Source organism: Streptomyces chryseus, assembly GCF_014650755.1.
GTDB classification, from domain to species: domain Bacteria; phylum Actinomycetota; class Actinomycetes; order Streptomycetales; family Streptomycetaceae; genus Streptomyces; species Streptomyces chryseus.
In genome coordinates this window covers 737,029-850,967 of the sequence record NZ_BMVO01000001.1, presented here as the reverse complement: position 1 = coordinate 850,967, position 113,939 = coordinate 737,029, and the positions used below count along the sequence as shown (strand labels likewise).

At 72.5% G+C, this 113,939-nt stretch carries 101 protein-coding genes, 3 tRNA genes and 2 pseudogenes (2 of these 106 only partly in view); 59 read left to right on the top strand and 47 right to left on the bottom strand.

Translation table 11 applies throughout. From position 1 onward, the window contains the following. The 4 genes from IE185_RS03965 to IE185_RS03950 all read left to right on the top strand — a co-directional run. Window positions 1-726, top strand: partial view of a hypothetical protein gene (locus IE185_RS03965; protein ID WP_138897684.1) — the 3' portion only. The gene continues 45 nt to the left of window position 1, outside the view; 726 of the gene's 771 nt are visible here — the last part of the coding sequence; its start codon lies off the left edge, out of view; it ends in the stop codon at window positions 724-726. A 100-nt stretch (window positions 727-826) separates the two neighbouring features. Continuing rightward, window positions 827-1,672: a DegV family protein gene (locus tag IE185_RS03960; protein ID WP_138897683.1), complete on the top strand. Its 846-nt coding sequence runs from the start codon at window positions 827-829 to the stop codon at window positions 1,670-1,672. A 709-nt stretch (window positions 1,673-2,381) separates the two neighbouring features. Continuing rightward, window positions 2,382-3,116, top strand: a complete 735-nt coding sequence (locus IE185_RS03955) for a ComEA family DNA-binding protein (RefSeq protein ID WP_308432715.1) — start codon at window positions 2,382-2,384, stop codon at window positions 3,114-3,116. Continuing rightward, on the top strand, window positions 3,113-5,626 hold the full coding sequence (locus tag IE185_RS03950; protein WP_189714596.1) for a ComEC/Rec2 family competence protein: 2,514 nt from the start codon (window positions 3,113-3,115) through the stop codon (window positions 5,624-5,626). The genes IE185_RS03955 and IE185_RS03950 overlap by 4 nt, the downstream gene beginning before the upstream one ends. A gap of 117 nt (window positions 5,627-5,743) precedes the next feature. Here the strand turns inward: IE185_RS03950 and IE185_RS03945 are convergent, their stop codons facing one another. After that, window positions 5,744-6,202, bottom strand: coding sequence for a pyridoxamine 5'-phosphate oxidase family protein (locus IE185_RS03945; RefSeq protein WP_138896651.1), 459 nt, complete (start codon window positions 6,200-6,202; stop codon window positions 5,744-5,746). Window positions 6,203-6,263: 61 nt separating this feature from the next. Then, window positions 6,264-6,509 carry a hypothetical protein gene (locus tag IE185_RS03940; RefSeq protein WP_138896652.1) on the bottom strand — a complete coding sequence of 82 codons (246 nt, stop codon included), beginning with the start codon at window positions 6,507-6,509 and terminating at the stop codon, window positions 6,264-6,266. Between the two features lie 142 nt (window positions 6,510-6,651). Between IE185_RS03940 and holA the strand changes: the two genes are divergently transcribed. Further along, entirely contained in the window at window positions 6,652-7,635 is a 984-nt protein-coding gene (holA, locus tag IE185_RS03935; RefSeq protein ID WP_138896653.1) for a DNA polymerase III subunit delta, read from the top strand. Window positions 7,636-7,944: 309 nt separating this feature from the next. Here the strand turns inward: holA and rpsT are convergent, their stop codons facing one another. After that, entirely contained in the window at window positions 7,945-8,211 is a 267-nt protein-coding gene (gene rpsT, locus IE185_RS03930) for a 30S ribosomal protein S20 (RefSeq protein ID WP_028813489.1), read from the bottom strand. Window positions 8,212-8,404: 193 nt separating this feature from the next. Between rpsT and lepA the strand changes: the two genes are divergently transcribed. The 4 genes from lepA (at window position 8,405) to hemW (ending at window position 15,828) form a co-directional block, all read left to right on the top strand. Next, complete coding sequence (gene lepA / locus IE185_RS03925; RefSeq protein ID WP_138896654.1) at window positions 8,405-10,270, top strand: translation elongation factor 4; 1,866 nt, start codon at window positions 8,405-8,407, stop codon at window positions 10,268-10,270. A gap of 257 nt (window positions 10,271-10,527) precedes the next feature. Beyond that, window positions 10,528-12,417, top strand: coding sequence for an AMP-dependent synthetase/ligase (locus IE185_RS03920; protein ID WP_138896655.1), 1,890 nt, complete (start codon window positions 10,528-10,530; stop codon window positions 12,415-12,417). A gap of 167 nt (window positions 12,418-12,584) precedes the next feature. Then, window positions 12,585-14,573, top strand: a complete 1,989-nt coding sequence (locus IE185_RS03915) for an ATP-binding SpoIIE family protein phosphatase (RefSeq protein WP_138896656.1) — start codon at window positions 12,585-12,587, stop codon at window positions 14,571-14,573. Between the two features lie 22 nt (window positions 14,574-14,595). Beyond that, entirely contained in the window at window positions 14,596-15,828 is a 1,233-nt protein-coding gene (gene hemW, locus IE185_RS03910; RefSeq protein WP_189714594.1) for a radical SAM family heme chaperone HemW, read from the top strand. Window positions 15,829-15,935: 107 nt separating this feature from the next. On the opposite strand, the gene IE185_RS03905 is transcribed toward hemW, so the two are convergent. Together IE185_RS03905 and IE185_RS03900 are read right to left on the bottom strand one after the other, a co-directional pair. Continuing rightward, a complete protein-coding gene (locus tag IE185_RS03905) occupies window positions 15,936-16,766 on the bottom strand; it encodes a DUF3097 domain-containing protein (RefSeq protein ID WP_138906355.1) in 831 nt (276 codons plus the stop codon). Between the two features lie 27 nt (window positions 16,767-16,793). Beyond that, the gene (locus tag IE185_RS03900; RefSeq protein ID WP_138897584.1) at window positions 16,794-17,525 is read right to left on the bottom strand and encodes an MBL fold metallo-hydrolase; all 732 of its coding nucleotides are present in this window, start codon (window positions 17,523-17,525) and stop codon (window positions 16,794-16,796) included. A gap of 186 nt (window positions 17,526-17,711) precedes the next feature. Between IE185_RS03900 and hrcA the strand changes: the two genes are divergently transcribed. The 16 genes and pseudogenes from hrcA (at window position 17,712) to era (ending at window position 33,430) form a co-directional block, all read left to right on the top strand. Then, window positions 17,712-18,728, top strand: a complete 1,017-nt coding sequence (hrcA, locus tag IE185_RS03895) for a heat-inducible transcriptional repressor HrcA (RefSeq protein ID WP_138897583.1) — start codon at window positions 17,712-17,714, stop codon at window positions 18,726-18,728. Continuing rightward, complete coding sequence (dnaJ, locus tag IE185_RS03890; protein WP_028813498.1) at window positions 18,729-19,862, top strand: molecular chaperone DnaJ; 1,134 nt, start codon at window positions 18,729-18,731, stop codon at window positions 19,860-19,862. A gap of 67 nt (window positions 19,863-19,929) precedes the next feature. Next, window positions 19,930-21,012: a nitronate monooxygenase gene (locus IE185_RS03885; RefSeq protein ID WP_138897582.1), complete on the top strand. Its 1,083-nt coding sequence runs from the start codon at window positions 19,930-19,932 to the stop codon at window positions 21,010-21,012. After that, window positions 21,009-21,752: a 16S rRNA (uracil(1498)-N(3))-methyltransferase gene (locus IE185_RS03880; RefSeq protein ID WP_138897581.1), complete on the top strand. Its 744-nt coding sequence runs from the start codon at window positions 21,009-21,011 to the stop codon at window positions 21,750-21,752. The genes IE185_RS03885 and IE185_RS03880 overlap by 4 nt, the downstream gene beginning before the upstream one ends. Before the next feature lie 93 nt (window positions 21,753-21,845). Next, window positions 21,846-22,205, top strand: a complete 360-nt coding sequence (locus IE185_RS03875; RefSeq protein WP_138897580.1) for a histidine triad nucleotide-binding protein — start codon at window positions 21,846-21,848, stop codon at window positions 22,203-22,205. 10 nt (window positions 22,206-22,215) lie between these two features. Beyond that, window positions 22,216-23,133, top strand: a complete 918-nt coding sequence (locus IE185_RS03870) for a ribonuclease Z (protein WP_189714592.1) — start codon at window positions 22,216-22,218, stop codon at window positions 23,131-23,133. A gap of 53 nt (window positions 23,134-23,186) precedes the next feature. Then, window positions 23,187-24,176: an adenosine deaminase gene (locus tag IE185_RS03865; RefSeq protein WP_138899112.1), complete on the top strand. Its 990-nt coding sequence runs from the start codon at window positions 23,187-23,189 to the stop codon at window positions 24,174-24,176. 94 nt (window positions 24,177-24,270) lie between these two features. Then, window positions 24,271-25,573: pseudogene (locus tag IE185_RS03860) on the top strand (glucarate dehydratase family protein). A 188-nt stretch (window positions 25,574-25,761) separates the two neighbouring features. Further along, on the top strand, window positions 25,762-26,829 hold the full coding sequence (locus IE185_RS03855; protein ID WP_229843349.1) for a carbohydrate kinase family protein: 1,068 nt from the start codon (window positions 25,762-25,764) through the stop codon (window positions 26,827-26,829). 138 nt (window positions 26,830-26,967) lie between these two features. Beyond that, complete coding sequence (locus IE185_RS03850) at window positions 26,968-29,061, top strand: PhoH family protein (RefSeq protein WP_138895314.1); 2,094 nt, start codon at window positions 26,968-26,970, stop codon at window positions 29,059-29,061. Window positions 29,062-29,088: 27 nt separating this feature from the next. After that, entirely contained in the window at window positions 29,089-29,586 is a 498-nt protein-coding gene (ybeY, locus tag IE185_RS03845; protein WP_138895313.1) for an rRNA maturation RNase YbeY, read from the top strand. After that, window positions 29,583-30,866 (top strand): hemolysin family protein, encoded by a 1,284-nt coding sequence (locus IE185_RS03840; RefSeq protein ID WP_138895312.1) that lies wholly within the window; start codon window positions 29,583-29,585, stop codon window positions 30,864-30,866. Before ybeY ends, IE185_RS03840 begins: the two co-directional genes overlap by 4 nt. Beyond that, window positions 30,863-31,219, top strand: coding sequence for an MmcQ/YjbR family DNA-binding protein (locus IE185_RS03835; protein ID WP_138895311.1), 357 nt, complete (start codon window positions 30,863-30,865; stop codon window positions 31,217-31,219). Before IE185_RS03840 ends, IE185_RS03835 begins: the two co-directional genes overlap by 4 nt. A 108-nt stretch (window positions 31,220-31,327) precedes the next feature. Beyond that, window positions 31,328-31,693: a cytidine deaminase-like protein gene (locus IE185_RS03830; RefSeq protein WP_138895310.1), complete on the top strand. Its 366-nt coding sequence runs from the start codon at window positions 31,328-31,330 to the stop codon at window positions 31,691-31,693. A gap of 265 nt (window positions 31,694-31,958) precedes the next feature. Then, entirely contained in the window at window positions 31,959-32,378 is a 420-nt protein-coding gene (locus IE185_RS33940) for a transglycosylase family protein (protein WP_373303677.1), read from the top strand. A gap of 101 nt (window positions 32,379-32,479) precedes the next feature. Further along, window positions 32,480-33,430 (top strand): GTPase Era, encoded by a 951-nt coding sequence (era, locus tag IE185_RS03820; RefSeq protein WP_138895309.1) that lies wholly within the window; start codon window positions 32,480-32,482, stop codon window positions 33,428-33,430. Between the two features lie 4 nt (window positions 33,431-33,434). On the opposite strand, the gene IE185_RS03815 is transcribed toward era, so the two are convergent. The 3 genes from IE185_RS03815 to IE185_RS03805 all read right to left on the bottom strand — a co-directional run bounded on the left by IE185_RS03815 (window position 33,435) and on the right by IE185_RS03805 (window position 36,317). Continuing rightward, window positions 33,435-34,817 (bottom strand): GH1 family beta-glucosidase, encoded by a 1,383-nt coding sequence (locus tag IE185_RS03815; protein WP_138895308.1) that lies wholly within the window; start codon window positions 34,815-34,817, stop codon window positions 33,435-33,437. 149 nt (window positions 34,818-34,966) lie between these two features. After that, window positions 34,967-35,233, bottom strand: a complete 267-nt coding sequence (locus IE185_RS03810) for a protealysin inhibitor emfourin (RefSeq protein ID WP_138895307.1) — start codon at window positions 35,231-35,233, stop codon at window positions 34,967-34,969. A 25-nt stretch (window positions 35,234-35,258) separates the two neighbouring features. Beyond that, window positions 35,259-36,317, bottom strand: a complete 1,059-nt coding sequence (locus IE185_RS03805) for a M4 family metallopeptidase (RefSeq protein ID WP_138895306.1) — start codon at window positions 36,315-36,317, stop codon at window positions 35,259-35,261. A gap of 306 nt (window positions 36,318-36,623) precedes the next feature. On the opposite strand from IE185_RS03805, the gene leuA reads away from it, so the two are divergent. Beyond that, entirely contained in the window at window positions 36,624-38,381 is a 1,758-nt protein-coding gene (gene leuA, locus IE185_RS03800; protein WP_138895305.1) for a 2-isopropylmalate synthase, read from the top strand. Window positions 38,382-38,484: 103 nt separating this feature from the next. Then, window positions 38,485-39,237 (top strand): TerB family tellurite resistance protein, encoded by a 753-nt coding sequence (locus tag IE185_RS03795; RefSeq protein WP_138895304.1) that lies wholly within the window; start codon window positions 38,485-38,487, stop codon window positions 39,235-39,237. A 25-nt stretch (window positions 39,238-39,262) separates the two neighbouring features. On the opposite strand, the gene IE185_RS03790 is transcribed toward IE185_RS03795, so the two are convergent. Then, on the bottom strand, window positions 39,263-40,633 hold the full coding sequence (locus IE185_RS03790) for an FAD-dependent oxidoreductase (protein WP_138895303.1): 1,371 nt from the start codon (window positions 40,631-40,633) through the stop codon (window positions 39,263-39,265). A 159-nt stretch (window positions 40,634-40,792) separates the two neighbouring features. Between IE185_RS03790 and recO the strand changes: the two genes are divergently transcribed. Genes recO through IE185_RS03775 form a run of 3 tightly spaced genes read left to right on the top strand, consistent with a single transcriptional unit; the run spans window position 40,793 to window position 42,959 of the window. Then, window positions 40,793-41,539 (top strand): DNA repair protein RecO, encoded by a 747-nt coding sequence (gene recO / locus IE185_RS03785; RefSeq protein ID WP_138895302.1) that lies wholly within the window; start codon window positions 40,793-40,795, stop codon window positions 41,537-41,539. A gap of 20 nt (window positions 41,540-41,559) precedes the next feature. Beyond that, on the top strand, window positions 41,560-42,387 hold the full coding sequence (locus IE185_RS03780; protein ID WP_138895301.1) for an isoprenyl transferase: 828 nt from the start codon (window positions 41,560-41,562) through the stop codon (window positions 42,385-42,387). 44 nt (window positions 42,388-42,431) lie between these two features. Next, window positions 42,432-42,959, top strand: coding sequence for a YcxB family protein (locus tag IE185_RS03775; protein WP_138895300.1), 528 nt, complete (start codon window positions 42,432-42,434; stop codon window positions 42,957-42,959). Between the two features lie 99 nt (window positions 42,960-43,058). Here the strand turns inward: IE185_RS03775 and IE185_RS03770 are convergent, their stop codons facing one another. From IE185_RS03770 to IE185_RS03755, 4 genes are all read right to left on the bottom strand, one after another. Further along, the gene (locus IE185_RS03770; protein ID WP_028813525.1) at window positions 43,059-43,478 is read right to left on the bottom strand and encodes a Fur family transcriptional regulator; all 420 of its coding nucleotides are present in this window, start codon (window positions 43,476-43,478) and stop codon (window positions 43,059-43,061) included. 65 nt (window positions 43,479-43,543) lie between these two features. Continuing rightward, complete coding sequence (locus IE185_RS03765) at window positions 43,544-44,458, bottom strand: metal ABC transporter permease (RefSeq protein ID WP_138895666.1); 915 nt, start codon at window positions 44,456-44,458, stop codon at window positions 43,544-43,546. A 2-nt stretch (window positions 44,459-44,460) separates the two neighbouring features. Then, entirely contained in the window at window positions 44,461-45,234 is a 774-nt protein-coding gene (locus IE185_RS03760) for a metal ABC transporter ATP-binding protein (protein WP_138895665.1), read from the bottom strand. A gap of 44 nt (window positions 45,235-45,278) precedes the next feature. Then, a complete protein-coding gene (locus IE185_RS03755; RefSeq protein ID WP_138895664.1) occupies window positions 45,279-46,286 on the bottom strand; it encodes a metal ABC transporter substrate-binding protein in 1,008 nt (335 codons plus the stop codon). Window positions 46,287-46,452: 166 nt separating this feature from the next. Here IE185_RS03755 and IE185_RS03750 point away from each other — a divergent pair, with 166 nt between their 5' ends. Beyond that, complete coding sequence (locus IE185_RS03750; RefSeq protein ID WP_138895663.1) at window positions 46,453-47,838, top strand: glycine--tRNA ligase; 1,386 nt, start codon at window positions 46,453-46,455, stop codon at window positions 47,836-47,838. A 224-nt stretch (window positions 47,839-48,062) separates the two neighbouring features. Continuing rightward, window positions 48,063-48,284 (top strand): DUF6243 family protein, encoded by a 222-nt coding sequence (locus IE185_RS03745; protein ID WP_138895662.1) that lies wholly within the window; start codon window positions 48,063-48,065, stop codon window positions 48,282-48,284. Window positions 48,285-48,350: 66 nt separating this feature from the next. Here IE185_RS03745 and IE185_RS03740 read toward each other — a convergent pair whose 3' ends face one another. Further along, window positions 48,351-49,805 carry an MFS transporter gene (locus tag IE185_RS03740; RefSeq protein WP_138895661.1) on the bottom strand — a complete coding sequence of 485 codons (1,455 nt, stop codon included), beginning with the start codon at window positions 49,803-49,805 and terminating at the stop codon, window positions 48,351-48,353. Between the two features lie 52 nt (window positions 49,806-49,857). Between IE185_RS03740 and dusB the strand changes: the two genes are divergently transcribed. The 4 genes from dusB to IE185_RS03720 all read left to right on the top strand — a co-directional run bounded on the left by dusB (window position 49,858) and on the right by IE185_RS03720 (window position 55,889). After that, window positions 49,858-50,997 (top strand): tRNA dihydrouridine synthase DusB, encoded by a 1,140-nt coding sequence (gene dusB, locus IE185_RS03735; RefSeq protein WP_138895660.1) that lies wholly within the window; start codon window positions 49,858-49,860, stop codon window positions 50,995-50,997. A 377-nt stretch (window positions 50,998-51,374) separates the two neighbouring features. Continuing rightward, window positions 51,375-54,116, top strand: coding sequence for a pyruvate, phosphate dikinase (gene ppdK / locus IE185_RS03730; RefSeq protein ID WP_138895659.1), 2,742 nt, complete (start codon window positions 51,375-51,377; stop codon window positions 54,114-54,116). Window positions 54,117-54,153: 37 nt separating this feature from the next. Beyond that, complete coding sequence (locus IE185_RS03725) at window positions 54,154-54,330, top strand: hypothetical protein (RefSeq protein WP_170198304.1); 177 nt, start codon at window positions 54,154-54,156, stop codon at window positions 54,328-54,330. A gap of 479 nt (window positions 54,331-54,809) precedes the next feature. After that, a complete protein-coding gene (locus tag IE185_RS03720) occupies window positions 54,810-55,889 on the top strand; it encodes an ArsR/SmtB family transcription factor (protein WP_189714588.1) in 1,080 nt (359 codons plus the stop codon). On the opposite strand, the gene IE185_RS03715 is transcribed toward IE185_RS03720, so the two are convergent. From IE185_RS03715 to IE185_RS03685, 7 genes are all read right to left on the bottom strand, one after another. Next, window positions 55,859-57,016 (bottom strand): alkaline phosphatase PhoX, encoded by a 1,158-nt coding sequence (locus IE185_RS03715; protein WP_138895657.1) that lies wholly within the window; start codon window positions 57,014-57,016, stop codon window positions 55,859-55,861. The two genes, IE185_RS03720 and IE185_RS03715, sit on opposite strands and share 31 nt — an antisense overlap. Before the next feature lie 87 nt (window positions 57,017-57,103). Continuing rightward, entirely contained in the window at window positions 57,104-58,486 is a 1,383-nt protein-coding gene (pcaDC, locus tag IE185_RS03710; protein ID WP_308432712.1) for a bifunctional 3-oxoadipate enol-lactonase/4-carboxymuconolactone decarboxylase PcaDC, read from the bottom strand. Next, window positions 58,479-59,906 (bottom strand): 3-carboxy-cis,cis-muconate cycloisomerase, encoded by a 1,428-nt coding sequence (gene pcaB, locus IE185_RS03705; RefSeq protein WP_189714586.1) that lies wholly within the window; start codon window positions 59,904-59,906, stop codon window positions 58,479-58,481. The genes pcaDC and pcaB overlap by 8 nt, the downstream gene beginning before the upstream one ends. Beyond that, window positions 59,893-60,453: a protocatechuate 3,4-dioxygenase subunit alpha gene (gene pcaG / locus IE185_RS03700; protein WP_138908667.1), complete on the bottom strand. Its 561-nt coding sequence runs from the start codon at window positions 60,451-60,453 to the stop codon at window positions 59,893-59,895. Before pcaG ends, pcaB begins: the two co-directional genes overlap by 14 nt. Then, window positions 60,453-61,220 (bottom strand): protocatechuate 3,4-dioxygenase subunit beta, encoded by a 768-nt coding sequence (gene pcaH / locus IE185_RS03695; RefSeq protein ID WP_138896305.1) that lies wholly within the window; start codon window positions 61,218-61,220, stop codon window positions 60,453-60,455. The genes pcaG and pcaH overlap by 1 nt, the downstream gene beginning before the upstream one ends. Continuing rightward, window positions 61,217-61,987: a CoA-transferase subunit beta gene (locus IE185_RS03690; protein WP_138896304.1), complete on the bottom strand. Its 771-nt coding sequence runs from the start codon at window positions 61,985-61,987 to the stop codon at window positions 61,217-61,219. Before IE185_RS03690 ends, pcaH begins: the two co-directional genes overlap by 4 nt. Continuing rightward, window positions 61,984-62,805: a CoA transferase subunit A gene (locus tag IE185_RS03685; RefSeq protein ID WP_138896303.1), complete on the bottom strand. Its 822-nt coding sequence runs from the start codon at window positions 62,803-62,805 to the stop codon at window positions 61,984-61,986. The genes IE185_RS03690 and IE185_RS03685 overlap by 4 nt, the downstream gene beginning before the upstream one ends. Window positions 62,806-62,930: 125 nt before the next feature. On the opposite strand from IE185_RS03685, the gene IE185_RS03680 reads away from it, so the two are divergent. Both IE185_RS03680 and IE185_RS03675 read left to right on the top strand, forming a co-directional pair. Further along, window positions 62,931-63,368, top strand: coding sequence for a MarR family winged helix-turn-helix transcriptional regulator (locus IE185_RS03680; RefSeq protein ID WP_138896302.1), 438 nt, complete (start codon window positions 62,931-62,933; stop codon window positions 63,366-63,368). 656 nt (window positions 63,369-64,024) lie between these two features. Beyond that, on the top strand, window positions 64,025-64,438 hold the full coding sequence (locus IE185_RS03675) for a VOC family protein (protein WP_138896301.1): 414 nt from the start codon (window positions 64,025-64,027) through the stop codon (window positions 64,436-64,438). A 33-nt stretch (window positions 64,439-64,471) separates the two neighbouring features. On the opposite strand, the gene IE185_RS03670 is transcribed toward IE185_RS03675, so the two are convergent. From IE185_RS03670 to IE185_RS03645, 6 genes are all read right to left on the bottom strand, one after another. Next, complete coding sequence (locus IE185_RS03670) at window positions 64,472-65,401, bottom strand: oxidoreductase (RefSeq protein WP_138896300.1); 930 nt, start codon at window positions 65,399-65,401, stop codon at window positions 64,472-64,474. A 28-nt stretch (window positions 65,402-65,429) separates the two neighbouring features. Beyond that, on the bottom strand, window positions 65,430-66,203 hold the full coding sequence (locus IE185_RS03665; protein WP_138896299.1) for an SDR family NAD(P)-dependent oxidoreductase: 774 nt from the start codon (window positions 66,201-66,203) through the stop codon (window positions 65,430-65,432). Window positions 66,204-66,295: 92 nt separating this feature from the next. Then, the gene (locus IE185_RS03660; RefSeq protein WP_138896298.1) at window positions 66,296-66,880 is read right to left on the bottom strand and encodes a TetR/AcrR family transcriptional regulator; all 585 of its coding nucleotides are present in this window, start codon (window positions 66,878-66,880) and stop codon (window positions 66,296-66,298) included. Window positions 66,881-66,912: 32 nt separating this feature from the next. Continuing rightward, window positions 66,913-67,242 carry a nitrite reductase small subunit NirD gene (gene nirD / locus IE185_RS03655; RefSeq protein WP_138896297.1) on the bottom strand — a complete coding sequence of 110 codons (330 nt, stop codon included), beginning with the start codon at window positions 67,240-67,242 and terminating at the stop codon, window positions 66,913-66,915. Further along, a complete protein-coding gene (gene nirB / locus IE185_RS03650; RefSeq protein WP_138896296.1) occupies window positions 67,239-69,782 on the bottom strand; it encodes a nitrite reductase large subunit NirB in 2,544 nt (847 codons plus the stop codon). Before nirB ends, nirD begins: the two co-directional genes overlap by 4 nt. 1 nt (window position 69,783) lies before the next feature. After that, window positions 69,784-71,151, bottom strand: coding sequence for an NAD(P)/FAD-dependent oxidoreductase (locus tag IE185_RS03645; protein WP_138896295.1), 1,368 nt, complete (start codon window positions 71,149-71,151; stop codon window positions 69,784-69,786). Window positions 71,152-71,752: 601 nt separating this feature from the next. Here IE185_RS03645 and IE185_RS03640 point away from each other — a divergent pair. The 3 genes from IE185_RS03640 to IE185_RS03630 are packed head-to-tail and all read left to right on the top strand — an operon-like array spanning window position 71,753 to window position 74,114. After that, a complete protein-coding gene (locus IE185_RS03640) occupies window positions 71,753-73,036 on the top strand; it encodes a ferredoxin reductase family protein (RefSeq protein ID WP_189714668.1) in 1,284 nt (427 codons plus the stop codon). 51 nt (window positions 73,037-73,087) lie between these two features. Next, window positions 73,088-73,294 carry a hypothetical protein gene (locus IE185_RS03635; RefSeq protein WP_189714584.1) on the top strand — a complete coding sequence of 69 codons (207 nt, stop codon included), beginning with the start codon at window positions 73,088-73,090 and terminating at the stop codon, window positions 73,292-73,294. A 37-nt stretch (window positions 73,295-73,331) separates the two neighbouring features. Continuing rightward, window positions 73,332-74,114 (top strand): sulfite exporter TauE/SafE family protein, encoded by a 783-nt coding sequence (locus IE185_RS03630; RefSeq protein ID WP_138898927.1) that lies wholly within the window; start codon window positions 73,332-73,334, stop codon window positions 74,112-74,114. A gap of 13 nt (window positions 74,115-74,127) precedes the next feature. Here the strand turns inward: IE185_RS03630 and IE185_RS03625 are convergent, their stop codons facing one another. The 3 genes from IE185_RS03625 to IE185_RS03615 all read right to left on the bottom strand — a co-directional run bounded on the left by IE185_RS03625 (window position 74,128) and on the right by IE185_RS03615 (window position 76,559). Next, the gene (locus IE185_RS03625) at window positions 74,128-74,757 is read right to left on the bottom strand and encodes a class F sortase (protein WP_138898926.1); all 630 of its coding nucleotides are present in this window, start codon (window positions 74,755-74,757) and stop codon (window positions 74,128-74,130) included. Between the two features lie 125 nt (window positions 74,758-74,882). Further along, window positions 74,883-75,497, bottom strand: coding sequence for a GVDTG sorting domain-containing protein (locus IE185_RS03620; protein ID WP_138898925.1), 615 nt, complete (start codon window positions 75,495-75,497; stop codon window positions 74,883-74,885). A 255-nt stretch (window positions 75,498-75,752) separates the two neighbouring features. Beyond that, window positions 75,753-76,559: an aminotransferase class IV gene (locus tag IE185_RS03615; protein WP_189714582.1), complete on the bottom strand. Its 807-nt coding sequence runs from the start codon at window positions 76,557-76,559 to the stop codon at window positions 75,753-75,755. A 134-nt stretch (window positions 76,560-76,693) separates the two neighbouring features. Here IE185_RS03615 and IE185_RS03610 point away from each other — a divergent pair, with 134 nt between their 5' ends. After that, window positions 76,694-77,347: an NADPH-dependent FMN reductase gene (locus IE185_RS03610; RefSeq protein WP_138898948.1), complete on the top strand. Its 654-nt coding sequence runs from the start codon at window positions 76,694-76,696 to the stop codon at window positions 77,345-77,347. Between the two features lie 106 nt (window positions 77,348-77,453). Beyond that, a complete protein-coding gene (gene cutA / locus IE185_RS03605) occupies window positions 77,454-77,777 on the top strand; it encodes a divalent-cation tolerance protein CutA (RefSeq protein ID WP_138898947.1) in 324 nt (107 codons plus the stop codon). A 3-nt stretch (window positions 77,778-77,780) separates the two neighbouring features. Here cutA and IE185_RS03600 read toward each other — a convergent pair whose 3' ends face one another. The 3 genes and pseudogenes from IE185_RS03600 to IE185_RS03590 form a co-directional block, all read right to left on the bottom strand. Then, window positions 77,781-79,925: a molybdopterin oxidoreductase family protein gene (locus tag IE185_RS03600; protein WP_138909707.1), complete on the bottom strand. Its 2,145-nt coding sequence runs from the start codon at window positions 79,923-79,925 to the stop codon at window positions 77,781-77,783. 219 nt (window positions 79,926-80,144) lie between these two features. After that, window positions 80,145-80,879: pseudogene (locus tag IE185_RS03595) on the bottom strand (SDR family oxidoreductase); the annotation flags it as partial. Between the two features lie 60 nt (window positions 80,880-80,939). Then, complete coding sequence (locus IE185_RS03590; protein ID WP_189714666.1) at window positions 80,940-81,689, bottom strand: SanA/YdcF family protein; 750 nt, start codon at window positions 81,687-81,689, stop codon at window positions 80,940-80,942. 34 nt (window positions 81,690-81,723) lie between these two features. On the opposite strand from IE185_RS03590, the gene IE185_RS03585 reads away from it, so the two are divergent. From IE185_RS03585 to IE185_RS03575, 3 genes are all read left to right on the top strand, one after another. Then, entirely contained in the window at window positions 81,724-82,365 is a 642-nt protein-coding gene (locus tag IE185_RS03585) for a GNAT family N-acetyltransferase (RefSeq protein ID WP_138899706.1), read from the top strand. A 188-nt stretch (window positions 82,366-82,553) separates the two neighbouring features. Further along, on the top strand, window positions 82,554-83,471 hold the full coding sequence (locus IE185_RS03580; protein ID WP_189714578.1) for a sirohydrochlorin chelatase: 918 nt from the start codon (window positions 82,554-82,556) through the stop codon (window positions 83,469-83,471). A gap of 36 nt (window positions 83,472-83,507) precedes the next feature. After that, window positions 83,508-84,896 carry a deoxyguanosinetriphosphate triphosphohydrolase gene (locus IE185_RS03575; protein ID WP_138898128.1) on the top strand — a complete coding sequence of 463 codons (1,389 nt, stop codon included), beginning with the start codon at window positions 83,508-83,510 and terminating at the stop codon, window positions 84,894-84,896. On the opposite strand, the gene IE185_RS03570 is transcribed toward IE185_RS03575, so the two are convergent. Beyond that, the gene (locus tag IE185_RS03570; RefSeq protein ID WP_138898127.1) at window positions 84,868-85,890 is read right to left on the bottom strand and encodes a winged helix-turn-helix domain-containing protein; all 1,023 of its coding nucleotides are present in this window, start codon (window positions 85,888-85,890) and stop codon (window positions 84,868-84,870) included. The genes IE185_RS03575 and IE185_RS03570 overlap by 29 nt on opposite strands. Before the next feature lie 427 nt (window positions 85,891-86,317). Between IE185_RS03570 and IE185_RS03565 the strand changes: the two genes are divergently transcribed. The 3 genes from IE185_RS03565 (at window position 86,318) to IE185_RS03555 (ending at window position 91,115) form a co-directional block, all read left to right on the top strand. After that, window positions 86,318-87,580, top strand: a complete 1,263-nt coding sequence (locus IE185_RS03565) for an NAD(P)/FAD-dependent oxidoreductase (protein ID WP_138898126.1) — start codon at window positions 86,318-86,320, stop codon at window positions 87,578-87,580. A 78-nt stretch (window positions 87,581-87,658) separates the two neighbouring features. Next, window positions 87,659-89,563 carry a DNA primase gene (gene dnaG / locus IE185_RS03560; protein WP_189714576.1) on the top strand — a complete coding sequence of 635 codons (1,905 nt, stop codon included), beginning with the start codon at window positions 87,659-87,661 and terminating at the stop codon, window positions 89,561-89,563. 172 nt (window positions 89,564-89,735) lie between these two features. After that, window positions 89,736-91,115, top strand: a complete 1,380-nt coding sequence (locus tag IE185_RS03555; protein ID WP_138898665.1) for an RNA polymerase sigma factor — start codon at window positions 89,736-89,738, stop codon at window positions 91,113-91,115. A gap of 104 nt (window positions 91,116-91,219) precedes the next feature. Here the strand turns inward: IE185_RS03555 and IE185_RS32960 are convergent, their stop codons facing one another. The 5 genes from IE185_RS32960 to IE185_RS03530 all read right to left on the bottom strand — a co-directional run bounded on the left by IE185_RS32960 (window position 91,220) and on the right by IE185_RS03530 (window position 97,110). After that, complete coding sequence (locus tag IE185_RS32960) at window positions 91,220-91,495, bottom strand: glycine zipper domain-containing protein (protein WP_229843330.1); 276 nt, start codon at window positions 91,493-91,495, stop codon at window positions 91,220-91,222. A 2-nt stretch (window positions 91,496-91,497) separates the two neighbouring features. Next, the gene (locus IE185_RS03545) at window positions 91,498-93,438 is read right to left on the bottom strand and encodes an ABC transporter ATP-binding protein (RefSeq protein WP_189714574.1); all 1,941 of its coding nucleotides are present in this window, start codon (window positions 93,436-93,438) and stop codon (window positions 91,498-91,500) included. Continuing rightward, window positions 93,435-95,168 carry an ABC transporter ATP-binding protein gene (locus IE185_RS03540; RefSeq protein WP_138898262.1) on the bottom strand — a complete coding sequence of 578 codons (1,734 nt, stop codon included), beginning with the start codon at window positions 95,166-95,168 and terminating at the stop codon, window positions 93,435-93,437. Before IE185_RS03540 ends, IE185_RS03545 begins: the two co-directional genes overlap by 4 nt. A 113-nt stretch (window positions 95,169-95,281) precedes the next feature. After that, window positions 95,282-96,721: an FGGY family carbohydrate kinase gene (locus IE185_RS03535; RefSeq protein WP_138898261.1), complete on the bottom strand. Its 1,440-nt coding sequence runs from the start codon at window positions 96,719-96,721 to the stop codon at window positions 95,282-95,284. A gap of 86 nt (window positions 96,722-96,807) precedes the next feature. Then, a complete protein-coding gene (locus IE185_RS03530) occupies window positions 96,808-97,110 on the bottom strand; it encodes a YtxH domain-containing protein (RefSeq protein WP_138898260.1) in 303 nt (100 codons plus the stop codon). 214 nt (window positions 97,111-97,324) lie between these two features. On the opposite strand from IE185_RS03530, the gene IE185_RS03525 reads away from it, so the two are divergent. The 3 genes from IE185_RS03525 (at window position 97,325) to IE185_RS03515 (ending at window position 97,716) form a co-directional block, all read left to right on the top strand. Then, window positions 97,325-97,397 (top strand) — tRNA-Asn (locus IE185_RS03525). Window positions 97,398-97,402: 5 nt separating this feature from the next. Then, window positions 97,403-97,475, top strand: a tRNA-Asn gene (locus IE185_RS03520). A 167-nt stretch (window positions 97,476-97,642) separates the two neighbouring features. After that, window positions 97,643-97,716 (top strand) — tRNA-Ile (locus IE185_RS03515). Between the two features lie 371 nt (window positions 97,717-98,087). On the opposite strand, the gene IE185_RS03510 is transcribed toward IE185_RS03515, so the two are convergent. The 3 genes from IE185_RS03510 to IE185_RS03500 form a co-directional block, all read right to left on the bottom strand. After that, the gene (locus IE185_RS03510; RefSeq protein ID WP_189714572.1) at window positions 98,088-99,665 is read right to left on the bottom strand and encodes a GAF domain-containing sensor histidine kinase; all 1,578 of its coding nucleotides are present in this window, start codon (window positions 99,663-99,665) and stop codon (window positions 98,088-98,090) included. A gap of 28 nt (window positions 99,666-99,693) precedes the next feature. Next, window positions 99,694-100,737 carry a rod shape-determining protein gene (locus IE185_RS03505; protein WP_138898805.1) on the bottom strand — a complete coding sequence of 348 codons (1,044 nt, stop codon included), beginning with the start codon at window positions 100,735-100,737 and terminating at the stop codon, window positions 99,694-99,696. A 183-nt stretch (window positions 100,738-100,920) separates the two neighbouring features. Next, a complete protein-coding gene (locus IE185_RS03500; RefSeq protein WP_138898804.1) occupies window positions 100,921-101,496 on the bottom strand; it encodes a hypothetical protein in 576 nt (191 codons plus the stop codon). Between the two features lie 112 nt (window positions 101,497-101,608). Here IE185_RS03500 and IE185_RS03495 point away from each other — a divergent pair, with 112 nt between their 5' ends. Further along, on the top strand, window positions 101,609-102,514 hold the full coding sequence (locus IE185_RS03495; protein ID WP_189714570.1) for an SCO2400 family protein: 906 nt from the start codon (window positions 101,609-101,611) through the stop codon (window positions 102,512-102,514). 21 nt (window positions 102,515-102,535) lie between these two features. Here IE185_RS03495 and IE185_RS03490 read toward each other — a convergent pair whose 3' ends face one another. Beyond that, a complete protein-coding gene (locus tag IE185_RS03490) occupies window positions 102,536-102,958 on the bottom strand; it encodes a MarR family winged helix-turn-helix transcriptional regulator (RefSeq protein WP_189714568.1) in 423 nt (140 codons plus the stop codon). 116 nt (window positions 102,959-103,074) lie between these two features. Between IE185_RS03490 and IE185_RS03485 the strand changes: the two genes are divergently transcribed. Together IE185_RS03485 and IE185_RS03480 are read left to right on the top strand one after the other, a co-directional pair. Beyond that, entirely contained in the window at window positions 103,075-104,094 is a 1,020-nt protein-coding gene (locus IE185_RS03485) for an NADP-dependent oxidoreductase (RefSeq protein ID WP_138899195.1), read from the top strand. 67 nt (window positions 104,095-104,161) lie between these two features. Continuing rightward, window positions 104,162-104,590 carry an organic hydroperoxide resistance protein gene (locus IE185_RS03480; protein ID WP_138899196.1) on the top strand — a complete coding sequence of 143 codons (429 nt, stop codon included), beginning with the start codon at window positions 104,162-104,164 and terminating at the stop codon, window positions 104,588-104,590. Between the two features lie 66 nt (window positions 104,591-104,656). Here the strand turns inward: IE185_RS03480 and IE185_RS03475 are convergent, their stop codons facing one another. Continuing rightward, window positions 104,657-107,233, bottom strand: coding sequence for a M14 family zinc carboxypeptidase (locus IE185_RS03475; protein ID WP_189714566.1), 2,577 nt, complete (start codon window positions 107,231-107,233; stop codon window positions 104,657-104,659). Between the two features lie 177 nt (window positions 107,234-107,410). Here IE185_RS03475 and IE185_RS03470 point away from each other — a divergent pair, with 177 nt between their 5' ends. Next, on the top strand, window positions 107,411-107,935 hold the full coding sequence (locus IE185_RS03470) for a GNAT family N-acetyltransferase (protein ID WP_189718746.1): 525 nt from the start codon (window positions 107,411-107,413) through the stop codon (window positions 107,933-107,935). After that, window positions 107,928-108,728: an EI24 domain-containing protein gene (locus IE185_RS03465; protein WP_189714564.1), complete on the top strand. Its 801-nt coding sequence runs from the start codon at window positions 107,928-107,930 to the stop codon at window positions 108,726-108,728. The genes IE185_RS03470 and IE185_RS03465 overlap by 8 nt, the downstream gene beginning before the upstream one ends. Here IE185_RS03465 and IE185_RS03460 read toward each other — a convergent pair. Further along, window positions 108,718-109,449: a carbon-nitrogen hydrolase family protein gene (locus IE185_RS03460; RefSeq protein WP_189714562.1), complete on the bottom strand. Its 732-nt coding sequence runs from the start codon at window positions 109,447-109,449 to the stop codon at window positions 108,718-108,720. The two genes, IE185_RS03465 and IE185_RS03460, sit on opposite strands and share 11 nt — an antisense overlap. A 72-nt stretch (window positions 109,450-109,521) precedes the next feature. On the opposite strand from IE185_RS03460, the gene IE185_RS03455 reads away from it, so the two are divergent. Then, complete coding sequence (locus IE185_RS03455) at window positions 109,522-110,130, top strand: LysE family transporter (protein WP_138898014.1); 609 nt, start codon at window positions 109,522-109,524, stop codon at window positions 110,128-110,130. Window positions 110,131-110,157: 27 nt separating this feature from the next. Here the strand turns inward: IE185_RS03455 and IE185_RS03450 are convergent, their stop codons facing one another. Then, a complete protein-coding gene (locus IE185_RS03450) occupies window positions 110,158-111,450 on the bottom strand; it encodes a pyroglutamyl-peptidase I (RefSeq protein ID WP_373303676.1) in 1,293 nt (430 codons plus the stop codon). Window positions 111,451-111,502: 52 nt separating this feature from the next. Continuing rightward, window positions 111,503-112,078 carry a TetR/AcrR family transcriptional regulator gene (locus tag IE185_RS03445; RefSeq protein WP_138898013.1) on the bottom strand — a complete coding sequence of 192 codons (576 nt, stop codon included), beginning with the start codon at window positions 112,076-112,078 and terminating at the stop codon, window positions 111,503-111,505. 189 nt (window positions 112,079-112,267) lie between these two features. Between IE185_RS03445 and IE185_RS03440 the strand changes: the two genes are divergently transcribed. After that, window positions 112,268-113,939: the 5' portion of a beta-glucosidase gene (locus IE185_RS03440; protein WP_138898016.1), read on the top strand. 797 nt of this gene lie beyond the right edge of the window; the window shows 1,672 of its 2,469 coding nt (coding positions 1-1,672); the start codon lies at window positions 112,268-112,270; its stop codon lies off the right edge, out of view.

Genomic DNA, 113,939 nt, shown 5'->3' with positions numbered 1-113,939 from the left:
GCGTTCGTGGCGACGGGGGTGTACGTGAGCGTGAAGGCGGTCGGAGCGGCCAAGCGCGGCGTGGACCGCACCCTCACGCAGGCCAGGCGCTCCGTCGAGGACACCACTCTGCGGGCGAAGAGCTTCGGACAGGTCGGCGTCGCGGGGGAGCTGGCCCAGCTGAGGCTCTCTCTGCGTACGTCCATGCGGGCCACCCAGGAGGCGCTGAACGCGGGCGCCGTGGAGGACGCCTCGCTGTCGGAGTCCGTCGCCCTGTTCGAACGGCTGAGCGCCCACGGGCGTGAACTGGACGACGATCTGAAGCGGCTGGAGCGCGAGCCGGACAAGGCCAGGGTCGCGGAGCGGCTGCCTGACCTGCGCGAGCGCACCGAACGGGTGACGCATGCGGCCGACTCCCTGCGCTGGGCGGCGCGGGACCGGGCGCAGAGGTTCGCCGACGACGACCTCGCGTCGCTGAGCGCGCAGATCGAGGTGGAGTCGGGAGCGCTGCGGCACTGGGCGACGGGGCCCGACGCCGACGCGTCCCGGTCGGCGGCGGACGGCGCGGACGCGCCGCACCGGCCTGCGGGGGCCGGCAGGCCCTCGGCGGACCGGGCACGGACGGCACCGGAGAGCGACGAGGCGCGGCGGGCGGCCTCCGGACCGGAGGCGATCACGGCCCGTGACCCGCAGTGGCAGCCCACGTACCCGTGGCAGAAGACGGCCCGCCCGGAGGGCACTGTTTGAGGCCCGTCCTGGACCGCCGGGGAGCGAACCACGCACCCGGGCGGATCATTGAGCGGGCCCGGACTGCCGCCGGGCGCCCCCGCCGGGTAACCTCCCGCTCATGTCCCGCCATGTCGCGATCGTCACCGATTCAACGGCCTACCTGCCGCAGCAGACGATGGAGCGGCACGGCATCACCGCGGTGCCGCTGACCGTCGTCATCGGTGATCAGGCCCTCGAAGAGGGTACGGAGATCTCCGCCCGCTCACTGGCCCTTGCCCTGCAGAAACGCCGGTCCGTGACGACGTCGAGGCCGAGCCCCGAGGTCTTCGCCGCGGCCTATCGTGCGGCGGCGGAAGCCGGCGCGAGCGGCATCGTGTCGCTGCACCTGTCCTCCGAGTTCTCCGGCACGTACGATGCGGCCGTGCTCGCGGCGCGGGGCGCTCCGGTGCCGGTACGGGTCGTGGACACCGGCATGGTCGCGATGGCCCTCGGTTTCTGCGCGCTGTCGGCGGCGGAGGTCGCCGATGCGGGCGGCACGGCCGACGAGGCGGTGGCTGCGGCGGAGAAGCGCGCGGCCGGGATGTCGGCGTACTTCTACGTCGACACGCTGGACTACCTGCGCCGGGGCGGGCGCATCGGGGCGGCGCAGGCGCTGCTGGGGTCGGCGCTCGCCGTGAAGCCGCTGCTGGAGCTGGACGGCGGGCGCATCGAGATGCTGGAGAAGGTACGTACGGCCGCCAAGGCGATCGCGCGGCTGGAGGAGCTCGTGGCCGAGCGGGCGGGCACGCGCCGCGTCGACATCGCGGTGCACCACCTGGCGGCCCCCGACCGGGCCGACCGGCTGGCGGAGCGACTGCGGACCCGGGTCACCGGCCTGGCGGAGCTGCACGTCAGCGAGGTGGGTGCGGTGATCGGAGCGCACACGGGGCCGGGGCTGCTGGCGGTCGTGGTCGCGCCCCACTGAGGGTGGACGCCCGCCTTCCGGGTGGCGGAGATATCCACAACCGGTGGGTTCTCCACGGAAACTGACCATGATCAGCGGGGCCGGGCGGATGTGCCTAGCGTCTCGTGGCATGGCTCTTCGACCACGCTCACGCTCACATTCCGCGACCAGTGGCCCGGGACGCGCCCCGGCCTCCGACGGCCGGGTCTCCGACGGCCGGGCTCCCGACGGCCGGGGCGGGCGGCTCCTGCGTCGCCGCGTTCACGAGGCCACTGCCTCGGCGGCGTTGCGCCGCCGCGCGGAGGCACTCTTCGAGTCACCACCGCGCGGACGCCCACCGGCGGCCGACGGGCCGGTGACTCCCGCGCCGGTTCCTTCCTCGCGAATTCCTTCGGCGCGCGTTCCTTCCGCGCGGGCGGGCGCTCGTACGGCAGTTCCGCGACCCTCACCGGGTTCGGCTCGCGGCCCGGGTACGGGCTCGGGCAGGGCTTCCGCTGCACGGGGCCCTGGCGCGGCTTCCCCTTCTCCTTCCGCTTCTGCGGGTGCGGTGCGTGCTCGGCCTTCGGCACCGGTTCCGCGCCCGCGCGGCTCGGACCCCGTTCCTTCGGGTCCGAGCGCGACTTCGCCGGCTCCTGCTGGCCCGGTCTCGACTGTCTCGGTCCCCCTTCCGGTTCCCGCTCGTGCCGCGCCCAGCGCTTCGGCCGGGGCGGGTGGTGCGGAAGGTGGCTCGGTGGGGCGTGGCGGCGGCCTGGGGCGGGCGCGGGCGGCTGTGCTGGAGCGGATGCCCGTCTGGGTGCAGTCGCGGTGCGGGTTCGAACCCCGGACGCTGGCCGCGCTGGCGGTCGTCCTCGTCGTGGCCGCCGCCTTCGCCGTCCAGCATTTCTGGACGGGGCGGCCGCAGCCCGTCCGGCCTCCGCACGTGGTCGGCGAGGGCCGGGCCGCGGCTCGGCCGGAGCCCTCAGCGGGGCCGCCTCCGACAACGGCCGCCGGTGAGCCCGGTCCGGGGCTCGGGGCCGGTCGGGCGCGCATCGTCGTCGACGTCAGCGGCAAGGTACGGCAGCCGGGTGTCCACCGGCTGCCCGCCGGATCGCGGGTCGCCGACGCGCTGCGGGCCGCGGGCGGCGTCGCGGCGGGTGCGGACACCGCCGGGCTCAACCGCGCGCGCCTGCTCATGGACGGCGAGCAGGTGACCGTCGGGGTCCCCGGATCGCCCGGACCGCCCGGGACAGCCGCCCCCGCTGCCAACGGTGGTCCGGCGGCCGCCGGAACGACGGGGCCGATCGGCCTGAACGCCGCCACCGCCGAGCAGTTGGAGACGCTGCCCGGCGTCGGACCCGTACTGGCGCAGCACATCATCGACTACCGGACGGAGCACGGCGGTTTCCGCTCCGTCGAAGAGCTCCGCGAGGTCAAAGGGATCGGCGACCGCCGGTTCGCGGACCTCCAGCCGCTCGTACGGCCATGACGCGCCCGGCCGTTCACGTCGCGTCCGGCAATCGGCTCGGGGCCTCCGACCCCTGGCAGGAGGGGCCCGCCGACCTGCGCCTGGTGCCGCCCGCGCTGGCAGCCTGGGCAGCGGCTGCCCTCGCGGTGGGGGCGACCGGTCGGTGGGCTGCGGGGTTCGCGGTGGTGTGCGTGGGGATGGCCGCCGGGCTGCTGGCGATGCGGGCGTCGCGTCGCGGGGGCCGGGCGACCGCTGCCGCGCGCGGGCCGGGCGTCACGGCTGTCGCCGCCGGCCTGCTGTGCGCGGCGGCGGGGGCCACCTCGGCCGGGCTGCACGCGGCCGACCTTCACCGGGGCCCCGTCCCCGGGCTGGCGCACGAGTACGCGCACGTCACGACCGAGCTCACCGTGACCTCCGACGCCCGCGCGACCCGGCCCCGGGTGCGCGGCGACCACACCCTGCCGAGGTCGCTGGTGCTCAACGCCGAGATCACCCGCGTCACCCGGGGCGCCGGACCCGGCCGGGCCTCGACCGACGTACGCACGCCGGTCCTGGTGGTCGTCCGGGGCCGCGGGCCGGCGGCGGGCGCGTGGCAGCGGTTGCTGCCCTCCACCGGGCTGCGGCTGGCGGCGCCACTCGCACCGCCGATGGAAGGCGGCGGCGGTGACCGGATCGCCGCCGTGCTGCGCGTACCGGACGGCGAGCGCCCGGAGGTCGTACGCCCGCCGACCGCCGTGCAGCGCACGGCCGGTGAGCTCCGGGCCGGGCTGCGCGAGGCGACCGACGGACTCGCTCCGGACGCACGAGCGCTGTTGCCCGGGCTGGTCGTCGGCGACACCTCACGCGTACCGCCCGAGTTGCAGGAGGCCTTCGAGGCGACCGACCTCACCCACCTCCTCGCCGTATCGGGAAGCAACCTCACGATCATCCTGGTCCTGCTGATCGGCCCGCCCGGCACCGCCCTGCGGGCCGAACGCGGCGGACTCGCCCCGCGCCTGGGGATCCCGCTGCGGGCGACGGCCCTGCTCGGCGGGGTGCTCACGCTCGCGTTCGTCGTCGTGTGCAGGCCGGAGCCGAGCGTGCTGCGGGCAGCGGCCTGCGGGCTCATCACGCTGCTCGCCATCGGCACCGGACGCCGCAGGCAGCTGATCCCCGCCCTCGCGGCCGCCGTCCTGCTGCTCGTCCTGTACGACCCCTGGCTGGCCCGGAGTTACGGCTTCGTGCTGTCCGTACTGGCCACGGGCGCCCTCCTCACGATCGGCCCGCGCTGGAGCGCCGCGCTGCGACGGCGCGGAGTTCCGCCGAGGCTCGCGGAGGTGCTGGCCGCGGCGGCCGCCGCCCAGGCGGTGTGCGCGCCCGTTGTCGCGATGATGGCGGCCAGGGTGAGCCTGGTGGCGATCCCGTGCAATCTGCTCGCCGAGTTCGCGGTCGCCCCCGCGACGGTGCTCGGGTTCGCGGCCCTGGCCGCGGCCCCGATGGCGATGCCCATCGCCGAGCTGCTGGCCCGGTGCGCCGGCTGGCCGGTCGGGTGGATCGCCTCAATCGCCCGCAGCGGGGCCGCGCTTCCCGGGGCGGAGATCGACTGGCCGGGCGGCTGGCGCGGCGGGCTGCTGCTGGCAGCGCTGACGGTCGTCGCCGTGGCGGTGGCCCGCCGGATCCCGCACCGCCCGTGGCTGAGCGCGGCCTGCGCGCTCCTCCTGGTGCTCGCCGTCCTGCGGCCGGCGCCGCTCACCCGGATCGTCACCGGCTGGCCGCCGCCCGGCTGGAGGTTCGCCATGTGCGACATCGGCCAGGGGGACGCCGCCGTCCTGGCGGCCGGTGAAGGAACGGGCGTCGTCGTGGACGCGGGCCCGGACCCGCGGCGCGTCGACCGCTGTCTGCGCGCGCTCGGCGTCACCCGGGTCCCGCTCGTCCTGCTCACGCACTTCCACGCGGACCACGTGGCGGGGCTGCCGGGCGTACTGCGCGGCAGGTCGGTGGGAGAGATCCGTACGACGACCCTTCAGGTGCCCGCGGAGCAGAGCGCGTTCGTCCGCAGGACGGCGGCCACCGCAGGGGTGCCGCTGCTGGAGACAGCGCCCGGCGAGCGGCGCCGGATCGGGCCGCTGTCCTGGCGGGCCCTGTGGCCGCCGCCCTTCCCCGCCCCCGACCCCGAGGAACCCAACGACGCCAGCGTCACGCTCCTCGTCCGCTCCGGCGCCCTCAGCCTGCTGCTCCTGGGAGACCTCGAACCCCCCGCGCAGCAAGCCCTGCTGAGGGCGCACCCGATACTCCCGTCCGTGGACGTACTCAAGGTCGCCCACCACGGATCGGCGTATCAGGACCCCGCCCTGCTCGCCCGCGCCCGGCCACGGCTCGCGCTGGTCTCCTGCGGCCGGGACAACCCGTACGGCCATCCCTCACCCCGTACGCTCACCGCACTGCGCACGGGCGGGGCAACGGTGCTGCGCACGGATACGGACGGGGCGATCGCCGTGACGGGGGCGGGGCCGGGTCTGCGGGCGGTACCCGCGGGGAGGGATGCCCTGTAGCCGAGGAAGCCGAGGAAGCCGTGGAAGCCGTGAAACCGCAGCCTGCGGCCGTACCGGACGCAGCCCCGAAGCCCGGGGGAGAGCCGTGCCGCGAGGCCGCCGCTCGGAAAGGGGGCCCTAGGCCAGCCAGGCGCCGTCCCGCATCAGTTCGCGCTCCGGCAGCTCGTTCTCCTCGCGCCACGCCTTCACGGTGCGCGGCGTGAGGCGGAGGTACACCCAGGACGTGCGGTCGCGCGGGTCCCAGCCGCCCAGCTTCGCCGCGAAGGCGTCGGCGGACTCCGTCGCCAGGGCCGAGCCCTCCACCGGCTCTGCGGTGCCCTCGATCAGCACCACGTCCCTGGTGTGGCCGAGGGACACCCGTGCCTCCCCGGCCGGGGTCAGGTTCCGGGCCGTCGGGTTCGTCCGCCGGGTGCACATCAGGATCGTCTCGCGGTCCCATACGAACGAGAGCGGCACCAGGCACGGTTCACCGCCCGGCGAGGCCGTGGCGACCCAGAGGTCGTCGTCCTTCGCCAGGCGGTCGAGTACGTCCTGCTTGCGCTGCTTACGGTGGCGAGCCGGTTCCGTGATCGTCATGCCCGCACGCTATCGACGGCCCGCCCTCGCGCGCCTCGGCCGAACGCCCTAGGTCCGCAGGTCAGGGCCGTTCGAGCCAGCCCTCGTACTCGCCCGCGAGCGCGTGCAGCGCCCCGTCGTCGAGCCGCCCGCCCGGGTCCTCGACCACGACCAGCCACTGCGCGTCCTCGGCGTCGTCCTCACCGGCCAGCGAGTCCCGTACGAGCTGCGGCTCCTCGACGGCTCCGAAACGCTCGCAGACCGCCACGGCCACCTCCTCGGCGGCTTCCCGGTCGGGCAGGACGAGTACGTGTCTCACATCGCTCACCTGCCCATTCTCCAACACGAAGGCTCCCCGGCACGGAAGGGACCGGCAGCCGGCACGGATGGACCGTCGGCCGGCATGGAAGGGGACCGGCAGCCGACACGGAAGGGAGGACTGTCAGTGCGCCATGGGATGCTGGACCACGATGGCCACCAGGAAGAATTCGACCGACGACCCGCTCGCCCCCCTCACCCTCGCCGTGGGGCAGGAGGACCTGCTGCTCGACCGCGCCGTGCAGCAGGTGGTGGCGGCCGCCCGCGCCGCCGACGCCGACACCGACGTCCGCGACCTCACGCCCGACCAGCTCCAGCCCGGGACCCTCGCCGAGCTGACGAGCCCTTCGCTCTTCGCCGAGCGCAAGGTCGTCGTCGTGCGCAACGCGCAGGACCTCTCCGCCGACACGATCAAGGACGTGAAGGCGTACCTCGACGCTCCCGCCGAGGAGATCACGCTCGTACTCCTCCATGCGGGCGGCGCCAAGGGCAAGGGTCTGCTCGACGCGGCCCGCAAGGCCGGGGCCCGCGAGGTGGCCTGCCCCAAGACGACCAAGCCCGCCGAGCGCCTGTCGTTCGTACGGTCGGAGTTCCGCGCGCTGGGCCGCTCCGCCACCGCCGAGGCGTGCCAGGCCCTCGTCGACTCCATCGGCAGCGACCTGCGCGAGCTGGCCAGCGCCGTGGCGCAGCTCGCCGCCGACGTCGAGGGGACCATCGACGAGGCCGTCGTCGGGCGGTACTACACGGGTCGCGCCGAAGCCTCCAGCTTCACGGTCGCCGACCGCGCCGTGGAGGGCCGGGCGGCCGAGGCCCTGGAAGCTCTGCGCTGGTCGCTGTCCACCGGCGTGGCGCCCGTGCTGATCACCAGCGCGCTGGCGCAGGGGGTCCGTGCCATCGGCAAGCTGTCGTCCGCGCGCGGCGGGCGCCCCGCCGACCTCGCCCGCGAGCTGGGCATGCCGCCGTGGAAGATCGACCGCGTACGGCAGCAGATGCGCGGCTGGACACCGGACGGCGTGGCGCTCGCGCTGCGGGCCGTCGCCGAGGCCGACGCCGGCGTCAAGGGCGGCGGCGACGACCCGGAGTACGCGCTGGAGAAGGCGGTCGTCACCGTCGCCCGCGCCGCCCGCCACCGTTAGGGCGAGCAAGGGCCCGCCACCCGTAGGGGCCCAGTCCCAGGATTCGGGCCGCACGGCATCGCCGCCCCCGCCCCGGGCGCCACGAAGCGCAACCCCGGAAGCGAGCAGCACGAAGGCCCCGGTCGACCGTCCTGGGGAGGACGGTCGACCGGGGCCTTCGTATGAAGCCCTGAAGCCTGTCAAAGCTTTGATGCGCCGCACCCGCGTGGCGAACGCAGGCCGCGTGCGGCGCGAGGTGCCGGGTCAGGAGCGGAAGAGAGGGCCCGCTGAGTCCCTACCGGCGATCGTGCGGGTCGTACAAGCGAATGCTCAGCCCTGGAGGGAGGCAACCTTGTGCGCCAGCGCCGACTTCTTGTTGGCGGCGGCGTTCTTGTGGATGACTCCCTTGGAGACTGCCTTGTCGAGCTTGCGGGAGGCCTCGCGGACGGCCACGGTGGCCTTCTCGAGGTCACCAGCGGTGACAGCCTCACGGGCCTTGCGGATCGACGTCTTGAGCGAGGACTTGACGGCCTTGTTGCGCAGGCGCGCCTTCTCGTTCGTCTTGTTCCGCTTGATCTGGGACTTGATGTTCGCCACGAAAGAGCCTCTACAGGTTCGTTGGATCTTCGATGAGTGCCCCGCCGGCCGGAGAGCTACTCCGAGGGTTGTGCGACACAGCTGCTCAGCGTACCAGCGGCCCGCCGGGCGGCCCAAACCGAGGCCCGGGCGCCGTCCGTGGGACCATGGAAGCTACGTATCGATCCAACATCGCCCCGAGACGAGACCCTGCGTGCCCGCGACTCCTCCCCACGTGCCCGAGCCGAGCCGTACCGACCCGGCGCTGATCCGCAACTTCTGCATCATCGCGCACATCGACCACGGCAAGTCCACGCTCGCCGACCGGATGCTCCAGCTGACCGGTGTGGTCGACCAGCGGCAGATGCGTGCTCAGTATCTCGACCGGATGGACATCGAGCGCGAGCGCGGCATCACGATCAAGTCCCAGGCGGTACGACTGCCCTGGGCGCCCAACGAGGGCCCGGACGTGGGCAACACCCACATCCTGAACATGATCGACACGCCTGGCCACGTCGACTTCACGTACGAGGTCTCCCGGTCGCTCGCCGCGTGCGAGGGCACGGTGCTCCTCGTGGACGCCGCCCAGGGCATCGAGGCGCAGACCCTCGCCAACCTCTACCTGGCGATGGAGAACAACCTCACGATCGTTCCGGTCCTCAACAAGATCGACCTGCCGGCCGCCCAGCCGGAGAAGTTCTCCGAGGAGCTGGCCAACCTCATCGGCTGCCAGCCCGAGGACGTGCTCAAGGTGTCGGCGAAGACCGGTCTCGGCGTGGACGCGCTCCTGGACCGGGTCGTGCGCGACGTGCCCGCCCCGGTCGGCGTGGCCGACGCGCCCGCCCGTGCGATGATCTTCGACTCGGTGTACGACTCCTACCGGGGCGTCGTCACGTACGTACGTGTGGTCGACGGCCAGCTCAACAAGCGCGAGCGCATCCGGATGATGTCGACGAACGCCACCCACGAGCTCCTGGAGATCGGCGTCTCCTCCCCGGAGATGACGCCGTCCGACGGCATCGGCGTCGGCGAGGTCGGCTACATCATCACCGGGGTGAAGGACGTCCGTCAGTCCAAGGTCGGTGACACGATCACCTCGATGACCAAGGGCGCCACCAAGGCCCTCGGCGGCTACAAGGACCCGAAGCCGATGGTCTTCTCGGGTCTGTACCCGCTGGACGGCTCGGAGTACCCCGACCTGCGCGAGGCCCTCGACAAGCTCCAGCTCAACGACGCCGCGCTGGTGTACGAGCCGGAGACCTCGGCGGCGCTCGGCTTCGGCTTCCGCGTCGGCTTCCTCGGCCTCCTGCACCTCGACGTGATCCGCGAGCGCCTGGAGCGCGAGTTCGGGCTCGACCTGATCGCCACCGCCCCCAACGTGGTCTACCGCGTCGTGATGGAGGACGGGAAGGAGCACACGGTCACCAACCCGAGCGAGTTCCCCGAGGGCAAGATCTCGGACGTGTACGAGCCGGTCGTGCGGGCCACGATCCTCGCCCCCAGCGAGTTCATCGGCGCGATCATGGAGCTGTGCCAGACCCGCCGCGGCACGCTGCTCGGCATGGACTACCTCTCCGAGGACCGCGTCGAGATCCGCTACACCCTGCCGCTCGCGGAGATCGTCTTCGACTTCTTCGACCAGCTGAAGTCCAAGACGCGCGGTTACGCCTCCCTCGACTACGAGCCCACCGGCGAGCAGTCCGCCTCCCTCGTCAAGGTCGACATCCTGCTGCACGGCGACCGGGTCGACGCCTTCTCCGCCGTCACCCACAAGGATGCGGCGTACGCGTACGGCGTACGGCTCGTCGCCAAGCTGCGCGAGCTCATCCCGCGCCAGGCCTTCGAGATCCCGATCCAGGCGGCCATCGGCTCGCGCGTCATCGCGCGCGAGACCATCCGCGCCATCCGCAAGGACGTCCTCGCCAAGTGCTACGGCGGTGACATCTCCCGTAAGCGGAAGCTGCTGGAGAAGCAGAAGGAAGGCAAGAAGCGGATGAAGATGGTCGGCAGCGTGGAGGTCCCGCAGGAGGCCTTCATCGCGGTGCTGTCCAGTGACGACTCCGGAGCCAAGAAGAAGTAGCCGCACCCCGGCCGTCCGGCAGCCGTCCCGCACCCGCAACCGTGCGACCGCACGCGAGAGCGCCCTCCGTACTCACGGACGGGCGCTTTCGTGTGTGAGGGAACGGTGGTGGCGAGCGGGTCCGTTCCGTTATGAAGCCGCGCGCCGCAGCCCCTTACGCCCCGGGCCCTCGCGCTTTACTCTGATCACCACTCGAAGGTTACTCGCCAGTTAAATACCAGCCAGTCGTGCAGCATGCCGCAGGCCCGGAGGACGTCGTGAGCGACACACAGACCTTGATCGAGAACCGGCCGCCGTCGGTGGCGACCCTCTTCATTGAGCGCGTGGCTGCCACGCCCGATGCAGAGGCCTACCGGTACCCCGTGCCGGCCGCCGCCGGGCAGGGAGCGGACGCCTGGAAGTCGTTGAGCTGGGGGCAGGCCGCCGAGCGCGTGTTCGCCATCGCCGCCGGCCTGGTCGACCTGGGCGTACAGCCCGAGGAACGGGTGGCGCTCGCCTCCAACACCCGGGTCGAGTGGATCCTCGCGGACCTCGGGGTGATGTGCGCCGGCGCCGCCACGACGACGGTCTACCCCTCGACCAACGCCGAGGAGTCCGCGTACATCCTGGCCGACTCCGAGAGCCGGGTGCTGATCGCCGAGGACGCCTCGCAGCTCGCCAAGGCGCGCGAGCGCCGGGCGGACCTGCCCAACCTGGCCCATGTCGTCGTCATCGACGCCACCGGCGTCGAGCCGGCCGAGGACGACCCCGAGGGCTGGGTGCTCACGCTCGCGGAGCTCGAGGCGCGCGGGGCGGCGTACCTGGAGAAGCACCCGCAGGCCGTCGCCGAGCGGGTCGAGGCCATCACCGCCGAACAGCTCGCGACGCTCATCTACACCTCGGGCACCACGGGCCGTCCCAAGGGGGTACGGCTGCCGCACGACTGCTGGGCGTACATGGCGAAGGCGACCGTGGCGACCGGGCTGATCAGCGCGACGGACGTCCAGTACCTGTGGCTGCCCCTCGCGCATGTCTTCGGCAAGGTGCTGACCTCCGGGCAGATCGAGGCAGGGCACGTCACCGCAGTGGACGGCCGGGTCGACAAGATCATCGAGAACCTGCCGGTGGTCCAGCCGACGTACATGGCCGCCGTGCCCCGCATCTTCGAGAAGGTCTACAACGGCGTCGCGGCCAAGGCGCGAGCCAGCGGCGGCGCGAAGTACAAGATCTTCCAGTGGGCGGCCGAGGTCGCCCGCGAGTACGCCAAGGTCACCCAGGACAACTTCCGCCGCACGGGCACCGCCTCCGCGCCCTTCGGACTGACCGCGAAGCACAAGGTCGCCGACAAGCTCGTGTACGCCAAGATCCGCGAGGCGTTCGGCGGCCGGCTGCGCGCCTGCGTCTCCGGCTCGGCGGCGCTCGCGCCCGACATCGGCTTCTTCTTCTCCGGCGCCGGCATCCACATCCTGGAGGGGTACGGGCTGACCGAGTCCAGCGCCGCCTCCTTCGTGAACCCCGGCGAGGCGTACCGCACCGGCACCGTCGGCAAGCCGCTCCCCGGCACCGAGGTGCGCATCGCGGACGACGGCGAGATCCTGCTGCGCGGCCCCGGCATCATGCAGGGCTACCACCAGCTGCCGGAGAAGACCGCCGAAGTGCTGGAGCCGGACGGCTGGTTCCACACCGGGGACATCGGCGAGCTGTCCGTCGACGGCTACCTGCGCATCACCGACCGCAAGAAGGACCTGATCAAGACCTCGGGCGGCAAGTACATCGCGCCCGCCGAGGTCGAGGGCCAGTTCAAGGCGGTGTGCCCGTTCGTCTCGAACATCCTGGTGCACGGCGCGGACCGCAACTTCTGTACGGCGCTGATCGCGCTCGACGAGCCGACCATCCTCGGCTGGGCCAAGGACAACGGCCTGGAGGGCAAGTCGTACGCCGAGGTCGTCGCGTCGAAGAAGACCGAGGAACTCATCGAGGGCTACGTGAAGCGGCTCAACGAGGGGCTCCAGCGCTGGCAGACGGTCAAGAAGTTCCGGCTGCTGCCGCGCGACCTGGACATCGAGCACGGTGAGCTGACGCCGAGCCTCAAGCTCAAGCGCCCGGTCGTCGAGCGCGAGTACAAGAACCTCATCGAGGAGATGTACGCCGGATCGCGCGAGGCGTAGCGGCGAGCGACGCGGGCGGGGCCGGGCAACGGCTCCGCCCGCACCGCCCCACGGGCCCGGACTCGATACGGCCACTTCGGTGACTCGGCGCTTATGAGCGGCGTCCGTCTGTCACTCTGTTCCATGTCGCCAGCGGCGTGAGCAGAGAACCGACGGGGAGCCGCACAGTGGGGTCCATTCCGAGGCAGCGGAAGACTACGTACCGTCCATCGCACCTGCCGGCCGGACTGCCCGATCCGCAGTCGGCCGCCTGGACCAGCCTGCCCGGGAACCCCCTCGCGCCGGCCGCCGCGCGGCGCTTCGTGCGGGCCGCGCTCGCCGAGTGGACGGGGCTCGGGCTGCCGGCCGCCGAGGGTTTCACCGACCGGGTCGCGGACGACGCGGTGATCCTCGTCAACGAGCTGGTGACCAACGCCGTAGTCCACGCGGGCACCAACGTCGAGCTGGTGTGCCACCTGGAGGAGGCGACGGAGTCCGACCCGGCCGCCCTGGTCGTCGAGGTCTCCGACCACCACCCCGCCCGCGTCGTACGCAACGAGCCCGGCGGCTCGCCCGCGACCGGCGGCCAGGAGTTCGGGCGCGGCCTGCACCTCGTCGCCGGGCTCTCCGCGTGCTGGGGCGTCACCTACCGCACCGGCCTCAAGACCGTCTGGGCCCGGATCGCCATCGAGGGCGCCCTGCCGGCCGTCGCGCCGCCCGACAGCGCCGAGCAGGCGCTGCAGCGCGGGCTGCGCGCCGCCGAGATCCTCGCGCCCGTACCGCGGCGGACCGCGCGGGAGTACGACAGCGACTGGATCAACCGGGGTGCGCTGTCCTTCCTCGCGGAGGCGTCCGACCTCCTGACCGGGCAGTTCGACGAGGAGATGATCGCGGCCCTGGCCGCGCAGCTCCTCGTGCCGCGCCTCGCTGACTGGTGCGCGGTGTGGCTGGAGGAGGAGGGCGCGGCGCCGCGGCTGTCCCGCGTCTGGCACCAGCGCGAGTCCAGCATCGAAGAACTGCGCAGGCACGTCGAGAAGGAGCCGCCGCCCGCGCTGCCACAGTCCGCGCGCGGCGGGCCGGTGCCCGTGCCGTGGCCGGGCGCGCCCGGTCCGCAGGGCGCCGACGGCCCGGACCGCGCCGACGACGCCGACGCCGACGCCTGCGAAGGCGGTCCCGGCGACGGAGCCGCCGTCGCGTACCGGCTGATCGCGGGCGGGCGCGGCCTCGGGACGCTGATGCTGGGGCGGGCGGCGCTGGAGCGGATGCCCGACGAGGTGACCGGCCTGATCGAGGACTTCGTACGCCGGGTGGCGCTGGCGATCGCCGCCGCGCGCCAGTACACCCGGCAGGCCACCATCAGCAACGTCCTGCAGCGGGCGCTGCTGCCGGGCCAGATGGCCGACATCCCGGGCGTCGAAAAGGCTCTCGTGTACGAGCCGCGCGGCCAGGGCGTGGCGGGCGGCGACTTCTACGACGTCTTCCCCGGCGCCAAGGGCAGCTGGTCGTTCTCGCTCGGCGACGTCCAGGGCAACGGCCCCGAGGCAGCCGTCGTCACCGGCCTCGTCCGTCCCTGGCTGCGGCTGCTCGCGCGCGAGGGGAGGGCGGTCGGCGAGGTGCTGGGCCGCCTCAACGGGCTGCTGCTCGACGACGCGGTGGAGGCGGCGGAGGCGACGGCGCGGATGGCGGTGGCCTCGGCGGGCGCTCCCGGCGGGCCGCCGGCCGGTCCCCTCGCCCTGCGCGACGCAGCGCCGCAGCCCCGCTTCCTCTCCCTGCTGTACGGCGAACTGGTGCCGCTCGCGCCCGAGGACGGCGGCGGGGTGCGCTGCACCCTCGCCTGCGCCGGGCACCCCCTGCCGCTGGTGCTGCGGCCCGACGGGAGCGTGCGGCCGGCGGCGGCCTCACAGGTGCTGCTCGGCGTCGTCGACGACGTGACGTACGAGAGCGAGACCTTCGTGCTCCAGGCCGGCGACACCCTGCTGTGCGTCACGGACGGGGTGACCGAGCGGCGCTCCGGGCGGCGCATGTTCGACGACGCGGACGGGCTGGCGGCGGCGCTCGGGCGGTGCGTGGGGCTGACCGCGCAGGGCGTCGCCGAGCGGATCATGAGCGAGGTGCACGCCTTCTCGCCGACGCCGCCCGACGACGACGTGGCGCTGCTCGTCCTCCAGGCCATCTGAGCGGAGCTGTGACAATGGGGGCATGCCTTCAGTCCTGCCCGACGGTGAGCCCATGCCCCACGACGGGGCGCTGCCCGCGCACGCCCTGGCCGGCGCGGCGGAGCGGCCGCTCGGCTTCTACCTGCACGTCCCGTACTGCGCGACCCGCTGCGGCTACTGCGACTTCAACACCTACACGGCGACCGAGCTGCGCGGCTCGGGCGGTGCGCTGGCCTCGCGTGACAACTACGCGGACACGCTGGTGGAGGAGGTCCGCCTGGCCCGCAAGGTCCTCGGCGACGACCCGCGCCCGGTACGGACGGTATTCGTGGGCGGCGGTACGCCGACGCTGCTGGCGGCGGGTGACCTCGTACGGATGCTGGGGGTGATCCGGGACGAGTTCGGGCTCGCGGACGACGCGGAGATCACCACGGAGGCCAATCCGGAGTCGGTCAATCCGCAGTACCTGGCGGAGCTGCGGGCCGGCGGTTTCAACCGGATCTCCTTCGGCATGCAGAGCGCGAAGCAGCACGTACTGAAGATCCTGGACCGCACGCACACGCCCGGGCGGCCGGAGGCGTGCGTCGCGGAGGCGCGGGCCGCGGGCTTCGAGCACGTCAACCTCGACCTGATCTACGGCACGCCCGGCGAGTCCGACGCGGACTGGCAGGCGTCACTGGACGCGGCGATCGGCGCGGGCCCCGACCACGTGAGCGCGTACGCGCTGATCGTGGAGGAGGGGACGCAGCTGGCGCGACGGATCCGGCGCGGCGAGGTGCCGATGACCGACGACGACGTGCACGCCGACCGGTACCTGATGACGGAGTCCGCGCTGTCCGCCGCCGGGTTCGAGTGGTACGAGGTGTCGAACTGGGCCACGTCCGACGCGGCGCGGTGCCTGCACAACGAGCTGTACTGGCGCGGGGCGGACTGGTGGGGCGCGGGGCCGGGGGCGCACAGCCACGTGGGCGGGGTGCGCTGGTGGAACGTCAAGCACCCGGGCGCCTACGCCCAGGCCCTGGGGGACGGGCGTTCCCCGGGGGCCGGGCGTGAGGTGCTTCCGGCGGAGGACCGGCGCGTGGAGCGCATCCTGCTGGAGCTCCGGCTCGCGGACGGCTGCCCGCTGTCCCTGCTGGCCCCCGCGGGCCTCGCGGCGGCGGAGCGGGCGCTGGCCGACGGCCTGCTGGCCCCGGAGCCGTTCGCGGCGGGGCGGGCGGTGCTGACGCTGCGCGGGCGGCTGCTGGCGGACGCGGTGGTCCGGGACCTGGTGGACTGATCCCGCAGGAGGGCGGGTGGGCGGTGCGGCGCGGGCGACCGCTGCGCGGGGCTTTCCCCGCCCCTTCCCGAATCGGGGCGCTGCTCCAGCCCCCGGTCCGCACCCGCTCAGTGATCCGGCGCCGCCGTGACGAAGTCGATCAGCTCCTCCACCCGCCCCAGCAGCGCCGGCTCCAGGTCCCGGTACGAGCGGACCGAGCCCAGGATCCGCTGCCACGCCGCCCCCGTGTTCTCCGGCCAGCCCAGCCCCCGGCACACGCCGGTCTTCCAGTCCTGCCCCCGCGGCACCTTCGGCCACGCGGCGATGCCCACCGCCGACGGCTTCACCGCCTCCCACACGTCGATGTACGGGTGCCCGACGACCAGCACGCTCGCGTCCGTGACCTGCGCGGCGATCCGGGACTCCTTGGAGCCCGGGACCAGATGGTCGACCAGTACGCCCAGGCGCGCGTCCGGGGCGGGGCCGAACTCCGCGACGATCGCGGGAAGGTCGTCGATGCCCTCCAGGTACTCCACGACCACGCCCTCGACGCGCAGGTCGTCGCCCCACACCCGCTCGACCAGCTCCGCGTCGTGACGTCCCTCCACGTAGATCCGCCCGGCCCGCGCCACCCGCGCCCGCGCCCCGGGCACCGCCACCGACCCCGACGCCGTACGCGCCGGGCCCCGCGCGGCGGCGGCGGACGGGCGGACCAGCGTGACGACACGGCCCTCCAGCAGGAAGCCGCGCGGTTCCATCGGGAACACCCGGTGCTTCCCGAAGCGGTCCTCCAGGGTCACGACCGGCCCCTGCGCCGTCTTCTCGCACCGGATCACCGCACCGCAGAAACCGGTGCCGACCTCCTCCACGACCAGATCGGCCTCGGCCGGAACCTCGGGAACGGGAGCGGTCTTCTTCCAGGGCGGGGTGAGATCCGGCCCGTACTGTCGGCTGCGCATTGGGCCGACGATAGTCCCGCCCCCTGGTCAGGACACGTCGAATCGCGCCGCCAGCGCGTCCCGCTGCGTCCGTACGTACGCAGCGTCCACCACCGCCCCGTGCCCCGGCACGTACGCCGCGTTCTCGCCGCCCAGCGCCAGCAGCCGGTCCAGGGCCGCCGGCCAGCGGGCCGGGTGGGCGTCGGAGCCGGCCTGCGGGGTGCCCGACTCCTCCACCAGGTCGCCGCAGAAGACCACCTCCGGGCTGCCCGGCACCAGTACCGCCAGGTCGTGACCGCTGTGCCCGGGGCCGACGTTCGCGAGCAGCACCTGGCGGCCGCCGCCCAGGTCCAGCGTCCACTCGCCGCACACCAGGTGGTGCGGGGCGACCAGCACGTCCGTCGCCTCCGCCGCCTCGCCCCGCTCGACCCCGTGCCGCACCGCGTCGTCCCGCAGCGCGTCCCGGTCGCGCCGCATCAGCTCGTCGATGCCCACGGCCCCGTAGACCTGGGTGCCCGCGAACGCCGCCGTGCCCAGCACATGGTCGAAATGCGGGTGGGTGAGCGCGATATGCGTCACTCTTCGCCCGGGGCCGAGCAGCCGCTGCGCCTGCCTCCGCAGCTCCACGCCCTCGCGCAGGGTCGCCCCCGTGTCGATCAGCAGCGCCCCGCCGTCGTTCCCGGCCACCAGGCCCACCGTCGCGTCCCAGACGGGCATGCGCCGCCGGCCGACCCCCTGTGCGAGCCGCTCCCAGCCTGCCTCTTCCCAACTGACGTCCATACCGCGACGCTAGTCCCATCACAAGGGACCTCGCCCGCTGAACAGGGCCGTCGCGCGGTAACGTGACCGGCCGCCCTTGCCCGGGGCGTACCCGCCCGCCGTACACTGGGCCGGGGACTGCTGGCACTCGCCCGCAGCGAGTGCCAGGCAGACGCCGAACGACCGACCAGCTGGAGGTGGTGCGAGATGCTCAGCGAACGCAGACTTGAGGTGTTGCGCGCCATCGTTCAGGACTATGTGGGCACCGAGGAGCCCGTCGGCTCGAAGGCGCTCACCGAGCGGCACAAGCTCGGCGTCTCCCCGGCCACGGTCCGCAACGACATGGCCGTCCTGGAGGAAGAGGGCTTCATCGCCCAGCCCCACACGAGCGCCGGGCGCATTCCGACGGACAAGGGCTACCGGCTGTTCGTCGACAAGCTCGCGGGGGTCAAGCCCCTGTCGTCGCCCGAGCGCCGTGCCATCCAGAACTTCATGGACGGGGCGGTCGACCTCGACGACGTAGTGGCCCGTACGGTGCGGCTGCTCGCGCAGCTGACCCGGCAGGTCGCCGTCGTGCAGTACCCGTCGCTGACCCGGTCGACGGTGCGGCACGTGGAACTCCTCTCGCTGGCTCCCGCCCGCCTGATGCTCGTGCTCATCACGGACACCGGCCGGGTCGAGCAGCGCATGATCGACTGCCCCGCGCCGTTCGGCGAGACGTCCCTCGCGGACCTGCGCGCCCGGCTCAACAGCCGGGTCGTCGGGCGCCGCTTCGCGGACGTGCCGCAGCTGGTGCAGGACCTTCCCGAATCCTTCGAGTCGGAGGACAGGGGTACCGTTTCCACGGTCCTCTCCTCCCTCCTGGAGACCCTGGTCGAAGAGACCGAGGAGCGGCTGATGATCGGCGGCACCGCCAATCTCACCCGCTTCGGACACGATTTCCCCCTCACCATCCGGCCGGTGCTGGAGGCGCTGGAGGAGCAGGTCGTGCTCCTCAAGCTGCTGGGTGAGGCCACGGACTCGGGCATGACCGTACGAATCGGGCACGAGAACGCCCACGAGGGGCTCAGCTCCACGTCCGTCGTCGCGGTCGGCTACGGTTCGGGCGACGAAGCAGTCGCCAAACTCGGCGTGGTCGGACCGACCCGCATGGACTACCCCGGAACGATGGGAGCGGTACGCGCAGTGGCACGTTACGTCGGACAGATCCTGGCGGAGTCGTAAGTGGCCACCGACTACTACGCCGTACTCGGCGTACGCCGCGACGCTTCCCAGGATGAGATCAAGAAGGCATTCCGGCGGCTGGCGCGCGAGCTCCACCCGGACGTGAATCCCGATCCCAAGACGCAGGAGCGTTTCAAGGAGATCAACGCCGCCTACGAGGTGTTGTCGGACCCGCAGAAGAAGCAGGTCTACGACCTCGGCGGCGACCCGCTCTCGCAGGCGGGCGGCGGAGCCGGCGGCTTCGGCCAGGGCGGCTTCGGGAACTTCTCGGACATCATGGACGCGTTCTTCGGTACGGCGTCGCAGCGCGGCCCGAGGTCGCGCACGCGGCGCGGCCAGGACGCGATGATCCGGCTGGAGATCGACCTCAACGAGGCGGCCTTCGGCACGACCAAGGACATCCAGGTCGACACGGCCGTCGTGTGCACGACGTGTTCCGGCGAGGGCGCCGCACCCGGCACCTCCGCCCAGACCTGCGACATGTGCCGCGGCCGTGGTGAGGTCTCGCAGGTCACCCGGTCCTTCCTGGGCCAGGTCATGACCTCGCGTCCCTGCCCGCAGTGCCAGGGCTTCGGCACGGTCGTACCGACCCCGTGCCCCGAGTGCGCCGGCGACGGACGCGTGCGCTCGCGCCGGACGCTGACGGTCAAGATCCCGGCCGGTGTCGACAACGGCACGCGGATCCAGCTCGCGGGCGAGGGCGAGGTCGGCCCCGGCGGCGGTCCCGCCGGCGACCTGTACGTCGAGATCCACGAGCTGCCGCACGCGGTGTTCCAGCGGCGCGGCGACGACCTGCACTGCACGGTCACGATCCCGATGACGGCGGCCGCGCTGGGCACGAAGTGTCCGCTGGAGACGCTCGACGGGGTGGAGGAGATCGACGTACGCCCGGGCACGCAGTCCGGTCAGTCGATCCCGCTGCACGGACGCGGCGTCACGCACCTGCGCGGCGGCGGTCGCGGCGACCTCATCGTGCACGTCGAGGTACTGACCCCGTCCAAGATGGACCCGCAGCAGGAGGACCTGCTGCGCCAGCTCGCGAAGCTGCGCGGCGAGGAGCGCCCCACGGGCCAGTTCCAGCCGGGGCAGCAGGGTCTGTTCTCGCGCCTGAAGGACGCCTTCAACGGGCGGTAGGCGCTCGCCTCCCCAGAGGCGGAAGCCTCGATTCGGCGCAGTGCGGAGGGCATGAAACTATGCGTTCATGTCCTCCGCACTGACCGATCTCTGCCGTTATCCGATCGTGCAGGCCCCCATGGCGGGCGGCGCTTCCAGTCCTCAGCTCGTCGCCGCCGTCTGTGAGGCCGGCGGCCTCGGGTTCCTTGCCGCCGGTTACAAGACCGCGGACGGCATGTACGAGGAGATCAAGCAGCTGCGGGGCCTGACGAGCCGGCCGTTCGGCGTCAATCTCTTCATGCCGCAGCCGAGTCACGTCGACCCCGCCGCCGTCGACGTCTACCGCCATCAGCTCGCCGGCGAGGCCGACTGGTACGACACCCCCCTCGGCGAGTCCGACAACTGCGCCGACGACGGCTACGAGGCCAAGCTGGCGATCCTCATCGACGACCCGGTCCCGGTCGTCTCCTTCACCTTCGGCTGCCCCACCCGGTCCGTGCTCGACGCCTTCGCGAAGGCCGGCACCCTCACCGTCGTGACCGTCACCACGCCCGAAGAGGCGCAGGCGGCGCAGTGGGCCGGGGCCGACGCCGTGTGCGTCCAGGGCATCGAGGCCGGCGGCCACCAGGGAACGCACCGCGACGATCCGAAGAACGACGGCAGTGGCATCGGTCTGCTGTCCCTCGTCGCGCAGGTGCGCGAGACCGTGCCGCTGCCGATCGTCGCGGCCGGCGGCCTCATGCGCGGCGCGCAGATCGCGGCGGTCCTCGCGCTGGGCGCGGACGCGGCGCAGCTCGGCACCGCGTTCCTGGTGTGCCCGGAGTCCGGCGCCAACGTCCTGCACAAGCAGGCCATGACCAATCCGCTGTTCGTACGCACGGAACTCACGCGGGCGTTCTCGGGACGCCCCGCACGCGGCCTCGTCAACCGCTTCATGCGCGAGCACGGCCCGTACGCCCCGGCCGCCTACCCCCAGGTCCACCACATCACCTCCGGCCTGCGCAAGGCCGCCGCCAAGGCGGGCGACGCGCAGGGCATGGCGCTGTGGGCCGGCCAGGGGCACCGGATGGCGCGGGAGATGCCGGCCGGGCAGCTGGTCGAGGTCCTGGCGGCCGAGACCGACGCGGCGCGCGCGGCGCTGGACCTGCGAAGCGCGGGCGGTGCGGTGTGACGGCGCCGGTGTTCGTCGTCGACACCGTACCGGCGAAGGGCCGGTTCGTGCTCGAAGGGCCCGAGGGGCGGCACGCCGTCTCGGTGCGCCGGCTGCACGCGGGGGAGCACGTCGTACTGACCGACGGGCGCGGCGCCGGCGCGGCGGCCGTGGTGCTGGCGGCCGAGGGCAAGGACCGGCTCGTCGTCGACGTGACGGACGTGACCGTGGAGCCGCGGCCGGAGCCGCGTATCACCGTCGTACAGGCGCTTCCCAAGGGCGACCGGGGCGAGGTGGCCGTGGAGACGATGACGGAGACCGGCGTCGACGCGATCGTGCCGTGGCAGGCGTCCCGCTGCATCACGCAGTGGCGCGGTGACCGGGGCGCGAAGTCCCTCGCCAAGTGGCGGGCGACGGCGCGGGAGGCCGGCAAGCAGTCGCGCAGGCTGCGCTTCCCCGAGGTCGCCGAGGCGCTGACGACCAAGCAGGTGGGCGCGCTCCTTGCCGCGGCGGACTTCGCGGCCGTACTGCACGAGGACGCGTCGGTGGGCAGCGGGGCGCTCGCCACGGCGGGGCTGCCGGACGCGGGCTCCCTCGTGCTCGTGGTCGGGCCGGAAGGGGGCGTCTCCCCCGAGGAGTTGGCCCTGTTCGCGGAGGCGGGCGCGAAGCCGTACCGGCTGGGAAGCAGCGTGCTGCGTACGTCGACCGCCGGGACGGCGGCGGCGGCGCTGCTGCTGGGGCGCACGGGCCGCTGGTCCTGAAGCGGCTCGGCGGGCGCGGGGCCCGGCACGGATAGCATGCGGCCATACTTGATCAGTACATCCTGATCAGCCGGAACCGAGGAGGCCAGGACCATGGCGGGTGAACCCCAGGCAGACTGCCTGTTCTGCAAGATCGTGGCGGGGGAGGTGCCGGCGACGATCGTCCGTGAGACGGAGACGACCGTGGCGTTCCGCGACATCAACCCCCAGGCGCCGACGCACGTCCTGGTCATCCCCAAGGCGCACCACCGGGACGCCGCCGCGCTGGCCCTCGCCGAGCCGCAGGTCCTCGCCGACGTGCTCGCCGAGACGGGCCGGGTCGCCGCCGGGGAGAAGGTCGACGGCACCGGATACCGCGTCGTCTTCAACACCGGTTCGGGCGCGGGCCAGACCGTCTTCCACGCGCACGCGCACGTCCTCGGCGGACGTGGCCTCAACTGGCCGCCCGGATAGGGCTGCTGCTGTGTCCGCACGAGAACTGGTGGTCCTCGGCACCGCCAGTCAGGTCCCCACCCGGCACCGCAACCACAACGGTTACCTCCTGCGCTGGGACGGCGAGGGCATCCTCTTCGACCCCGGCGAGGGCACCCAGCGCCAGATGCTCCGGGCCGGCGTGGCCGCGCACGACATCAACCGGATCTGCGTCACCCACTTCCACGGTGACCACTCGCTCGGCCTCGCCGGAGTGATCCAGCGCATCAACCTGGACCGTGTCCCGCACCCCGTCACCGCCCACTACCCGGCGAGCGGACAGCGCTTCTTCGACCGGCTGCGGTACGCCACGGCCTACCGCGAGACGGTCCGGCTGACCGAGGCGCCGGTCGCCGGGGACGGGGCGCTCGCGACCGGTCCCTCGTACGTCCTCGACGCGGTCAGGCTGTCGCACCCCGTCGAGTCGTACGGCTACCGGCTCACCGAGCCGGACGGGCGCCGCATGCTGCCCGCGCTCCTGGCCGAGCACGGAGTCAAGGGCCCCGACGTCGGCCGCATCCAGCGCGAGGGGCGGCTCGGCGACATCACGCTCGACCAGGTCAGCGAGGAGCGGCGCGGGCAGCGGTTCGCGTTCGTCATGGACACCCGGCTCTGCGACGGCGTGCACGTCCTCGCCGAGGGCTGCGACATGCTCGTCATCGAGTCGACCTTCCTCGACGAGGACATGGCGCTCGCCGCCGAGCACGGCCACCTGACGGCCGGCCAGGCCGCCCGGGCGGCGCGCGACGCCGGCGTACGCCACCTCGTCCTCACCCACTTCTCGCAGCGCTACACCGATCCCGAGGTCTTCGAACGGCAGGCCCGCGCGGCCGGTTTCGACGGCGAGCTGACCGTCGCCGCCGACCTCATGCGGGTGCCCCTCCCCAAGCGCCACCCCCTGAAGCCCTGAGCCCGCCGGCTCCCGCGTCCCCCCACCCGCACGTCCCCGACGAGAAGACCCTCATGCCCCTCCCCAAGGCCGAACTGCACCTCCACATCGAAGGCACCCTCGAACCCGAGCTGGCCTTCGAACTCGCCGCCCGCAACGCCGTGGTGCTGCCCCACTCCACCACGGAGGAACTGCGCCGCGCCTACCTCTTCGACGACCTCCAGTCGTTCCTCGACCTGTACTACGCGCTGATGGCGGTCCTGGTCACCGAGGACGACTTCGACCGGCTCGCCGACGCCTACCTGGCGCGGGCGGCCGCTCAGGGCGTACGGCACGCCGAGATCTTCTTCGACCCGCAGGCGCACACCGCGCGCGGAGTCCCCCTGGGCACGGTCGTCGAGGGGCTCGCCCGCGCCCTGGACCGGAGCGAGGAGCGGCACGGCATCTCCACCCAGCTGATCATGTGCTTCCTGCGCGACCAGTCCGCCGAGTCCGCGATGGAGACGCTGGAGGCCGCCCGGCCGTACCTGCACCGCATCACGGCCGTCGGTCTGGACTCGGCCGAGGTCGGGCACCCGCCGTCGAAGTTCCGTGAGGTGTACGACGCCGCGCGGGCCATGGGGCTGCGCGCGGTCGCGCACGCGGGCGAGGAGGGGCCGCCGGCGTACATCTGGGAGGCACTGGACGTCCTGCGCGTCGAGCGTGTGGACCACGGACTGCGCTCCCTGGAGGACCCCGAGCTCGTGAAGCGGCTCGTGCGCGACCAGGTGCCGCTGACGCTGTGCCCGCTGTCGAACGTACGGCTGCGGGCCGTCGACGTCCTGGAGGACCACCCGCTGCGCGCGATGATGGACGCCGGGCTGCTGGTCACCGTGAACTCCGACGACCCCGCCTACTTCGGCGGGTACGTCGGCGACACGTTCCACGCGGTGCGCGAGGCGCTCGGCCTCGGCCAGGAGCAGTTGCGCGAGCTGGCCCGCAACTCCTTCCGCGCCTCCTTCCTCGACCACGACGAGAAGCGCAGGGAGGCGTATCTCGCCGAGGTGGACGCGTACGTCTTCTGATCCCGCCCGCGCCGGACCGTTGACGCCCGCGCGGGCGTCTCCCTACGCTGCATTTCCATACGTGGACGTCGTCTGCATACGGAGATGAGCTGTTGTGGCGGACCTGACCATCGCGGACGTCCGGCTGACCCCCGTCCTCATCGCCGACCCGCCCCTCCTCAACGTCCAGGGCGTGCACCAGCCCTACACCCCGCGCCTGGTCGTCGAGGTGGTCACGGCGGACGGCGTCACCGGGCTCGGCGAGACGTACGGCGACACCAAGTACCTGGAACTGGCCCGCCCGTACGCCGATCTGCTGACCGGCCGCCCGGTCGCGGATCTGAACGGACTGTTCCCGCTCGCCCAACAGGTCGGCGTCGGCCACGCGCGCGTGGAGCACGCCGTCGACGTGGGCGGGCTGCGCGGCGCGCAGAGCGCCGACAAGCTGCGGCTGTCCGTCGTGTCCGCCTTCGAAGTGGCGTGCCTGGACGCGCTCGGGAAGGCGTACGGGCAGCCCGTGCACGCACTCCTCGGCGGCAAGGTGCGCGATCACGTCGAGTACAGCGCGTACCTCTTCTACCGCTGGGACCGGCATCCGGGCGGCGCGGGCGAGTGCGACGACTGGGGGGCCGCGCTCGATCCGGCGGGGATCGTGGCGCAGGCGCGGCGGTTCGCGGGGGAGCACGGCTTTCGTTCGTTCAAGCTCAAGGGCGGTGTCTTCCCGCCCGAGCAGGAGATCGCTGCCGTACTGGCGCTGGCCGAGGCGTTCCCCGGGACAGCCCCTGCGGCTCGACCCCAACGGCGCCTGGACGCCGGGGACCTCCCTGAAGGTGGCGGCGGTGCTCGCGGGGGTCCTCGAATACCTGGAGGACCCGGCGCTCGGGACCGCCGCCATGGCCGAGGTCTCGGCGGGAACGGACGTGCCGCTCGCCACCAACATGTGCGTGACGACCGTTCCCGAGATCCGCGAGGCGTTCCTCACCGACGCCGTGCAGGTGGTGCTCAGCGACCACCACTACTGGGGCGGGCTGCGGGCCACCCGCGAACTGGCCGCCGTCTGCCGGGCCTTCGGCGTCGGCCTGTCCATGCACTCCAACACCCACATGGGCATCAGCCTGGCCGCGATGACGCACGTCGCGGCCACCGTGGAGAACCTCGACCACTCCTGCGACAGCCACTACCCGTGGCAGACCGAGGACGTGATCACCCGGCGCCACACCTTCACCGACGGCCGGCTCGCGGTCTCCGACGCCCCCGGCCTCGGTGTCGAGCTCGACCGCGACGCCCTGGAGCGGCTGCACGCCCGCTGGCTCGACGAGGCGTCGTACGGCGCGCTGCGCGAACGCGACGACGCGGCGGCGATGCGCGCGGCGCGGGGACACGAGACCTGGCGGGCGCCCGTGCTGCCCCGCTGGTGAGGCCCGAAGCAGGACGCCGTCGTAACACCGCGAGCTGCCGGGGTCGCGTATCGGGCACACTGGCCTGAATCCGCACCACACCACGGGAGCGCACGGTGAGCACGGTGAGAAAGCAGGCAGCGGCCACGACAGCGGCCACGGGCACCGACAACGGCGGCCGGCGGGACGAGGCCACGCGCCTCGACCCCCTGGACGGGCTCCGCGAGCCCGACGGCCCGTGCTGCGACGTGTTCCTCACCGGCACCGTCTTCCTGGACATCATCTTCACCGGCCTCGACAGCGCCCCGGTGCGCGGCACCGAGTCCTGGGCGCGCGGCATGGGCTCCAGCCCCGGCGGCGTCGCCAACATGGCCACCGCCCTGGCCCGCCTCGGCCTGCGGACGTCCCTGGCCGCCGCCTTCGGAGACGACCACTACGGCGAGTACTGCTGGGACGCGCTCGCCGACGGCGAGGGCATCGACCTGAAGATGTCACGCACCGTCCCCGGCTGGCACTCGCCGGTCACCGTCTCCATGGCGTACGAGGGCGAGCGAACCATGGTGTCGCACGGCCACGAGGCCCCGCCGCCCGCCGGACCCGGGCCGTTCCCCGACTGCCCGCCCCGCGCGCGGGCCGCCATCGCCGCCCTCACCCCCGGCCGCAGGGAGGAATGGATCGCCTCCGCCGCCCGCCGGGGCGCGAAGGTCTTCGCCGACGTGGGCTGGGACGACACGGGCCGCTGGGACCTGGCCGGCCTCGCCGACCTGGAGCACTGCGAGGCGTTCCTGCCCAACGCCGAGGAGGCCATGCGCTACACCCGCACCGACTGCCCGCGCGCCGCCGCCCGCGCCCTGGCCGAGAAGGTCCCGGTCGCGGTCGTCACGCTCGGCGCGGAGGGCGCGTACGCCGTGGACGGCTCGACCGGCGAGACCGCCGAGGTCCCCGCCATCGCCGTCGAGGCGCTCGACCCCACCGGCGCCGGTGACGTCTTCGTCGCCGGATTCGTCACCGGTACGCTCGCGGGCTGGCCGCTCGCCGACCGCCTCGCCTTCGCCGGGCTGACCGCCGCCCTGTCGGTGCAGGAGTTCGGCGGGTCCCTCTCGGCGCCCGGCTGGTCGGAGATCGCGGCATGGTGGCAGCAGGTGCAGGCGGTCGACGGCCAGGACCCGCAGGCGCTGCGCCGGTACGCCTTCCTGGACGGGCTGCTGCCCACGGCGACCCGCGTCTGGCCGCTGCGCCGGGCGGTGCCGACGATCGGTTTCCGCAGTCCCGCGTGAGCGCCCGGCGCCGGGTGCGGCACGGCGTGCGAAAAGCCTTCGGCCCTGTCGGTGCACCGACGTACGCTTGGTTCCACGAGGTTGTCGAGCAGCGAGAACCCTGCAACGGGAGGTATGTGCAGGCCACAGTGCCGGCCCATGACTCAGACACCCACACAGCCGCAGGCCCGCGCCCAGTTCACCGTGCCGGACACGCACCCCATGGTGATGGTCCTGGGTTCCAGCGATTCCCTGTTGCGCGTGATCGAGAACGCCTTCCCCGACGTGGACATCCATGTCAGGGGGAATGAGGTCAGCGCGGTCGGCGACCCCACGGAGGTCGCCCTGATCCAGCGCCTGCTGGCCGAGATGATGCTGGTGCTCCGCACCGGACTGCCGATGACGGAGGACGCAGTGGAACGCTCGATCGCCATGCTCAGAGCCGACGGGAACGGCGGTGGCGCGGAGGCCGCCACCGAGACCCCGGCCGAGGTGCTCACTCAGAACATCCTCTCCAGCCGCGGTCGCACCATCCGCCCCAAGACGCTCAACCAGAAGCGGTACGTCGACGCCATCGACAAGCACACCATCGTCTTCGGCATCGGCCCCGCCGGTACGGGCAAGACGTACCTCGCCATGGCCAAGGCGGTCCAGGCCCTGCAGTCCAAGCAGGTCACCCGGATCATCCTGACCAGGCCCGCCGTCGAGGCGGGCGAGCGGCTCGGCTTCCTGCCCGGCACGCTCTACGAGAAGATCGACCCGTACCTGCGCCCGCTCTACGACGCCCTGCACGACATGCTGGACCCCGACTCGATCCCGCGCCTGATGGCCGCGGGCACGATCGAGGTGGCCCCGCTGGCGTACATGCGCGGCCGTGCGCAACCGGTCTTCACCAAGGTCATGACGCCGGACGGCTGGCGCCCCATCGGCGACCTTCGGGTGGGCGACCTCGTCATCGGTTCGAACGGCGAGCCGACCCCGGTACTCGGTGTGTATCCCCAGGGCGAGAAGGACATCTACCGCCTCACTGCCCAGGACGGCTCCTGGACACTGTGCTGCGGTGACCACCTGTGGACGGTCCGGACGGCCTCCGACCGTCGCCGCGACAAGCCGTGGCGTGTGCTCGAGACCAAGGAGATGATCGGGAACCTCCGCGCGGGGCATGCCCGCAGGTACGAGCTGCCGCTGCTGACCGCGCCGGTGTGCTTCCCGAAACGCGAGGTCCCCATGGACCCCTACGCCTTGGGCCTCCTGCTCGGTGACGGTTGCCTGACCGGTTCCACCACGCCATCGTTCGCCACCAAGGACCCGGAACTCGTCTCCGCCCTGGAAACGGCGCTGCCCGGCATCAAGGTGCGGTGGAAGGACCGGGTCAACTGCACCCTGAACCGTGCGAGTGCGCCGGGCGATGTCATCACGCTGGAGAACCCGGTCACCGGGGCCCTGCGAGCCCTGGACCTGCTCGGCACCAGGTCGTCTTCGAAATTCGTGCCGGACGAGTATGTCCACAACTCGGCAGACGTCCGGCTGGCCCTGCTCCAGGGGCTGCTGGACGCCGACGGCGGGCCGGTTGCCCAGGACGGGCGAACGTGCCGAGTCCAATACACCACGACATCGATCCTGCTCCGGGACGACGTCATCGCGCTGGTCCAGTCGCTGGGAGGCGTCGCCCACAGCCGCCGCAGGGATGCGGAAGGCCGAAAGCCGGGGAACGTCAACGGGCGTGACGTGCACGACCGCCACGACGCGCACGTGGTCGACATCCGGCTCCCGGAGGGGCTCGAGCCCTTCCGGCTCGGGCGCAAGCTGGACGCGTACAGGGCGAGTGGGGGTGGGGGGCGGCCGATGCGTTTCATCGACAGCATCGAGCCCGCGGGCACCGAGGAGGCGGTGTGCATCCAAGTCGCCGCGGAAGACTCCCTCTACGTCACCGAGAACTACCTCTTGACGCACAACACGCTCAACGACGCGTTCATCATCCTCGACGAGGCGCAGAACACCAGCGCCGAGCAGATGAAGATGTTCCTGACGCGGCTCGGCTTCGACTCGAAGATCGTCGTCACCGGCGACGTCACCCAGGTCGACCTCCCGGGCGGCACGAAGAGCGGTCTGCGCCAGGTCCAGGAGATCCTGGACGACGTCCCCGACGTCCACTTTTCCCGGCTCACGTCGCAGGATGTCGTCCGGCACAAGCTGGTCGGCCGTATCGTCGACGCGTACCAGAAGTACGACGACAGCCAAAACGGGCTGTGACTTTGAAGCAGGGGTAGATCCAGCACCATGTCGATCGACGTCAACAACGAATCCGGCACCGAGGTCGACGAGCAGGCGATTCTCGACATCGCCCGTTACGCGCTCACCCGGATGCGGATCCACCCGCTCTCCGAACTGTCGGTGATCGTCGTGGACACGGCCGCCATGGAGCAGCTCCACATCCAGTGGATGGACCTCCCGGGACCGACGGATGTCATGTCCTTCCCGATGGACGAGCTGCGTCCGCCGAAGAAGGACGACGAGGAGCCCCCACAGGGGCTCCTCGGTGACATCGTCCTGTGCCCCGAGGTCGCCAAGAAGCAGGGCGAGGACGCGCCGACGCAGCACTCCATGGACGAGGAGCTCCAGCTCCTCACCGTCCACGGCGTGCTGCACCTGCTCGGTTACGACCACGAGGAGCCGGACGAGAAGGCCGAGATGTTCGGCCTCCAGGCGGCGATCGTGGACGGCTGGCGAGCGGAGAAGGGCCACACCGGTCCGTCCCCCGCGCCGACCGTTTCATGACCGCCCAACTGATCACCGGCGCCGTCCTGCTGGTCGTCGTCGCGTGGCTGGCCGCCTGCGCCGAGGCGGGCATCGCCCGTGTCTCCAGCTTCCGGGCCGCCGAGGCCGTACGCTCCGGCCGGCGCGGCAGCGCCAAGCTGGCCCAGGTCGCGGCCGATCCGACCCGGTACCTGAACGTCGCGCTGCTGATGCGGGTCGCCTGCGAGATGGCCGCCGGCGTCCTCGTGACGTACGCCTGTCTGCGCGAGTTCGACGAGACCTGGGAGGCCCTGGCCCTCGCCATCGGTGTGATGGTCCTCGTCTCGTACGTCGCCGTCGGCGTCTCCCCGCGCACCATCGGCCGCCAGCACCCCCTCAACACGGCGACCGCGTCCGCGTACGTCCTGCTCCCGCTCGCCCGCGTCATGGGCCCCGTGCCGCAACTGCTGATCCTCATCGGCAACGCGCTCACCCCCGGCAAGGGCTTTCGCAAGGGCCCGTTCGCCAGCGAGGCCGAGCTGCGCGCGATGGTCGACCTCGCCGAGCAGGAGTCGCTGATCGAGGACGACGAGCGCCGCATGGTGCACTCCGTCTTCGAGCTCGGCGACACGCTCGTACGGGAGGTCATGGTCCCCAGGACCGACCTGGTCTCCATCGAGCGCTTCAAGACGATCCGTCAGGCCCTCACGCTCGCCCTGCGCTCCGGCTTCTCGCGCATCCCGGTGACCGGCGAGAACGAGGACGACATCGTGGGCATCGTCTATCTCAAGGACCTGGTCAGGAAGACCCACATCAACCGCGAGTCCGAAGCCGACCTGGTCTCGACCGCGATGCGGCCCGCCGTCTTCGTCCCCGACACCAAGAACGCGGGCGACCTGCTGCGCGAGATGCAGCAGGAGCGCAACCACGTCGCCGTCGTCATCGACGAGTACGGCGGCACGGCCGGCATCGTCACCATCGAGGACATCCTCGAAGAGATCGTCGGTGAGATCACGGACGAGTACGACCGCGAACTGCCGCCCGTCGAGGAGCTGGAGGACGGCTGCTACCGGGTGACCGCGCGGCTCGACATCGGTGACCTCGGCGAGCTCTTCGGCTTCGACGAGTACGACGACGAGGACGTGGAAACGGTCGGCGGACTGCTCGCCAAGGCACTCGGCCGGGTGCCGATCGCGGGCGCGTCCGCGACGGTCGACCTCCCCGACGGGCGCTCGCTGCGCCTGACCGCGGAGTCGCCGGCCGGTCGCCGGAACAAGATCGTCACGGTACTGGTGGAGCCGCAGGCGAAGGAGGCGGCATGACGCCGCAGGAGCTGAGGGCGTTCTGCCTCGACTTCAACGCCGTGACGGAGGAGTTCCCCTTCGGCCCCGAGACGTCCGTCTTCAAGGTCCGCGGGAAGCTCTTCGCGCTCAGCACGCTGGACGCCGAGCCGCTCAAGGTCAACCTCAAGTGCGAGCCGGAGATCGCGGTCCGGCTCCGCCAGGAGCACGAGGAGGTCGTCCCCGGCTGGCACATGAACAAGCGCCACTGGAACACGGTCACCGTCGACGGGCAGCTCCCGGACCGCGTGGTCCGGGAGCTGATCGAGGACTCTTACGACCTGGTCGTGGCCGGCCTCCCCAAAGCGGAACGCCTCCGCCTCGACCGGGCCTGACCCCGGCCCCCAGGCCCGGCCCCGCGCTCGGTCCGGCCCTGGACCCGGCGGCGCGGCTCGATGCACCCGGTCGCGGGCCGAGCGGTGCCCGCTCCCTATGCTCGGGGCATGACTGAGACCACGCCGAGCACCGAACTCGACCCCGAGGACCGCAAGATCATCACGCTGGCGCGCAGCGCGCGGGCGCGCAACGGGGTGCCCGAGGGGGCGGCCGTACGGGACGAGACGGGCCGCACGTACGTCGCCGGCACCGTCGCGCTCGACTCCCTGCGGCTGAGCGCGCTGCGCACGGCGGTGGCGATGGCCGTCGCGAGCGGCGCGAAGTCCCTGGAGGCGGCGGCGGTGGTGACGGCGGCGGATTCCGTGCCGGCGGAGGACCGGGCGGCGGTACGGGACCTCGGCGGCCCCGGAACGCCGGTCCTGCTGGCCGGCCCCGACGGCGCCCTGCGGGAAAGCGTGGCGGCCGGCGCCTGAGGACCCCGGAGACCGCCCCGCCACCGGTGGCCGCTGTGGCGGTGGTCTCGTGTGACGAGGCGCACTCCCGGCGCGGCGGGGGCCGGGCGGCCCCCGCCGCGCCGCCGGGCGGACCCGGCCAGGCGCCCGTGCCGCCGGGGCGGCGGGACCTTCGGCCCGGGGCCTCCGGCCCGCGCCCGAGCTGTCAAGAGACGGGGCCGGAAGGCCCGCGCGGGCTCCCGAAGGACCGTGGATCCCGGCGCCCCGCGCTGCGACGGTGGAGTACATGCCCAGCAGGAGCCTCCGCTCCGAGGGCAGTCCCCGCCCCCGAACAAAGGTCACCCACGTGTTCTCCTCCCTGACCCGCACCGCCCTCCGCCGCCGCGTCACCGGTTCCTTCGTCGCCGCTGGAGCCACCGGCATGCTGGTCCTCGCCGGCACCGGCAGCGCCTCCGCCGCCCCGACGGCCGACTGGTCCGCGGTCGCCCAGTGCGAGTCCGGCGGCGACTGGAACGCGAACACCGGCAACGGCTTCTCCGGCGGTCTGCAGTTCACCCCGTCCACCTGGGCCGCGTACGGCGGCACGAAGTACGCCTCGAGCGCCCACCAGGCCACCCCGCAGCAGCAGGCCGCCGTCGCCGACAAGGTCCTCCAGGGCCAGGGCATCGGCGCCTGGCCGGTGTGCGGCGCCAAGGCCGGCCTCTGACAGCGGGAGCCAACCCCCGCGGCCGGTTACGGCACCCGGGGCCGCCCCCGGGTGAGCGCCCGGGCCGGCACTGGTCGGCCCGGCGGCGTACATCGGGGAGAATGGCACGCATGAGCGCTCGCACCCAGTCTTCCGAGGCCCCCCACCGGGCCGGCTTCGCCTGCTTCGTCGGCCGCCCCAACGCGGGCAAGTCCACCCTGACGAACGCTCTGGTCGGCCAGAAGGTCGCCATCACCTCCAGCCGGCCGCAGACCACGCGCCACACGGTGCGCGGCATCGTGCACCGCCCCGAAGCGCAGCTGATCCTGGTCGACACCCCCGGCCTCCACAAGCCGCGCACGCTGCTCGGCGAGCGTCTCAACGACGTCGTACGCACCACCTGGGCCGAGGTCGACGTGATCGGCTTCTGCCTGCCCGCCGACCAGAAGCTCGGCCCCGGTGACAAGTTCATCGCCAAGGAGCTCGCGGGCATCAAGAAGACGCCGAAGGTCGCGATCGTCACCAAGACCGACCTCGTCGACTCCAAGCGGCTCGCCGAGCAGCTCATCGCCATCGACCAGCTCTCCAAGGAGCTCGGCTTCGAGTGGCAGGAGATCGTGCCGGTCTCCGCCGTCGGCGACCAGCAGGTCTCGCTCCTCGCCGACCTGCTGATCCCGCTCCTCCCCGAGAGCCCCCCGCTCTACCCCGAGGGCGACCTCACCGACGAGCCCGAGATGGTGATGGTCGCGGAGCTGATCCGCGAGGCCGCGCTCGAAGGCGTACGGGACGAGCTGCCGCACTCCATCGCGGTCGTCGTCGAGGAGATGCTGCCGCGCGAGGACCGCCCGGCCGACAAGCCTCTCCTCGACATCCACGCGAACGTCTACATCGAGCGTCCCAGCCAGAAGGGCATCATCATCGGCCCCAAGGGCCAGCGCCTGAAGGACGTCGGTACGAAGTCGCGCAAGCACATCGAGGCGCTGCTGGGCACGCCGGTCTTCCTGGACCTGCACGTCAAGGTCGCCAAGGACTGGCAGCGGGACCCCAAGCAGCTGCGCAAGCTGGGGTTCTGAGCTGTCACGGCCGCCCGGAGGACCCGGGCGGCCGCTGCTCGCGCAACGCCTCCCGCAGCCAGTGGAACGACGCCTTCGGGGTGCGCGCCAGCGTCTCGTAGTCGATGTGCACGAGACCGAAGCGCTGGGTGTACCCCTCGGCCCACTCGAAGTTGTCCATCAGCGACCAGACGAAGTACCCGCGTACGTCGACGCCCGCCGCCAGGGCCCGGTGCAGCGCCCGCAGATGGCCGTCGAGGAAGGCGATCCGCTCCTGGTCGTCCAGACCGTCGTACGAGCAGCCGTTCTCGGTGACGACGACGGGCGGCAGCCGGTCGCCGTACCGCTCCCGGAACGACGTCAGCAGTTCGGTCAGGGCGTCGGGGACGACCGGCCAGCCGAAGGCCGTCCGCGGGTGCCCCTCGATCTCCCGTACGGAGAACGGCATCTCCGGCGGTATCGCGATGCCCGCGAAGTCGGTGGGCGCGTCCGGGCCGGGAGCCCCGACGAGTGTCGGCTGGTAGTAGTTGATCCCGTACCAGTCGAGCGGCCGTGACGCGATGAGCGCGAGGTCGTCCGCCACCGGTCCCGGCAGCATCTCGGCGATCCCGTCCGGATACCGCCCGAGGAGCAGGGGGTCGGCGAACAGCCGGTTCAGCAGCAGGTCGTAGAAGTCGGCGGCGCCCCGGTCCTCGTCGCTGTCCGACGCCGGCCGCACGGGTCCGTGCGAGTTCGCGATCCCGATGCCGTCCGCACCCCTGGCCCGCAGGGCCTGTACGGCGAGACCGTGCCCCAGGAGCTGGTGGTGGGCGGCGGGCAGCGCGCCGAAGAGCAGCCGCCTGCCGGGGGCGTGCTGCCCGAGCCCGTACCCGAGCAGCGTCACCTCGGCGGGCTCGTTGAGGGTGATCCAGCGGTCCACCCGGTCACCGAGCCGGGCGGCCACCACGTCGGCGTACTCCGCGAACCGGTGGGCGGTGTCCCGCTCCAGCCAGCCGCCGGCCTTCTCCAGCGCCAGCGGGGTGTCCCAGTGGAAGAGGGTCGGCACGGGGCGCACGCCCGCCGCGCACAGCTCGTCGACGAGCCGGTCGTAGAAGCCGAGCCCCGCCCCGTTGACCGCCCCGGCGCCCTCCGGCAGCACCCGCGACCACGCCACCGAGAAGCGGTACGCGCCGACGCCCAGGTCCTTGATCAGCGCCACGTCCTGCGCGTACCGGTGGTAGTGGCCGGTCGCCACGGACGCGTCGGAGCCGTCCCTGATCCGCCCCGGCTCGGCGGCGAAGGCGTCCCACGACGACATCCCCCGCCCGTCCTCGCCGACCGCGCCCTCGATCTGGTGGGCCGAAGTCGACACGCCCCAGAGGAAGTCGGCGGGGAAGCGGGGCAGCGGGCGCGGCGGCGGCGTCGTCATGCAGCGATGCTCGGTACCGCCGGTAACCCTGTCAATGGAGCGTGCGGCGGCCGTCGCGTCAGACGGCGATCAGCCGGACCCGGCCGCCGCAGAGCCTGGTCAGGTCGCCGATGTCCACCATGCTGCGGTAGGGCGATCCGGCGGACCGTTCAGGCCCCTTCCTTCAGGACCTGCGAGATCAGCCGGCTCTGCGCCTCGGTGAGTCTCGGGTCAGCGCAGTAGACGGTCTTGCCGTCGACGGTGATCTGGTAGCTGAATCCGTCCGGAACGCCCACCGGCGGTGTGCCCCGGCCGGCGGCGACCGCCTCCTCGACCAGGGCCTGCCACTCGCCGGCGTCGGGCCGTCCGGAGGTGTCGACCTCGGCGTACCGCTCGATGCCGGCGAAGCCTCCTGTACGCCTTACCCCAATTCGCATGGTTCCGTTCTAGTACGGATACGCCTCAGCCGGTAGGCACCCCGACCAGGGACCACGCTTTCAGCAGAGCCTCGTGTTCCTCACCCTCACCGAAACGGGCCCGGGCCGCCGCGACGGTGGCGCGCGCGAAGTCGGTGAAGCTCGCGTCGACCTCGAGGCTCCCGCCGGTCAGGGTGTCGTACCAGATCTGCCCCGCCCGCTCCCACGCCCGGCCGCCGAGGTCCGTGGCGAGCAGGTAGAAGGCGTGGTTCGGGATGCCGGAGTTGATGTGCACGCCGCCGTTGTCCCGGCCGGTGCGGACGTAGTCCTCCATCTTGGCGGGCTGCGGATCCTTGCCGAGGACGTCGTCGTCGTACGCCGTGCCGGGCGCCTTCATGGAGCGCAGGGCCACCCCGGTGACGCGCTCGGTCAGCAGGCCCGCGCCGATCAGCCAGTCGGCCCGGTCGGCGGTCTCGTCGTTGACGTACTGCTTGACCAGGGAGCCGAAGACGTCGGACACCGACTCGTTGAGCGCGCCGGGCTGGCCGAAGTACGTGAAATTGGCCGTGTACTGCGTCAGGCCGTGGGCCAGTTCGTGGGCGATGACGTCGACCGGGATCGTGAAGTCGCGGAAGATCTCGTCACCGTCGCCGAGGACCATCTGCCGGCCGTCCCAGAAGGCGTTGCCGTAGTTCTCGCCGTAGTGGACGCTCGCCACGAGCGGCAGCCCGTTCCCGTCGATCGAGTCCCGCTCGAAGCCCTTGAGGAGCAGCTCGAACGTGGCGCCGAGGCCGGCGTACGCACGGTTGACGGTCGCGTCCCGGCCCGGTTCGTCGCCCTCGCCGCGCACCTTGACGCCCGGCAGCCGCTGACCGTGCTGCGCGTCGTAGAGCGTGCGGTGCGGCTTGCCGGCGGCCGCTCCCTCCGGCACGGCCGCCGCCGGCGCGCCGAGCACCGTGGTGAGCCGGCGGTGGGTGCGCTGGGCGGCGTCCGCCTCGAGGGTCCGGCGGGCGGGGCCCGCGAGGTCCGGATCGTCGGCCTGGGCGAGCTTGTCGAGGACGTGGGGCGGCACGATGGTGCAGAACACGGGGTGTGTGGCCTTCATGGCCGCAATGTGGCACTGCGTCACAAGGCTGTCACTACTTGCGACCATGATTGATGAAATCGAGTGAAGGATCACTTTCGCCCGTTACCCGCCCGTTACCCCTGGGGTGGTCCCGCATACTGATACGGGTCCGGCGAAACCGGCCCGACTCGGCTAGGCTGCGGCACATCATGCGTTACGGGCTGCTTCTCCTTAGCTGCCGCGGCGAGGGTCTGTAGTTCCAGGCCGACCCCCTCCCCGCGGAGTCTGGTGCTGCAGCGACACCGTCGGCCGTCCCCTTTGCAGGACACCGAGGAGCCCTACGCGATGAACGCCCCTGTTGGCCGCCCCACGCCGATCACCAACGCGACGCAGCTGCAGAAGCCGTCCGGGATGCCGGTCCACAAGTACGGCCGGTACGAGGCCGTGGACATCCCCGACCGGACCTGGCCGGACCGCCGCATCACCAAGGCGCCCCGCTGGCTGTCCACCGACCTGCGCGACGGCAACCAGGCGCTGATCGACCCGATGAGCCCGGCCCGCAAGCGCGAGATGTTCGACCTGCTCGTACGCATGGGCTACAAGGAGATCGAGGTCGGTTTCCCGTCCTCCGGCGAGACCGACTTCAACTTCGTCCGCTCCATCATCGAAGAGGGCGCGATCCCCGAGGACGTGACGATCTCCGTCCTGACGCAGGCCCGTGAAGAGCTGATCGAGCGGACCGTCGAATCGCTGGTCGGCGCGCGGCGCGCGACCGTGCACCTCTACAACGCCACCGCGCCGACCTTCCGCCGCGTCGTCTTCCGCGGCTCCAAGGAGCAGGTCAAGCAGATCGCCGTGGACGGCACCCGGCTGGTGATGGAGTACGCCGACAAGCTGCTGGGCCCGGAGACGGTCTTCGGATACCAGTACAGCCCGGAGATCTTCACCGACACCGAGCTGGACTTCGCGCTGGAGGTCTGCGAGGCCGTCTGCGACGTGTGGCAGCCGGAGGAGGGCCGGGAGATCATCCTGAACCTGCCCGCCACGGTCGAGCGCTCCACGCCGTCCACGCACGCGGACCGCTTCGAGTGGATGTCCCGCAACCTGTCCCGGCGCGAGTACGTCTGCCTGTCCGTGCACCCGCACAACGACCGCGGCACCGCCGTCGCCGCCGCCGAGCTGGCGATCATGGCGGGCGCCGACCGCATCGAGGGCTGCCTGTTCGGGCAGGGCGAGCGCACCGGCAACGTCGACCTGGTCACCCTGGGCATGAACCTGTTCTCCCAGGGGGTCGACCCGCAGATCGACTTCTCGCAGATCGACGACATCCGGCGCACCAGCGAGTACTGCAACCAGATGGAGGTCCACCCGCGCCACCCCTACGCGGGCGACCTGGTCTACACCGCCTTCTCCGGCTCCCACCAGGACGCCATCAAGAAGGGCTTCGACGCGATGGAGGCCCAGGCGGCCGCCGTCGGCAAGACGGTCGACGACATCGAGTGGGCCGTGCCGTACCTGCCGATCGACCCGAAGGACGTGGGCCGCTCGTACGAGGCCGTCATCCGCGTCAACTCGCAGTCCGGCAAGGGCGGCATCGCGTACGTCCTGAAGAACGACCACAAGCTGGACCTGCCGCGCCGCATGCAGATCGAGTTCTCCCGGATCATCCAGGCCAAGACGGATGCCGAGGGCGGCGAGGTCACGCCGAAGGCCATCTGGTCGGTCTTCCAGGACGAGTACCTGCCGAACTCCGAGAACGCCTGGGGACGCATCCAGCTGCGCTCCGGTCAGACCACCACCGACACGGACGGCCAGGACACACTGACCGTCGAGGCGGTCGTGGACGGCGTCGAGACGGTGCTGACCGGCACCGGCAATGGCCCGATCTCGGCCTTCTTCGAGGCGCTGGGCGCGGTCGGCGTGGACGCCAGGCTGCTGGACTACCAGGAGCACACGATGAGCGAGGGCGCGAGCGCCCAGGCCGCCTCGTACATCGAATGCGCCATCGACGGCAAGGTGCTGTGGGGCATCGGCATCGACGCGAACACCACGCGCGCGTCGCTGAAGGCCGTCGTCTCGGCCGTGAACCGCGCCACGCGCTGAGCCCGGGGCTCCGGTACGACGTGAGCCGGGCGGGTCGATTTTCGGCCACGCCCGGCTCTTCGCGTGTCTCCCTCTCGCCCGGGGTGCTGACGCGGCCTCGCGGATGTGGCTAACATCACGGCCACACGGCAGCGTTGCCGGAGCGTTACGGAGGTGCGACGTGCTGCAGACCCGAGGGCGGAAACGATGTGTATGGGGCGTTCGCACCGCGTGGAACACCGTCGGTGACGGCGAGTTCTTCTGCCCCGACTGCGGCGGCGACCGCAACTACCGGCGCCGTACGGGCCGCAGACGCTTCACCGTGCTCGGCATCCCGCTCGTGGCGCGCGGTGACGTGGGCCCGGTCGTCGAATGCGCGGCCTGTCAGGCCCACTTCGGCACCGAGGCGCTCGACCACCCCACCACCGTCCGCTTCGCCGCGATGCTGCGCGACGCCGTCCACACCGTCGCCCTCGCCGTACTCGCCGCCGGCGGGACGTCGTCCCGCACGGTGCGGGTCACCGCCGTGCGGGCCGTCCGCGCCGCCGGGTTCGACGACTGCACCGAGGACCGGCTCACCACTCTGATCGACGCCCTCTCCGCCGACGCCGGCCGCCTTCCCGGGGCGTACGAAGGGGCCTCGGACCCCTGCGGCGCCGCGCTCGCCATCGAGCTGCACGAGGCGCTCGAACCGCTGGCACCGCACCTCGCGCCCGCCGGCCGCGAATCGATCCTGCTCCAGGGCGCCCGGATCGCCCTCGCCGACGGCCCGTACAGCCCGGCGGAGCGCGAGGTGCTGACGATCGTCGGCGGCGCGCTGCTGATCCGTCCGGAGGACACGGCCCGGCTGCTCACGTCGGCGCGTACGCCCTCATAGCCCGCCGGGCCGTGTCCGCGCCCGCTCAGTCCTGGGGAGCCGCGCTCGCGCGCAGCATGGCCTCGCGCTCGACGATCTTCACGCGCTCGCGACCCTCGGCGGCGCCCAGCGCGCGCTCGGCGCTGTCGAGGCGGTGCCAGCCCTCCCACGTCGTGTAGGCGACGCCCCTGCCCGCGAGGAAGTCCACGACGGCGTCCTCCTCCGGTGCCGCGGGAGCGGGCAGGCGGCCGGCTCCGTGGTCCTCGAGGAGGTTGGCCACCGTCTCGTTGGCGTCGCCCTTGGTGTGGCCGATGAGGCCGACCGGGCCGCGCTTGATCCAGCCGGTGACGTACGTCGACGCAAGGTGCTCGCCCGCCTCGATCACGCGGCCGCCCTCGTGCGGGACGGTGCCGGTGGTGAAGTCGAACGGCAGCTTGGGCAGTTCGTCGGAGAGGTAGCCCACCGCGCGGTAGACGGCCTGCACGTCCCAGGTCCGCGTCTCGCCCGTGCCCGTCACATTGCCCGTGCCGTCCAGCTCCGTGCGCTCCGTACGCAGGCCGACGACCCTGCCGTCCACGCCGACGACCTCGGTGGGCGACTCGAAGAAGTGCAGAAAGAGCTTGTGGGGGCGGTCGCCGATGTCCCGGATCGCCCAGTTCTCCAGGGTCTTGGCGACCATGTCCGCCTGCTTGTTGGCGCGGCGGGTGGCGATGCTGCCGTCGTCGTAGTCGATGTCCTCGGGGTTCACGACGACCTCGATGGTCGGGGAGTGGTCGAGCTCGCGCAGTTCCATCGGGCTGAACTTCGCCTGCGCCGGTCCGCGCCGCCCGAAGACGTGGATCTCGCGCGCCTTGTTGGCGGCGAGGCCGTCGTGGACGTTCGGCGGGATCTCGGTCGGGAGCAGCTCGTCGGCGGTCTTGGCGAGGATGCGGGCCACGTCGAGCGCGACATTGCCGACGCCGAGCACGGCGACCTTCTCGGCGTCGAGGGGCCAGGTGCGCGGAACGTCCGGGTGGCCGTCGTACCAGGAGACGAAGTCGGCGGCGCCGTAGGAGCCGTCGAGGCCGATACCGGGTATGTCCATCGCGCGGTCGGCGCTCGCGCCGGTGGAGAAGATCACCGCGTCGTAGAACGCCCGCAGGTCGTCCAGGCCGATGTCCGACGGGTAGTCGACGTTGCCGAAGAGCCGGATCTGCGGCTTGTCCAGGACCTGGTGCAGGGCGGTGATGATGCCCTTGATGCGCGGGTGGTCCGGGGCGACGCCGTACCGGATCAGTCCGAAGGGCGCCGGCATCCGCTCGAACAGGTCGATGGACACCCCGGGGTCGGCCGCGGCGTCGGACTTCAGCAGGGCGTCGGCGGCGTAGATCCCGGCGGGACCGGCGCCTACGATCGCGACCCTCAGGGGGCGGGGCATGGGGGAGGTTTCCCTTCGGGTGGCGACAACTGTCTCGTGCGTCACCCTAGGCAACGAAATGCCGGGTCAGGTACGGGACCCCTGCCTATGACCTCATAAGCAGACCTTATGAGTACTCAAAGGTCTCCTTGATGACAGTGCCTGGGCGAGAATGGACCCATGACCCTGTTCCGCGACGACGGCATCGTGCTGCGCACCCAGAAGCTGGGTGAGGCGGACCGGATCATCACGCTGCTCACCCGCGGTCACGGCCGGGTACGCGCCGTCGCCCGGGGCGTCCGGCGGACCAAGTCCAAGTTCGGCGCGCGCCTGGAGCCCTTCTCGCACGTCGACGTGCAGTTCTTCTCCCGCGGCAGCGAACTGGTCGGGCGCGGCCTGCCGCTGTGCACCCAGAGCGAGACGATCGCCCCGTACGGCGGCGGAATCGTCACCGACTACGGCCGCTACACCGCCGGCACGGCGATGCTGGAGACCGCCGAGCGGTTCACCGACCACGAGGGTGAGCCCGCCGTGCAGCAGTACCTGCTGCTCGTCGGCGGCCTGCGCACCCTCGCCCGCGGCGAGCACGCCCCGAACCTCATCCTCGACGCCTTCCTGCTGCGTTCGCTGGCCGTCAACGGCTACGCGCCGAGCTTCGACGACTGCGCGCGGTGCGGGCTGCACGGGCCGAACCGGTTCTTCTCCGTCGCCGCCGGCGGCGTCGTGTGCGGCGACTGCCGGGTGCCCGGAAGCGTCGTACCCTCGGCGGAGGCCGTCGGACTGCTCAGCGCGTTGCTGACGGGGGACTGGGAGACGGCGGACAGCTGTGAGGCGCGGCACGTCCGGGAGGGCAGCGGGCTGGTGTCGGCGTATCTGCACTGGCACTTGGAGCGCGGCCTGCGGTCGCTGCGGTATGTGGAAAAGTGAATCGAGGGAGAGAGAAGCTCATGGCACGACGCGGGATTCTGGGCCGTAACCGGCGCGAGTACAAGACGCCGGAGCCGCACCCGTCCGGCGCGCGGCCGCCGAAGATCCCCAGCGAGCTGGTCCCGGGGCACGTGGCCGTCGTCATGGACGGCAACGGCCGCTGGGCGAAGGAACGCGGGCTTCCGCGCACCGAGGGCCACAAGGTCGGCGAGGGCGTCGTGCTCGACGTGCTCAAGGGCTGCCTCGAAATGGGCGTCAAGAACCTCTCCCTGTACGCCTTCTCCACCGAGAACTGGAAGCGCTCGCCCGAGGAGGTGCGCTTCCTGATGAACTTCAACCGGGACGTCATCCGCCGCCGCCGCGACGAGATGGACGAGCTCGGCATCCGCATCCGCTGGACCGGCCGGATGCCCAAGATGTGGAAGTCCGTCGTCCAGGAGCTCCAGGTCGCCCAGGAGCAGACCAAGAACAACGACGCCATGACGCTGTACTTCTGCGTCAACTACGGCGGGCGCGCGGAGATCGCGGACGCGGCGCAGGCCATCGCGCGCGATGTGGCGGCGGGCAGGCTCGACCCGTCGAAGGTCAACGAGAAGACCTTCGCGAAGTACATGTACTACCCGGACATGCCGGACGTGGACCTCTTCGTGCGCCCCAGCGGCGAGCAGCGCACGTCCAACTACCTGATCTGGCAGAGCGCGTACGCCGAGATGGTCTTCCAGGACGTCCTGTGGCCCGACTTCGACCGCCGCGACCTGTGGCGGGCCTGCGTCGAGTACGCCTCCCGCGACCGGCGCTTCGGCGGCGCCGTCCCGAACGAGGAGCAGCTCGCCGCGGGCAGCATGTAGGGCGGCGCGGGGCGGGCCGCGCCGGATGGTTAGGATCCCGCCCCATGGATCACCAGGGGCGGGACATCATTCAGGCCGCGGAGAGCGTCGAGCTGACGTACCGGCCGGCGCGCGGCGACGTTCTGGCGGGCTTCCGGGCACGCGACCGCGTACGGCGGCTGCATGTGCTGCGGTGGGCGGTGATGACGCTGTTCGCGGGCTTCGCTCTGCTGCTGCTGGTCGCGCCCGGGGGGCCGCCGGCGGGCAATGTCCTGCTGTGCGCCCTGGTCGTGCTGTTCGTCTGGGCGGTTCCGCACGTGCAGGCCCACCACGTGATGCGCGTCGTGGGGTGGCAGGGCGAATACCGTACGACGGTCACCGGGGCGGGCGTGTCCGCCGCCACCGAGCACGCGACCCTGACCGTGCGCTGGTCGCTCCTGCGGGGCTACCGGGAGACCCGCGACCACGTCGTGCTGCTCAGCCGGGACCCGGGCATCCTGTGCCTGGAGGTCCTGCCCAAGCGCGGACTCGCGGCCCCGGACGACATGGACCGGCTGCGGGACATCCTCGACCGGAACCTGCGGCGGCTCTGAGTCAGGGGCGACCGGACCGCTCGGCGGCTCCGAGCGGTCCGCGGCAGAGAGCGGGCCCGTGCCGGACGATGTCCGGCACGGGCCCGCTCTCGTACGGCCTCAGACGCTGGCCGCGCACTCCACGCACGTGCCGAAGATCTCCACGGTGTGGGCCACGTTCACATAGCCGTGCTGGGCGGCGATGGCCTCCGCCCACTTCTCGACCGCGGGGCCCTCGACCTCGACGGCCTTGCCGCACACCCGGCAGACCAGGTGATGGTGGTGCTCACCGCTGGAGCAGCGCCGGTACACCGCCTCGCCCTCGCTGGTGCGCAGTACGTCCACCTCGCCGGCGTCGGCGAGGGACTGCAGGGTGCGGTAGACCGTCGTCAGCCCGACCGAGTCGCCCCGGTGCTTGAGCATGTCGTGAAGCTCCTGCGCGCTGCGGAACTCGTCCACCTCGTCGAGCGCGGCCGCCACGGCGGCCCGCTGCCTGGTGGACCGGCCACGCACCGGGGATGGGGTTCCCGCAGTGGTCACAGGTGCCTCCTCTGGTCGCCCGTACGTATGTCGGGCCATTCTGTCAGGTCGCCGCCGAACGCCGGTCAGACCTTGACGTCGTGGGCGGGGCGGGAGCCGTCCGGCAGTCCGCCCGCCTCCACGCTACAGCCGGCCGCCGCTCCCGCATCCGCCTCGGACAGGGCCCGGCTCCTGCGCCGGGCGAGCGGCCCGGCCAGCGCGGTCAGCACGAAGAAGACGCCGATGGCCAGCAGCACGATCGTCGCGCCCGGCGGCACCTCGTACTCGTACGACGTGACCGTGCCGGCCAGCGTCACGGCCGTGCCGATGACCACGGCCAGGACGAACGTGACCTTGAAGGACCGCGTGATCTGCTGCGCCGCCGCCACCGGCACCACCATCAGCGCGCTGACCAGCAGCAGCCCGACGACGCGCATCGCGACGGTGACCGTGACCGCCGCGGTGACCGCGATCAGGAGGTTCAGGGCGCGCACCGGCAGCCCGGTCACCCGGGCGAACTCCTCGTCCTGGCTGATCGCGAAGAGGTGCCGCCGCAGGCCGACCGTGACGAGCATCACAAAGGCGGCGAGCAGGCAGATCGCGACGACGTCCGCGTCCGAGACGGTCGACAGCGAGCCGAAGAGGTACGAGGTGAGGTTGGAGTTCGAGCCGTTCGGGGCGAGGTTGATCAGCAGGACGCCGCCCGCCATGCCGCCGTAGAAGAGCATGGCCAGCGCCATGTCGCCGCGCATGCGCCCGTACCAGCGGATCAGTTCCATCGCGACGGCGCCGGCGATCGAGACGAGCGCGGCCATCCACACCGGGTTGGCGCTCAGCAGGAAGCCGAGGCCGACGCCGGTCATGGCGACGTGGCCGATGCCGTCGCCCATCAGGGCCTGGCGGCGCTGGACGAGGTAGATGCCGACGGCGGGGGCGGTGACGCCGACGAGGACGGCGGCGAGCAGGGCCCGCTGCATGAAGGCTGTTTCGAGAATTTCCATGATCAGGTCAGCAGTCCCGTCCGGACGGGCTCGGAGTCCGAGTGCGGGTGTACGTGGTCGTGGCCGGGCAGCGCGTGCTGGCCGAGCGACCGCGGGGGCGGTCCGTCGTGGGTGACGCAGCCGTCGCGCAGCACGACCGCGCGGTCGATCAGCGGCTCCAGGGCGCCGAGTTCGTGCAGGACGAGCAGGACGGTCGTACCGGCGACGACCTGCTCGCGCAGGGTCGTGGCGAGGATCTCCTGGCTGACGAGGTCCACGCCCGCCATCGGCTCGTCCATGATCAGCAGGTCCGGCTCGGAGGCGAGCGCCCGCGCGATCAGGACGCGCTGGTGCTGGCCGCCCGAGAGGGCGTTCACGGAGTCCTTGGCGCGGTCCGCGAGCCCGACGAGCTCGATGGCGCGGTGCACGGCGGCGCGGTCGGCCTTCGAGGGCAGGCGCAGCTTCGCGCGGGAGAGGCGGCCCGACGAGACGACCTCGTACACGGTCGCGGGAACGCCGCTGGCGGCCGTCGTGCGCTGCGGTACGTACCCGACGCGCGCCCAGTCGCGGAAGCGGCGCAGCGGCGTGCCGAAGAGGTCGACGGAGCCGCCGGTGAGGGGCACCTGGCCGATCACCGAACGCACCGCGGTCGACTTGCCGGAGCCGTTGGCGCCGAGCAGGGACACGACCTCGCCGCGGTGCACGGCGAGGTCGACGCCGCGCAGCACCGGGCGCGAGCCGAGCGTGGCGGTGGCGCCGCGCAGCGATATGACGGGCGGCTGCTCTGGCTGCTTCATGGCTCGCGCCTCCGATGCTGCTGGTGCTGCTGGGGTGATCTGCTTCACTTCGCGCCGAGGGCCTTCTCCAGCGCGGCGAGGTTGGACTCCATGACCTCGACGTAGTCAGCGCCCTCGGACTTGTCCGTGATTCCCTCCAGCGGGTCCAGGACGTCCGTCCTGAGGCCGGTGTCGCCCGCCAGGGTCTTGGCGGTCTTGTCGCTGACGAGCGTCTCGAAGAAGACCGTGGTGACCTTGTCGTCCTTGGCGGTCTTCTGGAGGTCCTTCATGCGGGAGAGGCTGGGCTCGGAGTCGGGGTCGAGGCCGCTGATGCCCTCCTGCTTGAGGCCGTAGCGCTCGGCGAGGTAGCCGAAGGCGGCGTGGGTCGTGATGAACGTCCGGGTGTCGGTGTTCTTCAGGCCCTTCTCGAACTTCTCGTGGAGTCCGTCCAGCTTGCCGACCAGGGCTTCGGTGTTCTTCTGGTACGCGGCGGCGTGGTCGGGGTCGGCCTTCTCCAGCGCCTTGCCGACGCCCTTGGCGATCTCGGAGTACTTCACGGGGTCGAGCCAGACATGGGGGTCGCCGCCGGCCTCGGAGTGGTCGTGGCCGTCTTCCGCGGCGTGCTCGTCCGCGTGCTGCTCGCCGGAGTGCTCCTCGTCGGAGTGCTCGTCGTGGCCGGCCTCGGTGCCGTGCTCTTCGAGGTGGGTGAGGCCGGCGGCGTCGACGGTGTTCTTCACACCGGACTGCGCGACCGCCTCGTCGACGGCGGGCTGGAGGCCCTTGAGGTAGAGAATGAGGCCCGCTTCGCCGAGTCCGGCGGTCTGCTTCGGGCTGAGCTCCAGGTCGTGCGGTTCCACGCCCGGCTTCGTGAGGGTCGATACGGAGACGTGGTCGCCGCCTATCTCCTCGGCGAGGAACTGCATCGGGTAGAACGACGCCACCACCTCGAGCTTGCCGTCGCCGTTCTTGCCGGCGGCGCCGGAGGAGGACGAGCAGGCGCTGACGGCCATCAGGCCGAGCGCGACGGCTCCGGCGGTGGCGGCGGTGGGTATGAGGCGTCGTCGTACGTTCATGACACCCATTTTCAACTAAACTGGAAACGGTTGTCAATAATGGGGGATGTGACCTGAGCCCGGTCCCCGCGATGATCCGTTGCCCGGTACCGATTTGATCCGAGGGGTACGAGCGCCGGTAATCTGAATCATTCGCGTTCGTCGTCGTCGTAATGAAGAGAGCACCGTGGCCGCCGACAAGATCGACACCATCGTCAGCCTGAGCAAGCGCCGTGGCTTCGTCTACCCGTGCAGTGAGATCTACGGCGGCTCCCGGGCCGCCTGGGACTACGGGCCGCTGGGTGTCGAGCTCAAGGAGAACATCAAGCGCCAGTGGTGGCGCTCCATGGTCATCGCGCGCGAGGACGTCGTCGGTCTCGACTCCTCGGTGATCCTGGCCCCCGAGGTGTGGGAGGCGTCCGGTCACGTCGCGACGTTCTCCGACCCGCTCACCGAATGCACCGCGTGTCACAAGCGCCACCGCGCGGACCACCTGATCGAGGCGTACGAGGCCAAGCACAACGGCCGTGCCCCCGAGAACGGCCTGGCCGACGTCAACTGCCCGAACTGCGGCACCAAGGGCCAGTTCACCGAGCCCAAGCAGTTCTCCGGCATGCTGGAGACGCACCTGGGCCCGACCCAGGACACCGGCTCGCGCGCCTTCCTGCGCCCCGAGACCGCGCAGGGCATCTTCACCAACTTCGCCCAGGTGCAGCAGACTTCGCGCAAGAAGCCGCCGTTCGGCATCGCGCAGATGGGCAAGTCCTTCCGTAACGAGATCACTCCGGGCAACTTCATCTTCCGCACGCGCGAGTTCGAGCAGATGGAGATGGAGTTCTTCGTCAAGCCGGGCGAGGACGAGCAGTGGCAGGAATACTGGATGGAGCAGCGCTGGGGCTGGTACCGCGAGCTTGGTCTCCGTGAGGAGAACATGCGCTGGTTCGAGCACCCGGCGGAGAAGCTCTCGCACTACTCGAAGCGCACCGCCGACATCGAGTACCGCTTCAACTTCGGCGGCAGCGAGTTCTCCGAGCTCGAGGGCGTGGCCAACCGCACCGACTTCGACCTCAAGGCGCACTCCAAGGCCTCGGGCCAGGACCTGTCGTTCTTCGACCAGGAGGCCGGCGAGCGCTGGACTCCGTACGTCATCGAGCCGGCGGCCGGCGTGAACCGCGCCATGCTCGCCTTCATGCTCGACGCGTACATCGAGGACGAGGCCCCGAACGCCAAGGGCGTCATGGAGAAGCGCACCGTCATGCGCCTCGACCCGCGCCTGGCGCCGGTCAAGGTCGCCGTTCTGCCGCTGTCCCGCAACCCGCAGCTGTCGCCGAAGGCCAAGGGCCTGGCGACCGACCTGCGCAAGAACTGGAACATCGAGTTCGACGACGCGGGCGCCATCGGCCGCCGCTACCGCCGTCAGGACGAGATCGGTACGCCGTTCTGCGTGACCGTCGACTTCGACACGCTCGACGACAACGCGGTGACCGTGCGCGAGCGCGACACCATGAAGCAGGAGCGCGTCTCGCTGGACCAGATCCAGTCGTACCTGGGCGGCCGCCTCCTCGGCTGCTGACCGGTTCGTACGCCCTGAAGGCCCCGGTTCCGCCCAGCGGAGCCGGGGCCTTCGCGTCGCCCCGGGTGCGGGGCTGCGGGAAAATCTGGTGCCCGGCGTCCCCGCGGCCCGGTAATGTCGTATGCATGTTCTTCCAGATCTACGAGTGAGCGCGCGGCGGCTCCCACGTCCGCCCCCCACCCGACGAATCCGCAGATCACTTCTCATCACTTCGGGAGAACCCCGTGGCAAAGAGCCGCAACAACCTTCTCGGCGTAGGCGGGCAGCGCAAGAGGATGTCCCGCGCCGAACTCGCGGACAACGGCCCCACGCGCAACGCCGACCGCAAGCTCGCCTCCGACCACAAGGAGGAGCTGCTGCGCAAGATGCGTGAGCGCGCCACCGGGTCGGAAGGCGACGAGGCGGCCGCCGAGGGCAGTCAGGACGCCCAGGACGCGCAGAGCTGACGTACGAGCGCCCCAGGGGTGGGCCCGGACCGCACACGGCGGTCCGGGCCCATTCCCGTGTCCGGCTCAGCGCGCCGCGCGCGCCGACGGACGGTCGCCGGGAGAGCCGCCCAGGCGCGCGGCCGTCCGGCAGGCGGTCCGCCGGGCCCACGGGCCGCTGGTCAGCGCCCCCACCAGCAGGACGCACACCCCGCAGCCGGCGATGATCCACCAGGCCGGCCCGCTCGCCGCGACGAAGGCGTCGTCGTACGAGCGCCCGTGCAGCCCGGCGGCGAGCACCGCGCCGATGACGGCGACGCCCAGCATCTGGCCGACCTGCCGGCTCGTCGAGGCGACGGCGGCGGCCACGCCCGCCTGGGCGCGCGGCATGCCCGACACGGCGGTGTTGGTGATCGGCGCGTTCACCAGGCCGAAGCCGATGCCGAAGAGCACGTACCCGGTGAACAGCAGGGGCGTGGACGTCTCCGCCTCGAACGCCGCGAACAGCACCCCGCTGGCCGCCATCGTGACGCCGGCCACCAGCAGCGGGAGCCGGGGCCCCCGGCTGCCGACGAGACGCCCGGACAGCGGCGCGCAGACCAGGGTCAGCCCCGCCATCGGCAGCATGTAGAGCCCGGCGTGCAGCGCCGAGAACCCGCGTACGTCCTGGAGGTACAGCGTGTTCACGAAGAGGAACCCGCCGAGCGCCGCGAACGCGCACACCGCGATCACCGTGGCCCCGCTGAAGGGCGCGCTGCGGAAGAACCGCAGATCGATCAGTGGCTCCGCCCGTCTCGGCTCGTACACGAGAAGGCCCGCGAGGGCCGCCACGGCCGTTCCCGCGAACAGCAGGATCACCGGCGACGTCCAGCCCTCCACGGGCGCCTCGATGATCGCGTACGTGAGCGAGCCGAGCAGGGCGACGACCAGCAGCTGACCCACCGGGTCGGCGCGGCGCGGCTTCGGTGCGCGCGACTCGGGCACGTACCGGGCCGTCAGCAGCAGTGCGGCGACGCCCACCGGCAGATTGACCCAGAAGATGGCCCGCCAGCTCACCAGGTCCACCAGCAGCCCGCCGATCAGCGGACCGGCCGCCATCGAGATCCCGACCACACCGCCCCAGACACCGATCGCGCGCGCCCGTGCGCGCGGCTCGGTGAAGGTGTTGGTGATGATCGACATGGCGACGGGGTTGAGCATCGAGCCGCCGACGGCCTGGACCATGCGGAAGGCCACGAGCGCGCCGAGATTCGGGGCCAGGGAGCACAGCAGTGAACCGAGCGTGAAGAGCACCAGACCGGCCAGGAAGACCTTGCGCCGCCCGATCCGGTCGGCGGTCGATCCCGCGAGCATCAGGAGCGAGGCGAGGACGAGCGTGTACGCGTCGACCGCCCACTGCATCCCGGCGACGGTCGCGCCGAGCTCCTCGCGCATGGAGGGGAGAGCGACGTTGAGTGCGGTGTTGTCGAGGCTCACGATCAGCAGGCTCATGCAGCAGATCGCCAGCACCAGCAACCGCCGCCGGTGGCTCAGCTCGGGCATACGCGGATGGTACGGCTCACCAACGACTCCCGCCGTACGGGACAATGGGGCCATGACCACCGCGCTCCCCCTGCTCTCCATCGGCCCGCACTCCGTGCGGCCGCCGGTGGTGCTCGCTCCCATGGCCGGCATCACCAACGCTCCTTTCCGCACCCTGTGCCGCGAGTTCTCCGGTGGCAAGGGGCTGTTCGTCAGCGAGATGATCACGACGAGGGCGCTGGTCGAGCGCAATGAGAAGACCATGCAGCTGGTCCACTTCGACGCGACGGAGACGCCGCGCTCGATCCAGCTGTACGGCGTGGACCCCGTCACGGTCGGCAAGGCCGTCCGCATGATCGTGGACGAGGACCTGGCCGATCACATCGACCTGAACTTCGGCTGCCCGGTCCCGAAGGTGACGCGCAAGGGCGGCGGCTCGGCGCTCCCGTACAAGCGGCCCCTGCTGCGCGCCATCCTGAACGAGGCCGTCTCCAACGCGGGCGACCTGCCGGTGACGATGAAGATGCGCAAGGGCATCGACGACGACCACCTCACCTACCTCGACGCGGGACGGATAGCGGTCCAGGAGGGCGTCACGGCCATCGCGCTGCACGGGCGCACGGCGGCGGAGCACTACGGCGGCACGGCCGACTGGGACGCCATCGCGCGCCTGAAGGAGCACGTGCCGGAGATCCCCGTCCTGGGCAACGGCGACATCTGGTCCGCCGACGACGCCCTGCGCATGATGCGCGAGACCGGCTGCGACGGCGTGGTCGTCGGGCGTGGGTGCCTGGGGCGGCCCTGGCTGTTCGCGGATCTGGTGGCGGGCTTCGAGGGCACCGGCGCGTACGCCGCTCCGACGCTGCGCGAGGTCGCCGCGGTGATGCGCAGGCACGCGGAACTGCTCGGCGAGTGGATCGGGGACGAGGCACGCGGGGTCATTGACTTCCGTAAGCACGTCGCCTGGTACCTGAAGGGGTTCTCGGTCGGCTCGGAGATGCGGAAGAAGCTTGCGATCTCCTCATCTCTGGACGAAATGGACGCTCACTTGAGCGAGCTCGATTTGGACCAGCCGTGGCCTGTCGGGGCGGACGGGCCACGGGGTCGTTCGTCCGGTAATGGGCGGGTCGTCCTGCCGGATGGCTGGCTGAAGGACCCGTACGACTGCTCCGCCGTGAGCGCGGATGCGGAGTTGGACACGTCCGGAGGGTGAGATTCCGGTCTCGATAGGGTCTCATCTGAGAAGTGATCCTCGCCACGCCTGATGCGTTCATTGCTCAGATGAGCACATCAGGCGGGGTTGCACCTCTCAAAAGGTGGCACTGGGTGCCACCTTCTTTTGTTTTGATCGATCAAACCATCCCTCACCCTGCGGTGACCTTTCCGGCTGAACCGATGGCTGTGCGTAGTTGTGTGTTGAATACTTGAACGCACGCGCCTGGGTCCCCGAAGCTGTTGATCACTTTCGATCTACTGGCGGACGAGTGGTTAAGGCCTCATGACAGTCAGGTGGACGTACCCAGACACCTTCGATCTGGGTATGTTCCTGGCCGTCAGGGCAGCCACCGCGTCCTCGAGGAGTCGAGACCCGTGTCGGAAAACAAAGAACCCCAGGTAGCCAGCGCGCCCGAGGGTCAGAAGTTCGTTTATGACTTCACCGAGGGCAACAGGAACCTCAAGGACCTGCTGGGTGGCAAGGGCGCCAACCTCGCCGAGATGACCAACCTCGGACTGCCCGTTCCTCCGGGCTTCACCATCACCACCGAGGCGTGCAAGGTCTACCTCGACAGCGGCGAGGCTCCCGAGGCGCTGCGCGCCGAGGTCAGCGCGCACCTCGACGCCCTCGAGCAGAAGATGGGCAAGAAGCTCGGCCAGGCCGACAACCCGCTGCTCGTCTCCGTCCGCTCGGGCGCCAAGTTCTCCATGCCCGGCATGATGGACACCGTCCTGAACATCGGGCTCTCCGACAAGTCGGTCACCGGCCTCGCCAAGCAGGCCGGCGGCGACGAGCGCTTCGCGTGGGACTCGTACCGCCGTCTGATCCAGATGTTCGGCAAGACGGTCCTCGGCGTCGACGGCGAGCTCTTCGAAGAGGCGCTGGAGCAGGCCAAGCACGCCAAGAAGGTCACGGTCGACACCGACCTCGAGGCGGCCGACCTCAAGAAGCTGGTCCGCAAGTTCAAGAAGATCGTCTCCGACGAGGCCGGACGCGACTTCCCGCAGGACCCGCGCGAGCAGATGGACCTCGCCATAAACGCGGTCTTCGACTCGTGGAACACCGACCGCGCGAAGCTGTACCGCCGCCAGGAGCGCATCCCCGGCGACCTCGGCACGGCCGTCAACGTCTGCTCCATGGTCTTCGGCAACCTCGGCCCCGACTCCGGCACCGGCGTCGCCTTCACCCGCGACCCCGCCAGCGGCCACCAGGGCGTGTACGGCGACTACCTGCAGAACGCGCAGGGCGAGGACGTCGTCGCCGGTATCCGCAACACCGTGCCGCTCGCCGACCTCGAGAGCATCGACAAGGCGTCGTACGACCAGCTCATGCAGATCATGGAGACGCTGGAGACCCACTACAAGGATCTCTGCGACATCGAGTTCACGATCGAGCGCGGCCAGCTGTGGATGCTCCAGACCCGCGTCGGCAAGCGCACCGCCGGTGCCGCCTTCCGCATCGCGACGCAGCTCGTCGACCAGGGCCTCATCGACGAGGCCGAGGCGCTCCAGCGCGTCAACGGCGCGCAGCTCGCGCAGCTGATGTTCCCGCGCTTCGACGACGAGGCGAAGACCGAGAAGCTGGGCCGCGGCATCGCCGCCTCCCCGGGCGCCGCGGTCGGCAAGGCCGTCTTCGACTCGTACACGGCCGTCAAGTGGTCGCGCTCCGGCGAGAAGGTCATCCTCATCCGCCGTGAGACCAACCCCGACGACCTCGACGGCATGATCGCCGCCGAGGGCATCCTGACCTCGCGCGGCGGCAAGACGTCGCACGCCGCCGTCGTGGCCCGCGGCATGGGCAAGACCTGTGTCTGCGGGGCCGAGGAGATCGAGGTCGACACCAAGCGCCGCCGCATGACGGCCCCGGGCGGGATCGTCGTCGAGGAGGGCGACGTCGTCTCCATCGACGGCTCCACCGGCAAGGTGTACCTCGGCGAGGTGCCCGTCGTGCCGTCCCCGGTCGTCGAGTACTTCGAGGGCCGGATGCACGCCGGCGCGGACGACGCCGACGAACTGGTCGCCGCCGTGCACCGGATCATGGCGTACGCCGACCGGGTGCGCCGCCTGCGGGTGCGCGCCAACGCCGACAACGCCGAGGACGCGCTGCGCGCCCGTCGCTTCGGCGCCCAGGGCATCGGCCTGTGCCGCACCGAGCACATGTTCCTCGGTGAGCGCCGCGAGCTCGTCGAGCGGCTGATCCTGGCCGACACGGACGACGAGCGCGAGCAGGCGCTGGGCGCGCTGCTGCCGCTGCAGAAGGCCGACTTCATCGAGCTGTTCGAGTCGATGGACGGACTGCCGGTGACGGTGCGGCTCCTCGACCCGCCGCTGCACGAGTTCCTTCCCGACATCACCGAGCTGTCGGTCCGCGTCGCCCTCGCCGAGTCCCGCAAGGACCACAACGAGAACGACCTGCGCCTCCTGCAGGCCGTGCACAAGCTGCACGAGCAGAACCCGATGCTGGGTCTGCGCGGAGTGCGTCTGGGCCTCGTCATCCCGGGCCTGTTCGCGATGCAGGTACGGGCGATCGCCGAGGCGGCGGCGCACCGCAAGAACGCCAAGGGCGACCCGCGCCCGGAGATCATGATTCCGCTCGTCGGCACGGTCCAGGAGCTGGAGATCGTCCGCGAGGAGGCCGACCAGGTCATCGCCGAGGTGGAGGCCGCCACCGGCACGAACCTGAAGCTGACCATCGGCACGATGATCGAGCTGCCGCGCGCCGCCCTGACGGCCGGCCAGATCGCCGAGGCCGCGCAGTTCTTCTCCTTCGGCACGAACGACCTCACCCAGACCGTGTGGGGCTTCTCCCGCGACGACGTCGAGGCGAGCTTCTTCACGGCGTACCTGGAGAAGGGCATCTTCGGGGTCTCCCCGTTCGAGACGATCGACCGGGACGGCGTCGGCGCGCTCGTGCGCAGCGCCGTAGAGGCCGGACGCGCCACGCGCCCCGACCTGAAGCTCGGCGTGTGCGGCGAGCACGGCGGTGACCCGGAGTCGGTGCACTTCTTCCACGAGGTCGGCCTGGACTACGTGTCCTGCTCGCCCTTCCGGATCCCGGTGGCGCGCCTTGAGGCGGGCCGTGCGGCGGCGCAGTCGACGGGCAGCGACTCGCGCTAGACCGGCCGGCCCGCCAGGGCCACCGGAGCCGCCGGCGGTGCACCCTCACCGGACCGGCGGCGGCTCCGGTACGAAAGAAGCGGCGGTACCTCCCAGGAGGTGCCGCCGCTTCCACGCGCTCAGCCGCCGGCGGGCCGACGAGGTGGTGCTCGGGCTCACCCGGACGATCGGTCGGCTGCGTCCCGTACCGGAGGTGATCGAGGGCCTGGCCTAGCCGTCCTGAACTCCCGGCGCTGTCACGGCAGTTCGCACTTGCGGGCGAACCGGCATCGTGGTTCGTCCGGCGTCCGCCGGTCGGAGCGGGCGGCTGGGTGGCACGTGACGACCGGGTATTCAGGGGGCGCTTGGACGTACAGGTCTGAACAAGACGGCAGCAGTTGAATTCCGCCAGTTTCCCCTAAAACGAGGCAGGATGCGGTCGCCGGATCCCCACCCGGCGACCACATCCTGATACCTCGTCGGACACTGAGCCGCTACCTTCGCCGACCGCCGCCAGACCCAGCAAAGCCCCCCACGGCCTTCACTGCGTCTTTCCGGTGACTCCGGTGTCGTGACCGACGAGGACAGCATTTCGTTCAGCACAGGGGGCGCGCGATGCGTTTCAACTGTGGCCGAAAGGCCGTGGTAACGGCGTGTGATGGCGTGCATACTCTGCTGCGGGGGGCGATTGCGGATGCAACAGATGGGGCTTCGGTGCTACGTGTTCATTTCTCCGGTGTTGACCTGTCGAGGATTCGGCTGTCCGACCGGCCGGACGCGTTATGGGAAACGGTGCTCAGTTTTCACAGATTGCGAGACCGGCGCGGTGCCAAGGTGTTCGGAGAATGGCGCCGGGAATCCCGGACTCGGTTGAACGGTGAAACACGACTGCTCGCATCTCTCATACCGAACAGGGGTTACTTTCCTGATTTCCTGACGCCTCGTGAGGGGGCGCGCGGCATGGACAAGGGGCTCGAGGCCGTACGCGCCACAGCCCCCGAGCGGCTGCGCGCCGAACTGGCCCTGCTCGCCGCCTCCCGCCGCGCGGACGACCGGACGTCCCCGAGCAGCGCCGCCGCGTCCACCCATCAGCGCCTGGCGCAGGTGGCCGGCGGCCGCGGCGAGCCACTGGCCCGCCTCGCCGGCGCGCTGCGCGGCTACCACCGCGCCACGGTCGAGCCGTACTGGCCGCACATCCAGGCCCGTATCGAGGCCGACCGGGCGGCCAGGGGCCGCGCCCTGCTCGACGGCGGCGCGGACGAACTCCTCGCCTCCCTGCCGCCGATGCTGCGCTGGCGGCCACCGGTCCTGGAGGCCGACTATCCCGTCGACCGGGACCTCTACCTGCGCGGGCGGGGCCTGCTGCTCCAGCCGTCGTTCTTCTGCCGCGGCACCCCGGTCGTCTACCGCGACCCGCAGTTGCCGCCCGTGCTCGTCTACCCCGTGACCCACGCGGACGCCCCGGTCCCCGTGGACGACCCCGGGCCGCCCCTCGGGCGGCTGGTCGGCCACACCCGCTCCACCGTGCTCGGGGCCATCGGCGGCGGCTGTACGACGAGCGAGCTCGCCCGCAGGGCAGCGGTGTCGCTCGCCTCGGCGAGCCAGCACGCGTGCGTGCTGCGCGAGGCGGGCCTGATCGTCACCCTGCGCCACGGCAACGCGGTGCTCCACACCCTGACGCCACTGGGCGCCGCCCTTCTGCGGGGCGGCGCCACAGCGGAAGCGCTCGTACCTTCGTCGGTCGGGACCGGAGCGGCGGGACGTCAGCCGCGGAACGGCCCCGTGACCTCGTAGGTGATGCCGCCGGACGAGCTGCCGCTCGTACCGCGCTGACTGGAGAAGTACAGGCGCTTGCCGTCCGGCGAGAACGCCGGGCCGGTGATCTCCGAGCCCGACTGCCCGTCGATCCGCAGGAAGGAGGCCACCACGTCGTCCGGCGTGATCACGCAGATCTCCATGTTCCCGCCGTCCTCGGCGACGAACAGGTCGCCGGACGACGTGCCCGTGACGTTGTCCACGCCGGTCAGGGGCGCGGTGCCGTTCACCAGCGAGTCGTCGTAGGCGAGCTCGATGGTCTGGGCGGCCGCGTTGTACTGCCACACGCGGTTGTCGCCCTTGGTGGTGAACCAGCAGATGTCGTCGGCGTAGTAGCAGCCCTCGCCGCCCGTGAAGCGCTTGGCGCCGGACACCTGGTTGCGGGTGGCGGTCGAGGCGCCGCTGGGGTCGGGGACGGTGGCCCAGGTGACGGGTCCGGACGTGCCCGAGCCCATCTTCAGCACCTCCAGCCGGCCCGCCGACAGGTCGCCCCACGTGGTGGGCGTGAAGCGGTAGAAGCAGCCGTCGGTCGTGTCCTCGGTGAGATAGACGGTCCTGCGTACGGGGTCGGCGGCGGCGGCCTCGTGCTTGAAGCGGCCCATCGCGTCGCGCCGTACGGCGGCCTTCACGCCCCATGGGTCGGTCTCGTAGACGTACCCCCGGTCGACCTCCTCGCAGGAGAGCCAGGTGTTCCACGGCGTCTTGCCGCCCGCGCAGTTCTGGCGGGTGGAGGACAGGATGCGGTACGCGCCGGTGATCGCGCCGGTGGAGGAGAAGCGGACCGCGCCCGCGCCGCCGGAGGGGTTGATCTCCGAGTTGGAGACGTAGATCCACCCGGTGCCGTCGGCGTAACAGGCGCCGCCGTCCGGTGCGTTGTGCCAGGTGTACGCGGTCGAGCCGACCTTCTGGCCGGAGCGGGCTATGACGCGGCTGCTGAAGCCGGACGGCAGGCGCAGGCCGTTGGCGTCGGGGGAACCCAGCGCACCGTAGGGGCCGGCGCCGGGCTGTGCGGGGGCGGCGTGGGCCGCGCCGCGCCAGAGGGTGCCGCCGAAGGCGGCGGCGGAGGTGCCGATGACAGCGCCGCGCAGGAAGCTACGACGTTCCATGTGTCACTCCAGGATGGGGGGACTGTGACCTCGGAACGTAAGCGTCTCGAATTGACAGTGCATCAACAAGCGGTGAGCGGAAGGTGATCAGTCGTCGACCTGGTCGTCGGCCGGGTCGCCGGGCAGGGGGGCCTGGCCGGGGAAGGCATCGGGGTCGTCGGCCGGGGCGTCCGGGGCGGGGCGGGCCGCGAGGGCGTCCGGTCCGTCCGGCTCGGCCAGTTCCTCCAGCGTGTCCGGCTCGACCAGCGCGTCGAGGCCGTCCGGCCCGGCCGGTTCCTCCTCGTAGTCGAGGCGGTCGAGGTCGTCGAAGACGTCCTGCGCCACGGTGAACGCGGAGTTCGCGGCGGGCACCCCGCAGTACACCGCCGTCTGGAGCAGGACCGCGCCGATCTCCTCCCTGCTCAGGCCGTTGGTCAGCGCGGCTCGTACGTGCAGCGCGAGCTCCGCCTCGTGGCCGTGGGCGACGAGCGCGGTGAGGGTGACGCAGCTGCGGGTGCGCCGGTCCAGGGTCTCGTCGGTCCAGATCTCGCCCCAGGCGTAGCGCGTGATGAAGTCCTGGAAGCGGGCCGTGAACGGCGTCGTACGGCCGGTCGCGCGGTCCACATGGGCCAGGCCCAGGACCGCCCTGCGCACCCGCGTGCCGGCCGCGTGACGGGACGCGTCGGTGCCGGCGGATGGCGGGGCGAAGTGGGCGAGCAGGGCGGAGGTCACCGTCTCGGGCTTCTCGACGCCCGCCAGATGGGCCGCGCCCGCGACTTCCAGCAGGGTCGACCCGGGGATGGCGTCGGCGATCTCGCGGGCGTGCGCGGGCGGCGTCGCGGGATCGTCGCGCCCGGCGACGACGAGGGTCGGCGCGGCGACCATGGGGAGCGCGCCGCGCAGGTCGTACGCCGCGAGGGCGTCGCAGCAGGCGGCGTAGCCCGCAGCGTCGGCGGCGCGCAGGTCCTCGATCAGCGCGTGCCCGAGCGGTGTCGAGGCGAACGCCGGGGCGAACCAGGTGCCCGGGCGGCTCGGCACCATCGCCTCGGTGCCCTGGGCCCGTACGAGAGCGGCGCGCTCGCTCCAGGTGGCCGGCTCGCCGAAGCGGGCCGACGAGCAGACCACGGCGAGCGCCGTGATCCGTTCGGGGAAGTGCGTCGCCAGGTGGAGCCCCACCGCGCCGCCGATCGAGATCCCGGCGTACGCGAAGGACCGCCAGCCCTGCGCGTCGGCGGCCCGCAGGACCAGTGCGGCCAGGTCGGCGACGGTGGCGGTGCCGTCCAGCGGGACCAGCCCGGCGGGACTGCCGCCGTGGCCGGGGAGGTCCCAGCGCAGGACGCGGTGGGACCGGGCCAGAGCGGGGAGCTGGGGCTCCCAGACGGTGAGGGAGGTGCCCACGGACGGGCCGAGGACCACGGGGCTGCCGGATGCCGGGCCGTCGAGCACGAAGTGGGGGAGGCCGGGGAGGGCGGGGCTCTGGCGGTCAGTCACGAGGAGGCTCCGGCTTCCGGTCCAGGGCACGGTCCACCAGGGCCGCCGCCGAACCGCTGTAGCGGGTGGGATCGGTGAGGTCCGCGAGGTCGGTGAGGGCGGCCAGTCCGTCCGGGGGGAGTACGTCCGCGAGTGCTTCGGCCAGCGGGACGCCCTCGGTGGCCGTGCGGCGGGAGGCGGCGGTGAGGAGCTCCTTGGCGCGGGCCCGGCCGAGGGCGGGGGCCAGGGCGGCCGCGACGCGTTCGCTGACGATCATGCCGTGCGTGAGGTCCAGGTTCGCGCGCATGCGGTCCGGATGCGCGCGCAGCCCCTCGGTCAGCTCGGCCGCGTGGGCCGACGCACCGCCGGCCAGCCGCAGGAGCTCGCGCAGGGGCTGCCATTCGGCGTGCCAGGCGCCCGCCGGGCGTTCGTCCCCGGCGCCGGCGAGGGAGGCCAGCAGTACGGAGGCCAGGGCGGGCGCCTGGTGGGCGGCGGAGGCGATCAGGGTGGCGCGGACGGGGTTGGCCTTGTGCGGCATGGCGGAGGAGCCGCCGCCGGCGCCCTCGGACACCTCGGCGATCTCGGTGCGGCTGAGGGTGAGGACGTCCGCGGCGAGCTTGCCGAGGGCGGCGCAGGAGAACGCCAGGGCGGTGGCCAGGTCCGCGACGGGGGTGCGCAGGGTGTGCCAGGGCAGGGCGGGCGGCGCGAGGCCCAGTTCGGCGGCGTACGCCTCCACCAGGGCGAGGCCGGGGCCGGATGAGGAGCCCGCCTCGTCCAGGGGCGCCGACGGCTCGCGGTCGGCGGGCCCGGTGAACGCGGCCAGGGTGCCGGCCGCGCCGCCCAGCTGGGCGGGCGGGGCGAGGGCGTTCAGGCGGTCGGCGGCGTCCAGGACCAGGGCGCGCCAGCCCGCCGCCTTCAGGCCGAACGTGGTGGGGACGGCGTGCTGGGTCAGGGTGCGGCCCGGCATGGGCGTGTCCCGGTGCCGCGCCGCCAGGGTGGCGAGCGCCTCGGCCGTACGGGTCAGGTCCGCCGTGATCAGGGTCAGGGTGCGGGAGGCGACCAGCATCATCGCCGTGTCGACGATGTCCTGGCTGGTGGCCCCCCGGTGCACGTACGGCGCCGCTTGTGGGTCCACCGCCGCCGTGAGCGCGGCCACCAGGGGGATCACCGGGTTGCCGCCGGAACGCGCCCGCAGGGCCAGGTCGCGTACGTCGAAGCGGTCGGCCCGCGCCGCCGCCGTGACCGCCTCGCCCGCCCGGGCGGGCCCCTGGGCGCGGGTCAGTGCCGCCTCCGCGTCCAGCATGGCCTGGAGCAGCGCCGCGTCGCCGGTGGCGGCCTCGGCCGCCGTACCCGCGCGCACGGGGGCCAGGAGCCCGTGGTCGAGGCAGGGATCGGGGGCGGGGACGGGACCGGGGCCGTGACCGGGATCAGGCGAAGTCAAGGAAGACCGTCTCTTCCTCGCCCTGGAGGCGGATGTCGAAGCGGTGGGTGCGGTGCGGTTCGGGCCGGGCGATCAGTGTCGCCCGGCGCTCGGGAGTCAGCGAGGCGAGCAGCGCGTCCGGGCCTTCCGCGAGGTACGCGCGCGTGAAGAGGTGGTGCGTCAGGCCGCGCGCGAACACGCACACGCTGATGTACGGGACCGCCGGCGCGCCCGGCGGCAGCGTACGGACCGCGTAGTGGCCGTCCGCGTCCGTCGGGACGCGGCCGAAGCCCGTGAAGGCCACACCGTCGCGCCCGAGGAACCCGCCGGTCACGGGATCGCGCCGCATCGACCCCGGCGCGCCGGCCACCGAGCCGCCGGGGTCCGCCTGCCAGAACTCGACGAGCGCGTCCGGGACCGGTTCCCCGGCGCCGTCGTACACGTACCCGTGCAGCGTGATCGCGTCGGACCGTTCCCGGGGGGCGACGTCGCCGCCTCCCGGGAACGGCAGGGCGTACCCGTAGAAGGGGCCGACGGTGTGCGAAGGGGTGGGCGGCAGGTACGTCATCAGCGGCCTTCCTCGATCCAGGTCGCGCACGGCCCGTCCAGGACGATGTCCCAGCGGTAGCCCAGCGACCGTTCGGGGCGGGAGAGGGAGTGGTCGTACGCGGCGACGAGCCGGGCGCGCGCCGCGTCGTCGGTCACCGACTGGAGAATCGGGTCGTACGCGAGGAGCGGGTCGCCGGGGAAGTACATCTGGGTGACCAGGCGCTGGGTGAAGGCCGAACCGAACAGCGAGAAGTGGATGTGCGCGGGCCGCCACGCGTTCTCGTGGTTGCGCCACGGGTAGGCGCCCGGCTTGATCGTGGTGAAGCGGTACGAGCCGTCGTCGCCGGTCAGCACCCGGCCCACGCCCGTGAAGTTGGGGTCGAGCGGCGCGGGATGCTGGTCGCGCCGGTGGGCGTACCGGCCGGAGGCGTTGGCCTGCCACAGCTCGACGAGCTGGCCGCGCACCGGCCGGCCCGCGCGGTCGAGCAGCCGCCCGGAGACGGTGATGCGCTCGCCGAGCGGCTCGCCCGCGTGCTGCCGGGTCAGGTCGTGGTCGAGCTCGGTGACGTCGGTGCGGCCGAAGACGGGCCCGGACAGCTCGACGGTCTCGGGGTCCCCGTGGACGGCCACCAGGGGCTGCTTGGGGTGGCGCAGGAGGCTGCTGCGGTACGGCGGGAAGTCGCGCGGCGGGTGGTGCGCGGCCGGGGCCCCGGCGGCCCGCGCCTTCTCGTGTCCTGCGCGGATCTCGGCGAGTTCGCCGTCGATGTCGGCCTGGGTGAGGGTCACCGGTCTTCCTTTCCCGCGGACTTCAGGGCGCGCAGGGCGGCCAGTTCGGCGGCGGTCGGGGGCTCGGTGACCCCGACGGTGTCCGCGCTTCTCAGGTCCCAGCCGGTGGCGTCCCGTACCTGCTCGACGGTGACGCCCGGGTGCAGTGCGCTCAGCACGAGCTCGGCGGTGGCCGGGTCGGGCCGCAGGACGCCGAGGTCGGTGATGACCTCGACCGGGCCCGCGCCCGGCATGCCGAGCCGCTCGCGGTCGCCGGGGCCCGAGCCGTGGCCGAGGGTCGTGACGAAGTCCAGCTTCCGTACGAAGCCGCGGGTGGAGTGGCGCAGGACCATCAGCACCTTGCCGCAGTTGGACGCGATCTCGGGCGCGCCGCCCGCGCCCGGGAGGCGGCCCTCCGGCTTGCCGGGGCCCCGGTCGACGACCGTCGTGTTGATGTTGGCGAACCGGTCGACCTGGGCGGCTCCGAGGAAGCCGACGTCGATCCGGCCGCCCTGGAGCCAGTAGTTGAACATCTCCGGTACGGGCACCACCGCGTCGGCGGTCTCGGCCAGCTCGCCGTCGCCGATGGACAGCGGCAGGCGGGTCGGCTTGGAGCCGATCGTCCCCGACTCGTAGATCAGGACGAGGCCCGGGTTGACGGTGGCGCGGGCGAGGTTGGCGGCGGTGGACGGCAGTCCGATGCCGACGAAGCAGGTGCGCGCCCCGGCCAGCGCACGGGCCGCGTTGACCTCCATCAGCTCGTCGCGCGTGAAGTCCTCGGTGGTCATCGGGCGACAGCCCCTTCGGTGCGTACGTTCTCGTCGATCCACTGGATGAAGGCGTCCCGGTCCCGGGCGATCGGGTCCCACGCCTGGTAGAAGGCGTTGTCGCGCACCGTGTAGCCGGCGGCGTACGACGGGTGCGCTCCGCCGGGCACGACGCAGACCGCGTCGATCACCCACGTCGGCAGGACGACGCCGCCGGGCCGGGGCGTCAGTTCGTCGACCATCTCCTCGACCGTGACGAGCACTCGGTCGGCGGCCAGCGCGGCCTCCTTCTGGACGCCGGTCAGGCCCCACATCTGGACGTTGCCCTGCCGGTCGGCCCGCTGGGCGTGGACGACCGTGACGTCGGGGTTGAGCGCGGCGACGGCGGCCAGTTCCTCACCGGTGAACGGGCAGACGACCGACGAGACCGTGTCCGTACGGGTGGCGAGGTCGGAGCCGCGGTAGCCGCGCAGTACGGCGAACGGCAGGCGCGAGGCGCCCGCGACGTAACGGTTGGCCATGCCCGCGTGGCTGTGCTCGTCCAGCTCCAGGGGGCGCGGCCAGCCGTTCTCGACGGCGTCGCGGAAGCGGTGCAGGGAGCCGACGCCCGGGTTGCCGCCCCAGGAGAAGATCAGCTTCCTCACCAGCCCGGCGCCGATCAGCTGGTCGTAGACGACGTCCGGGGTCATCCTGGCGAGGGTCAGGTCGGTGATCCCCTGACGGATGACCTCGTGCGCCGCGGCGTACGGGATCAGGTGGGTGAACCCCTCCATGGCGACGGTGTCCCCCTCGTGGACGAGGTCTGCCACGGCGTCGTGCAGGCTGCGTATCTCCGCCATCGTCACTCACTCCGCGAGTTGCTCAGTGCACTGACTATTTCCTTGTCGAGGCCGTAGACTTCCATCGAGTTCCGCGCACGTCAATGGCTCAGTACACAGAGCATCACCGAACGCAGGAGGCCCGCATGGCTGCGGTCGATCTGAGCACGCACCCCGGGCATCTCGCCCGGCGGCTGCAGCAGGCGCACACCCTGCTGTGGACGACGATGGTGTCGGAGGAGACCACCTCCCCGCAGTTCGCCGTCCTCAACGCCCTGGTGGAGAAGCCGGACATCGACCAGCGCACCCTGAGCGAGCACGTCCACCTCGATCGCTCGACCATCGCCGACCTGGTGGCGCGCCTCGGCCGGCGCGGACTGCTGGAGCGGGTGCGCGATCCGCGCGACGGCCGGCGCAACGTACTGAAGCTCACGGACGAGGGCGCGGCGGTGCACCGCAAGCTGGTCACGCGTACCGCGCGGATGAACAAGGTGTTCCTCGCACCCCTCGACGAGGGGGAACAGGAGACGCTGCTGCGCCTGATCGGCCGGGTCGCGGACGCGGCCGAAGAGCTGCGGGGCTGAGTTTCCGGACGTTCCGGGGAACGCTCGTTTCTCCAGCAGCGTCTTGAGAACGGCGAGCCGCTCCTTCCAGAAGCCCTTGTACGCCGCCACCGCATCCGCGTCGGCGAGCTTGGTGTGCGCGAGCGACACCTGGGTCTTCGCCTCGCCCTTCGGTGTGAAGCGGACCGACAGCCGGCCGCCCGCGTAGTCGGCGGACAGCGTCTTGCCCGCGCGATGCGTACGCAGTGAGAACGCGCTCCCGGGAAGCCACCGGCGGCGTACGCCGGGATCGGTGAAGGCGGCCTCGCAGCGTGCGACCGGCGCTTCCACGGTCCGGTTGCCGCTCGTCCGCCAGTCGCCGCGAGGACTGGCCCACCGCCCGCAGGCCACGTTCCTGCTCGTACCCGACCGTGATCGACTGGGCGTACCAGCCGTCCACCGCGAGGTCGTCGGTCAGGTGGCGGGCGATCTGCGGAACCGGCGGACCTGGTCATGGCGCCGACGCCAGGACGGGCGTGGCGCGGCCGCAAGGCGGGAAACCTTCCGCGATTTCTTCAGCCCGAGCGATGAGTTCCGCGCGGCCCCCGGGTCTATCCCTGCGTACGGCGACGACAGCGATGACAGCAACGACAGCGACCACAGCTACCACAGCGACCGAGAGAAGAGAGACACCCCTCATGAACCAGATGATCTTCGTGAACCTGCCGGTCAAGAACCTCGAGACCACGAAGTCCTTCTTCGGCAAGCTCGGATACTCGTTCAACCCCCAGTTCAGCGACGACTCGACCGCCTGTCTCGTGATCAGCGACACGATCTTCGCCATGCTGCTCACCGAGCCGCGCTTCAAGGAGTTCACCAAGAAGGAGATCGCGGACACGAGCACGACCACGGAGGTCCTGCTCGCGCTCAGCGCCGAGAGCCGGGAGAAGGTCGACGAGCTGGCCGACGCCGCCCTCGCGTCCGGCGGATCCCCCGCCAACGACCCCCAGGACCACGGCTTCATGTACGGCCGCTCCTTCCAGGACCCCGACGGTCACACGTGGGAGGTCGTCTGGATGGACCCGGCGGCCGTCGAGGGGCAGCAGGGCTGAGACCGGGCCGGCCGCAGACGTACCCGGAGGGCCTCAGGTCCTGAGGCCCTCGTACGTCACCCCGGTGAGCTGTTCCGACGCCACCCACAGCCGCTCGCTCGCCACGTCGTTCGTGGTCCAGGCCGCGCGCCACGACGTCGTGGGCGCGCCCCGCAGCCCCTGGACCCTCGGCCCGGTGAACGAGTCGGGCCGTACGCCGGGCGCGGTCGCCGCGTACAGGGTAGGCAGGGCGCCGGACTCGGCGGGCTGGGCGATGATCCGGTTCGCCAGCGACACGATCCGCTCGGCCGCCCTGCGCCCCTCCATGCGCACACCGGCGGTCTGCAGGTTCGTACGGGCGTAACCGGGGTGGGCGGCCGCCGCGACGACGGCGGAGCCGGCCGAGGCGAGCCGTCCGGCCAGCTCATGGGTGAAGAGCAGGTTCGCCGTCTTGGAGCGGCCGTAGGCGATCCAGCGCCGGTAACCGCGCTCGCTGTTGAGGTCGCCGATGTCGATGTTCGCCAGGGCGTGCAGACCGCTGGAGACGGTCACGACGCGGGCCCCGGGCGTGCGGAGCAGGTGGGGCAGCAGGAGTCCGGTGAGGGCGAAGTGCCCGAGGTGGTTGACGCCGAACTGCGTCTCGAAGCCGTCGGCGGTCCGTCCGTACGGGAGCGCCATGACGCCCGCGTTGTTGACGAGCAGGTCGAGGCGGTCGTACGCGTACGCCTCGGCGAACTCCCGCACGCAGGACAGGTCCGCCAGGTCCAGCGGGGTGAACACGACGTCGGAGGACGGGACCTCGCGGGCGATGCGCGCCGCCGCCTCCTTGCCGCGCCGCTCGCTGCGGCACGCGAGGACCACACGTGCGCCCCGGCGGGCGAGTTCGCGCGCCGTGACGAGTCCTATGCCGCTGTTGGCCCCCGTGACCACGGCCGTACGGCCGCTCTGGTCGGGGATGTCGCTCGCTTTCCAGCCAGTCGTCATGGGGGCCAGGGTACGACCGGGCGTCCGGTCAGGCGGAGGCGCCTCCGTCGACGACGAGGTCGGTGCCCACGACGGACGCGGCGTCGGCGGAGGCCAGGTACAGCACGGCCGCGGCGACCTCGGCGGTCGTCGAGACCCGGCCGAGCGGCGACTCGCCCTTCATACGGACGGCCCGCTCGGCCTCGTTCTCGCCGGGGAGCAGCGACATGGCGGTGGCGGCGGGGCCGGGACTGACCGCGTTGATCCGTACGCCGTCCTGGATGTGGTCGACGGCGGCTGCGCGGGTGAGGGCGGAGACGGCGGCCTTGGAGGCGACGTATCCGGCGACGCCGGGGACGCGCAGGTGCGCGCCGAGGTTGGAGGAGATGTTGACGATCGCGCCGCCGCTCTCCTGGGAGCGCATCGCGTCGATCTCGGCCTGCATCGACAGGAGCACGCCCGTGACGTTGACGTCGAGCAGCGTGCGCCAGTCCTCCTCGGACAGCTCGGCGACGGGGCCGCCTCCCCGGAACACGCCGGCGTTGTTCACCGCGACGTCGAGGCTGCCGAAGCGCGCGACGCTCTCGCGAACGAGCGCCCGCACGTCCTCGGAGCGGCTGACGTCGGCGGCGACCGCGACCACGGTGCCCGCTGCGGCGGCCTGCCGCGCGGCCTGCGCGACGGTCTCGTCGAGAGCGGCCCGGCCGCGCCCGGCGACGACGACGTTCGCACCCTCGGCCGCGAACGCGAGCGCGACGGCACGGCCGAGACCGGAGCCCGCCCCGGTCACGAGAGCGGTCTTGCCGGAGAAGCGAGCAGTCATGATCTGGCCGTCCTTATTTTGGAATGTGCGGTCCGTTATCAGGGTGTGAAAGAGACGCCCCTTGGGGGGCGTCTCTCGGAGTGCCTGCCGGGTCAGTCGAGCAGGGTCAGTGCCTCTTCGGCCGCGTCCCGGACCCGGGCCGGGTCGCTGGACGCCTTGCCGACGACCCGCAGCCCCTGTGTCAGGACGAGGAGCATGCGGGCCAGCGACCGCGGGTCGCGGTCGTCGGCCAGCTCGCCCTGGGCCTGCGCCCGTACGAGCGCGGAGTGCAGCAGGGTCTCCAGGTGCTCCCAGCTCACCTCGACCCGGCGGGCCGCCGAGTCGTCGTGCGGGGCCAGCTCGGCGGCCGTGTTGGTGACGAAGCACCCGGTCAGCCGCTCCTCTTCGGAGGCGGCCTCGGCGGCGAACCGCCGCACCACCGCGCGGACGGCCGGCAGTGCGGGGCCCGGCCGCGAGAGCTCGCCGAGCAGCCTCGGGTTGCCGGTCTCGGCGTACCGGTCGAGCGCCTTCAGGTAGAGCGCGTGCTTGTTGCCGAAGGTGGCGTAGATGCTGGCGCGGCCGATGCCGAGGTGGTCGACGAGGTTCGCCATGGTCGTCGCTTCGTAGCCGCGCCGCCAGAACAGCTCCAGGGCTGCCTGCAGGGCGGCGTCGGGGTCGAATTCCTTGGTCCTGGCCACGCCCGCAACGCTAGCCTTTCTGGAACGATCGGTCAAGCAACGCCGACGCGTACGGCGAACGTCCGCACCGTGACCGCCTCGTCGTCCAGACAGTGCCCCGTCTCCAGGTCGAAACGCTGCTTCAGGAGCGGTGAGGCGACGAAGGGACGGCCGTTCTCGGACCCGATCAGACCGCGCGACAGAACCTGCGCGCCGGAGAACGGGTCGCGGTTGTCGATGGCGTACGCGCGTCCCCTGCGGTCCGTGAACAGGGCCGCCTGGCGGCCGTCGGGGAGGAGGGCCGCCACACCGCGCCCCGGTGTGAGGGCGGACAGGTCGCAGGCGGTGAACCAGGAGTCGTCGATGCGCAGTTGCAGGGTCATCCGGCACGGGTCCCTTCGAGGGTGAGAACGGTGAGGTCCGGCTTCATCTGGTCGCGCTCGGGAACGAACCGTACGGACGGGTCCGGCGCGTCGGGAGCGTTGACGAACGAGACGAACCGGGACAGCCGCTCGGGGTCGTTGATGGTCTCGGCCCACTCGTCGCGGTAGCCGGACACGTGGGCGGCCATCAGGGCTTCCAGCTGGTCGCAGATGCCGAGCGAGTCGTGGACGACGACGTCCCTGAGGTGGTCGAGGCCGCCCTCCAGCCGCTCCAGCCAGGTCGACGTGCGCTCCAGGCGGTCGGCGGTGCGGATGTAGAACATCAGGAACCGGTCGATGAGGCGCACGAGTTCGGCGTCCGACAGGTCCTGGGCGAGGAGATCGGCATGGCGCGGAGTCGCACCGCCGTTGCCGCCGACGTAGAGGTTCCAGCCGTTCGCGGTGGCGATCACACCGAAGTCCTTGGACTGTGCCTCGGCGCACTCGCGCGCGCATCCCGAGACCGCCGACTTCAGCTTGTGCGGCGCGCGCAGACCCCGGTAGCGCAGCTCCAGGTCGATCGCCATCCGGACGCTGTCCTGGACGCCGTACCGGCACCAGGTCTGTCCGACACAGGACTTCACTGTCCTGAGCGCCTTCCCGTACGCGTGCCCCGACTCGAAGCCGGCGTCCACCAGGCGCGTCCAGATCAGCGGCAGCTGGTCGACGCGGGCGCCGAAGAGGTCGATGCGCTGGCCGCCGGTGATTTTCGTGTAGAGGCCGAAGTCGCGGGCCACCTCGCCGATCACGATCAGCTTCTCGGGGGTGACCTCGCCGCCCGGGATGCGCGGCACGATCGAGTACGAGCCGTTGCGCTGCATGTTGGCGAGGAAGTGGTCGTTGGTGTCCTGGAGGGCGGCCTGTTCGCCGTCGAGGATGTAACCGCTGCTCAGGCTGGCCAGGATCGAGCCGACCGTCGGCTTGCAGATCTCGCAGCCGTCGCCGCCCCGGGCCGGCTCACGGCCGTGCGCGTCGAGAAGCTCGGCGTACGACGTGATGCGCAGGGTGCGGACGATCTCGTACAGCTCGGCGCGCGTGTGCGGGAAGCAGCCGCACAGGCCCTTGTCACCGGTCTGGGGGAGCAGCTGGCCGATCAGCTTCACGCAGCTGCCGCAGCCCGTTCCGGCCTTGGTGCACTTCTTCACCTCGGGCATCGTGGAACAGGCGGTGACCTGGGCCTTGGTGACGTTGTGGCAGTTGCAGACGACCGCGTCGTCGGGCAGGGCGGACGGGCCGAGGGTGACCTGGCCGCTGCCGGCCGGCGCGATCAGCTGCTCCGGTGCGACGGGCGGCACGGAACCGGTGAGCGGCCGCAGCATCGCGTACGCGTCGGCGTCGCCGACCAGGACACCGCCGAGGAGCGCGCCGTCGGGGCTCACCACGAGCTTCTTGTAGACGCCCGAGCGCGAGTCGGAGTACGTGACGTCCAGGCAGCCCTCCGCGTGGCCGTGCGCGTCGCCGAAGGACGCCACGTCGACACCGAGGAGCTTCAGCTTGGTGGACATGTCCGCACCCGTGAACGCCCGCTTCGCGGTTTCGGCCGTTCCCGGGAACGCTTCCGCGAGCGTTCCCGTGATCGTCTCGGCGGCCGTCTCGGCCATCTCGTAACCGGGCGCCACCAGGCCGTACACCCGGCCGTCCACCGCCATCGCGCACTCGCCGATCGCGAAGACCACCGGGTCCGACGTGCGGCACTGCTCGTCGACGGCGATGCCGCCCCGCTCGCCGACCGAAAGTCCGCAGTCCCTGGCCAGCTGGTCGCGCGGCCGTACGCCCGCCGAGAAGACGACCATGTCGGTGTCCAGCGTCGAACCGTCCGACAGCGACATGCCGTTGACCGCGCCGGCGTCGTCCGTGGTCACGGCCTGGGTGCCGACGCCCGTGTGGACCGTCAGCCCCATGCCCTCGATCGTGCGCAGCAGGGCCGCGCCGCCGCCCTCGTCGACCTGCACCGGCATCAGACGGGGCGCGAACTCCACGACGTGCGTGGCGAGTCCGAGCCCGCTGAGCGCGCCCGCCGCCTCCAGCCCGAGGAGTCCACCGCCCACGACCGCTCCCGTACGCGCTGTCTTCGCGTACGCCTCGATCGCGAGCAGGTCCTCGATGGTGCGGTAGACGAAGCAGCCTTCCGCGTCCTTCCCGGGAACGGGTGGTACGAAGGGGTACGAACCAGTGGCGAGCACGAGCGTGTCGTACGAGAAGCTCCGTCCGCTGCGCGCGGTGACCGTGCGCGCCTCGCGGTCGACGGCGGTCGCGGGATCGTCCAGGTACAGCTCGATGCCGTGCTGTTCCATGAAGCCGGGCTCGCCCAGGGCGAGGTCGTCAGGGGTGCGGCCGGAGAAGTACGAGGTCAGCTGGACACGGTCGTACGCGGGCCGGGGCTCCTCGCACAGGACGACGATCCGCGCCTTCGCCGTCACGCCGCGGTCCGCGAGGGCCTCCAGGAAGCGCTGGCCGACCATGCCGTGGCCGACGACCACGATCGTGGGGGGTGTGGACATCTCAGGCGCCTCCAAGCAGATGGAACAACGGGGTGGAGGGGAGCGGCTCGTCGCCCTCCCAGGTGCGGGCGAGTTCGCCGACGGCGCCGAGATCGCCCAGCAGGATGCCGCCGATCAGCCGGTCGCCGCGAACGACGACCTTCCGGTACGCGCCACGGGTGGCGTCGGCGAGGCGGACGACGTCGTCGCCGGGGAGCGGATTCGTCTCGCCGAAGGCGGCGAGGTCGAGCGGCCCGGCGCCGGCGCCGGTGCCGCCGCTGTGCAGGGTGAGCCGGGTGAGGGCCCGGGTGCCGGTGTAGCGCGGCGCGGCCTCGCTCGCGGGACCGGTGAGCGCGGCGGCGGGCCCGGCGGCCACCGCTGCTACGGCGGCCTCGGCGTGCGTGCCCGGCCGGGTGGCGAGGGCGGCGGCCGGGGGCGGGGCGAGCAGCAGCGCGGCCAGGATGTCGGCCTGTTCGAGGGCGGGGCCCGCGAGACCGTAGACGCGGCCGTCGTGCTCGGCGCAGTCGCCGATGGCCCGGATGTGCGGGTCGGAGGTGCGCAGTTCGTCGTCCACGACGATGCCGTGGCGCACGTCCAGGCCGGCGGCCCGCGCGAGGCCGACGCGGGGCCTTACCCCGCAGGCCAGGACGACCAGGTCGGCGTCGAGGGCGTACCCGTCGGCCAGTTCGACGGCCCGCACGGTCCCGGCGCCCTCGCCGGCCTCGCAGCGCAGGCCGCGTACCCGGCATTCGGTGTGGACCTCGACGCCCAGCGTCTCCAGGTGCCCGCGGAGCAGTTCGCTCGCGGCGGGGTCGAGCTGGCGCTGCATGAGGTGCTCGCCCTGCTGGGCCAGGACGACCTGGGCACCCCGTTCGGCGAGCGCGCGGGCCGCCGAGACGCCGAGCAGGCCGCCGCCGATGACGACGGCACGGGTGCCCTCGCGCACGGCGGCCGCCAGGGCCAGGCAGTCGTCCAGCGTACGGAAGGGGTGGACGCCGTCCGGGAGGTCGGCGCCGAGGCCGCGCAGGGGTGGCAGGACGGGGTTGGAACCGGTGGCGAGGACGAGGGTGCCGTACGGGACGACGCTGCCGTCGTCGCACAGCACCACCCGTTCGGCCCGGTCGATACGGACCACCCGCACCCCGCGCCGCACCGGCGTGGCCGGCTGGGTGATGACTTCGGGCCCGTAACGGCCGGCGAGGACCTCCGCGAGCAGCACCCTGTTGTACGGGGCGTGCTCCTCCTCGCCGATGACGGTGACCCCCGGCATCGGCGACGCGGGCCCGGCCGTCGGGGCGGGCGCGGTGGCCGGTGCGGCCCCGCGGGTCAGTTGCCGGGCCAGCCGGGCACCCGCCGTCCCGCCGCCGATCACCACGATGTCCTTGCTCATGACCGTAGCCTGCGGCGGCGGTGTTACCCGGCCGCATCCCGACTGTTTCCCGCGGGGAACACTGCGCTCAGCGCCTTGCGGACCGCGCTGTGAGGGGGCGGAGAGGGGGGCGTCGAGGGCGAGGAGCCAAGGGGAGGGGGCGCACAGAAGCCCCTGCATCCGTACGAGCCCCCTGAGCGGCTTCCGTACGAGCCCTCTCGAATCGTCACGGGCACCAGGCTTAACGAGCGGTCAGCCGATCCTCAAGGCGGCCTTAAGGATCACCGATCGGCTGCTGACCTGCGGTTTCGATGGGATCTCAGCATTTACGTTGGCGCATGTGACGATCGAGGCCCCCCACTCCCCGCAGATGGATCCGCCGCAGCCGCCGTGCGAGGCGTATCCGGCGCTGTCGGCGTACCTGTCGCGGACGGAGGCCGCGGGCAGGGCGAAGCCGCCGGGCGGAACGCAGGCCGCGCGCAGGGCCGACAGGGCGCCCGGCCGCGCGCCCGCCGCCACGGCCGGGGACACCGGTCGCGCCGGCGCCCGGGACACCGGCCGTGGGCAGGGGACGGCACAGGCCCGTGGCGTGGCCCTGCCCGTGCGGGTCGGGCCCGGGCGGATGCGGGCCGGGATCGTCGCCGGGGCCGGGGCGGTGGCCGGCCTGTGGGGCGCGCAGGCCGAGCCGTCCGCGCGGCTCGACGTGCTGTTCGCGACCGGCGCGCACCTCACCGGTCTCCTCGCCGGCTACGGCATCCTCGTCATGCTCCTGCTGATGGCCCGCGTGCCCGCCGTCGAGCACGGCGTCGGCGCCGACCGGCTCGCCCGCTGGCACGCCCTCGGCGGCCGGTACGTCCTCTCGCTCTGCCTCGGCCACGCCCTGTTCGCCCTCTGCGGCCACGCGGCCCACACCGGCACCGACCTCCTGGCCGCGACCACGGACCTCCTGGGCTACGGCGCGATCGCCGCCGCCACCGCCGGTACGGGCCTGCTGGTGGCCGTCGGGGCGACCTCGGCCCGCGCGGTACGCCGCCGGGTCCCGCACGAGACGTGGCGCGCCGTCCACCTGCTCACCTACCTCGGCGCCGCCCTCGCCTTCGCCCACCAGCTCGTCGGTCCCGACGTCGCCGGCCACGCGGTGACGGTCTGGCTGTGGGCGATGATGCACGCCACCGTCGCCGTGCTGCTGGTCTGGTACCGGGGCGTCGTGCCCGTACGCCAGGCCCTGCGCCACAGCCTGCGCGTGATCGAGGTGCGGGCCGAGGGGCCCGAGGTGGTGTCGGTCCTCGTCCAGGGCATCGGGCTCGACGAACTGCGCGCGGAGCCGGGCCAGTTCTTCCGCTGGCGGTTTCTCCAGCGCCGCATCTGGCACACCGCGCTGCCGTTCTCGCTCTCCGCGCCGGTGCGCGACGACACGCTGCGGATCACGGTCAAGGCGGCCGGCGACCACACCCGCCGCATCCGCCGCCTCAGGCCGGGCACCCGCGTGCTCGCCACGGGCCCCTTCGGCGCGCTGACCGCGCACCGGCGCACCCGCCGCAAGGTGCTGCTGCTCGCCGGAGGCGTCGGCATCACGCCCATGCGCGCGCTCTTCGAGACGCTCCCCGGGGCCCCCGGCGACCTGACCCTCCTCTACCGGGCCGGCGACGCCGCCCACCTGGTGCTCCGCGACGAGCTGGAGCACATCGCGCGCACCCGGCAGGCCGGACTCCACTACCTGCTCGGCCCGTCCGGCGCCGCCTACGACCCGCTCGCGCCCCAGGCGCTGCGCGGCCTCGTCCCGGACATCGCCGCGCACGACGTCTTCCTGTGCGGCCCGCCCCGCATGGTCGAGGCCGCGACGGCGGCGCTGACCAGGGCGGGCGTTCCGGCCGGCCACATCCACTCCGAGTGCTTCACCTTCTGACCCGCCCCCCGGGTCCGACGCCCCCCCGCTTCCCCCGTCCGAGGAGACCCGATGGCCCGTCACCGCAGGCCGCGCCCCGCCTCCCCCCGCCCCACCGCCCGCGCCCGCGTGCGGCTCGCCGCCGGGCTCGTCGGCGCGAGCGCGCTCGCCGCGACGGTCCTGTCCGGCACTGTCGCGCCGGCCGCACCGGCGGCCCCCGACCGGGCCCCCTCGGCCGGAACGGGAACCTCAGATGTCGCTCAAGACTCCGGTGATTGATGGACGCCGTACACACGCCCTCCCTAGGGTCGTGATCATGCCCGACATATCGCTGACCATGATCGTCGTTCTGTGCCTCGCCGCCGCCGCGGCCGGCTGGATCGACGCGGTGGTGGGCGGCGGCGGGCTGCTGCTCCTGCCCGCCCTGCTGCTCGGCCTGCCCCACGTGCCCGCCGCGCACATCCTCGGCACCAACAAGGCGGTGGCCATCGTCGGCACGTCGGGCGCCGCCGTGACGTACCTCCGCAAGGCGCCGGTGAAGGTCGGGACGGCGGTACGGATCGGGCTCGCCGCCCTCGTGGGCTCCATGACCGGCGCGTTCTTCGCCGCCGGGATCAGCAGCGGCGTACTGCGTCCCGTGATCATGGTCGTGCTGCTCGCGGTGGCGGCCTTCGTGCTCCTGCGCCCCTCCTTCGGCCGCGCCGCCGCCGACCCGGGGCCGCCGGTCACCCGGGCCCGTACGGTCACCGCGATCGTCCTGGTCGGCGGCGGCATCGGGTTCTACGACGGCCTCTTCGGGCCCGGCACCGGCACCTTCCTCGTGCTGGCGCTGACCGCGGTGCTCCACCTCGACCTGGTCACCGCCTCCGCCAACGCCAAGATCGTCAACGTCTGCACCAACGCCGGCGCGCTCGCGATGTTCGCGTACCAGGGGACGGTGCTGTGGCAGCTCGCCGCCCTGATGGCGCTCTTCAACCTCGCCGGCGCGATGGCGGGCGCGCGCACGGCGCTCAGGAAGGGCAGCGAGTTCGTGCGTGGTGTGCTGCTGATGGTGGTCTTCGCCCTGGTCGCCAAGCTGGCGTTCGACCAGTGGACGTAGGGCCGACGCGCGTCTATCGCACAGCCGTCAGGTGCGCGTACGCCACCACGTTCCCCCGGTAGCCGGTCTTCTCGGAGAACGTGCCGCCGCAGGTGATGAGTCGCAGCTCCGCCTGACCGGAGGCGGCGTACACCCGCTCCTCCGGGAAGTGCTCGCTGTCGTACACCTCGACGGCGTCGACCGTGAAGACGGCGGTACGCCCGTCCTTGCGCAGCACCTCCACGGTGTGGCCCTTCTTCAGCGCGCCGAGGTGGTAGAAGACGGACGGCCCCCGGGCGTTGTCGACGTGCCCGGCGAAGACCGACGTGCCCTTCGCGCCGGGCGGGGTGCCGTCCTTGTACCACCCGGCGAGGTTGCGGTCCCCGGCCGGCGGTACGTCGAGACTCCCGTCGGGGCCCAGTCCGAGCCGCATGACGGGCGCGTCCACCCGGATCGCTGGTATCCGCACCCGCACGGGCTCGGAGGGCCGCAGCGGTTCGGCCGGCGGGACCGTGCTCCTCGGCACGTGCTCGGACCCGGCGGCGAACGCCTCGGCCGACGAAGGCCGGGGCGGGTCCTGCCCGGCGGCGCCGTTCTGGATCAGCCAGAGGCCGGTGCAGACGGCGATGGCGACGACGCCGCCCTGCGTACGCCGGTCCGTCATCGGTGATCACCCTCCAGTCCAAGCGGCCCCACGCCGCACGCCCCGCGTGCCCCCGCCCGGCTCGGGACCGGGGCGGAGGCGCGGGGAACCGCGGCGGTACGGACACGGGCGGCGGAGCCGGCCCGTCAGCGCTCCCGCGTGCCGCTCGCCCGGCGACGCAGGAGACAGGTACCGCCGACGGCGGTCGCGGCCAGTACGGCCACACCCGCCGCGATCTGGGTGGTGTCGGCGTCCGCGGCCCCGCCGACGCCGGTCCTGACATGGCCGGTGGGGTGCGTGGGCCGGTGGTCCGGTTCGTGACGGGCCGGGTCGTGACCGCCCTGCTCGTGGCGGCCCGGATCGTGCCGCCCCGGGTCGTGGTGGGTCGGCTCGGGCGCCGGACCGGCGGTCACGGTCAGCCGGCCCTCGGCGGTGTTGCCGTTGTCGCAGGCCACCGCGATGTCGTGGGTTCCCTCGGGGGCGTCCGGGGGAAGCTCGAACTGCCCGGTGACGACCTCCTTGTGCGTGGCGGGCCGCAGCGGGAAGTCGCCCGCCCCCACGGCGTTGGCGTCACCCGTGCCGCCGCTGTCGAATCCGCAGGCGGTGGTGTTCACCGTGATCGTCGCGCCGGGGCCCGCCGTCGCGGGGTGCACCTCCAGCGAGTGCTGCGGCGTGTCGTTCTCGGCGTACGCCGGACCTGCGCCGAGGCCGGACACGGCGGCCGCCAGCGCGGTACCGGCCAGCAGAAGTGCAGGGCGCATGAGGATCCTCCCGGAAGCGTCGGTACGGCACTGACTCCGAGATAAGTGGCCGTACGCGCGCCGCGCCTGCTGAGTCCGGGTCAGATCAGCCGCCCCGCCGCCCCGCCACGCCCGGTGCGTGCGGCGTTCACCCAGGTCAGCACCCGGGAGCGGGGCGGACCGGACGGTCCACCCGCCGTGCGCCCCGAATGGGTGACGAGGGCGCCGGGACCGTGCGCCGGCCGCACCTGCGGGGGCGCGCGTCGGGAGCCCGTCTCAGACGTGCTCCCAGGGCGTCCCCTCGTACACCGAGACGACCGTCTTCATCAGCTCCTCGTCCACGGCGAACTCCGTCGCGTCGATCCGCCGCACCGGGGCGATGCCCTGCGAGTTGGTGACGAAGGCGGACCGGTACGCGCGGAGCCCGTCCAGCGTCACCGGCCCGCGCACCGACGGCAGACCGGACTCCGGGAGGCGGGCTTCGAGCAGGGCCATCGTGACGCCGTGCAGGGAGGGCGCGTCGGGCCAGACGACCGAAGCGCCGTCGTAGAAGGCGATGTTGGTGATCGCGCCCTCGGTGACCACCCCGCCGTGGCCGGTCAGCAGCGCGTCGTCGAAGCCCGCCTCGCGGGCCAGCCGGCCGTAGTGGGTCTGGGCGAATCCGCCCAGGTGCTTGAGGTGCGGGAAGGGCCGCTCGTACGGGACCGACATGAGGGCCTGCGGCGCCGGTGACATGGCGGCGGGCGGGCGGACGGTGACCATCAGGGTGGCCGCCTCCGCGTCGGGCGCCCGGAACACGTACACCCGCACGGCGGCGTCGTACCTCCGTGCTCCGTCGAGCGCGTGCCGCACCCGCGCGCGCACCAGCTCCCCGTCGAGCCCGGCGCCGAACACCTCCCGGGAGGCGGCGTCGAGCCGGGCGAGGTGCGCGCGCAGTCCGCGTACCCCGCCGTCCCGGACCTGCATCGCGGTGAAGTGGGCGTACCCGCCGTACAGCGTGGGGACGAGGAGGTCGTCGGCCGTGGAGGCGCGGCGGCCGTCGATCTCGATGTAGGGGGAGCCGGGGGCGGGAGGCGTGGTCATGCGACCACCGTAAGGGGGCGTTCGGCCGGCGTGCCTCGCGGGCGGCCAGGGCCTTTCGACGCTAGCGCGGAGCCGGGAAACGGCCGCCACGAGCGGCTTGACCTCAACCTTGGTCGAGGTACGAGTCTTGCCGTATGGACAACGCCACGCGGGAATCCGCCCAGGTCAGCACCCCTGCCATCACCACCGCCACCGACACGCCACCCGCCGCCGCCCCCCTGCGCCTCGCCGTCATCGTCGCCAGCAACCGCGAGGGCCGCTTCGCCCCCGTCGTCACCGAGTGGTTCCTCTCCCGCGCCGCCGAGCACGACGACCTCGACGTCGACGTGATCGACGTGGCCCGCGTCGACCTGCCGACCGCTCTCTCCTTCTCGCCGTCCGACGACGTCAAGGCGGTCCTCGCCGATGTCTCGCCGCGCCTCGCGGCCGCCGATGCCTTCGTCGTCGTCACCCCCGAGTACAACCACTCCTTCCCCGCGGCCCTCAAGAACCTCATCGACTGGCACGGCAGCGAGTGGCACGCCAAGCCCGTCGGCTTCGTCTCCTACGGCGGCATGTCCGGCGGCCTGCGCGCCGTCGAGCAACTGCGCCAGGTCTTCGCCGAGATGCACGCGACCACCATCCGCGAGACCGTCAGCTTCCACGGCGCCTGGTCCCACTTCGACGTCGACGGCCGGCACAAGGACCCGTCCGGCGCCGAGACCGCCGCCAAGGCCCTGCTGAACCAGCTCACCTGGTGGGCGCGCGCCCTGCGCGACGCCAGGTCCGTCCGCCCGTACGGCGGCTGACCGCCCGGCGCGGCGCCCGAGCCGAACCGGCCCCGCCCGCGTCACGCCTTTCGCCGACGCCGGCTTGAGACCATGGCCGAAGCCCCTACCCCCGAGGGAGAACGCCATGGCCGAATGGCTGACCGTACTGACCACGACCGACAGCCGGGACAAGGCCCTGGCGCTCGCGCGGGGAGCCGTCGAGGCACGGCTCGCGGCCTGTGCGCAGGTCGGCGGGCCCGTGACCTCCGTCTACCGGTGGGAGGGGGAGACGCAGACGGCGCAGGAGTGGCAGGTGGTGTTCAAGACGGCGGGTGCGCGGTACGAGGAGCTGGAGGCGCACCTCGAGGCCGCGCACGACTACGAGACGCCCGAGATCATCGCCACGGCGGTGGCACGCGGCAGCGCGCGGTACCTGGCCTGGGTGGGCGAGGAGACCGCCGGGCCGTGAGGCTCAGTCCCCCTCGCGCTCGACCCGTACGGCGCACACCTTGAACTCCGGCATGCGCGAGGTCGGGTCGAGCGCCGGGTTCGTCAGGGTGTTGGCGCGTCCCTCGCCCGGCCAGTGGAACGGCATGAAGACCGTGTCCGAGCGGATCGCGTCCGTGATCCGGGCCGGGGCGACCGCCCGCCCGCGCCGGGACACCACCGTCAGCCGGTCGCCCTCACCGACGCCCAGGCGCTGGGCGAGCCGGGGATGCAGCTCGACGAAGGGGCCGGGCGCGGCCGCGTTGAGTTCGTCCACGCGGCGCGTCTGGGCGCCGGACTGGTACTGCGCGACGACCCGGCCGGTGGTGAGCAGCACCGGGTACTCGGCGTCCGTCTCCTCCGCCGCCGGACGGTGTACGACGGGGACGAAGCGGGCACGCCCGTCCTCCGTGGCGAACCGGTCGAGGAAGAGCCGGGGCGTACCGGGGTGCGGCTCGACCGCGTGCGCGCTGCCCTCGGAGGTGTCCGGGCAGGGCCAGAAGACGCCGTCCTCCTCGGCGATCCGGCGGTACGAGATGCCGGAGTAGTCGGCCGGGCCGCCCGCGGAGGCGCGGCGCAGCTCGTCGAAGACCTCCTCGGGGTCCACGGGGAAGCCCTTCTCGTGGCCGAGCAGCGCCGCGAGCGCGTGCAGCACCTCCAGGTCCGTACGCACGCCGGGCGGCGGGCCGACCGCCCTGCGCCGCAGGAGCACCCGTCCCTCCAGGTTGGTGGTCGTCCCGGTCTCCTCCGCCCACTGGGTGACGGGCAGGACGACGTCCGCCAGGGCCGCCGTCTCCGACAGGACGACGTCCGCGACGGCGAGGAAGTCCAGTGAGCGCAGCCGCTCCTCGATGTGGGAGGCGCGCGGCGCGGAGACCACCGGGTTCGAGCCCATGAGCAGCAGCGACTTGATGTCGCCGCCGAGTGCGTCGAGCAGTTCGTACGCGCTGCGCCCGGGCCCGGGGAGGCTGTCCGGGTCCACGCCCCACACCCCGGCGACGTGCTCGCGCGCGGCCGGGTCGGTGAGCTTGCGGTAGCCGGGCAGCTGGTCGGCCTTCTGGCCGTGCTCGCGGCCGCCCTGCCCGTTGCCCTGGCCGGTGAGGCAGCCGTAACCGGACAGCGGCCTGCCCGCCTTGCCGGTGGCCAGGCAGAGGTTGATCCAGGCGCCGACCGTGTCGGTGCCTTTGGACTGCTGCTCGGGGCCGCGTGCGGTCAGCACCATGCCGGTCCCGGCGTCGCAGAACATCCGCACCGCCTCCCGCAGTTGGGGGACCGGGACGCCGGTGACGCGCTCGACGTGCTCGGGCCAGTGCGCCATCGCGGCCGCCCGCGCCTCGTCCCAGCCGGCGGTGCGCTCCTGGATGAAGGCGTCGTCCGTACGGCCCTGGGACACCACGAGGTGCAGCAGTCCCAGCGCGAGCGCCAGGTCGGTGCCGGGGCGCGGGGCGAGGTGCAGGTCGGCCTGCTCGGCGGTGCGGGTGCGGCGCGGGTCGACGACGATGAGCCTGCCGCCGTTCTCCTTCAGCTCCGTGAGGTAGCGCAGCGCCGGCGGCATCGTCTCGGCGAGGTTGGATCCGACCAGGATCACGCAGCCCGTGCGCGGGATGTCCTCCAGCGGGAAGGGCAGGCCGCGGTCGAGGCCGAAGGCCCGCTGGTGGGCGGCGGCGGCCGACGACATGCAGAAGCGGCCGTTGTAGTCGATCTGCGAGGTGGACAGCACGACCCGGGCGAACTTGCCGAGCGCGTACGCCTTCTCGTTCGTGAGCCCGCCTCCCCCGAAGACGCCGACGGCGTCCCGCCCGTACACCTCCCGCGTACGGCCGAGCCCCTCCGCGATCTTCGCGAGGGCCTCCTCCCAGGTGGCCGGTTCGAGCCTGCCGGTGGCGGGGCGACGGACCAGTGGCTCGGTCAGGCGCACCCGGGAGGAGAGCACGGCGGGCGCCGTACGGCCCTTGCCGCACAGCGCGCCCCGGTTCACCGGGAAGTCCGTACGCTCGACGACTTCCACCACGTCGCCGCCCGCCGCCTCGCCGCCGGGGACGGCGCGCAGGTTCATTCCGCACTGGAGCGCGCAGTACGGGCAGTGGGTGGGGGTCGACGCCTGGGTGAGGGCGGGGGAGGTGCGGGGCATGCCGTCAGCATGCGACGGCGGTGTTACGGCGACGGGCGCCCGGTGTTACGCCCCCGGTACGCCGGGCTCAGCCGCGTGCCGCACACCCGGTGAGGTGCCGGTGCTGCCCGGGAGTGCTCCTGGGGGTGTGGGGTGCGCCTGGAAGCGGTGCGGCATCCGGCCGGCCGGCCCCGTGGGCCGCCCGGCCGTCACTGCCCCGTGAGCTGCCCGACCGTCATCCCCGCCGTCCACCGCCAGCTCCGCGCCCGTCATGTACGCCGCCGCGTCCGACAGCAGGAAGGCCACCGCCGCCGCGATCTCCTCCGGTACGCCGACCCGCCCCATGGGGGCGCCGGGGTAGTTGCCCTCGCCGGTCCGGATGCCCACGGGTGCGGTCATCGGGGTGTACGTCATCCCGGGATGCACCGAATTGACCCGGATCCGCGCCTCCGCGAGCTCCACCGCCCCGATCTTCGACAGCCCGCGCACCCCCCACTTGGACGCCCCGTACCCGGCGGTCAGCGCGAGGCCGGTGAGTCCGGCCGCCGACGAGACGTTGACGACGGACCCGCCACCGCCCGCCCGCATCGCCGAGATCACCGTCTTCATCCCGATGAAGACCCCCACCAGGTTGATCTCGACGACCTGCCGGAAGTGCTCGACCGTCTCGTGCTCCAGGAGCTGCCCCGCGGATATCCCGGCGTTGTTGACCAGGCCGTCGATCCGCCCGAACTCCGCGCCGGTGAAGTCCAGCGCCGCCTGCCAGTCGCTCTCCGCCGTCACGTCGTCCCGTACGAACCGCGCCGCGCCCCCGAGTTCCCCGGCGGTCGCGGCGCCCTCCTCCTCCAGGACGTCCGTGACGACGACCCTGTCGCCGCCGTCGACGACGGCCCGCGCGACGGCCCCCCCGAGGCCGCGCGCCCCGCCGGTGACGAGGACGACCTTGTTGCTCAGATCAACGACGGCGGCGGACACGCGGCCAACCCCTGTTCACTCGAACTTATGCCTATTCGGCATACCGGCGGCGCCAGTCTGTCAGCGCTCCGACGCGTCGGCCAGCGCTTCGGCCACACCCGTCTCCTGACGCCCGAGGAACTGCGGGTCGGGTTCGGTCGCGGCGTCGAGCGCCGCCTTGCCGGCCGCGAGGATCTCCCGTACGCCGCCGTAGTACCAGGTCGCGTCGCGCCGGGCGTCGACCCCGACGCCGTACGCGTCCACACCGGCCGCACGGCACAGCCCGATCGCCCGGCGGATGTGGAATCCCTGGCTCACCAGCACGGCCCGGTCGACCCCGAAGATCTTCTTGGCCCGTACGCACGAGTCCCAGGTGTCGAAGCCCGCGAAGTCGCTGACGATGCGCCGGTCGGGCACGCCCCGCTCGACCAGGTAGGTGCGCATGGCGTCCGGTTCGTCGTACTCCGTACGGCTGTTGTCCCCGGTGACCAGCACGACCTTGGCCTTGCCGGCCCGGTAGAGCTCGGCCGCCGCGTCGAGACGGTTCGCCAGGTACGGCGTCGGGCCGCCCCGCCACAGGCCCGCCCCGAAGACGACGACCACGTCGCGGGCCGGGGCGTCGGCCGTCGTCCTGACCCGGCTGTCGGCGACGGCGTGCAGCCAGGTCGCGGGTGCGAGCGCCAGTACGGCGACGAGCATGAGCGCCTGGACGGTTCGCCGCCGGCCGCGCCGGGTGCGGGGTATGAGGCGCGGGCGTCCCGCCCACCGCCGCGCCCTGCCCCACGCCCCGGCCCATGCCCGGCCCCCCGCACTGCCCCGAGAAATTCGCATGCGTCTGCCCGCCCCCGACTGGAATGCTCTGGTCATGTCGAGACAATTCTGGCCCCTGTACGGTCTGCGGATCACAACCCCGCGTCTGGAACTGACACTTCCGGACGGCGACGTGCTCGACGAGCTGGCCGGCGTCGCGGCCGACGGCGTGCACGACGAGTCGTTCATGCCGTTCTCGGTGCCGTGGACGGACGGGTCGCCGCAGGACCGCGCGCGGGCGACGTTCCAGCACGTACTGGGCACCGTCGCGCAGTGGCGGCCGGAGAAGTGGACGCTCAGCCTCGCCGTACGGTGCGACGGCCGGACCGTCGGCCGCCAGGACCTGATGACGGACGACTTCGCCGTGACCCGGGAGGGCGAGACCGGCTCGTGGCTGGGCCTGGCGCACCACGGGCGCGGCATCGGCACGGAGATGCGGGCGGCCGTGCTGCACCTGGCCTTCGAGGGCCTCGGCGCACGGCACGTCACGTCCGCGGCTCTGACGGACAACGCCGCCTCGCTGCGGGTGTCGGAGAAGCTCGGCTACCGGCCGGACGGCCTGCTGGTGGAGTCGGTGCGGGGCGAGGCCGGCACGTTCCTGCGCCTGCGGCTGACCCGGAAGGACTGGGAGGCGCACCGGACGGTGCCGGTGAACGTGACGGGCCTGGAACCTTGCCGGGAGCTCTTCGGGGTGTGACGGCGGGGGCGTGCGCGTTCGCCGGCGGGGTGTGACGGCCGGGAGCCCGTGCGGCGGGCGCCCCGGCCGCTCGGAACGGGCCCGGGCGGGGTGGCCTGACAACGCGGCCCCGCGCCCCGTGAGGCTGCGGTAAACACCCGTCACCCTCGCGCAACGAGGCGGCAACGTGCGCCCGGCAGTATCGGTCCATGACGGAGTCGGCAGCACACCGCGAGGTACTTCCCCTCGACACCACGGGGCAACTGCTCGCCCGCATCACCGCCCAGCTCGGCACGCAGCTGAGTCACGTCTCCCCGAACGGAGCCCGCCGTCCGATGACCCCGCACCCGCACCCGCCCCGGGCCCCTTCGCGGTCCGACCCCGCCGCTCCGCCCACCCTGGTCGCCGTCGCCCACGGCAGCCGCGACCCCGACGCCCTGCGCACCGTCACCGCGCTGCTGCAGCGGGTGCGCGAGCTGCGGCCCGGTCTCGACGTACGCCTCGGGCACATCGAACTCAACGAGCCGCTGCTCACCGGCACCCTCGCGGACCTGGACCCGGGCGAGACCGTGCTCGTACCGCTGCTGCTCGGCCGTGGCCACCACGTCAAGAACGACCTGCCCGAGGCCGCCGCCGGCGCTCCCCACCTGCGCACCCGCATCGCCGCCCCGCTCGGCCCGCACCCCCTCCTCGTCGAGGCGCTGTACGCCCGCCTCACCGAGGCCGGCTGGCGGACCTCCGACTCCGCGCACCGGGGAAGCGGCATCGTCCTGGCCGCCGCCGGCTCCCGCGACCCGCAGTCGGCCGTCGACACCCGCCGCACGGCCGCCCTGCTCGGCGAACGCCTCGGCGGCGTCCCGGTCGTCCCCGCCTACGCGTCCGCCGCCGCGCCCACCGTGCGCGACGCCCTGCGGGCCCTCTCCGCGCGCGGCCGCCACCGGACGGCCGTGGCCTCGTACTTCACCGCGCCCGGCCGCTTCGCCTCGCAGTGCGCCGCCGCCGCGCCCTGGATCGCGTCCGCGCCGCTCGGCGCCCACCCGGCCCTGGCGCGGCTCGTCCTGCACCGGTACGACCAGGCGCTCACCACCCGCTCCCCGGCGCCCCGGCGTCAACTGGCGACCGCCTGAGCCCCGGCTGTCACCACCTGCGTCTACTGTCGGTGCATGGCAGGCACAGCGCACGAAACCCCCCACGCAGACGACCGGCACACCGAAGTCCGCCCCGAGGCCCGGCACGCCGACGCCCAGTACCAGGCCGCCCTCGACCCCGCCCACTACGACGGGGCCGCCACCGAGCGCTGGGCCGCCGAACCCGACAAACGGCCCGGCAGGACCGCCTTCCAGCGCGACCGCGCCCGCGTGCTGCACTCCGCCTCGCTGCGCCGCCTCGCGGGCAAGACCCAGGTGGTCACCCCCGGCTCCAGCAGCCAGGTCTGGGACGCCAGCCCGCGCACCCGCCTCACCCACTCCCTGGAGTGCGCCCAGGTCGGCCGCGAGCTGGGGGCGGCCCTCGGCTGCGACCCCGACCTCGTCGAGGCGGCCTGCCTCTCGCACGACATGGGCCACCCGCCCTTCGGGCACAACGGCGAGCAGGCGCTCAACGACTTCGCCAAGGACTGCGGCGGCTTCGAGGGCAACGCCCAGTCGCTCCGGCTGCTGACCCGCCTCGAACCGAAGCGTTTCGTACGGTCGGAGGCGAGCGGCGAGATGGTCAGCGTCGGCCTCAACCTCACCCGGGCCGCCCTCGACGCCGCCACGAAGTACCCCTGGCCGCGCGGCGCCCACCCCACCGACCCCGGTTCGGTCAAGTTCGGTGTCTACGACGACGACCGGCCCGTCTTCGACTGGGTCCGCCAGGGCGCCCCGGCCCACCGGCAGTGCTTCGAGGCGCAGGTCATGGACTGGTCCGACGACGTGGCGTACTCCGTGCACGACTTCGAGGACGGCCTGCACGCCGGTCACCTCGACCCCAACTGCCTGTTCGCCGAGCCCGAGCGCCAGGAGATCTTCGCGGTGGCGATCGGCAGGTACGTACCGGCGGACACCAGTCCCGAGGAGCTGGCGGCGGCCCTCGACCGCCTCCTCGACGAGGAGTGGTGGCCGCACGGCTACGACGGGTCGGCCGCCGCCCAGGCCCGGCTGAAGGACGCGACCAGCCAGCTCATCGGCCGCTTCTGCCTGTCCGCCGAGGGCGCGACCCGCCAGGCGTACGGAACGGGCAGGCTGACGCGGTACGCCGCCGAACTGGTCGTCCCGCGCGAGGTCCGCCACGAGTGCGCCGTCCTCAAGGCCGTCGCCGACCGCTACGTCATGCAGCGCGACGAGCAGGAGCGGCTGCGCGCCGACCAGCGCGTGGTCATCGCCGAGCTGGCCGAGGCGCTCACGGCCCGCGCGCCCGAGGGCCTGGACCCCCAGTTCCGCGCGCTCTTCGCCGACGCGCCGGACGACCGGGCCCGCAAGCGCGTGATCGTCGACCAGATCGCGTGCTTCACGGACGCCGCCGCCCGCTCCCTGCACGCCCGGCTCACAGCGGCGAGGGGCCACCGTTCATGAGGGCGTCGCCGAGCGCGGTCCGCCGGTGCAGGACGCGGCTGCCGCGCCGCTCCGAGGCGACCAGCCCCGCCTCCCGCAGCACCGTCGCGTGCCGGCTCGCCGTCGACAGCGTCAGCCGCAGCGCCCCGCCGAGCTGCGTCGTGGTCATCGGCCGCCCCAGCACCTCCAGGACGGCCGCTCTGGTGTGGCCGATGAGCTGCGCCACCGGCAGCCCGGCCGCCCGTACGCCCGCGTCGCCCCCGGAGCCGGGCCCCCGGGCGAGGGTCAGCCAGCCGGGGTCCGGCGTCACAGGGTGGACCAGCACGGGCGGCAGCTCCTCGTCGGCGAGCGCGACCGGGTGCCGGATGCAGAAGAACGACGGGATCATCGTCAACGACCGCCCGCGCAGTTCCAGTTCCTTGTCCACCGGATAGCCGGTCTCCAGCACCCCGTCGTCCCGCCAGGCGAAGTCCGCATAGGTGGCGAGCAGTCCCTCGGGTCCGTGGGACAGCGCCGCCTCCGCCCGCACCGGACGGTCGGCGTCCACCGCCGACACGATCACGTCCCGGTACGGCTCGACCGCCACCGCGTAGTACCGCCGCAGCGAATCGGCCAGCCGCTCCAGCGTCTCCACGTCCCCCTCCGCGAGCCGCCGGGCGACCGGCGGCACGGGACCGTCGGCGAACAGCCGCCCGAGTTCCGCGCTCATCCGCGTGGCGGGGGTGGACAGCACCTGGTCGAGGCCGGTCTCCAGGTCCGGGATGCCCCGGCCCGGTGTCAGGAAGTCGGGCAGGTACGCCGCGCACGGGTACAGCCGGTGCAGCGAGGCCACCGTGCGGGTGAGCCCCGCGCGGGCGACCGCCTGCCGGACCTCGCGCCGCCAGGGATCGAACACCAGCGCCCCCTGCCGGTTCTGGAGCAGGTGGAGGCTGTTCACGATCTCCCACAGCGGGTCGGGCCGCGCGGCCACCCGCAGCCGGTTCAGATCCTCGGTGGTGAAGTGGATGCGTAGCATGCGCCCCCCACGCCGCGCCGTGTCCCGCGCGCCTGTCCGCCTGTCCGTCCGCCCGCACGCCGGTGCGACGGCGGTACGTACCTTCGTACGAGCGTACGCATCAGGCGCCGGAATCGTGCGTTCCCTTTGCGTTGTGCACGAAAGCCTCGCGCGGTGTCCACATCGGCGTGACGCTTGTCGCGTGGTGGCTGCGGGCTGTCAACGGGGGAGACGTCCGCGGCCACCTCCCGTATGCCCCGGTGGCGTACGCCCGGGCCCCGCGCGGCCGGCACGTCCCCTCACGGCGGCGCGCGACCCTCCCCATCGGCCACCTCCGGGCCACCTCCACGACACGCCCACGGCACACCCCCTCTTCCCCCATCACGCTCCGTGCGGGACGCTCGAACACGGCGGCGTAGCGTGTGGGCAGGCACAGAGGAGGCACCAAGTGGTCGACGCAGATCTGACGTTCGTCATCGTCGGTGGGGGACTGGCGGGGGCGAAGGCCGCCGAGACCCTCCGCGGCGAGGGCTTCACCGGACGCGTGATCCTCATCGGGGACGAGCGTGAGCATCCGTACGAACGCCCGCCCCTGTCCAAGGGGTTCCTGACCGGCAAGGAGGAACGCGACAGCGTCTTCGTCCACGAACCGGCCTGGTACGCACAGGCCGACATCGAGCTCCATCTCGGCCAGCCCGTCGTGCACATCGACCGCGCCACGAAGACGGTCGGACTCGGCGACGGCACCGCCGTCCGCTACGACAAGCTGCTGCTCGCCACCGGCGCGGAACCACGCCGTCTCGACATCCCCGGCACCGGCCTCGCGGGCGTCCACCACCTGCGCCGCCTCGCGCACTCCGAGCGGCTGCGCGGCGTCCTGGCCTCGCTCGGCCGCGACAACGGGCACCTGGTCATCGCCGGTGCGGGCTGGATCGGCCTGGAGGTCGCGGCGGCGGCGCGTGGTTACGGCGCCGAGGTGACCGTCGTCGAGCAGGAGCCGACACCGCTCCACCAGGTCATCGGCCCCGAACTGGGGCAGCTGTTCACCGACGTGCACCGCGAGCACGGCGTCCGCTTCCACTTCGGCGCCCGCCTCACCGAGATCACCGGCCAGGACGGCATGGTCCTCGCCGCGCGCACCGACGACGGCGAGGAGCACCCCGCCCACGCCGTGCTCGCCGCCATCGGAGCCGCCCCCCGCACCGCGCTCGCCGAGGCAGCCGGCCTGACCCTCGTCGACCGCTCGGACGGCGGCGGCATCGCCGTGGACGCCTCCCTGCGCACCTCGGACCCCGACATCCACGCGGCCGGCGACGTCGCGGCGGCGCACCACCCGCGCCTCGGTGCCCGGCTGCGCGTCGAGCACTGGGCCAACGCCCTGAACGGGGGTCCGGCGGCCGCCCGCGCCATGCTGGGCCAGGACGTGTCGTACGACCGGGTCCCCTACTTCTTCTCCGACCAGTACGACCTCGGGCTCGAATACTCCGGCTGGGCGCCCCCGGGCACGTACGACCAGGTCATCGCCCGCGGGGATGTGGGACGCCGGGAGTTCGTCGCCTTCTGGCTGAAGGACCGGCGGGTCCTGGCCGGCATGAACGTCAATGTGTGGGACGTCACCAAGCCCATCCAGGAACTGATCCGCACCGGCGCCGGGGTCGACCCGAACGCCCTCGCCGACCCGTCCGTGCCCCTGGAGTCCCTGCTGGGCTGACCGCGGCCCGGCCGTGACCCGGCCGGGCGGCGAAGCCGCACCGACAGGACTGTCCGAGCACCGCCGTACACTTCACGCGTGGCAGGCAGGATCAACGATGACGACGTGAAGGCGGTCCGGGACGCGGTCCCGATCGACGCCGTCGTTTCCGAGTACCTCCAGCTCCGCAGCGCCGGCGGCGGCAACCTGAAGGGCCTGTGCCCCTTCCACGACGAGAAGTCCCCGTCCTTCCAGGTCAGCCCGAGCAAGGGTCTCTTCCACTGCTTCGGCTGCCAGGAAGGCGGCGACACGATCGCCTTCGTGATGAAGATCGACCACCTCTCCTTCTCCGAGACGGTCGAGCGCCTCGCCGCTCTGGCGGGCATCACCCTGCGGTACGAGGAAGGCGGCTACAACCCCACGCACCAGCGCGGCGAGCGGGTCCGCCTGGTCGAGGCGCACAAGGCCGCCGCGCAGTTCTACGTCGAGCAGCTCGACTCCGCCGAAGCCGAGATCGGCCGTAAGTTCCTGGCCGAGCGCGGCTTCGACCAGAGCGCCGCCGAGCACTTCGGCGTCGGCTACAGCCCGGCCGGCTGGGACCACCTCACCCGCTACCTGCGCGGCAAGGGCTTCTCCGACAAGGAGCTGACCCTCTCCGGCCTCTCCCAGGAGGGCCGCCGCGGCCCCATCGACCGCTTCCGCGGCCGGCTGATGTGGCCGATCCGCGACATCACGGGCGAGGTCGTCGGCTTCGGCGCGCGCAAGCTGCGCGACGACGACAACGGCCCGAAGTACCTGAACACCCCCGAGACGGCGATCTACAAGAAGTCCCAGGTCCTGTACGGCATCGACCTGGCCAAGAAGGAGATCGCCAAGACCAGCAGGGCGGTGGTCGTCGAGGGGTACACCGACGTCATGGCCTGCCACCTGGCCGGCGTCACCACCGCGATCGCCACCTGCGGCACGTCGTTCGGCGGCGACCACATCAAGATCCTCCGACGCCTCCTGATGGACAACGCCTCCGCCGAGGTCGTCTTCACCTTCGACGGCGACGCGGCCGGGCAGAAGGCGGCGCTGCGTGCCTTCGAGGACGACCAGAAGTTCGCCGCCGAGACGTCCATCGCGATCACGCCCGGCGGGATGGACCCCTGCGACCTGCGGCTGGCGAAGGGCGACGCGGCGGTGGCGTCCCTGGTCGAGACCCGCACGCCGCTCTTCGAGTTCGCGATCCGCCACGTCGTGTCCCGGCACAACCTGGAGACCCCGGCCGGGCGGGCCGCCGCGCTCGACGAGGCCGCGCCGATCGTCGCCAACATCAAGAACATCGCGATCCAGCACGAGTCGGCGGTCCAGCTCGCGGGCATCCTCGGCATCCTCGACACCCAGTTCGTGGTCAAGCGCGTCGCCCAGCTGGCCCGCTGGGCGCGCGACCGGGGCGGCCGGGGCCCCGCCGCGCCGCAGGACCGCCGCCCCACCCCCTCGTACGACGCCGCCCCCGCCGCCCCCAGCGGCCCGGCGCTGAACCTGCGCAGCCCCGCCCACCGCACCGAGCGGGAGCTGCTGAAGCTCGCCCTCCAGCGGCCCGAGCTGGTCTCGCCCGCGTTCGACGCCTACGGGGCCGACGAGTTCACCGCCCCGCCGTACGCCGCCGTGCGCCAGGTCATCGAGGAGGCGGGCGGCGCCGAGCAGGGCGCGCGCAACGCGTCCGACTACCTGGCCCAGGTCCGCGAGGCCGCGCCCAACGACACGGTGCGCGCGCTGGTCACGGAGCTCGCCGTCGAGCCGATCATGCGCAAGACAGTCGACGAGATCTACGCCGGCGAGCAGCTGATCCGGGTCCGGCTGCGGGCGGTCGACCGGCGGATCCTGGACGTCCAGGGCACACTGGCCCGCCTCGGCGGCCCGCACGCCGACCCGGAGCAACTCGCCGCCGTACAGAACGAGCTGTGGGTCCTCCAGCAGTACGCCCAGTCCTTGCGCAACCACGGCGCTGCGGCGCTCTGACGAGCCCGGAGGGCCGCCCGAGGTCCCCTTCCCAGCACACGGGAGGGGCTGAAGCCACCCAGGAGGCGGAGAGGGGCAGGAGCCACCGTCACCTCCCGGTAACGGACCGGACTCAAAAAGTCACCGCACGCCCCTCGTAGCGGTGATGTGTCGTACCCCACACTGGGGGGCGGTGCCTGAGTCCTCGGAGCGCGGCCGGCCCACGCCGAGTGGGCCTCGCGTCCCCGCGGATCCGCTCGACGCGTACGGGACGGACGGCGGCCCGGTCGCCGCTCCCGTCCCGCTGCCGCACGCCCCCGAACCGGCAGCGATCACCCTGGAGGTCGCCCCCGTGCAGACCCAGACCCGGACGTCGACCGACGTCGTCGCGAAGGTCCCTCCGCAGAACCGGGGCGCACTCCACCCCGGAACCGGAACCGGGACCGAGCGCGAATCCGGAACCGAATCCGAAGCGGCGGCCGAACCCGAGGCAGCGGCAGAAGCGGAAGAGGCGGCAACAGAAGAGGAAGCAGAGGCAGAAGCGGAAGCGGAAGCGGAAGCAGAGCTCGCCGAGCCCGACGTCCTCGTCGAGGACCCGCCCGACGCCCCCGAGACGCCCGACGCGTCCGAGCGCCGCCGCAACCCACGGGCCGACGCCTCGGGCCCGTCCTCCGACCTCTTCCGGCAGTACCTGCGCGAGATCGGCCGCATCCCGCTGCTCACCGCCGCCGAGGAGGTGGACCTCGCCCGCAAGGTCGAGGCCGGACTGTTCGCCGAGGAGAAGCTCAGCAGCACCCCCGACCTCGATTCCCGGCTCGCCGTCGACCTCGACCGGCTGGTGGTCATGGGCCGCATGGCCAAACGCCGCCTGATCGAGGCGAATCTGCGCCTTGTCGTGTCCGTCGCCAAGCGGTACGTCGGCCGCGGCCTGACCATGCTCGACCTCGTCCAGGAGGGCAACCTCGGCCTCATCCGCGCCGTGGAGAAGTTCGACTACGCCCGGGGCTACAAGTTCTCGACGTACGCGACCTGGTGGATCCGCCAGGCCATGTCGCGCGCCCTGGCCGACCAGGCCCGCACCATCCGCGTCCCGGTGCACGTCGTCGAGCTGATCAACCGCGTCGTGCGCGTCCAGCGCAGAATGCTCCAGGAGCGCGGCTACGAGCCGACCCCCGAGGAGGTCGCGGCCCACCTCGAACTCACCCCCGAGCGCGTCGGCGAAGTACTGCGCCTGGCCCAGGAACCGGTGTCGCTGCACGCGCCCGTGGGCGAGGAGGACGACGTGGCGCTCGGTGACCTCATCGAGGACGGCGACGCGGCGTCACCCGTGGAGTCCGCGGCCTTCCTGCTCCTGCGCGAGCACCTGGAGGCCGTCCTCTCCACCCTCGGCGAGCGCGAACGCAAGGTCGTCCAGCTCCGCTACGGCCTGGCGGACGGCCGGCCCCGCACCCTGGAGGAGATAGGCCGCCTCTTCGGCGTGACCCGCGAACGCATCCGCCAGATCGAGTCCAAGACCCTCGGCAAACTCCGCGACCACGCCTTCGCCGACCAGCTCCGCGGCTACCTGGACTGACCGCCCGACCGGCTGCCCGACGGACCGCCCGACCAGCCAACATGACGACGGCCGCCCGGCCACCAGGGCCCGGACGGCCGTCCTCTCCCGTACGCCGGCTCCCGTCAGGAGCCGTCCGCCGCCCGCGCGGCCGTTTCGCCCCTGTCCTTCCTGCGCGCGTCGATCGTGGCCCCGATCCCCACGCCCACGCACATGCCGCACGCGATCCCGGTGCCCACGTTGTCGAGCAGCAGCGTCCCGAAGGCCACCCCGAACGTCATCCCGAGCGACAGCCCGAGCGCGATGCCCGAGACGGGCGCCTTCGCGTCCGCCGTCCCCTCGCCGGTGTCCTCGGTGTCCTGCGGCGCCTTCTTGGCCGCGTTCTCTTCTTCCATGGTCATATTCAGTCCACTTCCGCGACCGCCTGAGCGAACTGCGCCGCGTACAGACGCGCGTACGCGCCCCCGGACGTCAACAGCCCGTCATGCGTCCCCTGTTCGACGATGGCCCCATTCTCCATCACCAAGATCACATCGGCGTCCCGGATCGTGGACAGCCGGTGCGCGATCACGAAGCTCGTACGGCCGTGGGCCAGGCGCGCCATCGCCTTCTGGATCAGCACCTCCGTACGGGTGTCGACCGAGCTCGTCGCCTCGTCGAGCACCAGGATCACCGGATCGGAGAGGAACGCCCGGGCGATCGTGACGAGCTGCTTCTCGCCCGCGCTGACGCCGGCCCCCTCGTCGTCGATGACCGTGTCGTACCCGTCGGGCAGGGTGCGGACGAACCGGTCGGCGTGCGCGGCCCGCGCCGCCTCCTCGATCTCCTCCCGGGTCACCTCGCGCGAAGCGCCGTACGCGATGTTGTCGGCGATGGTGCCGCCGAACAGCCAGGTGTCCTGGAGCACCATGCCGATGCCCGACCGCAGCGCGTCGCGGGCCACCGTGGCGACGTCGACGCCGTCCAGCAGGATCCGGCCGCCCGTCACCTCGTAGAACCGCATCAGCAGGTTCACCAGCGTCGTCTTGCCCGCGCCCGTCGGCCCGACGATCGCGACCGTCTGCCCCGGCTCGACCGTGAGCGACAGGTCCTCGATGAGCGGCGTGTCCGGCTCGTACCGGAAGGACACCTTCTCGAGGACCACCCGCCCCCGCGCTTCGGACGGTGCGAGCGGGGAACACCGCGCGTCCGCCGCGTCCGGCTCCTGCTCCTCGGCGTCGAGCAGCTCGAAGATCCGCTCGGCCGAGGCGACCCCCGACTGCACGAGGTTCGCCATCGAGGCGACCTGTGTCAGCGGCATCGAGAACTGCCGCGAGTACTGGATGAACGCCTGCACGTCACCGATCGACAGCGAGCCGGACGCGACCCGCAGCCCGCCCACCACCGCCACCAGCACGTAGTTGATGTTGCTCAGGAAGAACATCAGCGGCTGCATGATCCCGCTGTTGAACTGCGCCCTGAACCCGGCCTCGTACAGCGCGTCGTTCTGCTCCCGGAAGGCCGCCGCCGACTCGTCCTGCCGCCCGAAGACCTTCACCAGCGCGTGACCGGAGTACATCTCCTCGATGTGCGCGTTCAGCTTGCCCGTGGTCTTCCACTGCCGCACGAACTGCGGCTGCGACCGCTTGCCGACCTTCGCCGCCACCACGACCGACAGCGGTACGGTCACCAGCGCCACCAGGGCCAGCAGCGGCGACACCCAGAACATCATCGCCAGCACGCCCACGATGGTCAGCAGGGAGTTGATGAGCTGGCCCATCGTCTGCTGCATGGTCTGCGAGATGTTGTCGATGTCGTTCGTGGCCCGGCTGAGCACCTCGCCGCGCTTCTGCTGGTCGAAGTACCGCAGCGGCAGCCGCGAAAGCTTCGCCTGCACGTCCTCACGCATGCGGAACACGGTCCGGTTGATGACCCGGATCGACAGCCGCGTCGCCACCAGCATCAGCAGCCCCGCGCCCACGTAGACCGCGAGCGCGATCAGCAGGACGTCGCCGACCGCCCCGAAGTCGATGCCCTGCCCCGGAGTGAAGCCCACCCCGGAGAGCATGTCGGCGAGCCCGTCGTCGCCCTTCTCCCGCAGCCCGTCCAGGACCTGCGCCTTGCTGCCACCGTCCCGCGCCTGCCGGCCGACGACCCCGGCGAAGACCAGGTCGGTCGCCCGCCCAAGGATCATCGGCCCGACCACGGAGAGCGCGACGCTGAGCACGCACGCCGCGAGCATCCACCACAGCGTCACCCGCTCGGGAGCGAACCGCCGCATCAGCCGCTTCCCCGAGCCCTTGAAGTCCATCGACCGCTCGGCCGGCGCTCCGCCGGCCATCATGCGTCCACCGGGCCCGCTCATGCCGCCTCAGCCTCCGTCAGCTGGGAGAGCACGATCTCCCGGTACGTCGCGTTGTCCTCCATCAGCTCGTGATGGCGTCCCGTGCCGACCACCCGGCCCTCGTCCAGGACCACGATCCGGTCGGCGTCGCGGATCGTCGACACCCGCTGGGCGACGATCACCACCGTCGCGTCGGCCGTCTCCCGCCCCAGCGCGGCCCGCAGCGCCGCGTCGGTCGTGTAGTCGAGCGCGGAGAAGGAGTCGTCGAAGAGGTAGATCTCCGGCCGCCGGACCAGCGTCCGCGCGATCGCGAGCCGCTGGCGCTGCCCGCCCGAGACGTTCGTGCCGCCCTGCGCGACCGGGGCGTTCAGCCCGCCGTCGAGCCGCTCCACGAACTCCCGTGCCTGGGCGACCTCCAGGGCGTGCCACAGCTCCTCGTCCGTGGCGTCCGGCTTCCCGTACCGCAGATTCGTCGCGACCGTCCCGGAGAAGAGATAGGGCTTCTGCGGAACCAGCGAGACGGTCCTCGCCATCAGCACCGGATCGATGGTCCGTACGTCGGCCCCGTCCACCAGCACCTGCCCGGCCGTCGCGTCGAACAGCCTCGGCACGAGCCCGAGCAGCGTCGACTTCCCGCTGCCCGTCGACCCGATGATCGCCGTCGTCTCGCCCGGACGCGCCACCAGGTCGACGTCCCGGATCACCGGCTCCTCAGCGCCCGGATAGCGGAACTCCGCCCCGCGCAGCTCCAGTTCCCCGCGCCGCCGCAGTTCCCGTACCGGCTCGTCGGGAGGTACGACGCTGGACGCCGTGTCCAGGACCTCCTCGATGCGCTCGGCGCACACCTCGGCGCGCGGCACCATCATGAACATGAAGGTGGCCATCATCACGGCCATCACGATCTGCATCAGGTACGCGAGGAAGGCGGTCAGCGCCCCGATCTCCATGGCGCCGCTGTCGATGCGGTGCGCGCCGAACCAGACCACCGCGACGCTGGAGACGTTCACGACCGTCATGACGATCGGGAACATCAGCGCCATCAGCCGCCCCGAGGACAGCGACACGTCCGTCAGCGCGGTGTTCGCCTCCCGGAAGCGGCCCTTCTCGTACGCGTCCCGTACGAAGGCCCTGATCACGCGATTGCCGGTGATCTGCTCGCGCAGGACCTGGTTCACGGTGTCGAGCCGCTCCTGCATCGTGCGGAACAGCGGCCGCATGCGCCGCACGATCAGGCCCACCGAGATCCCGAGCACCGGTACGACCGCCAGCAGCACACCCGACAGCGGCACGTCCTGGCCGAGCGCCATGACGATGCCGCCGACGCACATGATCGGCGCCGACACCATCAGGGTGAACCCCATGAGCACCAGCATCTGCACCTGCTGGACGTCGTTGGTCGTCCGCGTGATCAGCGAGGGAGCCCCGAAGTGCCCGACCTCCCGCGCCGAGAAGCTCTGCACCCGGTCGAAGACGGCCGCCCGCACGTCCCTGCCGAGCGCGGCGGCGGTCCGCGCGCCGTAGTACACGGCGCCGATGTTGCACACCACCTGCACGACGCTGACGGCGATCATGACGCCGCCGAACTCCAGGATGTAGCCCGTGTCCCCGGCCACGACACCGTTGTCAATGATGTCCGCGTTGAGCGTGGGCAGGTAGAGGGTGGCGGAGGTCTGGAGCAGCTGCAGCAGGACCAGCAGGACGATGGGTTTCTTGTACGGGCGGAGGTGGGCCCGCAGGAGTCTTATGAGCACGCGGAGTCTCTCGGTGTCGGCAAGATCGGAGTGCGTCCCATCCTCCGACACCGGGCCCCGGTAATTCCAAGGGATTGACCCATCGCCGGGTCAAGTCCCGGCCCCGGCGCCGCTCACGCCCCGCCGAACGCTCCCGGGTGGATCTGGTCCCGTGTCGCGCCGTACTGCTGGCGCACCGCCTGGCCCACCGCCAGCTCGTCACCCGGCTCGAGCACCTGCGCCGCGGCGCCCTGCCAGGCCGGCGGGGTGTGCGGGGCCAGCGTGCCCTGCGACACGCCCAGCGCCCAGGCCGCCTGCCGGGCCGCGCCCAGCGCCGCGTACTCGGCCGGCTGCGGCACGACCACCTGCGTACCGAAGATCGGGGGCGCCGCCGCCTGCACGGCGGGCAGCTCGGCCGCCGCGCCCAGCAGGAACACCCGCCGCACCTGCACACCCCGGGCCCGCAGCACGTCCATGGCGTCGGCCAGCGAGCACAGCATGCCCTCGAAGGCCGCCCGCGCCAGGTGCTCCGGCTTCATCGAATCGCGCCGCAGCCCGCTCAACGTACCGGCGGTGTGGGGAAGTTGCGGCGTACGCTCCCCTTCGAGGTACGGCAGCAGCACGAGCCCGTACGCGCCGGGCGACGACTTGAGCGCCAGGTCCGAGAGTCCGTCGAGATCGGTCCCCAGCAGATCCGCCGTGCCGCGCAGCGCCCGTACGGCGTTGAGCGTGTGCACGACCGGCAGATGCATGCCGGTGGCGTCGGCGAACGACGTGATCAGCCCGCTCGAATCGGCCAGCCCCTCGTGGTGCACGGCCATCACGGAACCCGAGGCCCCCAGCGACACCACGGCGTCGCCGACCCCCACGCCCAGCCCGAAGGCGGCGGCCATGGTCTCGCCGGTCCCGGCGGAGATCAACAGGCCCTCGGGGGTGGTCCCGGCGGCCTCCCAGGGGCCGAGCACCTCGGGCAGCGCCGCGTGGTGCCCCAGCGCCAGCTCGACCAGGTCGGGCCGGTAGGAGCCGGTCACGGCGGACCAATAACCCGTCCCCGACGCCGCGCCCCGGTCGGTGGTCCTGCGTGCCGGGCGGCCGAGCAGCTGCCACACCAGCCAGTCGTGCGGCTGCATCAGGGCGGCGGTGCGCTGCGCCGACTCCGGCTCGTTGCGCGCCAGCCAGCGGAGCTTCGCCACCGGCTGCGGAGCCTGCGGCACGGACCCGACGGCCTCGGCCCAGGCCTGCCGCCCGCCGAGCGCGTCGACCAGATCGGCCGCCGCGACCTGGGCCCGCTTGTCATTGCCGAGCAGCGCCGGACGTACCGGCGAGCCCTGGGCGTCGAGCGGGATCAGGCCGTGCTGCTGCGCCGACACGCCGATGGCCTGCACGCCTTCGAGCAGACCGCCCGCGGCGGCCTCGCCCAGGGACAGCAGCCACACCTGTGGATCGGCCTCCGGAGACTTCGCCTCCACGGGGTGCGGGGCGTACCCCTGCCGCAGCACGGCACCCGTATCCGCATCGCACACGACGATGCGGGTAGAACCAGACGAACTGTCCAAGCCGGCAACTATCCCCATGCCCCAGATTCTGCCGCATGCGGCAACGGGAACGCGCCGAGCCCGCCACGGGTGGCCGGCCCGGCTTCCGCCCGGCTGCCGGGGTCCTAGGTGTTGGTCGTACCCCAGTCGTCGGCCTCGCCGCCCTGGCCGCGCTCGCGCAGGGAGCGCACGCGCTCGGTCACCGAGCCGGGCATCCGGTCGCCGACCTTGTCGCTGACGGTGTGGAACGCCTTCTCCGCGAAGTCGCGGCCGTTGTGGGTGGCGGACTCGGTGGCGTTGCGCACGGCGGGGTTCTGGGCGACCTGGCGTGCGGACTTCTTCAGCTGCTCGTAACGCTCACGTCCGGCACGCGTCCCGAGCACGTACCCGAGGGCCAGTCCGGCGATGAATGTGAGCCGGTAGCGCATGGCTGTCACCCTTCTCTTGCGTCGGCGGTCCCCTGGTGCCGGGGGGAGTTTCGGACCGCGGGGCTGTGCTGGCCGCCTACCCCGGGGCGCCCGTGATCAGTCAGGGCGATACCGATTGGCGGAGCACCCCCCTGCTTGCGCTAATGTATGTGTCGCAGCGAGCACACGCCCCCCGGGACGCCATCCGGTGGGTACGTTCGGTGCAACGCAGCAATCCCCTGTAGCTCAATTGGCAGAGCAGCCGGCTGTTAACCGGCAGGTTACTGGTTCGAGTCCAGTCGGGGGAGCGCGATCCCCTGTAGCTCAATTGGCAGAGCATTCGGCTGTTAACCGGAGGGTTACTGGTTCGAGTCCAGTCGGGGGAGCGGTAAGGAAAAGGGCCCCTCAGGGGTCCTTTTTCATATCTCCCGCAACCGCGCGGGCGGCAGCGCAGTCCTCATGGGCATGCGTAGCCGACCACCCGAGGCAGGAGATCGTATGAGCGGCTATGCTGCGGCAGACGGCGCGCACACATGTGCGCGACGCGCCGTTAGGGGCGGTAGCTCAGCCGGTTAGAGCAGCGGACTCATAATCCGTCGGCCGTGGGTTCGAGTCCCACCCGCCCCACTCAAGCTCCAGCAGAAGAAACGTTTCTTCTCCGGAGCTTCCGTAGGCCCCCACCGATGTGGGGGCCTTTCCCGTTTCCGGGCAGCGGTGCCGGCCCGGGTGGCGGCGGTCCGGCGGCGCGTGGGGACCCGGATGGTGGCACCGGCGGCACGCGGGCGATCGGGATACGCCGGCACGGCAGCGGCAGCCGCCCTCGGCGACGCCGGGCCGGGCGAGGTCCGCGGGGCGCCCCCGACGCAGCCCGGCGCCCGGGTGTGCGTCGTACGGGAGGACCGGGCGGCCGGGGGCGTCGGAGGGCATGGAGCCGCCCCCGACCCGGTGCGGGCAGGGGGCGTGGTGGAGCGGGATCCGGGCCGCGAGGGGCCGGCGGGTCAGAGGGGGGTCTCCCACGTGAACGTCGTGCCGGGGCGGCCCGGCTCCGCGGGCCCGTCGTCCGTCACCGTCAGGCGTACGGCCTCCCGCCCGTCCGCCGCCTTCGCCTTCGCGTCGATCTCCACCCGCACCCGCGTGACCCCAGCCCGCCGGTGCGCCGCCGCCAACGCGCCGCGCAGCTCGGCCAGGAGCCGCTGGGCCGCCGGCTGCGGAATCAGTGCGTCCACCGCGCCCGTGAAGCGCACGGACGGCTGGAACCCGAGCAGCGCGGCCGCGCCGGCCGTCTCGCGCAGGACGCGGCCCCGGAAGGTGGCGGGCGCGTCCGCCGGAGGCTGCTGCAGCGCGAAGATCGTGGTCCGTACCTCCTGGACGGTGGAGTCCAGCTCGTCCACCGCCGCGCCGAGCAGCTGGTCCAGGCCGGCCGCGCCGGAGGCCCGCCGACGGGTGGACTCCAGCATCATCTCGGTGGCGAACAGCCGCTGTACGACCAGGTCGTGCAGGTCACGCGCGATCCGGTCGCGGTCCTCGAACACCGCGAGCCGCTCCCGGTCGTGCCTGCTGTCCGCCATGACGAGCGCCAGCGCCGCCTGCGAGGCGAACTGCGAGGCGAGCAGCCGCTCGGCCGCCGAGTACGCGGGGCCGCCGCGCCGCCTCGGCAGGGCCAGCGTGCCGATCAGCTTGCCTCCGCTCTGCAGCGGCAGCATCATGCTGGGCCCGAACCGGGCCCGCACCCGCGTCGTCATCCGTTCGTCGCTCGCCGAGTCCTCGATGAACACCGGTTCCCCGCCGAGGAGTTGCTCCAGTACCGGACTGCCGGGCTCGATGACGGTGCCGATCAGGTCGGCGGGGTCGCCGTGGGTGGAAGCGGCGACGATCTCCATGCCGCCCTCCGGCGTGGGCTGGAGAACCACGCCCGCCGAGGCGTCGGCGAGGATGCGGGCCTGCTCGGCGACGGTCGTCAGCGCGTCCTCGGCGCTCTCGCCGGCCAGCAGCGCCGTGGTGCAGGCGGCGGCGCCCTCGATCCAGCGCTCCCGGCGCCGGACCGTCTCGTACAGCCGCGCGTTGCCGATCGCGATGCCCGCCTGCGAGGCGAGCACCCGCAGCAGCGCCAGGTCGTCCGTGGTGAATCCGGACGCCCCGGCGGCCCCCCGCTTCTCGGTCAGGTAGAGGTTGCCGAAGACCTCGGCACGGACCCGGATCGGGACGCCGACGAAGGACTTCATGACGGGGTGGCCGGGCGGCAGTCCGGCGGCCCGTATGTCGGACGCCATGTCGGCGACGAGCAGCGGCCGCGGCTCCCGGACGAGGTGGCCGATCAGTCCGGTGCTGCCGTCGGGCAGCCGGCCGACGCGTTCGCGCGCCTCCTCGTCGACGCCCGAGGTGAACAGCTCGCTGACGCCGCCGCGCTCGGGATCGATCACACCGAGCGCGCCGTACCGTGCCCCGGCCAGGTCGGTGGCGGTGTCCACGATGTGCTGGAGGGTGGCGCGCAGATCGAGGTCGGAGCCGACGCTCAGCAGCGCCTCCAGCAGCGCCGGCAGCCGGGGCGCCGCGCCCGCGCCGGTCTCCCGGTTCACGCCGCCGCCCGTACGCGCGCCGCGCCGCTCAGGCCGAACCGCTGACCGGTTCGAGGCTCATCGGCTGGACCTTGCCCTCCAGCATCGCCCCGAGCCCGAGCACCGAGCAGACGTCGGGCCGCTCCGCGATGTGTACCGGCATGCCCGTGGCGTCGCGGAGCATCTGGTCGAGGCCCGGAAGCAGCGCGCTGCCGCCGACCATCATGATGCCGCGGTCGGCCAGGTCGGCGACCAGGTCGGGCGGGCAGTCGCGCAGCACCTTCCCGATGCCGTCGAGCACGGCGGTGAGCGGGGTGTGGATGGCCTGGCGCACGGCGGCGGTGTCGACGTGCACGGAGCGGGCGAGGCCGGTGGCCACGTCCCGGCCGTGGATCTCGGTGGACGCGGGGCCCTCCGCCGTCAGTCCGTTGCCCCGCAGCGCCAGCTGGAGGGGGCGTACGGACTGGCTCGGCAGCATCAGTTCGTGCTCCTGGCGCAGGTGCTGGATCACCGCGTGGTCGATGGCGTTGCCGCCGATCGGGATCCGCTCGGCGGTGACGATCGAGCCGAGCGACAGCACCGCGATCTGGGTGGCCGCCGCACCGCACACCATGATCATGGTGGCCGAGGGCTGTTCGACGGGCAGACCGCAGCCGACGGCCGCGGCGATGAGGGTGTCGACGAGCTCGACGCGGCGCGCGCCGAGTCCGGTGAGCGTCTCGACGGCCGCGCGCCGGGCGAGCGGGTCGCTGTCGTGCGGGGTGCACGCGGCGGCGCGCAGCCGGGGCTTGCGGCGGAGCTGGCGCCGGAGCTTCTCCCCGATGAGGTGGCGCAGCATGCGCTGGGCCATCTCGATGTCGACGACGGTGCCGCCGGAGACGGGGCGTACGACGCGGATGTAGTCGGGCGTACGGCCCGTCATCTGTTCGGCGAAGGCACCCACGGCGATGAGCGCGCCGGTGCGGGTGTTCACGGCGGCCACACTCGGCTCGTCGACGACGAGCCCGACACCCTTCACGAAAACCCGGGTCCTGGCGGCCCCGAGATCGACGGCGATATGGCAACGGCGCAACTGCTCAAGACTGACGGTCACGGCAGGGTCTCCCGAGAGCGCTGACGGACCGGCGGATGCCGGTCCTGCTTCGCATCGTGCGGGGGCCGGGGGCCGTGCGCGCGCTGGGTGAGCCGGTCGGGCGAACGAGCTGACGCCCTGCCAGGAGCGGACCGCGCGCGCCGGTGGGGGCGGCGGTGGCCGTGACCAGCGGGGCGGTCGATGTCATGCGCCGTCGGGGAAGCCCACACGCGTCAGCAGCCCCCAGGTGAACTCCGCGACGCAGGGCCTGCCGTCGGGCAGCGTCAGCCCGAGCCGCCACCGGGTGGGCGCCGTTCCCTCCATCGGGCGAGCCGGCGGGAAGGCGCGGGCCACCTCGTCGACGGTGCACGACCAGGGGCGCAGATCGCCCGCCGCGCGCAGCTCGGGGCCGGGCGCGCCGGGGGCGCGGACCAGCCATTCGTTCCACACGGCGCCGCCCGGGGCGGTCAGCACCTCGAAGCGCAGGCCGGGCCAGAGCGGCACCGGCCAGGCCAGGGCGTCGCACTCCAGGTCGCCGATCCGGCGGCGTGCGGACGTCTCGGGCGGCCCGAGCACCGAGCGGTAGCGCGCCGCGGAGCCGCGCGCACGCGGCGAGCGGACCATCGCCTGCCAGCGGCGGTTGGCCTCGCGCATGTCCGCGAGCGTGACGCCGAGCTCGCGGCGGGCGTCCTCCACCAGGTCCGGCTGGTGGTCGGCCATCCGGCGCAGCAGCACCAGCTGGAAGTCGAGCGGCCCGAAGCGATGCGTGCCCGTATGCATACGTCCATCCTGCCCCGCCCCTGTGACACGCCGCGGAACGGGGGCTTCCACACAGGATCCTCACACCTTCGGCTCCCGATGTTGACCCTGTGACGCATAACCTGCGGGCGCCATGGACTACTGCTACTCCTGCCGCAGGCACCTCAACGGCGCTCTGGCCTGCGCCGGATGCGGAGCCCCCGTCGGTGACCTCGGCCACGCCGCTCCCGCGAGCCACGCCGCGCCCGCCGCCCCCGGCCCGCACGGCTACGACGTCCACCATGCGCAGGACAGCACCGGCGGTCACGCGGCGGCCGCCGGGCCGTACGGCGACGCCGAGCCGTACGAGCGCGCCGAGCCGTACGAGGACACCGGGCCGTACGACGACGACGCGCCCGAGGAAGCCGAGGAAGACGCCGCCTCCGGCCCCGCCGGTCCCGGCCGCGCCGCCCGGCGTACGAAGCGGGCCCGCGGTGGCCGCAGGGCGCACCGGCGCCGGGGTCGCAAGCTGGCCCTCGTGGGGATGGGGCTGGTCCTGGCCGGCGGGGCGCTGAGCCTGGCGGAGCTCGCCACGGAGTCCGGGGGCGAGGGCTGGATCTCCCGCGCCGTGCACGGCGAGGACGAGGGCGAAGGCACCACGGAGAGCGAGGGCGTACCGGGCGAGACGGCCGCGACCGGCGACGCGGGCGCCGGCGCCGGCGCGGGCGCGGAAGCCGACCCGTCGGCGTCCGGGAGCCCCGCGTCCGCTTCCGCCTCGGCCTCGGCCTCGGACAGCGGATCGCCGTCCGCCAAGCCCTCGAAGTCCGCCTCGGCGAGTGCCACGGGCAGCGCGGACGCCACCGCCTCCGACCCGCAGTCGTCGCCCGGCGACGCGCCCGAGGAGCCCGGCGGCCAGCCGTCGTCCGCGCCCGCGCCGCCCGAGGAGCAGCCCCCGCCCCCGCCGCCCGCGGCGTCGCAGGACCCCGGGCCGGCTCCGCAGCCGACCCCGGAGCCCATGCCGACCAGGACGTGCGACCGGTTCCTGTGGTGGTGCGCCTGAGGGGCGGCGCCCCGGGGGCGGTCAGTTCCCGAGCATCCGCTTCAGCAGGTCGCGCAGTGCGGTGCGCTCGTCCTCGGACAGCTCACCGAGCGGCTCCCGCGCGAAGTCCAGGGACGCGCGCAGCTTCGCCGCGGTGCGCCGCCCCTCCTCGGTGGCGGCGGCGAGCTTGACGCGCCGGTCCGCCGGGTCGGGCCGCCGCTCGACGAGGCCGCGCGCCTCCAGCCGGTCGACGATCCCGGTGATGTTCGACGGCTCGCACTTCAATCTCCTCGCGATACGCCGCATGGGCGTCGCCTCGACGGAGAGCAGACCCAGTACGCGCGCCTGGGCGCCGGTGAGCGCGTGCTGCGCCGCCGCCTCGTCGTACTCCGCGTGGTAGCGGGAGACGACCTCGCCGATGAGCTCGACGACTTCGAGGGTCAGGGGATCTGTGCGGGGGGCCATGGTGGCCATCGTACCGATTTACTTGACAAGCTTAAATATCCAGGCGCATGGTTGTTTCAGTATGTGAAGCTTTACGGTTTCGCAGCTTGTCAGCTTTCTCAAGGAGGTCGCACCGCATGACCGCACTGCCCACGACCGGCCGCTCCTGGCACCTCGTCGCCCGCCCGCACGGCTGGCCCAAGCCCGAGGACTTCGCGCTGCGCGAAGCCCCGGTGACGGAGCCCGGCGAGGGCCGCGTCCTGGTCCGCAACCTCCACTTCTCGGTCGACCCCTACATGCGCGGGCGGATGAACGACGTGAAGTCGTACGTCCCGCCGTTCAAGCTCGACCAGCCGATGGACGGCGGCGCGGTCGGCGAGGTCATCGCCTCCGCGGACGAGCGCTTCGCCGTGGGCGACCACGTGCTGCACGGGCTCGGCTGGCGCGAGTACGCCGAGGTTCCCGCGAAGTACGCGACCAAGGTCGACGCCTCGCTCGCCCCGCTCTCCGCCTACCTGGGCGCCCTGGGCATGCCGGGCCTCACCGCCTACGCGGGCCTCTTCGAGGTCGCCTCCTTCAAGGAGGGCGACGCCGTCTTCGTGTCGGGCGCGGCCGGAGCCGTCGGCAGCCAGGTCGGCCAGCTGGCGAAGCTGCGGGGCGCCTCGCGCGTCATCGGCTCGGCGGGCTCCGACGAGAAGGTCAAGCACCTGATCGAGGACCTCGGCTTCGACGCCGCGTTCAACTACAAGAACGGCCCCGTCGCGGAGCAGCTGCGCGCGGCCGCGCCCGACGGCATCGACGTCTACTTCGACAACGTCGGCGGCGACCACCTCGAAGCGGCCATCGGCTCGCTGAACGTGCACGGCCGGGCGGCCATCTGCGGCATGATCGCGCAGTACAACAACACGGAGTCCACGCCGGGCCCGCGCAACATGGCGCTGATCATCGGCAAGCGGCTGCGGCTCCAGGGGCTGCTGGTCAGCGACCACGCGGCGCTCCAGTCGCAGTTCGTCGAGGAGGTCTCGGCCTGGATCCGCTCCGGCGAGCTGAAGTACAGCGAGACGGTCGTCGAGGGCATCGAGAACGGCTACGACGCGTTCGTCGGTCTGCTCCGCGGCGAGAACACCGGCAAGATGATCGTTTCGCTCACCCGATAAGCTCACCCCCAGCCGCCGCGGTCGTGGGCGCGAGTCGCGGCGTACACAGCAGGAGGAATGCTTCAGCATGACCATTCTCGACATAGACGTGAAGTACACCGCTGTCGCCACCGCCGAGAACGGCCGTGACGGCCGCGTCGCGTCGGACGACGGCAAGCTGGACGTCGTCGTCAACCCGCCGAAGGAGATGGGCGGCAGTGGCGCCGGCACCAACCCGGAGCAGCTGTTCGCCGCCGGTTACAGCGCATGCTTCCAGGGTGCGCTGGGTGTCGTCGCGCGCAAGGAGAACGTGGACATCTCCGGCTCGACCGTGACCGCGAAGGTCGGCATCGGCTCGAACGGCAACGGCGGCTTCGGCCTCGAGGTCGCGCTCTCCGCCCACATCCCGAACGTGGACGAGGCCACCGCGCTGGATCTGCTGGAGAAGGCGCACCAGGTGTGCCCCTACTCGAACGCGACCCGCGGCAACATCAAGGTCGACCTGGCCGTCGTCTGACGTCCGCCCGCACGACGCGAAGGGCCGCACCCCGGCAACGGGGTGCGGCCCTTCGCCGTCGCCCGGTCAGCCCGCCGAGTGCAGCAACGCCCGCCCGACCTGCGCGTAGGCGCCCTTCGGGTGCGCGCGGAACAGCGGCTCCGTGCCGAACAGCACGACCTTCGCGCCCTCGGCCGACGTACCGCTGACGACAGCCGCCCGGCCCGCCGCGTCCCGCGGTCCGCCGGCGCCGTCGGACGCCGGCCGCCAGTGGCCGGACACGAGCGGATTCCCGGCGCCGTACGTCTGCTCCACGCGCACGCCCGGGCCGAGGTCGGTGAACCACAGCGGCGAGTAGACGAAGGTGTGCTGCGGAGCGCCGCCCGTCACGGGGCCGCCCGCGTTGACGACCCGCACGACGCCGTTGGCGTCCCCGTTGCCCTCGACCGGCTTCGCCGCCAGCAGCCCCGCGTCCGCGTTGAGCGCCGCCCCCGCCGCGCCGCGGCCGACCAAGCCGCCGCCCCCGGCGAGGAACGCGTCGAGCGCGCCGCGCGCCGCCGCGCCGAGCTTCCCGTACTCCAGCCCGCCCGACACGAACAGCACGTCCGCCCCCGACCAGTCGAACCCGGCGTTGAGCACGTCCGTCGAGACGGGGGTCACGTCGAAGCCCATCTCCCGCAGCGCGAAGAGCTCGCCCGGCGCGACCGCCGCCGCGACCCGTGCCCGGTGCAGCGGGGCCACGCCCTCGGCCTTGGTGGCGCGGAACGCGACGCCGTACCGCCCGGCGAGCGCGGCGGCCTTCTTACGGGCCGAGGCGGGCACCAGCGCGCTGCCGTCGGCCGTACGCCGCACCTGGACGCCGTCCCGGAGCAGGGAGTTGAGCGCCGCCAGCTCCCCGGGGTCGTCGAGCCGCAGCCGCAGGGCGCCGCGCGGAGCGACGTACCCGGTGGGCGACGCGGCACGGACCGTACGGCCGGGCACGTCGAGCCCGCCGGGCCCGGCCGTACGCACCGTGTCCACGCTCGCGCCCCACAGCAGGCCGAGGCTCCAGCCGGAGATGTCGTACATCGTCGAGACGTCCGCGCTGATGTCCCGGCCCGCGGCCAGCATCACGTTCGCCAGGCCGCGTTTGGGCTGGCGCATGTCGACGACGTACGAACCCGCCGCGTACGACCGCCCGCCGAGCCGGAAGTCCCGGCGCGCCCGCTCGACGCGCACGTCGTTGGCGACGAGGTGGCCGACCAGCCGGGCCGCCGCCGTCGCGGAGCGCTGACTCCGGCCCGCCGGGACGACGTACGCCCGGGGGAAGTCCGTCGTGTAGACGTCCTCGGGGCCGATGCCGGGCACGCCCGGGACGGTCTCCGACGACACCGGTACCTGCGCGGCGCCCGCCGCGCCGCGCCGGAACGTCTCGATCTGGTCGGCGACGACCGACGACCGCTTCTCGGCCGTGTAGTCGAGGGTCGCGCGCATCGCCGCGCCCGCTATGTCCGTGTTGATGGCGGCCCTGCGGCGCAGCTCGGCGACCGGCAGGGTGTCGTACGCCCGGTTGTTGACCTGCATCGGGAACTCGATGGTGTGCGCCGCGACCGCGCCCTGGAACGGCATGTACTGCGGCGTGAAGATCGGCGGCCAGTCATCCCAGCCCTCCTCCTGGTCCCGGAAGGGGATGACGGCCGGCTCGACGCCGTCCTTCGCCGCCGTGTAGCCGAGGCCGTTGACGGCCCGCTCCATGCCGAGCGCGTTGGCGTAGGAGTTCTTGAGGAAGAGGTCGTACTCGTAGTTCTCGCCGTGCGGCGGGGTCGTCGGCTCGATGAGCGTGCCGTTGACGTACCCGTGCAGGTCGATCATCACGGCCGGCTGCTTGTCGATGGCGATGCGCCGGATCGCGCGCGCCTCGGGCTGGGTGGCGGTGATGAAGTCCCGGTTGAGGTCGAAGCCGTTGGCGTTGGCGCGGGTGCCGGCGATCCGCCCGTCGGGATTGGCCGTGACGTTGACGTAGACACGGGTCCTGGCCAGCAGTTCGGCGGTCTTGCGGTCCTTCGCCTTCGCCAGGTCCTCGACGAGCTTCAGGGCGGCGTCCGTGCCCTCCCACTCGTTGCCGTGGATGTTGTTGTTGATGAACACGGGCGCCTTGTAAGCGGCCTTGACGCGCCGGTCCTTGGCGGCGGCCGCCGGCGCGTTCTCGATCAGCTCCCGCATCCGGTCCTGCTCGCGGGCCTGGCGCTCGCTCTCCGGCGCGGTGACCGTCACCAGGTACAGCTGGTGCCCGCCGGCGGACTTCCCCGCCACCTCGACGCTCACCCGGTCGCCGCCCAGCTTCTGCAGGGCGTTGAGCTTCGGGGCGATGGAGTGGTACGGCGTGAGACCCAGCCTGAGGGACTTGTCGGCCGGGTTCGCAGCGGGCGGCGTGAGGTGGGTGCGGCGCGGGTACCCGCCGCCCCGCCGCGGCCCGGAGGGCGCGCCGGCGTCGAGCGCCCGGGCGGCGGCCTTCGCCGGGGTGCGCGCCGCCTGCCCCTGACCGGCGGACCGCTCCCGGTGGACGCCGTCGCCGCCGCCCCCGGGCGGGCCCGGCCGGGCGAGGGCGTCGACGGGGGCGAGCAGGAGTGCGCTCGCCACGGCGGCGGTGGTGAGGAGGAGCGGTCTCGGTATGCCTGTGCCCATGCGTGTCTCCGGGTGCGTCGGAAGCGATCGGGGATGATCGTCACGCAGGGGTCTACCCGGTGGATCCCGCACCGACAAGGGGGTGTTGGGCCGTTCCCTCCTCCCGCCCGCCGCCGCCCGGTCCGTGCCCGCCTGAATCCGGAGGCCGCGAACCGCCACGCCGTGTACGGTCCCCCTGTGCCGCACCGACCCCTTCCCCTGAACCTGACGCGCCTGCGCGCCGACCACGCCCCGGCCCTCCTCGCCTTCGAGCGCGCGAACCGCGCCTACTTCGCCCGTTCCGTGCCCGACCGGGGCGACGACTACTTCGCCTCCTTCGCGTCCCGCCACGCCGCCCTGCTCGCCGAGCAGGACGCCGGCGTGTGCCACTTCCACCTGCTGCTGGACGACGACGGCGCGGTCCTGGGACGGGTCAACCTGGTCGACGTCGAGGACGGGAGCGCCGACCTCGGCTACCGCGTCGCCGAACACGCCACCGGCCGGGGCCTGGCCGTGGCGGCGGTACGGGAGATGTGCGCGCGCGCCGCGGCCGACTACGGCCTCACGGCCCTCACCGCCGCCACCACGCTCGACAACGCCGCCTCCCGCGCCGTCCTGGCCCGCACCGGCTTCGTCCCGGTCGGTGACATCGACCTCGACGGCAGTCCGGGTACGCGGTACGAGCTGAGCCTCGGCCAGTCGATAGGCTGGACCCATGCGTGATCTCGGGGTGGGTTTCGGTTACTTGATGAAGGGCCAGCGCTGGGTCGGCCGGCACGGCAGATCGTACGGCTTCGGGCTGCTGCCCGGCCTGGTGACCTTCGTGCTGTACGTCGGCGCCCTCATCGGGCTCAGCCTCGGCGCCGACGACCTCACGGCCTGGGCCACGCCCTTCGCCGACGACTGGGGCTCGCCCTGGCTCGGCCTCTTCCGGGGCGCGCTGACCGCTCTGCTCTTCGCGCTGGCGCTGTTCCTCGCGGTGATCACCTTCACCGCCGTGACGCTGCTCGTCGGCCAGCCCTTCTACGAGGCGCTGTCCGAGCGTGTCGACCGCTCGGTGTCCCCGGACGGAAGCGCCCCCGAGTCGGACCTCCCGCTGCTGCGGGAGCTGTGGATCTCCGCCCGGGACAGTCTGCGCGTCCTCGCCCGGGTGCTGCTGTACGGCATCCTGCTCTTCGCCTGCGGTTTCGTCCCGGTGCTCGGCCAGACCGTCGTTCCCGCGATCGGCTTCTGCGTCTCCGGCTTCTTCCTCGCCCACGAGCTGACGTCGGTGGCGCTCCAGCGCCGGGGCATCGACCTGAAGCAGCGGCTCACGCTGCTGCGGGGCCGCCGCCTCCTCACGCTCGGCTTCGGAGTCCCGCTCACCCTCTCCTTCCTCGTGCCGCTGGTCGCCGTCTTCCTCATGCCGGGCGCCGTGGCCGGTGCGACGCTGCTGGCGCGTGACCTGCTGGAGGAGCCGTCGGCCGACGCGGACGACGTCGTCGGCGACGTGGCGGCGCCCCCGGCTAGGGCGTAGGCACGTCGGCCACGACGAGGCCCGGCGCGTCCGGCGCGGCCTCGGCCGCCGTCGTACCGTCGGGGTTCCACACCGCGCTCAGCCCGCAGCCCTCCCACGGGCCCGCCCGCCCCACGTGATTGGCGAGGACGACGTACAGCCCGTGGTCCCGGGCGAGGGCCGGATGAACGGCCAGCCGCTCCCGTTCGCCGTTGCCCCTCCCGTACAGCGAACTCGCCAGGTGGACGGCGCACCGGTCGGCGGCGGCCCGCGCGGCGAGCTGTGGGAAGTGGTTGTCGAAGCAGGTCGCCAGCGAGAACCGCACGCCGTGCAGCTCGAACCGCCCCTCTCCGGTGCCCGGCGCGAAGACCTCCCGCTCGCCCTCGTACAGATGCCGCTTGTCGTAGCGGGTCAGCGGCGTGCCGTCCGGGCCCAGGACGAACGTCGCGATCGCGGGACGCCCGCCGCCGTCCGCCGACGGCGCCGCGCAGTTGACGACGGCCGCCGTGGCCGTCTCGCGGCAGGCCGCCACGACCGGCTCCAGGCGCGGGTCGTCGGGCGTGACGAGCAGCGACGGGTCCCGGGCGATCAGGTCGGGTTCGTACCCCGTCAGCGCCAGTTCGGCGAAGACGGTGAGTCGGGCGCCGCGCTCGGCGGCCTGCCTCACATACGCCGCCGTCCGGCGGGCGTTGGCCCGGACGGAGCCGGGCTCGGACGTGAACTGCGCCGCTGCGACGATCATGCGCACCATTGTGCATGTCCCGCTGGGCGAACGGCACTTGATCGCCGGGCGGGGGGCGGCGAGCATCACCCCATGACAGAATTGACAGCCGTAGCCGTCATCACCCTCCTCGCGGTCATCAGCCCGGGCGCCGACTTCGCGATGGTCGTCCGCGACAGTTGCCTCCACGGCCGCACGACCGGCCTGTTCGGCGCCGCCGGAGTCGCCGCCGGCGTCCTCGTGCACGTGACGTACACGATGCTCGGCGTCGGACTGCTGATCGCCTCCTCGACCGAGCTCTTCACCGCGATCAAACTGGCGGGCGCGGCCTACCTCGTCTACATCGGCGTACGGACCTTCACCGCCCGTGCGGACCTCACCGTCGACCTGGACGCGAAGCCGGAGCTCGGCCCGCTCGGCGCGCTGCGCTCCGGCTTCCTCACCAACGTCCTCAACCCGAAGACCACGCTGTTCGTCGTCTCCACCTTCACCCAGGTCGTCGGCCCCGAGACCCCGGTGTGGCAGCAGGCGGGCTACGGACTGTTCATGTCGGCCGCGCACTTCGGGTGGTTCGGCGTCGTCGCGCTCTTCTTCTCCGACTCCCGCCTGCGCGCGGCCATGCTGCGCCGGCAGAAGGCACTCAACCGCGCGATCGGCTCGGTGCTGGTGGGCCTCGGCGTCACGCTGGGATTCGCCCGCTGAGGCCCGCCGCCACCCGTCCGCTCCGCGTCAGCCCCGGCCCGCCGCCACCGTGACGATCGCCCGTATCTGCGCGACGATGTCCAGCCGGTTGCGTACGAACTCGGGGTCGCTCACCTCACTCGTGTTGCCCGCGCCGAACTGGAGCACCGGCGTGTGCACGTGTCCGCCGGGGAGGGCCGGCAGCCCCAGGCGGTCGCGCAGGAGCGTCGCCCGGTACGCGATCTCGTTCGACAGGTAGTCGCCGCCGCCCCCGGCGCGGGCGGCCGAGCCCGGGGTCGGGCCGTCCGGCCGGACGACGGGGGCGCTCGCGCCCGCCGGTACCTCGGTGACCGATGTGTTGTCGTACACCGGGAAGCGGCCGGTGTCCGCCGCCACGATCTCCCGGTACGGAAGCGTCGTGGTGGTCCACTGCGGCTGCGAGGCCGGGTCGTCCACCGGGACGGTCCCGGTGCGCGAGACGTTCTCGTTGTCCCCGAAGCCGCCGCGCCAGGCGCCGTTGTGGCGCTCTACGTCGATCCGGCCGACCCGGCCCTGGCTCACGGTGGTGAAGAGGTCGAGGTGCGGCAGGTGCGGGCGCAGGGCGCGCTCGACTGTGCCGTCCGCGAAGTCCTGCCACCGGACGGGGAAGACGGCCGTCTCGATCCGCGCGGGGCCGTCGGCGGTCCGTACGACCGTGCCGTCCAGCGCGAGCGCCGTCGCACCCGACGGGTTGCTGATCCGGACGTCCCGGTCCAGCGTGAACGGGTCGAAACCGGTGACGAGCACCCGCTTGACGCCCTTGCCTGGCGGGAAGCGGATGCTGTCCTGACCTCGCGAAGACCGCTCCAGCCGGTCCAGCAGCCTCGCCCGCGCCGCGTCCGGCAGCCCGAACGGCGCCTGCCACCGGCGCAGTTCGCGCGTCATGGCCAGCCGCGCCCAGTACAGCGGCCGGTCGTCGTCCCGGCTCAGCTCCGCCCGCCCGTCACCGCCCTTCCGGGGAAGTGCTTCGCGCTCCGCCGGGCCGCGCCCCTGCGCCCGGTCGACGGCGCGCCGCCACAGCCCCGATCCGTGCCGTACGACGGCCCGCTCGGCGGCGGCGTACGACCGTGCCCCGCCCAGCGCCTGCCCGAAGTCCGAGGCCGGCGCGTCGAATCCGCTGCGCCGCAGGATCTCCTGGGGCACCGCCCGCTCCAGCCGCTGCTCCTCGACGGTCGCCGGAGCGGGGGCCGAGGCGGCCGCCGCCGGGGGCAGCGCCCCGAGCAGGGGAGCGAGGGTGAGGAGCGCGACGCCAAGTGCGGTGCGGCGGGCGCGAGTCGGACGTGCCGGGCGTATCGGGGACACGGTGATCCTTCCGTCGGGTGGCGGCAGTATCGCCGTACGCCCGCGGCCCGCGCTACGGGGCGGGTGAGCGGCGCAGCAGGGTGAGGAAGTCGCGGAAGGCGGCCGGCATGTTTACCGACCCCGGGTCGAGCAGCCACTGGTACTGCAGCCCGTCCATGACCGCCACCAGCAGCGGCGCCGCCTGTTCCGGGGTGAGACCGCCGGGCAGCGCGTCGCCGTACTCGGCGCGCAGGGCGGCCGCCATGCCCTCCCGCACCTGGGCGTAGCGGTGGGTGAAGAACCGCCGCGCGGGGTGCTCCTCGGTGACGCTCTCGCCGAGCAGCGCGGAGAAGGTCTGCACGATGCCGGGGCGCATCGCGTTGTACTCCACGAGCGAGTCGAGCAGGTCGAGGCGCCATGCGCCGGCGCTGCGCCCGGAGCCTCCGGTGTCCCACTGGTCGCGTTCCTCCAGCACCGCGACGAGCAGCGCCTCCTTGGTGGGGAAGTAGTGGAGCAGCCCCTGCTGGGTGAGGCCGACGCGCTCGGCCACCGCGCCCAGCGACGCCCCGCGGTAGCCGCGCTCGGCGATCACTTCGAGGGCCGCGCGGAGAATCTCCGCCCGCCGCTCCTCGCTCCTGGCCCTCGCCATCGTCCGGTTCCTTCCCTCGTACGTGCTGGCAGGACGCTACGCCATCGCCATAGTCACGAATGCATAACGAACCCTACCGTTCTACAGGTAAACCCGTGACGATGGGAGGACGAGAGACCGACCCAAGGACTTCAATGAGGAGGTACGGACGTGGCGATCGACCCCAGCACCCAGGACACCCCCGACCGGATGCGTGAAGAAGCCGTCGAAGCGGCCCTCGGCACACTCGGCCTCGACGCCAAGGCCCGGCTGCTCGGCGGCCAGGACATGTGGTCGCTCCCCGCGCTGCCCGAGATCGGCCTGCGGTCCCTGGTCATGTCCGACGGCCCGATCGGCGTGCGCGGTGTCCGCTGGAGCGCCGACGACCCGTCGGTCGCGCTGCCGTCACCGACCGCGCTCGCCGCCACCTGGGACCCGGGACTCGCCCGCCGTGCCGGCCGCCTGCTCGCCCAGGAGGCCCGCCGCAAGGACGTGCACGTCCTCCTCGCACCGACGGTGAACCTGCACCGCTCGCCGCTCGGCGGCCGGCACTTCGAGTGCTATTCCGAGGACCCCTACCTCACCGGCGAGATCGGCTCCGGTTATGTGAACGGCGTCCAGGACGGCGGCGTCGGCACCACCGTCAAGCACTTCGTCGCCAACGACGCCGAGACCGACCGCTTCACCGTCGACAACGTCATCACCTCCCGCCCCCTGCGCGAGCTGTACCTGGCGCCCTTCGAGGCCATCGTCAAGAACGCCCACCCCTGGGGCATCATGGCGGCGTACAACCAGGTCAACGGCGTCACCATGACCGAACACCGCTACCTCCAGAACGAGGTGCTGCGCGGCGAATGGGGCTTCGACGGCTTCATCGTCTCCGACTGGATGGCGGCCCGCTCCACCGCCGGCGGCATCGAAGGCGGCCTCGACGTCGCCATGCCGGGCCCCGTCACCGTGTACGGCGAAGCACTCGCCGGGGCCGTCCGCGCGGGCGAGGTCGACGAGTCCGTGGTCGACGACGCCGTGCGCAACGTCCTGCGGCTCGCCGCCCGCGTCGGCGCCCTGGACGGCGCCCCGCCGGTCGTCACCGAACCGCCTGGGCCCCTCGACGGCCAGGCGCTGGCCCGCGAGGTGGCCCGCCGCGCGTTCGTCCTCGTACGCAACGAGGCGCGCGGCGGGCGGCCCGTCCTGCCCCTCGCCCCCGCGAAGCTGCGCAGGCTCGCTCTCGTCGGCGCGGCGGCCCGTGACGCGCGCGTCCTCGGCGGCGGCTCCGCCACCGTCTTCCCCGAGCGGGTCGTCGCCCCCCTCGACGGCCTCGCCGCCGCGCTGCCGGACGCCGTCCTGACGTACGCCGTCGGGGCCGACCCCAGCGAGGAACTCAGCCCTGCCGGTACGGGATTCACCCTGGGCGCCGTCTGCCGCGACGCCGCCGGCGACGTCATCGGCACGCGCTCGCTCCCCGGCGGCCAGGTGCAGTGGATCGGCGGGGACCTGCCCGACGGCGTCACCCACGAGACGCTCCACAGCGTCGAGGTCAGGGGCACCTTCGTCCCGCGCGAGAGCGGCGAGCACGCCTTCGGCACACGCGGCCTCGGGGCGTTCACGCTGACCGTCGCCGGCGAGGTCCTCTACGACGGTGTCCAGCCGGTGTCCGACGCCGCCGACCCCTTCGAGGCGTTCTTCGGCGCCCCCGCCGAGCGCGGCCGGGTCCGCCTCACGGCGGGCGAACCGGTGGAGGTCTCGCTCGTGCACCCCCTCGACCGGCGCGACGACGTACCGCTGCCCGCGGTCATGTTCTCGTTCCTGCACGGGGCGCCCCGGCGCGACGCCGACGAGCTGATCACCGAGGCGGTCGACGCGGCCCGCGACGCCGACGCGG

Coding starts and splice junctions, on each gene's coding strand:
- nirD (WP_138896297.1), bottom strand. CDS start 67,242: ATGACCCTGCAACTGCGCATCGACGACTCCTGGTTCACCGCCTGCGAC.
- IE185_RS03765 (WP_138895666.1), bottom strand. CDS start 44,458: ATGGAAATTCTCGAAACAGCCTTCATGCAGCGGGCCCTGCTCGCCGCC.
- IE185_RS03885 (WP_138897582.1), top strand. CDS start 19,930: ATGTCCTCCGCACTGACCGATCTCTGCCGTTATCCGATCGTGCAGGCC.
- IE185_RS03585 (WP_138899706.1), top strand. CDS start 81,724: ATGTCGAGACAATTCTGGCCCCTGTACGGTCTGCGGATCACAACCCCG.
- IE185_RS03830 (WP_138895310.1), top strand. CDS start 31,328: ATGACTGAGACCACGCCGAGCACCGAACTCGACCCCGAGGACCGCAAG.
- IE185_RS33940 (WP_373303677.1), top strand. CDS start 31,959: ATGCCCAGCAGGAGCCTCCGCTCCGAGGGCAGTCCCCGCCCCCGAACA.
- IE185_RS03760 (WP_138895665.1), bottom strand. CDS start 45,234: ATGAAGCAGCCAGAGCAGCCGCCCGTCATATCGCTGCGCGGCGCCACC.
- IE185_RS03495 (WP_189714570.1), top strand. CDS start 101,609: ATGGACTACTGCTACTCCTGCCGCAGGCACCTCAACGGCGCTCTGGCC.
- leuA (WP_138895305.1), top strand. CDS start 36,624: ATGAACGCCCCTGTTGGCCGCCCCACGCCGATCACCAACGCGACGCAG.
- IE185_RS03780 (WP_138895301.1), top strand. CDS start 41,560: ATGGCACGACGCGGGATTCTGGGCCGTAACCGGCGCGAGTACAAGACG.
- IE185_RS03630 (WP_138898927.1), top strand. CDS start 73,332: ATGCCCGACATATCGCTGACCATGATCGTCGTTCTGTGCCTCGCCGCC.
- recO (WP_138895302.1), top strand. CDS start 40,793: ATGACCCTGTTCCGCGACGACGGCATCGTGCTGCGCACCCAGAAGCTG.
- IE185_RS03645 (WP_138896295.1), bottom strand. CDS start 71,151: ATGAGCAAGGACATCGTGGTGATCGGCGGCGGGACGGCGGGTGCCCGG.
- IE185_RS03615 (WP_189714582.1), bottom strand. CDS start 76,559: ATGACCACGCCTCCCGCCCCCGGCTCCCCCTACATCGAGATCGACGGC.
- IE185_RS03640 (WP_189714668.1), top strand. CDS start 71,753: ATGCGGGCCGGGATCGTCGCCGGGGCCGGGGCGGTGGCCGGCCTGTGG.
- IE185_RS03840 (WP_138895312.1), top strand. CDS start 29,583: ATGACCGCCCAACTGATCACCGGCGCCGTCCTGCTGGTCGTCGTCGCG.
- IE185_RS03635 (WP_189714584.1), top strand. CDS start 73,088: ATGGCCCGTCACCGCAGGCCGCGCCCCGCCTCCCCCCGCCCCACCGCC.
- hrcA (WP_138897583.1), top strand. CDS start 17,712: ATGCTCAGCGAACGCAGACTTGAGGTGTTGCGCGCCATCGTTCAGGAC.
- holA (WP_138896653.1), top strand. CDS start 6,652: ATGGCCACCAGGAAGAATTCGACCGACGACCCGCTCGCCCCCCTCACC.
- era (WP_138895309.1), top strand. CDS start 32,480: ATGGCACGCATGAGCGCTCGCACCCAGTCTTCCGAGGCCCCCCACCGG.
- IE185_RS03485 (WP_138899195.1), top strand. CDS start 103,075: ATGACCGCACTGCCCACGACCGGCCGCTCCTGGCACCTCGTCGCCCGC.
- IE185_RS03805 (WP_138895306.1), bottom strand. CDS start 36,317: ATGAAGGCCACACACCCCGTGTTCTGCACCATCGTGCCGCCCCACGTC.
- IE185_RS03775 (WP_138895300.1), top strand. CDS start 42,432: ATGGATCACCAGGGGCGGGACATCATTCAGGCCGCGGAGAGCGTCGAG.
- IE185_RS03905 (WP_138906355.1), bottom strand. CDS start 16,766: ATGCGCAGCCGACAGTACGGGCCGGATCTCACCCCGCCCTGGAAGAAG.
- IE185_RS03590 (WP_189714666.1), bottom strand. CDS start 81,689: ATGCGAATTTCTCGGGGCAGTGCGGGGGGCCGGGCATGGGCCGGGGCG.
- IE185_RS03950 (WP_189714596.1), top strand. CDS start 3,113: ATGACGCGCCCGGCCGTTCACGTCGCGTCCGGCAATCGGCTCGGGGCC.
- IE185_RS03810 (WP_138895307.1), bottom strand. CDS start 35,233: ATGCGAATTGGGGTAAGGCGTACAGGAGGCTTCGCCGGCATCGAGCGG.
- IE185_RS03665 (WP_138896299.1), bottom strand. CDS start 66,203: ATGACTGCTCGCTTCTCCGGCAAGACCGCTCTCGTGACCGGGGCGGGC.
- IE185_RS03685 (WP_138896303.1), bottom strand. CDS start 62,805: ATGGCGGAGATACGCAGCCTGCACGACGCCGTGGCAGACCTCGTCCAC.
- IE185_RS03680 (WP_138896302.1), top strand. CDS start 62,931: ATGGCTGCGGTCGATCTGAGCACGCACCCCGGGCATCTCGCCCGGCGG.
- IE185_RS03850 (WP_138895314.1), top strand. CDS start 26,968: ATGACTCAGACACCCACACAGCCGCAGGCCCGCGCCCAGTTCACCGTG.
- IE185_RS03690 (WP_138896304.1), bottom strand. CDS start 61,987: ATGACCACCGAGGACTTCACGCGCGACGAGCTGATGGAGGTCAACGCG.
- nirB (WP_138896296.1), bottom strand. CDS start 69,782: ATGTCCACACCCCCCACGATCGTGGTCGTCGGCCACGGCATGGTCGGC.
- IE185_RS03715 (WP_138895657.1), bottom strand. CDS start 57,016: ATGGAACGTCGTAGCTTCCTGCGCGGCGCTGTCATCGGCACCTCCGCC.
- ybeY (WP_138895313.1), top strand. CDS start 29,089: ATGTCGATCGACGTCAACAACGAATCCGGCACCGAGGTCGACGAGCAG.
- IE185_RS03875 (WP_138897580.1), top strand. CDS start 21,846: ATGGCGGGTGAACCCCAGGCAGACTGCCTGTTCTGCAAGATCGTGGCG.
- hemW (WP_189714594.1), top strand. CDS start 14,596: ATGCCTTCAGTCCTGCCCGACGGTGAGCCCATGCCCCACGACGGGGCG.
- IE185_RS03480 (WP_138899196.1), top strand. CDS start 104,162: ATGACCATTCTCGACATAGACGTGAAGTACACCGCTGTCGCCACCGCC.
- IE185_RS03535 (WP_138898261.1), bottom strand. CDS start 96,721: ATGGGGATAGTTGCCGGCTTGGACAGTTCGTCTGGTTCTACCCGCATC.
- IE185_RS03570 (WP_138898127.1), bottom strand. CDS start 85,890: ATGCTACGCATCCACTTCACCACCGAGGATCTGAACCGGCTGCGGGTG.
- IE185_RS03465 (WP_189714564.1), top strand. CDS start 107,928: ATGCGTGATCTCGGGGTGGGTTTCGGTTACTTGATGAAGGGCCAGCGC.
- IE185_RS03575 (WP_138898128.1), top strand. CDS start 83,508: ATGGCAGGCACAGCGCACGAAACCCCCCACGCAGACGACCGGCACACC.
- IE185_RS03530 (WP_138898260.1), bottom strand. CDS start 97,110: ATGCGCTACCGGCTCACATTCATCGCCGGACTGGCCCTCGGGTACGTG.
- IE185_RS03490 (WP_189714568.1), bottom strand. CDS start 102,958: ATGGCCCCCCGCACAGATCCCCTGACCCTCGAAGTCGTCGAGCTCATC.
- IE185_RS03740 (WP_138895661.1), bottom strand. CDS start 49,805: ATGCCCGAGCTGAGCCACCGGCGGCGGTTGCTGGTGCTGGCGATCTGC.
- pcaG (WP_138908667.1), bottom strand. CDS start 60,453: ATGACGTACCTGCCGCCCACCCCTTCGCACACCGTCGGCCCCTTCTAC.
- IE185_RS03475 (WP_189714566.1), bottom strand. CDS start 107,233: ATGGGCACAGGCATACCGAGACCGCTCCTCCTCACCACCGCCGCCGTG.
- cutA (WP_138898947.1), top strand. CDS start 77,454: ATGGCCGAATGGCTGACCGTACTGACCACGACCGACAGCCGGGACAAG.
- IE185_RS03580 (WP_189714578.1), top strand. CDS start 82,554: ATGACGGAGTCGGCAGCACACCGCGAGGTACTTCCCCTCGACACCACG.
- IE185_RS03675 (WP_138896301.1), top strand. CDS start 64,025: ATGAACCAGATGATCTTCGTGAACCTGCCGGTCAAGAACCTCGAGACC.
- IE185_RS03625 (WP_138898926.1), bottom strand. CDS start 74,757: ATGACGGACCGGCGTACGCAGGGCGGCGTCGTCGCCATCGCCGTCTGC.
- IE185_RS03945 (WP_138896651.1), bottom strand. CDS start 6,202: ATGACGATCACGGAACCGGCTCGCCACCGTAAGCAGCGCAAGCAGGAC.
- IE185_RS03500 (WP_138898804.1), bottom strand. CDS start 101,496: ATGCATACGGGCACGCATCGCTTCGGGCCGCTCGACTTCCAGCTGGTG.
- IE185_RS03545 (WP_189714574.1), bottom strand. CDS start 93,438: ATGAGCGGGCCCGGTGGACGCATGATGGCCGGCGGAGCGCCGGCCGAG.
- IE185_RS03835 (WP_138895311.1), top strand. CDS start 30,863: ATGACGCCGCAGGAGCTGAGGGCGTTCTGCCTCGACTTCAACGCCGTG.
- IE185_RS03460 (WP_189714562.1), bottom strand. CDS start 109,449: ATGATCGTCGCAGCGGCGCAGTTCACGTCCGAGCCCGGCTCCGTCCGG.
- IE185_RS03600 (WP_138909707.1), bottom strand. CDS start 79,925: ATGCCCCGCACCTCCCCCGCCCTCACCCAGGCGTCGACCCCCACCCAC.
- IE185_RS03815 (WP_138895308.1), bottom strand. CDS start 34,817: ATGACGACGCCGCCGCCGCGCCCGCTGCCCCGCTTCCCCGCCGACTTC.
- IE185_RS03865 (WP_138899112.1), top strand. CDS start 23,187: ATGCCCCTCCCCAAGGCCGAACTGCACCTCCACATCGAAGGCACCCTC.
- IE185_RS32960 (WP_229843330.1), bottom strand. CDS start 91,495: ATGACCATGGAAGAAGAGAACGCGGCCAAGAAGGCGCCGCAGGACACC.
- dusB (WP_138895660.1), top strand. CDS start 49,858: ATGACCACCGCGCTCCCCCTGCTCTCCATCGGCCCGCACTCCGTGCGG.
- IE185_RS03455 (WP_138898014.1), top strand. CDS start 109,522: ATGACAGAATTGACAGCCGTAGCCGTCATCACCCTCCTCGCGGTCATC.
- IE185_RS03900 (WP_138897584.1), bottom strand. CDS start 17,525: ATGGACGTCAGTTGGGAAGAGGCAGGCTGGGAGCGGCTCGCACAGGGG.
- IE185_RS03620 (WP_138898925.1), bottom strand. CDS start 75,497: ATGCGCCCTGCACTTCTGCTGGCCGGTACCGCGCTGGCGGCCGCCGTG.
- IE185_RS03795 (WP_138895304.1), top strand. CDS start 38,485: ATGTGGCTAACATCACGGCCACACGGCAGCGTTGCCGGAGCGTTACGG.
- IE185_RS03670 (WP_138896300.1), bottom strand. CDS start 65,401: ATGACGACTGGCTGGAAAGCGAGCGACATCCCCGACCAGAGCGGCCGT.
- IE185_RS03790 (WP_138895303.1), bottom strand. CDS start 40,633: ATGCCCCGCCCCCTGAGGGTCGCGATCGTAGGCGCCGGTCCCGCCGGG.
- IE185_RS03610 (WP_138898948.1), top strand. CDS start 76,694: ATGGACAACGCCACGCGGGAATCCGCCCAGGTCAGCACCCCTGCCATC.
- IE185_RS03445 (WP_138898013.1), bottom strand. CDS start 112,078: ATGGCGAGGGCCAGGAGCGAGGAGCGGCGGGCGGAGATTCTCCGCGCG.
- IE185_RS03755 (WP_138895664.1), bottom strand. CDS start 46,286: ATGAACGTACGACGACGCCTCATACCCACCGCCGCCACCGCCGGAGCC.
- IE185_RS03960 (WP_138897683.1), top strand. CDS start 827: ATGTCCCGCCATGTCGCGATCGTCACCGATTCAACGGCCTACCTGCCG.